The organism is Acidimicrobiales bacterium (genome assembly GCA_016794585.1).
GTDB lineage: Bacteria > Actinomycetota > Acidimicrobiia > Acidimicrobiales > DATDAH01 > JAEUJM01.
Genome location: JAEUJM010000027.1, coordinates 1 through 87,514 on the forward strand (window position 1 = coordinate 1; position 87,514 = coordinate 87,514).

95 protein-coding genes and 1 tRNA gene are annotated in these 87,514 nt (G+C 71.1%); 46 read left to right on the top strand and 50 right to left on the bottom strand.

Features of this window, described 5'->3' with window-relative positions; all coding sequences use genetic code 11:
• Nucleotides 1-102: 102 nt before the first annotated feature.
• The 5 genes from JNK12_14030 to JNK12_14050 form a co-directional block, all read right to left on the bottom strand.
• Nucleotides 103-351: a hypothetical protein gene (locus JNK12_14030; protein ID MBL8777057.1), complete on the bottom strand. Its 249-nt coding sequence runs from the start codon at nucleotides 349-351 to the stop codon at nucleotides 103-105.
• Nucleotides 352-517: 166 nt separating this feature from the next.
• The gene (locus JNK12_14035; protein MBL8777058.1) at nucleotides 518-1,735 is read right to left on the bottom strand and encodes a hypothetical protein; all 1,218 of its coding nucleotides are present in this window, start codon (nucleotides 1,733-1,735) and stop codon (nucleotides 518-520) included.
• A complete protein-coding gene (locus tag JNK12_14040) occupies nucleotides 1,732-2,589 on the bottom strand; it encodes an AbiV family abortive infection protein (GenBank protein MBL8777059.1) in 858 nt (285 codons plus the stop codon). The genes JNK12_14035 and JNK12_14040 overlap by 4 nt, the downstream gene beginning before the upstream one ends.
• A gap of 233 nt (nucleotides 2,590-2,822) precedes the next feature.
• Nucleotides 2,823-3,353, bottom strand: coding sequence for a hypothetical protein (locus tag JNK12_14045; GenBank protein ID MBL8777060.1), 531 nt, complete (start codon nucleotides 3,351-3,353; stop codon nucleotides 2,823-2,825).
• A 136-nt stretch (nucleotides 3,354-3,489) separates the two neighbouring features.
• Complete coding sequence (locus tag JNK12_14050) at nucleotides 3,490-3,723, bottom strand: hypothetical protein (protein MBL8777061.1); 234 nt, start codon at nucleotides 3,721-3,723, stop codon at nucleotides 3,490-3,492.
• Nucleotides 3,724-3,757: 34 nt separating this feature from the next.
• On the opposite strand from JNK12_14050, the gene JNK12_14055 reads away from it, so the two are divergent.
• From JNK12_14055 to JNK12_14065, 3 genes are all read left to right on the top strand, one after another.
• On the top strand, nucleotides 3,758-4,078 hold the full coding sequence (locus JNK12_14055) for a hypothetical protein (GenBank protein ID MBL8777062.1): 321 nt from the start codon (nucleotides 3,758-3,760) through the stop codon (nucleotides 4,076-4,078).
• A gap of 631 nt (nucleotides 4,079-4,709) precedes the next feature.
• Nucleotides 4,710-5,180, top strand: coding sequence for a DUF4065 domain-containing protein (locus tag JNK12_14060; protein MBL8777063.1), 471 nt, complete (start codon nucleotides 4,710-4,712; stop codon nucleotides 5,178-5,180).
• A complete protein-coding gene (locus JNK12_14065; GenBank protein MBL8777064.1) occupies nucleotides 5,177-5,689 on the top strand; it encodes a hypothetical protein in 513 nt (170 codons plus the stop codon). The genes JNK12_14060 and JNK12_14065 overlap by 4 nt, the downstream gene beginning before the upstream one ends.
• A gap of 7 nt (nucleotides 5,690-5,696) precedes the next feature.
• Here JNK12_14065 and JNK12_14070 read toward each other — a convergent pair whose 3' ends face one another.
• The 5 genes from JNK12_14070 to JNK12_14090 form a co-directional block, all read right to left on the bottom strand.
• Entirely contained in the window at nucleotides 5,697-6,362 is a 666-nt protein-coding gene (locus JNK12_14070; GenBank protein MBL8777065.1) for a hypothetical protein, read from the bottom strand.
• Nucleotides 6,363-6,378: 16 nt separating this feature from the next.
• Entirely contained in the window at nucleotides 6,379-6,864 is a 486-nt protein-coding gene (locus JNK12_14075; GenBank protein MBL8777066.1) for a hypothetical protein, read from the bottom strand.
• Between the two features lie 253 nt (nucleotides 6,865-7,117).
• Entirely contained in the window at nucleotides 7,118-7,363 is a 246-nt protein-coding gene (locus tag JNK12_14080; protein MBL8777067.1) for a DUF2188 domain-containing protein, read from the bottom strand.
• A 227-nt stretch (nucleotides 7,364-7,590) separates the two neighbouring features.
• Nucleotides 7,591-8,373 (bottom strand): hypothetical protein, encoded by a 783-nt coding sequence (locus JNK12_14085; protein ID MBL8777068.1) that lies wholly within the window; start codon nucleotides 8,371-8,373, stop codon nucleotides 7,591-7,593.
• Nucleotides 8,374-8,898: 525 nt separating this feature from the next.
• Nucleotides 8,899-8,972, bottom strand: a tRNA-Ala gene (locus JNK12_14090).
• A 54-nt stretch (nucleotides 8,973-9,026) separates the two neighbouring features.
• Between JNK12_14090 and JNK12_14095 the strand changes: the two genes are divergently transcribed.
• The 3 genes from JNK12_14095 (at nucleotide 9,027) to JNK12_14105 (ending at nucleotide 10,820) form a co-directional block, all read left to right on the top strand.
• Complete coding sequence (locus JNK12_14095; GenBank protein ID MBL8777069.1) at nucleotides 9,027-10,253, top strand: DUF3089 domain-containing protein; 1,227 nt, start codon at nucleotides 9,027-9,029, stop codon at nucleotides 10,251-10,253.
• 106 nt (nucleotides 10,254-10,359) lie between these two features.
• Complete coding sequence (locus JNK12_14100) at nucleotides 10,360-10,515, top strand: hypothetical protein (GenBank protein ID MBL8777070.1); 156 nt, start codon at nucleotides 10,360-10,362, stop codon at nucleotides 10,513-10,515.
• Nucleotides 10,512-10,820: a hypothetical protein gene (locus JNK12_14105; GenBank protein ID MBL8777071.1), complete on the top strand. Its 309-nt coding sequence runs from the start codon at nucleotides 10,512-10,514 to the stop codon at nucleotides 10,818-10,820. Before JNK12_14100 ends, JNK12_14105 begins: the two co-directional genes overlap by 4 nt.
• Nucleotides 10,821-10,831: 11 nt before the next feature.
• Here the strand turns inward: JNK12_14105 and JNK12_14110 are convergent, their stop codons facing one another.
• From JNK12_14110 to JNK12_14125, 4 genes are all read right to left on the bottom strand, one after another.
• Nucleotides 10,832-11,488: a 4a-hydroxytetrahydrobiopterin dehydratase gene (locus tag JNK12_14110; GenBank protein ID MBL8777072.1), complete on the bottom strand. Its 657-nt coding sequence runs from the start codon at nucleotides 11,486-11,488 to the stop codon at nucleotides 10,832-10,834.
• 123 nt (nucleotides 11,489-11,611) lie between these two features.
• Nucleotides 11,612-12,028: a cytochrome c oxidase subunit 4 gene (locus JNK12_14115; protein MBL8777073.1), complete on the bottom strand. Its 417-nt coding sequence runs from the start codon at nucleotides 12,026-12,028 to the stop codon at nucleotides 11,612-11,614.
• A complete protein-coding gene (gene ctaD, locus JNK12_14120; GenBank protein MBL8777074.1) occupies nucleotides 12,025-13,968 on the bottom strand; it encodes a cytochrome c oxidase subunit I in 1,944 nt (647 codons plus the stop codon). The genes JNK12_14115 and ctaD overlap by 4 nt, the downstream gene beginning before the upstream one ends.
• Before the next feature lie 759 nt (nucleotides 13,969-14,727).
• Nucleotides 14,728-15,621, bottom strand: a complete 894-nt coding sequence (locus tag JNK12_14125) for a hypothetical protein (protein ID MBL8777075.1) — start codon at nucleotides 15,619-15,621, stop codon at nucleotides 14,728-14,730.
• Nucleotides 15,622-15,689: 68 nt separating this feature from the next.
• Between JNK12_14125 and JNK12_14130 the strand changes: the two genes are divergently transcribed.
• Nucleotides 15,690-17,009 carry a methyltransferase domain-containing protein gene (locus JNK12_14130; protein MBL8777076.1) on the top strand — a complete coding sequence of 440 codons (1,320 nt, stop codon included), beginning with the start codon at nucleotides 15,690-15,692 and terminating at the stop codon, nucleotides 17,007-17,009.
• Between the two features lie 18 nt (nucleotides 17,010-17,027).
• Here the strand turns inward: JNK12_14130 and JNK12_14135 are convergent, their stop codons facing one another.
• On the bottom strand, nucleotides 17,028-17,936 hold the full coding sequence (locus tag JNK12_14135; protein ID MBL8777077.1) for a cytochrome c oxidase assembly protein: 909 nt from the start codon (nucleotides 17,934-17,936) through the stop codon (nucleotides 17,028-17,030).
• A gap of 62 nt (nucleotides 17,937-17,998) precedes the next feature.
• On the opposite strand from JNK12_14135, the gene JNK12_14140 reads away from it, so the two are divergent.
• From JNK12_14140 to JNK12_14155, 4 genes are all read left to right on the top strand, one after another.
• Entirely contained in the window at nucleotides 17,999-18,631 is a 633-nt protein-coding gene (locus JNK12_14140; protein MBL8777078.1) for a heme-copper oxidase subunit III, read from the top strand.
• A 41-nt stretch (nucleotides 18,632-18,672) separates the two neighbouring features.
• On the top strand, nucleotides 18,673-19,464 hold the full coding sequence (locus JNK12_14145; GenBank protein MBL8777079.1) for a c-type cytochrome: 792 nt from the start codon (nucleotides 18,673-18,675) through the stop codon (nucleotides 19,462-19,464).
• Nucleotides 19,457-20,395: a Rieske (2Fe-2S) protein gene (locus JNK12_14150; GenBank protein MBL8777080.1), complete on the top strand. Its 939-nt coding sequence runs from the start codon at nucleotides 19,457-19,459 to the stop codon at nucleotides 20,393-20,395. The genes JNK12_14145 and JNK12_14150 overlap by 8 nt, the downstream gene beginning before the upstream one ends.
• An 80-nt stretch (nucleotides 20,396-20,475) precedes the next feature.
• The gene (locus JNK12_14155; protein MBL8777081.1) at nucleotides 20,476-21,801 is read left to right on the top strand and encodes a ubiquinol-cytochrome c reductase cytochrome b subunit; all 1,326 of its coding nucleotides are present in this window, start codon (nucleotides 20,476-20,478) and stop codon (nucleotides 21,799-21,801) included.
• Here JNK12_14155 and JNK12_14160 read toward each other — a convergent pair.
• The 5 genes from JNK12_14160 to JNK12_14180 all read right to left on the bottom strand — a co-directional run bounded on the left by JNK12_14160 (nucleotide 21,798) and on the right by JNK12_14180 (nucleotide 27,786).
• Nucleotides 21,798-22,262: a hypothetical protein gene (locus JNK12_14160; GenBank protein MBL8777082.1), complete on the bottom strand. Its 465-nt coding sequence runs from the start codon at nucleotides 22,260-22,262 to the stop codon at nucleotides 21,798-21,800. The two genes, JNK12_14155 and JNK12_14160, sit on opposite strands and share 4 nt — an antisense overlap.
• A gap of 181 nt (nucleotides 22,263-22,443) precedes the next feature.
• The gene (locus JNK12_14165; GenBank protein ID MBL8777083.1) at nucleotides 22,444-24,186 is read right to left on the bottom strand and encodes a cation:proton antiporter; all 1,743 of its coding nucleotides are present in this window, start codon (nucleotides 24,184-24,186) and stop codon (nucleotides 22,444-22,446) included.
• Entirely contained in the window at nucleotides 24,183-24,545 is a 363-nt protein-coding gene (locus tag JNK12_14170) for a hypothetical protein (GenBank protein MBL8777084.1), read from the bottom strand. The genes JNK12_14165 and JNK12_14170 overlap by 4 nt, the downstream gene beginning before the upstream one ends.
• Nucleotides 24,546-24,594: 49 nt before the next feature.
• Entirely contained in the window at nucleotides 24,595-26,100 is a 1,506-nt protein-coding gene (locus tag JNK12_14175) for a PQQ-binding-like beta-propeller repeat protein (protein MBL8777085.1), read from the bottom strand.
• A gap of 81 nt (nucleotides 26,101-26,181) precedes the next feature.
• Entirely contained in the window at nucleotides 26,182-27,786 is a 1,605-nt protein-coding gene (locus JNK12_14180; protein ID MBL8777086.1) for a peptide chain release factor 3, read from the bottom strand.
• 32 nt (nucleotides 27,787-27,818) lie between these two features.
• On the opposite strand from JNK12_14180, the gene JNK12_14185 reads away from it, so the two are divergent.
• The 4 genes from JNK12_14185 to JNK12_14200 all read left to right on the top strand — a co-directional run bounded on the left by JNK12_14185 (nucleotide 27,819) and on the right by JNK12_14200 (nucleotide 30,568).
• Entirely contained in the window at nucleotides 27,819-28,178 is a 360-nt protein-coding gene (locus JNK12_14185) for a hypothetical protein (GenBank protein MBL8777087.1), read from the top strand.
• A gap of 136 nt (nucleotides 28,179-28,314) precedes the next feature.
• Nucleotides 28,315-28,755: a hypothetical protein gene (locus JNK12_14190; protein ID MBL8777088.1), complete on the top strand. Its 441-nt coding sequence runs from the start codon at nucleotides 28,315-28,317 to the stop codon at nucleotides 28,753-28,755.
• 98 nt (nucleotides 28,756-28,853) lie between these two features.
• The gene (locus JNK12_14195) at nucleotides 28,854-29,384 is read left to right on the top strand and encodes a cation:proton antiporter regulatory subunit (GenBank protein ID MBL8777089.1); all 531 of its coding nucleotides are present in this window, start codon (nucleotides 28,854-28,856) and stop codon (nucleotides 29,382-29,384) included.
• A 23-nt stretch (nucleotides 29,385-29,407) separates the two neighbouring features.
• On the top strand, nucleotides 29,408-30,568 hold the full coding sequence (locus JNK12_14200; GenBank protein MBL8777090.1) for a cation:proton antiporter: 1,161 nt from the start codon (nucleotides 29,408-29,410) through the stop codon (nucleotides 30,566-30,568).
• Here the strand turns inward: JNK12_14200 and JNK12_14205 are convergent.
• Nucleotides 30,558-31,760, bottom strand: coding sequence for a beta-lactamase family protein (locus JNK12_14205; GenBank protein ID MBL8777091.1), 1,203 nt, complete (start codon nucleotides 31,758-31,760; stop codon nucleotides 30,558-30,560). The genes JNK12_14200 and JNK12_14205 overlap by 11 nt on opposite strands.
• A gap of 109 nt (nucleotides 31,761-31,869) precedes the next feature.
• Between JNK12_14205 and JNK12_14210 the strand changes: the two genes are divergently transcribed.
• From JNK12_14210 to JNK12_14220, 3 genes are read left to right on the top strand one after another with little or no spacing between them, the layout of a single operon-like run.
• Nucleotides 31,870-34,386, top strand: coding sequence for a hypothetical protein (locus tag JNK12_14210; protein MBL8777092.1), 2,517 nt, complete (start codon nucleotides 31,870-31,872; stop codon nucleotides 34,384-34,386).
• A gap of 43 nt (nucleotides 34,387-34,429) precedes the next feature.
• Entirely contained in the window at nucleotides 34,430-35,413 is a 984-nt protein-coding gene (locus JNK12_14215) for a hypothetical protein (protein ID MBL8777093.1), read from the top strand.
• Nucleotides 35,414-35,442: 29 nt separating this feature from the next.
• Complete coding sequence (locus JNK12_14220; GenBank protein ID MBL8777094.1) at nucleotides 35,443-36,114, top strand: hypothetical protein; 672 nt, start codon at nucleotides 35,443-35,445, stop codon at nucleotides 36,112-36,114.
• 139 nt (nucleotides 36,115-36,253) lie between these two features.
• On the opposite strand, the gene JNK12_14225 is transcribed toward JNK12_14220, so the two are convergent.
• On the bottom strand, nucleotides 36,254-37,198 hold the full coding sequence (locus tag JNK12_14225; protein MBL8777095.1) for a hypothetical protein: 945 nt from the start codon (nucleotides 37,196-37,198) through the stop codon (nucleotides 36,254-36,256).
• A gap of 111 nt (nucleotides 37,199-37,309) precedes the next feature.
• On the opposite strand from JNK12_14225, the gene JNK12_14230 reads away from it, so the two are divergent.
• Nucleotides 37,310-37,567, top strand: coding sequence for a DUF3387 domain-containing protein (locus JNK12_14230; GenBank protein MBL8777096.1), 258 nt, complete (start codon nucleotides 37,310-37,312; stop codon nucleotides 37,565-37,567).
• A gap of 5 nt (nucleotides 37,568-37,572) precedes the next feature.
• Here JNK12_14230 and JNK12_14235 read toward each other — a convergent pair whose 3' ends face one another.
• From JNK12_14235 to JNK12_14260, 6 genes are all read right to left on the bottom strand, one after another.
• A complete protein-coding gene (locus JNK12_14235) occupies nucleotides 37,573-37,845 on the bottom strand; it encodes a sigma-70 family RNA polymerase sigma factor (protein ID MBL8777097.1) in 273 nt (90 codons plus the stop codon).
• A 5-nt stretch (nucleotides 37,846-37,850) separates the two neighbouring features.
• Nucleotides 37,851-38,075: a hypothetical protein gene (locus tag JNK12_14240; GenBank protein ID MBL8777098.1), complete on the bottom strand. Its 225-nt coding sequence runs from the start codon at nucleotides 38,073-38,075 to the stop codon at nucleotides 37,851-37,853.
• A gap of 149 nt (nucleotides 38,076-38,224) precedes the next feature.
• Nucleotides 38,225-38,725, bottom strand: coding sequence for a hypothetical protein (locus tag JNK12_14245; protein ID MBL8777099.1), 501 nt, complete (start codon nucleotides 38,723-38,725; stop codon nucleotides 38,225-38,227).
• 13 nt (nucleotides 38,726-38,738) lie between these two features.
• Nucleotides 38,739-39,320 carry a TetR/AcrR family transcriptional regulator gene (locus JNK12_14250; protein MBL8777100.1) on the bottom strand — a complete coding sequence of 194 codons (582 nt, stop codon included), beginning with the start codon at nucleotides 39,318-39,320 and terminating at the stop codon, nucleotides 38,739-38,741.
• An 87-nt stretch (nucleotides 39,321-39,407) separates the two neighbouring features.
• Nucleotides 39,408-39,704 (bottom strand): winged helix-turn-helix transcriptional regulator, encoded by a 297-nt coding sequence (locus JNK12_14255; protein ID MBL8777101.1) that lies wholly within the window; start codon nucleotides 39,702-39,704, stop codon nucleotides 39,408-39,410.
• A gap of 125 nt (nucleotides 39,705-39,829) precedes the next feature.
• The gene (locus JNK12_14260) at nucleotides 39,830-42,505 is read right to left on the bottom strand and encodes an HAD-IC family P-type ATPase (protein ID MBL8777102.1); all 2,676 of its coding nucleotides are present in this window, start codon (nucleotides 42,503-42,505) and stop codon (nucleotides 39,830-39,832) included.
• Between the two features lie 278 nt (nucleotides 42,506-42,783).
• On the opposite strand from JNK12_14260, the gene JNK12_14265 reads away from it, so the two are divergent.
• From JNK12_14265 to purE, 3 genes are read left to right on the top strand one after another with little or no spacing between them, the layout of a single operon-like run.
• A complete protein-coding gene (locus JNK12_14265; GenBank protein ID MBL8777103.1) occupies nucleotides 42,784-43,053 on the top strand; it encodes a hypothetical protein in 270 nt (89 codons plus the stop codon).
• Nucleotides 43,050-44,264 (top strand): 5-(carboxyamino)imidazole ribonucleotide synthase, encoded by a 1,215-nt coding sequence (locus JNK12_14270; GenBank protein MBL8777104.1) that lies wholly within the window; start codon nucleotides 43,050-43,052, stop codon nucleotides 44,262-44,264. Before JNK12_14265 ends, JNK12_14270 begins: the two co-directional genes overlap by 4 nt.
• Before the next feature lie 47 nt (nucleotides 44,265-44,311).
• Complete coding sequence (gene purE, locus JNK12_14275) at nucleotides 44,312-44,800, top strand: 5-(carboxyamino)imidazole ribonucleotide mutase (GenBank protein MBL8777105.1); 489 nt, start codon at nucleotides 44,312-44,314, stop codon at nucleotides 44,798-44,800.
• On the opposite strand, the gene JNK12_14280 is transcribed toward purE, so the two are convergent.
• The 5 genes from JNK12_14280 to JNK12_14300 form a co-directional block, all read right to left on the bottom strand.
• Nucleotides 44,779-45,408, bottom strand: coding sequence for a response regulator transcription factor (locus JNK12_14280; GenBank protein MBL8777106.1), 630 nt, complete (start codon nucleotides 45,406-45,408; stop codon nucleotides 44,779-44,781). The two genes, purE and JNK12_14280, sit on opposite strands and share 22 nt — an antisense overlap.
• Nucleotides 45,405-46,721, bottom strand: coding sequence for a sensor histidine kinase (locus JNK12_14285; GenBank protein ID MBL8777107.1), 1,317 nt, complete (start codon nucleotides 46,719-46,721; stop codon nucleotides 45,405-45,407). Before JNK12_14285 ends, JNK12_14280 begins: the two co-directional genes overlap by 4 nt.
• 76 nt (nucleotides 46,722-46,797) lie before the next feature.
• Nucleotides 46,798-47,184 (bottom strand): hypothetical protein, encoded by a 387-nt coding sequence (locus JNK12_14290; GenBank protein MBL8777108.1) that lies wholly within the window; start codon nucleotides 47,182-47,184, stop codon nucleotides 46,798-46,800.
• 59 nt (nucleotides 47,185-47,243) lie between these two features.
• Nucleotides 47,244-49,700, bottom strand: a complete 2,457-nt coding sequence (locus JNK12_14295; GenBank protein MBL8777109.1) for an EAL domain-containing protein — start codon at nucleotides 49,698-49,700, stop codon at nucleotides 47,244-47,246.
• A gap of 78 nt (nucleotides 49,701-49,778) precedes the next feature.
• The gene (locus JNK12_14300) at nucleotides 49,779-50,831 is read right to left on the bottom strand and encodes a polyprenyl synthetase family protein (GenBank protein ID MBL8777110.1); all 1,053 of its coding nucleotides are present in this window, start codon (nucleotides 50,829-50,831) and stop codon (nucleotides 49,779-49,781) included.
• Nucleotides 50,832-50,912: 81 nt separating this feature from the next.
• On the opposite strand from JNK12_14300, the gene JNK12_14305 reads away from it, so the two are divergent.
• Together JNK12_14305 and JNK12_14310 are read left to right on the top strand one after the other, a co-directional pair.
• Entirely contained in the window at nucleotides 50,913-51,626 is a 714-nt protein-coding gene (locus tag JNK12_14305) for an HAD family hydrolase (protein ID MBL8777111.1), read from the top strand.
• A gap of 14 nt (nucleotides 51,627-51,640) precedes the next feature.
• Nucleotides 51,641-52,528 carry a hypothetical protein gene (locus JNK12_14310; protein ID MBL8777112.1) on the top strand — a complete coding sequence of 296 codons (888 nt, stop codon included), beginning with the start codon at nucleotides 51,641-51,643 and terminating at the stop codon, nucleotides 52,526-52,528.
• Here the strand turns inward: JNK12_14310 and JNK12_14315 are convergent.
• From JNK12_14315 to xseA, 4 genes are all read right to left on the bottom strand, one after another.
• The gene (locus JNK12_14315) at nucleotides 52,457-54,172 is read right to left on the bottom strand and encodes a SulP family inorganic anion transporter (GenBank protein ID MBL8777113.1); all 1,716 of its coding nucleotides are present in this window, start codon (nucleotides 54,170-54,172) and stop codon (nucleotides 52,457-52,459) included. The genes JNK12_14310 and JNK12_14315 overlap by 72 nt on opposite strands.
• Nucleotides 54,169-54,507 carry a helix-turn-helix transcriptional regulator gene (locus JNK12_14320; GenBank protein ID MBL8777114.1) on the bottom strand — a complete coding sequence of 113 codons (339 nt, stop codon included), beginning with the start codon at nucleotides 54,505-54,507 and terminating at the stop codon, nucleotides 54,169-54,171. Before JNK12_14320 ends, JNK12_14315 begins: the two co-directional genes overlap by 4 nt.
• 71 nt (nucleotides 54,508-54,578) lie before the next feature.
• Nucleotides 54,579-54,830, bottom strand: a complete 252-nt coding sequence (gene xseB / locus JNK12_14325) for an exodeoxyribonuclease VII small subunit (protein ID MBL8777115.1) — start codon at nucleotides 54,828-54,830, stop codon at nucleotides 54,579-54,581.
• Nucleotides 54,823-56,079 (bottom strand): exodeoxyribonuclease VII large subunit, encoded by a 1,257-nt coding sequence (gene xseA, locus JNK12_14330; protein ID MBL8777116.1) that lies wholly within the window; start codon nucleotides 56,077-56,079, stop codon nucleotides 54,823-54,825. The genes xseB and xseA overlap by 8 nt, the downstream gene beginning before the upstream one ends.
• Nucleotides 56,080-56,114: 35 nt before the next feature.
• On the opposite strand from xseA, the gene JNK12_14335 reads away from it, so the two are divergent.
• The 8 genes from JNK12_14335 (at nucleotide 56,115) to JNK12_14370 (ending at nucleotide 64,737) form a co-directional block, all read left to right on the top strand.
• Nucleotides 56,115-56,558 carry a transcriptional repressor gene (locus JNK12_14335; GenBank protein MBL8777117.1) on the top strand — a complete coding sequence of 148 codons (444 nt, stop codon included), beginning with the start codon at nucleotides 56,115-56,117 and terminating at the stop codon, nucleotides 56,556-56,558.
• 66 nt (nucleotides 56,559-56,624) lie between these two features.
• Nucleotides 56,625-57,326: an energy-coupling factor ABC transporter permease gene (locus tag JNK12_14340; GenBank protein MBL8777118.1), complete on the top strand. Its 702-nt coding sequence runs from the start codon at nucleotides 56,625-56,627 to the stop codon at nucleotides 57,324-57,326.
• Nucleotides 57,323-57,613: a hypothetical protein gene (locus JNK12_14345; GenBank protein MBL8777119.1), complete on the top strand. Its 291-nt coding sequence runs from the start codon at nucleotides 57,323-57,325 to the stop codon at nucleotides 57,611-57,613. The genes JNK12_14340 and JNK12_14345 overlap by 4 nt, the downstream gene beginning before the upstream one ends.
• Nucleotides 57,610-58,347, top strand: a complete 738-nt coding sequence (gene cbiQ / locus JNK12_14350; GenBank protein ID MBL8777120.1) for a cobalt ECF transporter T component CbiQ — start codon at nucleotides 57,610-57,612, stop codon at nucleotides 58,345-58,347. Before JNK12_14345 ends, cbiQ begins: the two co-directional genes overlap by 4 nt.
• A 1-nt stretch (nucleotide 58,348) precedes the next feature.
• Nucleotides 58,349-59,080 (top strand): ABC transporter ATP-binding protein, encoded by a 732-nt coding sequence (locus JNK12_14355; GenBank protein MBL8777121.1) that lies wholly within the window; start codon nucleotides 58,349-58,351, stop codon nucleotides 59,078-59,080.
• Nucleotides 59,081-59,193: 113 nt separating this feature from the next.
• Nucleotides 59,194-60,219: an MBL fold metallo-hydrolase gene (locus tag JNK12_14360; GenBank protein MBL8777122.1), complete on the top strand. Its 1,026-nt coding sequence runs from the start codon at nucleotides 59,194-59,196 to the stop codon at nucleotides 60,217-60,219.
• Complete coding sequence (locus JNK12_14365; protein ID MBL8777123.1) at nucleotides 60,219-62,861, top strand: EAL domain-containing protein; 2,643 nt, start codon at nucleotides 60,219-60,221, stop codon at nucleotides 62,859-62,861. Before JNK12_14360 ends, JNK12_14365 begins: the two co-directional genes overlap by 1 nt.
• Nucleotides 62,862-62,982: 121 nt before the next feature.
• The gene (locus JNK12_14370; GenBank protein ID MBL8777124.1) at nucleotides 62,983-64,737 is read left to right on the top strand and encodes an alpha-galactosidase; all 1,755 of its coding nucleotides are present in this window, start codon (nucleotides 62,983-62,985) and stop codon (nucleotides 64,735-64,737) included.
• Nucleotides 64,738-64,783: 46 nt separating this feature from the next.
• Here JNK12_14370 and JNK12_14375 read toward each other — a convergent pair whose 3' ends face one another.
• Nucleotides 64,784-65,890 carry a hypothetical protein gene (locus JNK12_14375; GenBank protein MBL8777125.1) on the bottom strand — a complete coding sequence of 369 codons (1,107 nt, stop codon included), beginning with the start codon at nucleotides 65,888-65,890 and terminating at the stop codon, nucleotides 64,784-64,786.
• A gap of 41 nt (nucleotides 65,891-65,931) precedes the next feature.
• Here JNK12_14375 and JNK12_14380 point away from each other — a divergent pair, with 41 nt between their 5' ends.
• Both JNK12_14380 and JNK12_14385 read left to right on the top strand, forming a co-directional pair.
• Nucleotides 65,932-66,690 carry a deoxyribonuclease IV gene (locus JNK12_14380; protein MBL8777126.1) on the top strand — a complete coding sequence of 253 codons (759 nt, stop codon included), beginning with the start codon at nucleotides 65,932-65,934 and terminating at the stop codon, nucleotides 66,688-66,690.
• A gap of 7 nt (nucleotides 66,691-66,697) precedes the next feature.
• Nucleotides 66,698-67,162: a PaaI family thioesterase gene (locus JNK12_14385; protein MBL8777127.1), complete on the top strand. Its 465-nt coding sequence runs from the start codon at nucleotides 66,698-66,700 to the stop codon at nucleotides 67,160-67,162.
• Nucleotides 67,163-67,236: 74 nt separating this feature from the next.
• Here the strand turns inward: JNK12_14385 and JNK12_14390 are convergent, their stop codons facing one another.
• The gene (locus tag JNK12_14390) at nucleotides 67,237-67,794 is read right to left on the bottom strand and encodes a hypothetical protein (protein ID MBL8777128.1); all 558 of its coding nucleotides are present in this window, start codon (nucleotides 67,792-67,794) and stop codon (nucleotides 67,237-67,239) included.
• The gene (locus JNK12_14395; protein MBL8777129.1) at nucleotides 67,794-68,177 is read right to left on the bottom strand and encodes a helix-turn-helix transcriptional regulator; all 384 of its coding nucleotides are present in this window, start codon (nucleotides 68,175-68,177) and stop codon (nucleotides 67,794-67,796) included. The genes JNK12_14390 and JNK12_14395 overlap by 1 nt, the downstream gene beginning before the upstream one ends.
• A 63-nt stretch (nucleotides 68,178-68,240) precedes the next feature.
• Here JNK12_14395 and JNK12_14400 point away from each other — a divergent pair, with 63 nt between their 5' ends.
• Together JNK12_14400 and JNK12_14405 are read left to right on the top strand one after the other, a co-directional pair.
• On the top strand, nucleotides 68,241-68,501 hold the full coding sequence (locus tag JNK12_14400; GenBank protein MBL8777130.1) for a ribbon-helix-helix protein, CopG family: 261 nt from the start codon (nucleotides 68,241-68,243) through the stop codon (nucleotides 68,499-68,501).
• Complete coding sequence (locus JNK12_14405; GenBank protein MBL8777131.1) at nucleotides 68,498-68,875, top strand: type II toxin-antitoxin system VapC family toxin; 378 nt, start codon at nucleotides 68,498-68,500, stop codon at nucleotides 68,873-68,875. Before JNK12_14400 ends, JNK12_14405 begins: the two co-directional genes overlap by 4 nt.
• Before the next feature lie 46 nt (nucleotides 68,876-68,921).
• On the opposite strand, the gene JNK12_14410 is transcribed toward JNK12_14405, so the two are convergent.
• From JNK12_14410 to JNK12_14450, 9 genes are all read right to left on the bottom strand, one after another.
• Complete coding sequence (locus tag JNK12_14410; protein ID MBL8777132.1) at nucleotides 68,922-70,811, bottom strand: ABC transporter ATP-binding protein; 1,890 nt, start codon at nucleotides 70,809-70,811, stop codon at nucleotides 68,922-68,924.
• A 94-nt stretch (nucleotides 70,812-70,905) separates the two neighbouring features.
• Complete coding sequence (locus tag JNK12_14415) at nucleotides 70,906-71,079, bottom strand: twin-arginine translocase TatA/TatE family subunit (GenBank protein MBL8777133.1); 174 nt, start codon at nucleotides 71,077-71,079, stop codon at nucleotides 70,906-70,908.
• Nucleotides 71,080-71,131: 52 nt separating this feature from the next.
• Complete coding sequence (locus tag JNK12_14420) at nucleotides 71,132-71,959, bottom strand: ABC transporter permease subunit (protein MBL8777134.1); 828 nt, start codon at nucleotides 71,957-71,959, stop codon at nucleotides 71,132-71,134.
• Nucleotides 71,956-72,630 carry an ABC transporter ATP-binding protein gene (locus tag JNK12_14425; protein ID MBL8777135.1) on the bottom strand — a complete coding sequence of 225 codons (675 nt, stop codon included), beginning with the start codon at nucleotides 72,628-72,630 and terminating at the stop codon, nucleotides 71,956-71,958. Before JNK12_14425 ends, JNK12_14420 begins: the two co-directional genes overlap by 4 nt.
• Nucleotides 72,623-74,164: a right-handed parallel beta-helix repeat-containing protein gene (locus tag JNK12_14430; protein MBL8777136.1), complete on the bottom strand. Its 1,542-nt coding sequence runs from the start codon at nucleotides 74,162-74,164 to the stop codon at nucleotides 72,623-72,625. The genes JNK12_14425 and JNK12_14430 overlap by 8 nt, the downstream gene beginning before the upstream one ends.
• Nucleotides 74,161-74,922: a hypothetical protein gene (locus JNK12_14435; GenBank protein ID MBL8777137.1), complete on the bottom strand. Its 762-nt coding sequence runs from the start codon at nucleotides 74,920-74,922 to the stop codon at nucleotides 74,161-74,163. The genes JNK12_14430 and JNK12_14435 overlap by 4 nt, the downstream gene beginning before the upstream one ends.
• A 7-nt stretch (nucleotides 74,923-74,929) precedes the next feature.
• On the bottom strand, nucleotides 74,930-75,331 hold the full coding sequence (locus JNK12_14440) for a cupredoxin domain-containing protein (protein MBL8777138.1): 402 nt from the start codon (nucleotides 75,329-75,331) through the stop codon (nucleotides 74,930-74,932).
• A gap of 67 nt (nucleotides 75,332-75,398) precedes the next feature.
• Nucleotides 75,399-77,387 (bottom strand): Sec-dependent nitrous-oxide reductase, encoded by a 1,989-nt coding sequence (gene nosZ, locus JNK12_14445; protein ID MBL8777139.1) that lies wholly within the window; start codon nucleotides 77,385-77,387, stop codon nucleotides 75,399-75,401.
• Nucleotides 77,388-77,609: 222 nt separating this feature from the next.
• Nucleotides 77,610-77,867: a hypothetical protein gene (locus tag JNK12_14450; protein ID MBL8777140.1), complete on the bottom strand. Its 258-nt coding sequence runs from the start codon at nucleotides 77,865-77,867 to the stop codon at nucleotides 77,610-77,612.
• A gap of 105 nt (nucleotides 77,868-77,972) precedes the next feature.
• On the opposite strand from JNK12_14450, the gene JNK12_14455 reads away from it, so the two are divergent.
• The 6 genes from JNK12_14455 (at nucleotide 77,973) to JNK12_14480 (ending at nucleotide 82,192) form a co-directional block, all read left to right on the top strand.
• Nucleotides 77,973-78,452, top strand: coding sequence for an Lrp/AsnC family transcriptional regulator (locus JNK12_14455; protein ID MBL8777141.1), 480 nt, complete (start codon nucleotides 77,973-77,975; stop codon nucleotides 78,450-78,452).
• Between the two features lie 82 nt (nucleotides 78,453-78,534).
• Nucleotides 78,535-79,158, top strand: coding sequence for an SCO family protein (locus JNK12_14460; protein ID MBL8777142.1), 624 nt, complete (start codon nucleotides 78,535-78,537; stop codon nucleotides 79,156-79,158).
• Between the two features lie 17 nt (nucleotides 79,159-79,175).
• Nucleotides 79,176-79,805: a copper chaperone PCu(A)C gene (locus JNK12_14465; GenBank protein MBL8777143.1), complete on the top strand. Its 630-nt coding sequence runs from the start codon at nucleotides 79,176-79,178 to the stop codon at nucleotides 79,803-79,805.
• Between the two features lies 1 nt (nucleotide 79,806).
• Nucleotides 79,807-80,202, top strand: coding sequence for a hypothetical protein (locus JNK12_14470; GenBank protein ID MBL8777144.1), 396 nt, complete (start codon nucleotides 79,807-79,809; stop codon nucleotides 80,200-80,202).
• 65 nt (nucleotides 80,203-80,267) lie between these two features.
• Complete coding sequence (locus tag JNK12_14475) at nucleotides 80,268-81,530, top strand: CoA transferase (protein ID MBL8777145.1); 1,263 nt, start codon at nucleotides 80,268-80,270, stop codon at nucleotides 81,528-81,530.
• Between the two features lie 65 nt (nucleotides 81,531-81,595).
• Complete coding sequence (locus JNK12_14480; GenBank protein MBL8777146.1) at nucleotides 81,596-82,192, top strand: hypothetical protein; 597 nt, start codon at nucleotides 81,596-81,598, stop codon at nucleotides 82,190-82,192.
• Between the two features lie 13 nt (nucleotides 82,193-82,205).
• Here the strand turns inward: JNK12_14480 and JNK12_14485 are convergent, their stop codons facing one another.
• Nucleotides 82,206-83,711 carry a YHYH protein gene (locus tag JNK12_14485; protein ID MBL8777147.1) on the bottom strand — a complete coding sequence of 502 codons (1,506 nt, stop codon included), beginning with the start codon at nucleotides 83,709-83,711 and terminating at the stop codon, nucleotides 82,206-82,208.
• Between the two features lie 68 nt (nucleotides 83,712-83,779).
• On the opposite strand from JNK12_14485, the gene JNK12_14490 reads away from it, so the two are divergent.
• The 4 genes from JNK12_14490 (at nucleotide 83,780) to JNK12_14505 (ending at nucleotide 86,960) form a co-directional block, all read left to right on the top strand.
• Nucleotides 83,780-84,121 (top strand): DUF4333 domain-containing protein, encoded by a 342-nt coding sequence (locus JNK12_14490; protein MBL8777148.1) that lies wholly within the window; start codon nucleotides 83,780-83,782, stop codon nucleotides 84,119-84,121.
• 84 nt (nucleotides 84,122-84,205) lie between these two features.
• Complete coding sequence (locus JNK12_14495; GenBank protein ID MBL8777149.1) at nucleotides 84,206-84,748, top strand: sigma-70 family RNA polymerase sigma factor; 543 nt, start codon at nucleotides 84,206-84,208, stop codon at nucleotides 84,746-84,748.
• On the top strand, nucleotides 84,741-85,448 hold the full coding sequence (locus JNK12_14500; GenBank protein ID MBL8777150.1) for a hypothetical protein: 708 nt from the start codon (nucleotides 84,741-84,743) through the stop codon (nucleotides 85,446-85,448). The genes JNK12_14495 and JNK12_14500 overlap by 8 nt, the downstream gene beginning before the upstream one ends.
• A gap of 177 nt (nucleotides 85,449-85,625) precedes the next feature.
• Entirely contained in the window at nucleotides 85,626-86,960 is a 1,335-nt protein-coding gene (locus JNK12_14505; protein ID MBL8777151.1) for an ISL3 family transposase, read from the top strand.
• The last annotated feature ends 554 nt before the right edge of the window (nucleotides 86,961-87,514 follow it).

The following is an 87,514-nucleotide window of genomic DNA, read 5'->3' on the forward strand; positions in this document are numbered from 1 at the left end:
CCGCCAGACCAGTACCGTCGCTCACCGTCAGGGGTTCCTCTCTCGTCGCAGCCTTCAGACAGCCACGACGATGGCGGGACCCCTGACCCGCGTGGTGGACCCTCAGCTACCCCTCACTCCCCACTCCAACGCGGAGAGCCCCTTTACCAGGACAACCAGGAAGGTGATCGCCAGCGAGGGCCCATCTACCTGCTTGAGCAACTCCTTGAACGTGAAGGTCTTGCCCGTGCCGGGGCCCGCGACGATCAACTTCAGGTGCGCATTGCTCTCGAGGATCTCCGCCAGGCACCGACCGCGCTCAGCATCGATCGCTGCATAGACCTCGTCGACACTCTCGTTCTGATTGCTCATCCAGCCCTCTTCCCGCCCCAGTGCCAATGCTGCCTTGTGCTCGTCCTACATGGTGCGGTTGGTGCGTGCCATGAGCGGCAACTCTATCGGGGCCGAATCGGACGATGGTGGACGCTGGGGCGCTGAGCACATATTCCAGCGCATTCGAGGGGCGCCAGCTTCGATTTCAGAGTGCGTTCACAAGGCTGTGCAGGCTCCGATGGGCCACACGCTCAATGTCCATCCGACGAAAGCTATTGTCAATGAAGGCGGCGTGCTGGCGCTCACAGGCGATGTGGTCGCAATAGGTCGCGCCGGCCGTCAGGTACATCATGTCGACAAGGTCATTGCTGACCCATTGCAGCTTGGGATCGCAGAGACGCTCATGGAGCACCTCGCGGAACAGTCCAAGGGCTGGCATATCGCGTAGGTCGGACTCGCTCTGGTGCAGCGTCCAATCAGACATCTCTTCCAGGCGGAGGCCGGCGGCGTGTGCTTCCTCCGCGATCTCGGTGCCGAGATCGACGATGAACTTGGCATGGGTTCGCCGACGACGCATCTCGCGCTCCGTCGGATTGTCCTTTAGGAACGTGGCGAAGCGTTGTAGCTCAGCTGCCCACCCAGAAGCTTCAGGCATGGGCACCGACTCGGCGTCGAGCAGGGTGTCGACCATGCCCCCCACGGCAGATATGGCGGTGACAACCCAGCGCGCGTCAGCGGGAAGGCTGGGATCGGGCTCAAACTCTGCTTCCCGTCTGGCCGAGTGCATGGCGTTCGGTTCGAGCGTGACGGCCGGCGGTTGCAGCAGGCAGACATCTTGGTAGCGCAGGGTAAGCACGCGGCGAAGTTCGAGCCTGCGAAGCGCAAGCGGGTCACGCAGCTGCCAGCCAGCGGAGAGCTGAGACATCGTGAGCGCCCGCTGGTAGCGCTCCTCGGGATCGACTTGCTTGCAGGTCTCCGAGACGTGTCCGGCCGACAGCGGCAGGATCAACTCATCGGCGAGCACCATGGCGATCAGGCGCTCGGCAGCGATCCGCTCGTCCTGGTTGGGTACCCGTTCCGGCGAGTGGATGGTCTTGCTCAGAGTGCTCCAGTGGTTCTGATCAAGGTAGATAGCCGGTCGGCCACGACGCGGTGCGAGGTCGTCAGCCGCCGGAACCTCGAGAACGATGTGATTGCCGTGAACGGTCTCCAGCCACAGACGCAGAAGGGCGGGAAAGTAGGTCGAGGACGCGATCGCACTCGACGCAAGGAACGGCGTACGACCCATCGGGGCACTTGCGATGCGGCCATCGACCAGGGCAACCCGCATGGTTCCGTCGCCGTTGACCTGCATGGCGTGCACAGCGTCGAGGGCGCCGCTGTAGTCGACCACATCGCCGCTCAATGCCGAGGCCGTCGTCACAGCTCGCCCAGCTCCTCTCGCCACCAGCGCTCCTCCTGTACCTGCCTGACGGCCATGAGGTCGGCGCGGCTGACCGGATCCTCCTTCACCTCAAGCCCCATCATCGGGAATGTCCAGAAGCTCCGCACGATCTCGATGTCGCGCGCATCGACAGGCGTCTCCACGAACTGCGCCGCCAGAACCAACGACTCGTCAATCCGGGGTAGCAGCTCCTGGTAGTGCGTGTCGTCCTTCAGCTCGAAGCCCGACCAGATGTCGGCCAGTGCGGCCAGCGTCTGCGGTGCCGTCAGCCCCGTCCGGTGCAGTGCACCGACCAACCGTGTCGAGGTGGGTGAGACGCTGAGGCTCAGACGGTCGTACACGTCAGGTGCCCACCACTCCAGGCCGTTCTCACCGTCCACCAGGTCGACGTACAGCAGGCTCTCACGACGGCTGATCAGCTCATTCCGGAAGATCCAGTCGAAGTCTCTCGGGCCGTCAAGGTAGTGGCTTGCCCGCATCGACTCCACGTAGCCAGCGACCTCGCCGAACGTAGCCGGACTGCCGCTGTGGGCCTCCGCGTAGATGTGCTTGGCGAGATGAGAACCCGCCCGACGCAGCTGCTCACGAACGGTTTCACGATCCTGCTGATCGAGCCGGGCTGCGTCGAGCAGGATCAGAAACTTGCCAGCTTCCTCGGTGGCCGTGATGCCGAGTAACGACGCCGCTCTCCCAGGCACATGCTCGGCGAGGCTGTCATGCGCCGCCTCAAGCGCCACGACGTGTTCATGGATGATGCTCAGGCCCTCAGCGAGCTTGGCCAGCCGTTGCCCTACTGGAACGTCAGCAAGTCGGCCAAACTGGCGGGTCTTCACACCACATAGGTAAGCCCACGAGCCACCGCGCCGGGATCGCAATACAGCCCGTAGCCCAGCCTAAGGATGTGCAGGCTGACGTTGCCCCGCCCGCGTTCGAGGTGCCCAACGAATGTCCCGTGGAGCGCGGCGAGCTCCGCCAGTCCTTCTCTCGGCCTGAGATCGAGCACCCACGGCGCTGGCGGCTTCGGACGGCCCGGAGCAACACCGGACGGGCGGTCGTCATCGGGCACCTACGACTTGGCCTGGAGGCCGACCACGATCACATCGGGCGCGAGTCGCAGCCCCCGGTCCAGGGGTGAAGGCGGCGGCCCGCTAGCGGCGGGCCATGATGGCGTGCCGCTGCGCAGGCCAGCGTTGCGTCCCAGAGTGTCAGTTCGAGAGAGTTCGATCAGTGGACCTAAGCGCGCTGTTCTCGAACCCAGTGGATCCGAACCCTCTCGGCGGTGAAAAGACCGCCACAGGACGCCGAGGCCGAGGTCGAGGGGCCCCGCACTAGACGTGTCAAGCAGGTGCAGCGTCGCTTGACGCCCGACGAGGTGGCTGACCTGCTGCGGCGCTACCAGGCCGGCGAGACCGCCGAGCTGCTGGCGGCTGCCTTCCAGATCCACCGCACCACCGTGACCGGTCATCTGCAGCGGCATGGCATCCAGCGTCGTGGTGGCGGACGCCGTGTGCTCGCTGCCGACGATGTCCGGGTGGCCGCTGAGCTCTACGAAACCGGGCAGTCTCTCGCCGGCATCGCTGGGCAGTTCGATGTCCACCACACGACGGTGGCCAAGGAGCTACGCCAGGCCGGCGTTGAGATTCGACCTCGACCGGGTTGGCTTGCTGGCCGGCCCGGCTAGAGCAGCTCGGAAGTATCCCACTCGCTGTCCCAGGACGGGGCGCGTGGGGTCCTCAGTCGTCTGCAGCCGCGTCTTCGCCGACGAGGCGCTGCGCTTCGTAGAACTTCGCGATCGCCTCGCTGCCTTCCCACCGCTCGTTCAGCCAGTTGTCGATCAGCGGTTCGACGAGGGCCTGGATGGAGGTGCCCGACACGCTGCTGGCTGCCTTGAGCAGGCGGTAGCGACTCGGCTCGAGCCGAATCATCACTTCCTTCTTCTTTGGGCCTTGGCGGCGGGGACGGACCATCGAGCCTCAATTGTGTTACACTTATCACTGATATATGCAAGACAGTAACACTCCGAACGATGCGCGGCCTTGGCCGGCGAGCGAAGAGGACCGGCGCTGGTTCGCCCGCGTTGAGATCGAGTTCCCCGCCGGGGTCAGTCGGCACCCTCAGCTGCCGGTGCTCGTTCAAGACCGAATCGAGCGGACATCGGTGATCGACCTACGCGCCGCGGGGGTAGTCGTCGGCTTCGTCATCGAGCACGCGACTGACGCTGAAGCCGCTGACGAAGTCGGTGCTGTCGCCAGCGATCTTGTCGGGTTCCTTCAGCTACCCGAAACCTCGATCGTCGTGCTCGAGGTCCATCCGGCTGCTTAGCGGGCCGAAGGTCCACCACTCGCGTCTGATGGTTCTCTACCATCGCTTGCGAGCGAGGTCTAGGACATGACACCTTCCCTGCCGGATCGCACTGCCGCTGACCGCTATGGCGCGCCCACGGTGGAGATTCTGGAGTCCGCCGGCGTTCGAGTCCGTGTCGTTGATGGCGGCGACCTCGTGCTCAGCGCACCAAGTGCCGAGGCCAGGCTTCTAGCCAACCGCCTGGTTGCGTGGTTCACGGACGAGGCCAACAGCCAAGACGGCATCGGATCGGATGGATCTGACGTCCTGTTACGTCAGCGCCTCGGGGTGAAGTCGCATCAGGTGCCTCCTCCGGGCCCCGGAGTGCCCGTCGTGTGTGCCAGCTGTGGGCAACGTTCGATGCACGTCGACGTCCGCGAACGTCGTAGCGCCTGACCAACCGGTTCTCCACTTCGGGGGCGCCGCGGCTCCCTCTCAGAGGCTGACGGGGAACAGCTGGTGGTCGACCAAGCTGACTAGGCGTGGGCCATTAGGTCTTGCAGCTGGACGCCGCGTCGGTGAAACTACATACGTGTCATCTTGGGGAGAGCCAGTCTCGGCTCATGACGCCGCCGACTGTCTACACGACCTGCGACCGAAGATGGGTCGTGTGAAGCTGCAGAAGCTGCTCTACTACGCGCAAGGCTGGCACTTGGCCTGGTACGGGCGACCGCTCTTTGCGGAGCGCATCGAGGCGTGGGAAATGGGACCGGTTGTCAGATCGTTCTGGGTAGACCATGAGCACGATCGACCCCGGCCCGAACCGCAGATCTTGAGTGACGAGGCTCGGGTCGTGCTGACGTTCGTTTCCGAGCGATACGGCGGCATGACTGGCAATCAGCTGCGGGATCAGTCACACCGAGAGGCACCCTGGCGCGAGGCTTACGGAGTTGGTGATCGCTTGGTTCGGACCAACGCCGAGATCACGCCTGAAGCCCTGATGCAGTTCTTCAGAGCCCAACCGGACTACCTAGCTCATCTTCGTGAGGTCGACCGGGAACGAGCGCGGCTCGGTAATCCCTTCGACGACCGACTGAGCGGTGCTATTGAAGCTGCAGTTGCAACTGCCCTATCGCATTGAGCTCATGGGTCAACGCGACAATGGGTTTCACGTGCGCCCAGGAGCTGGAGCTTCGTTCGGTCGGAGCTGAGGATGCCGACCAACTCAGCGAGTTCCCGTGCCGGCGGTTCAAGCAACCCTGGACGGATGTCGTCGAGGAGCTCGTGCGGCTGCAGCTCGGCGACGCACTGGCAGCGGGCAACGCCAAGGCGCTCGGTTTGTGGGACGGCGCTCGGCTGGTCGCGGTGGCCGCCTGGCGTATGAAGGCCAGCGCCTCCGGCCTGGTTTGTAGCTCGATCCTTATAGCGGTTCGTAACGACGGGGCCAGCGGGAAGGGATGCGCCACCCGACTAAAGGACCATCTGGTCGACATCGCGATTGACGACGGCTGCGTCGCAGTCGCCTCCGAAGTCCATCGAGATAATGACGCCATGCTGCGCATCAACGAGAAGCTGGGGGCACACATGGAATGGAGCACCCCAGACGGCAGCTACCTGGCATGCGTGGTTCCGCTTCGACGCTTGCTGTAGCTGGCAGTTACGGCGAGGCTGAGGCTGCACCGTCCTGAACGGCGCGGGTCAGGAGATCGACGAGCACGCTCAGCTCTCCGTCCTTGATCTCGAGCTGGTGCTCGGAGGATCCGTCCAGCGCCAATGCCGACAGGGCGTCGGCGCTGGCCATGAGCTGCTGAAGACTCAGGCCTCGTAGCCCTAGCCCCTGCTCGATCACCGTCGTGATCAAGAGCTCGGTCAGCTCGGCACAGCGGTCGGCTTGTTGCTCGAGTTCACGCAGGACAGATGCACCGTCACCCTGCATGATTCGGAAAGGCCCTTCGAATAGCCAGTCGTGGGCCAATCCGTTGCGATAGGTGCGCACGCCGTGCAACTGCCGTCCGAAGTCAGCATCCAGTTTGAGACCGGCGTGGGGCAAGAGGACCACAAGAAGCTTGATCGCATCAGCGAAGCTCTTGCCTAGGCTGGCCTGTACCTGCGCCTGCGCAGCCTCCTCGTCATCGACGGGTGAAGTCAGCGATGGTGCCGCCAGCTTGACCGTGAACTCGAGCAGCTGACTTGCAGTCATGGCGACGCCGTATGCCGCCATGCAGCGCTCATAGTCGCGTTGCCTTTCCTGGCCGAGATCGCTAGCGGCGATTCCCGCCAGAAGCGGAAACAGTCGATCGAAGGACTCGGACGTCTCAGCCACCATCGGCGTGCCTGGCTTACACAGTGCCCGACTTACACTTCACCGGCTTGCAGCCGGTACGGCACTTGGCAGCAGTCGTACCCTTGCCCCAGGCGCCCACGGGCGGCGGACCGAAGTTGAGCTCGTAGAGCTCCACGGTCACGTTGTAGGCCCGTTGCAGGTTCGCGGCATCCTCGGGTCCGTTAAGACCGAAGTAGGGGTAGTGGTCGAAGAAGAACCCGAAGAGGCGCTCGCAGTCATCGCGGTAGGCGGCGGTGTCGAGGATGTGCTGGTGCCAGAGTTGGTCCACCAGCCGGCAGGGCACGATGGCCTCGTCCGGGTACGCAAGGTTGAGCGCAAGGAACTTCCGGTACTCGGCCTCGGCAACGTCGAGCTTGGCCTGTTCCCACGGCTCGCCTTCCTCCGGCGTGGCCAGCTTCATGCGCACCATCGACAAGTCGAGGTCAAGGCTGGCGAGGATGCCCGCGGCTGGCATGTTGGTGAGGGTTTCGGTGATGGTCATCGTTGGTTCTCCAATCAGGTCTGTGGACGGTGGACGGTGGGAGGTGGGATCGAGCGGGCTCAGCGGTTGCCGCCCTTGCCCGGCTTCCGGGGTTTGCCAGCGTCCGAACGCTGCTTGCGCCAGGTGCCGTCTTTGTTGCGCGCCCGCGGCTGCCAGCCGCCGCCCTCGTCGGGGACGTAGGGACCGTTGTCTGCTCGACGGTCCGCCATCGGTGGTTGCTTCTCTCTTGACTGTCTCGTTGACTCTGCTGTGGCTATCGCTTGTCCCGCGGCGGGAACGGGTCGTTGCCTGGAGCGACGGTGTCGCTGTCGCGGATCCGGCCATCAGTGCGGTGGATGACGACTTCACCGCCCCCGCCGTTGCCTACGATGTCGCGGGCTCGGTCGATGGCTTCGGCTTGGGTGTCAAAGTGACCCGATGACCGCTGAGCGCCGGGAGCGCGGATATCCCAGCCGCCGTCGCTGTTCGGCACCACGTGCCGTTCATTACGTGGACTCATGGTACTACCTCTCGTGTTGTTGGATTGGGGTTGTGTCCTCGCATTGGGAATAGGTGCCCCTGGAGCGAATTCGTCGCGGGCTCCGGCAGAAACCTCGTGAAGCGGTGTACTGACCTGGCTGATGATCTCGGCCACCACGTCGGGTGGCGTGCGACGGGCGAGCCGGCGGACGCCGACCCGGCCAAGCGACGAACGCGCGATGATCGACTCGATGGGTTCGTGTTTCACTATCGATGCTCCTCACGCTGCAACCGATGCCAGCGCGACTTGGCCGCCGAGACGGACAGCCCGGTCAGGGTGGCGATCTCTTGCCAGCTGTAGTTCTGCGCCCGGCAGAACACCACGGCGCTGGTCGTTGGGTCGAGGGAGTTCAACATCTCACGAGCGTGCAGACGGAGCAGCACAGTGGCCTCCGGAGACTGGCTGAGGTAGCTAGACCGGACGAGTTCGTCGGACAACTCAGCCACGTCCTGGTCGAGGCGAAGAGCTGCGTCATCATGAAGACGCTTCGCTTCGGGCAGCCACCGGCGCCAGACGTTTGGGAAGCGCACTAGGCACTGCCCTATGAAGAAGGTCGACAAGCTGGCGCCTCGGCCCGGATCCCACCGGCCCGGGATCAGGACGGAATCGCGAAAGTGTCGCAGCGCGATCGTGACCGTCTCCTTCGCCAGGTAGTCAGCGTCAAGCTGTCGTTGCCGCCGGTCGAACCGCTCGAGACGGAAGCCCTTGGCCTGGCAGCGCTCGAAGATGACACCGGTGCTGATCCAGGCACCGATCACCCGCACCCCGTAGCCGACGAGGCGCTCCGCGATCTTGTCCCAGTCTCGGCCCTGGTAGTTCGCCCACATTGCACGCTCGACTAGGCGCTTGTCGGCCTCCAGCTCGGCCAGACGTCGAGTGGCCTCGCTATCCGAGAACTCGGCCAGCCAGGCTCCCGGCACCGCTCTCGGACCGCGGTTCTCCGTTGTAGTGTCCGCTTCTTCGGGCTGCTCCTGCGAGGCGGGCTGCATCAGGCCGGGATCCTTCGGGACTCAGTGCCGAACAAGTCGACACGGAGACCCTCATAGGTGCCCCCCTGACGAAAATGTCGCGCGGGTCGCGGAATTTCTTGGAATCTCTTCGCCGAGGCAGTCGGAGACAGCCCAGCGAAGCCGACGAGCGCCCAGTCGTACCTACGGAGGAGGCCGAAGTTGAAGAGCGTCGAGGCAGGACGCGCGCGCATCGGAGCCGAACAACCTCCACGATGAGGATCGAACTCACACCGCAGCCTGGTCACTGCGACATCATGCAGAACAGGTGTGACAGGTACCCGTCTGCGGGACGCGGCCATACCAGGCCCCAGCCGCCACCACATCGGCCGGCACCGACGGTCGACCCCGCCCCGACGGGAGCAGCTCCGCGAACATCTCCTCAGGGAACAAGCCGGCGGCGATACTCAGCCAACAACGCGTGCACCGTGCCCTCACCAATCACGTGGCTGCCCAACGCCGCCGCTGGGTTCGTCCTCGAACGTCGGTTCGGGAGAGAACGATCAGTGGAGCTGATGGGACTCGAACCCACGACCCCCTGCTTGCAAAGCAGGTGCTCTAGCCAGCTGAGCTACAGCCCCGAAGGGGGGCCAGCCTAACGGGGGCGCCGGCGGGCGCCCGATCCATACTGGGGCGTGGACCTCCTGCGCCGGCCGACCCGACTGCTCGCCCTCCTGCTCCTCGGCGGGGTGCTGGCGGGTGCGGTCGCCGCCTGCGGCAGCGACGACGACGGCGCCGCCCCGGAGAGCGATACGGCCACAACGAGCTCGTCCACCAGCACGACCGCCGCCGCCGTCGTGCCCTTCGAGAACCCCTACGCCGGCTACACCTCCGACGTCTACGCCGACGACACGCACTGGCTGTGCCGGCCCGACCTGACCGACGACGCCTGCGACCAGGACCTCACCGCCACCGAGGTCGCCCCCGACGGGACGCTCACCGAGGTGCCCTTCGTGCCCGCAGAGGATCCGGCCTTCGACTGCTTCTACGTGTACCCGACCCTCGACTACTCGGCCGAGCCGGGCAACCACCCCTTCGACGAGCCCAACCCGCTCGTGCCCTACACCACCCAGTTCCAGGCGGCTCGCTTCGGCTCGCTCTGCGATCTCTACGTGCCCCTCTACCGCCAGGCCACCATCGCCAGCTACCCCCGCCGGGGCGACGACGTGGACGACCTGTTCGACGTCGAGCCGTTCGCCGTCGCCTATGCCGATGTGCTCGACGCCTTCAAGACCTACATGGCCACCTGGAACGGGGACCGCCCCCTCGTCCTGCTCGGCCACTCCCAGGGCACCCACCACCTCATCCGCCTGCTCCAAGAGGAGTTCGACGACTCGCCGGCGATGCGCGGACAGCTCGTCTCGGCGCTGCTCGTCGGTCCCACCGGGCGCCTCCGTGTCCCCGAGGGCGAGGTGGTCGGCGGCACTTTCGAGAACATCCCGCTCTGCACCTCGGCCACCGAGACCGGCTGCGCCGTCGGCTTCGACTCCTACGCCGCCGACGAGCCGCCCGAGCGTGTCGATCCCGTCGAGGACGGCACCGTCCGCGCCTGCGTGAACCCCACGCAGCTGGTCGACGGCGACGATCGCCTCGAGGCGGGCTACTTCGGGGTGTCGGTGCCCGGCGTCACGACCGCGACCGAGGTGATCCCCGACCACTACACCGCGACGTGCGCCGAGACCGACGAGGGTCAGGTCTACCTCGCCATAGCGGCCGCCCCGGCGCCCGGCGACACCCGGGACATCGACCACATCGGGGCCACCGCCGAGGACGCCGACTCGCTCCACACCGCCGACTACAACTTCAGCCTCGGCGACCTGCTCCTCCTCGTCGAGTCCCAGGCGGCCGCCCACCAGGACTGACCGTGGGACCTCGGCCCCACGAGGTCGGGACCTGTGGCCCTGCTGCGAGGGGGAAGGCCTCGGTCAACCTCAGGGGACGCTGCCTGCGAGCCCGAGAGGATCCACGATGACCGCCGCCGAGTTCTTCGACCACCTGGCCACCCGTCCCGAGAGCCGGGACCTCGCCGCCGAGCTGATGAGCGCCTGGGTCGGGGCGCGGCCCCTGCGCACGGCCGAGACCGCTGAGATCCAGCCGGTCTCGTGCGAACGGCAGGCGTCGTGATCGCGGGTCTGCGGCGACGGGCCGAGCGGGACCACGACGCCATCCTCGGTGCGGTGGACGCCTCCCTCCAGGACCTGCCGCCCCGCCGGCAGCTCACCGGCGACGAGGCCTACCGGGTGCTGTTCGACCTCGACACCTTCCTGGCCGAGCTCGCCGCCGGCAGCGAGGACGAGCGCACCTCTGAGGCCCGTGCGGTCGTCGCCGAGAGCCTGCGGTCGCTCGACGGGTGGACGGTCGTGGACCGCGGCCGGGTCGAGGACCCGCTCCTCGACGTCCGCAACCTGGTGGCGCCCGCCAACCGCTGAGGCCGGCGGCGTCAGTCGCGGTTCTGCCACGTGCAGACGCAGGCCTCGTTGCCGTCGGCGTCGGCGAGGATCCACCACGAGGGCGCGAAGGCGTCGCTGACCAGCCGGCCGCCGGCGGCCAGCGCCGCGTCCCGGCGAGCCTCGGCCTCGTCGTGGGGGACGATCACGTCGAGGTGCATCCGGTCGCGTTCGGTGCGGGGCTCGTCCATCTGCTGGAACCACATCGTCGGCCCGGTGCCCCGGGGGTCGACCAGCTCGTCCTTGCGCCGGCGGTAGCCGAGGATGGCCTCCCAGAAGGGCCGGATGCGCTCGGCGTCCATCGTGTCGATGGCGATCTCGAGCACCTGCACCGCGTGGGGCTCGGGGGTGGCGCCCGCCTCCTCGGCCAGCTGGGAGATGGTGCGGGCCAGTGCGATGTCAGCGTCGGACAGGCCGCCGATGGCGTGGGTGGTGAGCGCGACGTGCACGCGCCCCGGGTAGCGCAGGTCGACGTCGGGGTGGTGGTCGGCGGCGTCGGCCGCCTCGGCGATGGCCTGCACGAGGGCGGCACCGGCCGAGAACCCGGGGGCCACGAAGTCCCCGTGGAGGGCGTAGACGAGCACCCGCCAGTCGCCCAGGGTCGGGTCGGCGGCGATCTCGGCCGGCGTCACGGGGGTGTAGGAGGCCATGGTTCCAGTCAACCACCCACCCGGCCGGCGCCGCCGGGGCACCGTCGTCCGAGCCATGCCATACCCGAGGCAATAGCGCGCGCAGAGCGCGCGCTATTGCCTCGAGAACGGAGCTCGACCGGGTCAGCGCCGGCGGCCCTCGACCACGAAGCCGACGACGCTGCGCAGCAGGAGGATCACGCCGGCCACCAGCACCCAGCTGCCCACCGCGAAGCCGGCCAGCACCAGCACGCCGCCCGTGCCGATGCCCACCGGCCAGAGCGACTGCTCGGGAAGGTAGAGCTGGTTGGGGATCTCGCCCTCCTCCTGGGCCTCGATCGAGGCCTGGACCGGACGGGCGTGGCGCAGCAGGTAGACGGCGTAGGTGAACGACAGGATCGTCGACCCGAAGAGCAGGACGATGCCGGCCGCCTCGCCGCCGGTCGAGGCGTAGAGCGTGCCGATCACGAGAAAGACGAGGCCGATCCCACCGAAGACGTGGGTCTCGTGCGGCCAGGCCTTGATGCGGTCCACGACGCTGGCAGACGAGGAGGTGGTCACGTCGACGCTCCCGCGCCGCCGGGCGGATCTCCGGCATCGCCCGCCGCCCCACCGCCGCCCTGATCGGCGCTCGCCGCCGCGCCCACGGGCCGGCGCTCGTCGCGGTGGCCGACGGCCGGGTTGTCGGGGTGGTTGAGGTCCCACACCGGCCGCTCGGAGCGGATGGGCGGCAGGGCATCGAAGTTGTGGGGCGGCGGCGGCGACGTCGTCGCCCACTCGAGGGTGTGGGCGTCCCACGGGTTGGCCATCCCCTCGACCTCCGGGGCGGCCGGCCGGCGCAGGGTGCGCCACACGTTCCAGAGGAAGGGCAGGGTCGACAGGCCCAGCAGGGCCGAGCCCACCGACGACAGCTGGTTCATGAAGGTGAAGCCGGCGTCGGGGCTGTAGTCGGCCACCCGGCGGGGCATGCCGGCGAGGCCGAGCAGGTGCTGCACGAAGAAGGTGAGGTTGAAGCCGACGAACATCAGCCAGAACTGCGCCTTGCCCAGCCTCTCGGAGAGGCGCCGGCCCGTGAACTTGGGGAACCAGTAGAAGATTGCCGCGTACACCGCGAACACCGAGCCGCCCATGAGCACGTAGTGGAAGTGGGCCACCACGAAGTACGAGTCGCTCAGGTGGAAGTCGATGGGCGGCGACGCCAGCATCGGGCCGGTCAGCCCGCCGATCAGGAACAGCAGCAGGAAGCCGACGGCGAAGAGCATGGCGGTGTCGAACGTGATGGACCCGCCCCACATCGTCCCGATCCAGTTGAAGAACTTCACCCCGGTGGGCACGGCGATGAGCATGGTGATGCCGGCGAAGAAGGGCAGCACCACCGCGCCGGTCACGAACATGTGGTGGGCCCAGACGCCCATCGACAGGCCGGCGATGGCGAGGGTGGCGAAGACGAGGCCCTTGTACCCGAACACGGGCCGGCGGCTGAACACCGCGATCACCTCGGTCACCACCCCGAAGTAGGGCAGGGCGAGGATGTACACCTCGGGGTGCCCGAAGAACCAGAACAGGTGCTGCCAGAGCAGGGCGTCGCCGCCGGCGTTCACGTCGAAGATGTGCCCGCCGTAGTGGCGGTCGGCGAAGAGCATCACCGCGGCGGCGGTCAGCACCGGGAAGGCCAGCAGCACGAGCAGGCTCGTCACCAGCATGTTCCAGGTGAAGATGGGCATCCGGAACATGGTCATGCGGCGGGCCCGCAGGGTGATCACCGTGGTGATGATGTTGACCGAGGTGAGGATGCCCGACAGCCCGGTGAGGGCCACGCCGGCGATCCAGAGGTCGCCGCCGAGGCCGGGGGAGCGGACCGGGTCCGACAGCGGGGTGTAGGCGAACCAGCCGAACGACGCCGGACCGTTGGCGGTGAGGAAGCCCGAGCACATGACGAGCCCGCCACCCAGGAAGAACCAGTACGAGACCAGGTTCAGGCGGGGGAAGGCCATGTCCTTCGCCCCGATCTGCAGCGGCACGATGTAGTTGGCCAGACCGAAGGCGAAGGGCCCCACGAACAGGAACAACATGATGCTGCCGTGCATCGTGAACAGCTCGTTGTAGTTGTCCGTGTTGACGACCTGCTGGCCCGGCTCGAAGAGCTCGGCCCGGATGATCAGGGCCATGAGCCCGCTCGCGAGGAAGAACAGGTAGGCCGTGACCATGTAGCTGAGGCCGATGGTCTTGTGGTCGGTGCTGGTCACCCACGCCAGCAGGCCGGTGGGGCGCCCCCGATGGGACGCGGGCGGCGGCGTCGGCACATCCCGGCCGGGGTCGGACGGCGGCGTCGTGGGTGGGTCGGCGGTGAGGGTCACGAGCCGCCCCCCGGCCCATCTCCGGGCGCTGTGGCCTGCTGCTCGGCCACCCAGGCGTCGAACTCGTCGGCGGGCACGGCCCGCACGGTGAAGTCCATCTTCCAGTGGTCGAGGCCGCAGTACTCGGCGCAGCGGCCCACCCATTCGCCCGGCTCGGTGATCTCCATGTCCACCTCGTTGTCGACGCCGGGGATGAGGTCGCGCTTCTGGAGGAACTCGGGCACCCAGAACGAGTGGTTCACGTCGTCGGCCACGAGGTCGAAGCGGATGGTGCGCCCCACCGGCAGGACCAGCTCGGGGGTCACCTCCGCGCTGCCGCCCACGTCGATCTGCTCGTCCACGTAGAGGAACTGCCATTGCCACTGGAACCCGACCACCTGGACGGTGAGGTCGGGGTCGGGGTCGGTGCGGGTGATCCGGTTCTCGCCGATCACCGTGAAGGCGAACAGGAAGCCCACGATGATGATGGGGATCACCGTGTACGCCACCTCGAGGGGCACCTGGTACTGGTACTGGCTGGGCACCTTGGTGGGGTCGTCGCCCTTGCGTCGGCGGTAGCGGAGGGCGGCGTAGATGATCAGTCCGTAGACGAGCAGGCCGATCACCGCGGCGGTGATCAGGAAGCCCTTCCACAGCGTCGTGAACTCGGCGCCCTGCTCGGTGACGGCCTCGGGGGCGCCGAGGTTGCCCGAGCATCCGGCGAGCACGAGGGCCAGGACGGCGACGAGTGCCACCCGGGTCCCGCGGCGCCCGGAGCCCCCTCCCGTCCTCACCCCGCCGACCTTAGGTGCTGGCCGCGGCGCCGGGCGGGCCTTCCTCCCCCCAGATCCCCGTTCCGGGTACGCGTATGTGTTCTCCAGAACACATACGCGTACCCAGAACGAGTGGAGCGGGCGGTCCGGGTCAGTCGGTGAACTCGAGGCCGCGGGGGAGGGGGGCGGTGGTGAGGGCGGCCACGAGGGAGTTGGCTTCCTCCTCGTCGATGTCGCCGCTGATCTGGATGTCGACGCGGGTGAACTCCTCGTCCTTGACCCGGGGTGCCATCAGCACCACCCGGTCCAAGGCGATGCCGGCGAGGCCGGAGTCGCACGGTGACTCGCGCCGCTTGCAGGCGCCGGCCATCTCGTTGAAGGCATCGATGCCATCGAAGGTGAGCACGAGGTCCACGGCGTAGTCGTCGTCGCGGTCCCCGTCCTGGTCGGGTGCGTTGACGGTGACCGTGGCGCGTTCGACGGCGGCGTTGGTGACGCCTCCCGGGGCGAGCGCGTAGCAGGCGACGATCTCGCCTTCGTCCTCGCCCGTCGTGGCGAGCTCGGGGTAGAGCGCGTCGTCGTCGGCGCCCTGGGCGGTCGGCGGGTCCTCGCACTGGCGGACCCCGGGCTGGCGGCGCACCGGGCGGATCTCGAGGCGTCCGGGCTCGGCCAGCAACTCCTCGATGGCCGGTCGGGCCAAGGGGCCGTCGCCGGGGTCGACGCGCACACCGGCGCCCTCGGGCACCCCGAACGCGGCCGTGTGGCCGGCGGCCGCCAGCCGGAGCTCGATGGCGTCGGCCAGCTCGGTCAGGTCGACGCCGCTGTTCTCGCCGGCCGAGACCACGAACGTGCCGTCCGGCACTGGCTCCGGGGACTCCGGCTCGACCGGCGCCTCGAGCACCGGCTCCGCCGCCGCCACCGTGGTGGTGGTGGGTGGTGGGGTCGAGGCGTCGCCGCCACCCCGCAGCTCGACGAAGGCGGCGATCAGCACGATCACCGGGAAGGTGCCCACCATCACCTTCCACGCCGGCCACTGCCGGTTCATCGCCCGCCCGCCTGGCACCGCATGGCGCCACGGTACCTGCGCCGGCGGCCTGGCCTAGCGTGCGGCCCATGGGGCGGACCGGCACGGTGAGCGTGCTCTTCACCGACATCGTGGGCTCGACCGAGCTGCTGGGCCGGCTCGGCGAGCGGGACTACGACGAGGTCCGCCGCCGTCACTTCACCGCGCTCCGCAAGGCGCTCGCCGACCACGACGGCACCGAGGTGAAGAACACCGGTGACGGCCTCATGGCGGTGTTCCGCAGCGCGGTCGACGCCGTGGAGTGCGCCGTGGCGATGCAGCGCGAAGCCCGCAACGTCATGACCGAGGGCCGGTCGGTGGCCATGCGGGTCGGGCTGTCGGCGGGCGAGGCCACCGAGGAGCAGGGCGACTGGTTCGGCGCGCCCGTGGTCGAAGCGGCCCGCCTCTGCGCCGCCGCCGGCACCGACGAGGCATGGGCCTCCCGGATCGTCGCCGTGCTGGTCGGCTCGCAGTCCGAGGTCCAGTTGGTCGAGGTCGGCCCCCAGACCCTGAAGGGGTTCGACCAGCCCGTCGACGTGGTGCGAGTCGAAGCGGCGGAGTTCGGGCGGGGCACGATGTACGCCGAGGTGGCCGCCCACGCCGGTGACCTCGGCCGGCGCCTGGTCGCCCAGCTCGACTACTGGGAGACCGTGCCCGGAATCCAGCAGGTGCGAGCCGAGGTGCTCGCCCGGCTCGGACCGAAGCCGGGTGACGTGATCGCCGACATCGGCTGCGGGGCCGGCACCGAGCTGATCCGGCTGGCACACCTCGTGGGGGCCGATGGCACGGCCATCGGAGTGGACCCGAGCGAGCCCATCCTGGAGGAGGCGGGTCGCCGGGCCGCCGATCAGAGCGTGGCCGTCGAGCTGGTGGTCCGCGACGGGCGCGACACCGGCCTGGCGGACGGGCGGTGCGACGCCGTGCGCTGCGAGCGGGTCGTCCAGCACGTCGGTGACGTCGGCGCGCTGGTCGACGAGGCCCGCCGCATCACCCGCCCCGGGGGGACGGTGGTGCTCGCCGACACCGACTGGGGCAGCCTGATGATCCACCCGGGCGACCCCGACCTGGTGCGGCGCATCAAGGGTCGCATGGAGGGTGGCCCGATGGCGCAGCCGTGGGCGGGCCGGCTGCTCCCGAAGGCCCTGCACGACGCCGGCCTCGTCGACGTGTCCCATCGGTTCTTCGCGGTCGATGCCCAACCGGGGGTGATGCTCGCCGTCTCGCCGGTGCTGGGACGCATGGTCGAGAACCGCGTCGCCGAGCAGTCCGAGCTCGACGGGCTCATCGCCGAGCTGGCGGAGGCGTACGCCGCCGGCGTCGGCGTCTGGGCCTTCACCATGGTGGTGGCCTCGGGCCGCGTCCCCGACTGAGCTCGCCGAGCCGCCGCTTCAGCGGGCGCCGGCGGTCCGGCGGGCGTCGTCGGCGGCGTCCAGGCGACGGGCCTCGCGCTCGTCGGCGCGCATCCACTGGTAGGCGACGATCCCCACGAGCACGACGCCGAGGAGGTCGCCGATCCCCCACATGAGGGCGGCCCCGGTGCGCTGGTCGGCCAGCGGTGACGCGCCCCAGTCGCGGCCGAGGCCCAGGTACCAGTCGGCGGCGACAGGCTCGCCGGCGCTGAGCAGGGCCAGGCCGAGCACGGCGTGGAAGGGCACGAGCAGCACCACCAGCAGCAGGCGCACGGGGTAGGCGAGCTGGCGCCCCGCCCGGGTGCGGCCCCACCCCGGGTCGAGGCCGATCACCGCCTCCGCGAACAGGCAGCCCACGACCAGCAGGTGCAGGTGCACCCAGCTGTGGACCACGCCGTTGCGCAGGGACAGCTCGTAGAGGTCGGTCAGGTACAGGCCGAGCATCGACGTCCCGAACAGCAGCCAGGCCGTCAGCGGGTGGGTGAGGAATCTCACGACCGGGTGCTGGAACACGCTGATCTGCCACCGTTGCGTGGGCCGGTGAGCGGCCTGGACGGCGAGGGTCATCGGCGCGCCGAGCACCAGGAGCAGGGGCGCCACCATGCTCAAGAGCAAGTGCTGCACGGCGTGCACGCTGAACAACGTGGTGTCGTAGCGGGCAAGGCCCGACTGGGTGGCGACCAGCACGACCGCGAGGCCGACCGCGAACGACACCGACCGGCCGGTGCGCCAGTGCCGACCGTGGTCGGCGAGGCGGCGCACCCCGACGACGTACCACCAGCCCGCGACGAGGGTGAGGACGAGCGGCACCGGGTCGAGGGTCCACCAGGTCGCGAGCCTCGCCGCGGACAGCGGGGGGACCACCGCCACCAGTGGACACCAGGGCACCCCTGCAACCTACTGCGGGACCGGGCCGCCCTCAGCGGGCAAGGGGGTGCTAGGAATGCGATGTGGAGGGGACCGCCGCGGTGGCCGCCGCGACCGACACCGATCAGGGCGGTGGACCGGGCCGCGACGAGGCCTGGGACGGCGACTTCGCCACGTCGGCGTCGCCTCTCGGCGTCGGCGTCATCGTGTGGCTGGCCTCGGAGGTCATGTTCTTCGCCGGCCTCTTCGCCGCCTACTTCGTGCTGCGCTCCGACACCGACCCGTGGCCGCCGGCGGGCGTCGACCTCGACATCCCCCGCGCGGTGCTGTCCACCGTCCTGCTGCTCACCTCCAGCGCCACCATGCACCTGGCGGTCCGCGCCGCCGAGCGGGGGGACCACCGCAGGGTCGGCCGATGGCTGGCCGTCACCCTCACCTTGGGGACCCTCTTCCTGGTGAACCTCGGCCTCGAGTGGGCCGGCCTCGACTTCTCGCTGGACACCGACGCCTACGGCACCAGCTACTACCTCATCACCGGGTTCCACGGCCTCCACGTCCTCGGCGGCTTGATCCTCATGATCGCGGTGGCCGCCCTCGTGCTGGGCCGCGACAGCGGGGCACCCGTCGGCCCGTCGGTGGCGGTCACGGGCTACTACTGGCACTTCGTCGACGTGGTGTGGGTCTTCGTGTTCGCCACCCTCTACCTCCTGCAATGAGCTCGCGGGCGACGAAGCCGTCGATCCGACGTCGCCCAGCGGTGGGGGCCGTCGCCTCCGTGGTGGCCGTCACCGCCCTCGGGCTGCTCCTCTGGCAACCCGCTCAGGCCCAGTCGCCCACCACCACGACCGCACCCTCGACGACCGCGCCCTCCACGACCGCCGCCCCGACCGGGCCCGACGACCTCGTCGCCATCGGCGAGCAGCTCTTCGACACGGGGTGCGTGAGCTGCCACGGCCAGGGCGGCGTGGGCACCGCCGACGGACCGAGCCTCCTCGGGGCGGGGGAGGCCGCCGCCGACTTCATGCTGCGCACCGGCCGCATGCCCCTCGCCGACCCCCAGGGTCAGTCGCCCAGCAAGCCCCCCGCCTACAGCGACCAGGAGATCCAGGCCCTCGTCGCCTACGTCGGGTCGCTGGGCCAGGGCACCCCGATCCCGCAGATCGACGTCGAGGCGGGAGACCTCGTCGAGGGTGGCGAGATCTTCCGCGCCAACTGCGCCGCGTGCCACGGCGCCGCCGGTGTGGGTGGTGCGCTCAGCTACGGCAACTACGCCCCCTCGCTGCACGACGTGGGCGAGGTGCAGATCGCCGAGGCCGTGCGGGTGGGCCCCGGCCAGATGCCCGTGTTCGACGAGGACGTGTTCGACGAGCACCAACTGAACTCGCTGGTGGCCTACGTGGTCTACCTCCAGGACCCGGCCGACCCCGGCGGCTTCTCCCTCGGTCGGGTCGGCCCGGTCGCCGAGGGCTACCTCATCTGGGTGGTCGGCATCAGCGTGGTGCTCGTGTTCGTACGTTGGATCACCCGCCGGAGGACCAGTCATGACTGACCACGCCGACGAGACGAGCGAGACCGGCGGGCAGGGCGTCCCGGCCGGCGAGCCCCTGGTGGTCGAGACCGACGATGACCGCCGCCGGGTCGAGCGCGACCGGGGCCAGCTCGCTCCGGCGGTCTGCTTCGGGGCCAGCATCCTGGCCGCGTTGGGCCTCGCCGTCGTCTACGCGGAGGGGGGCCAGAACCAGGCCGAGGGCGTGCTCTTGGCCATCGCCCTCGGAGGCATCGGCATCGGCCTCGTGCTGTGGGCGCAGCGCTTCATGCCCGAAGGCCCCGACAGTGAGCCACGCGGCCGCATCGGGTCGACCCGCGAGGACCAAGAGGCCTTCGTGGCCGACTTCGCCACGGGCAGTCGCACCTTCGGCCGCCGTCACCTGCTCACCAAGATGCTGTTCGGCGCCGTCGCCGCACTCGGCGTCGCTGCCCTCTTTCCCATCCGTTCGCTGGGCCCCCGTCCCGGTCGCGGCCTCAAGTCGACGCCCTACGCCGACGGCGTCCGACTGGTCACCGAGGACGGCGAGCCCGTCCGCCCCGACGACCCGGGCGTCGGCGGGGTGATCACCGCGTTCCCCGAGGGCCACGTCGGCGACGAGACCGCGCAGACGCTGCTCATCCGTCTTCAACCCGGGGAGCTCGAGCCCGAGCCGGGGCGTGAGGACTGGACCGTCAACAACGTGGTCGCCTACTCGAAGGTGTGCACGCACGCCGGCTGCCCGGTAGGCCTCTTCGAGGCACAGCGGGGCGAACTGCTCTGCCCCTGCCACCAGTCGACGTTCGACGTGCTGCACGGCGCCACCCCGGTGTTCGGGCCGGCCACCCGCCCGCTCCCGCAGTTGCCCCTCGGCACCGACGACGACGGCAACCTCATCGCCACCGGCGACTTCAGCGGCCCCGTCGGGCCCGGCTTCTGGGACATCAACACGTGAGCGCCGAGGCCGAGGTCGAACCCGGCGGCGCGGAACCCGACGACGCCGCCGGCCCGAAGGGGTCCCGCGCCGGCCGGACCATCCGCTGGTTCGACGATCGCCTCGGCGTCGCCCGCACCGGCCGCACCCTGCTCGACAAGATCTTCCCCAACCACTGGTCGTTCCTGCTGGGCGAGATCGCCCTCTACTCCTTCATCGTCCTGTTGGCCACGGGCGTCTACCTCACCTTCTTCTTCGACGCCTCCGCCGCACCGGTCACCTACGACGGCAGCTACGCCCCCCTCCAGGGCGTGCAGGTGAGCGCGGCCTACAACTCGGTGCTCGACCTCAGCTTCGACGTGCGCGCCGGCCTGATGATGCGCCAGGTCCACCACTGGGCGGCCCTGCTCTTCCTCGCCGCCATCGTCGTGCACATCTCCCGGGTGTTCTTCACCGGCGCCTTCCGCCGCCCCCGCGAGATCAACTGGGTGGTGGGCTGCACGCTGCTGGTGCTCGCCCTGGGCAACGGCTTCGCCGGCTACTCGCTCCTCGACGACCAGCTCTCGGGCACGGGCATCCGCATCGCCGACTCGGTGATCCTGTCCATCCCGGTGGCCGGCACCTGGATCTCGTCGCTGCTGTTCGGCGGCGACTTCCCGGGCACCGAGATCATCCCCCGCCTCTTCATCATCCACGTGCTTTTGCTGCCGGCGGCCATCGTCATCCTCCTGGCCGCGCACCTCGGCATCCTCGTGCGCCACAAGCACACGCACTTCGCCGGCGACGGCGCCACCGAGGACAACGTGGTGGGCGAGCGGGTCTGGCCCACCTACGCGGCCAAGGCCGGCGGCGTCTTCTTCCTCACCGCCGCGCTCCTGTGCCTGCTCGGGGGCCTGTTCCAGATCAATCCGGTCTGGCTCTTCGGGCCCTTCGAGGTCGAGAACGTCAGCTCGGCCAGCCAGCCGGACTGGTACATCGGCTGGCTCGAGGGGTCGCTGCGGCTCATGCCGCCGTGGGAGATCAGTCTCGGCGACTACCTCATCCCCAACCCGTTCTTCCCCGGCGTGCTCCTGCCGGGGGTCACGTTCCTGCTCCTCTACGCATGGCCCTGGATCGAGGCCCACTTCACGAAGGACCACGCGCCCCACCACATCCTCGACCGGCCCCGCGACCGGCCGCTGCGCACCGCCCTCGGCGTCGCCACCTTGACCTTCTACGTGGTGCTGTTCGCCGCCGGCGCCACCGACGTGCTGGCCGTGACCTTCGGCCTCTCGGTCAACCGCATCGTGTGGACCTTCCGGGCGCTGCTCCTCGTGGCCCCGGTGGCGGCCGCCTTCGTCGCCAACCGCCTGTGTCACGAGCTGCAACGCCGTGATGGCCCCGTCGTGGCATCGGTCGAAGCGGCGGCGGAGGCCGCCGCGCCCTAGCCCTGCCCGGCCTGGAAGGCGGTGTAGGCGAGGCCGGCGATCCCGATCAGCGTCGTGATGAACGCGAAGTAGAAGACCCGGACCTGGGCCCCGATCTCCCCTCGGAGCAGGCCGAGCTCGGAGAGCATCCGTCCTTCCATCTGGACGATCCGGTTCTCGAGTTGCCCGATCCTGTCCTCGAGTTGCCCGATCCTGTCCTCGAGTTGCCCGACCCGGTTCTCGAGTTGCCCGACGCGGTTCTCGAGTTGCCCGACCCGGTTCTCGAGTTGCCCGACCCTGCCCTCGAGGACGACAAAGCGCCCATCCAGCCCGGTGAAGTCAGAGCGCAGCTCGGCGAGCTGCTCGTGCACGTCGGCCCGCAGCTCGGTCATCTCGTTGCGGAGCTCGGCTCGGACCAGCTCGATGCGCAGTGTCAGCCGCTCCTCGAGGCCCTGGAGATCGACCGCGTCCAAGCCGGCCATCAGCAGGTCGGCTCCCCGGTTCCCGAGCGCATCGCGCGCCAGCTCTCGTAGTTCGTCACGTTCTGCAGCACTGATCGACATGGGTTCGCTCCCGATGTTCGGTGGTTCCATCGGGGAGCGATGACGGTCGGCTCCCGAGCCGTGGCCGGAGGGTAACCCGGCGCCACGGCGAAGGGAAGGGTCAAGCAGGGCGGTCGACGAGGGCGATGAGGGTGTCGTCGGCGCCCACCTCGGAGGGCGCACGGCGCAGGTGGACGCCGCCGCTGGCGGTCACCGTGGCGAGCAGCACGGCACCGGCGGGCAGCGGCGCGGTGACCTCGCACACCACGGCACCGGCGGCGTGGCGTCGCCCGAGGTCGTCGCGCGATGCGTGCCCGCGGAACGCCGGCGCGGTGGCCCGCAAGGGGGTGAGGCCCTCGACCGCCTCGGGTGCCTCCCGAGGGACGGTGAGGACGTGGCGGCGGCCGAAGCGCTCGACGAGATCGGGCTCGAACAGGGTGAGGGGCACCCCGTGGTCGAGCGAGACGATCGCGCGCGCCGCCGGAGTGGTCTCGATGGCCTCGCGTACTCGGTGCACCCCGTCGGCCAAGGAGACCGTGACCACCGACTCGGGACGCTCGTCCGGCGCGAGAGGCGTGGTGGTCACCAGCAGCACGTCGACCCCTGCGCCACTGAGGCAGGCGGCGAACGCCCGCAGCCAGGGGTCGTCGCCCACGAGGGTGACCCCCGTGGGCGCAGGCTCGGCCACCCCGAGGCCTTTGGCCACGGCCTTCGCGGTGAGGCCGTAGATCAGCCCGCAGCCGAGGATCACCCCGAAGGTGACGGGAAGGAGGAAGTCGGCCTCGAAGCCGGCGGCGTTCAGCGACACGGTGAAGGTGGTGGCGGTGGCCGCGGCCACGACGCCGCGCGGGTCCATCCAGGCGATCATGGCCCGGTCCCGCCACGGCACCTGGGTCCGCGCCAGGGAGGCCGCGACCGTGATCGGCCGCACCACGAGCACCAGTGTGACGGTGATGCCGACGACGGGCCACAGGTAGCGGCCGAGGTCGTCGAGTTTCACCAGCGCACCGAGGGTGATGAACAGGGTGCCGATGATCAGCACCTCGAGGGTCTCGCCGAAGCCCTGGATGCGGTCGGTGGCGACGGTGCGTTGGTTGGCCACGAGCACCCCCATGGCCACGGTCGCGAACAGGCCCGCCTCCGAGGCCAGGAGCTCGGCGACCGCGTACGCGCCGGCGGCCAGCATCAGCGCCACCGCCGCCTCCATGTCGTCGGTCAGCCAGAACCGCGACATCAACGCGATGAGGACGAGCGCGGCGACGGTGCCGGCGGCGACCCCGATCACGAACCGGCCGCCCATCCCGACACCAGGGTGGATGCCTCCCCGGTCGGCGGCGAGCACGAGGTTGAGCACCATGACGCCGACGGTGGCGCCGAGGGGGTCGAGGGTGGTGCCCTCCCAGCGCAGGATGCTGGCGGTCGGGTGGCGGGGCCGGACGACGTCGAGCAGGGGGCCGACGACGGTGGGACCCGAGACGACCAGCACCGCGCCGGCCACGATCGCCAACTGCGGGTCGACGTCGAGGAAGAGCAGGGCGGAGGCCACCGCGCCGGCCAAGGTCACGGCGAGGCCGATCGTCACCAGGCGGATGACCGCGCCGGTGGCTTCGGAGGGCAGGTCGGCGAGGCGGAGCTGGGTGGCGGCCTGGAACAGCAACAGGGCCACGAGCAGGGTGACGAGCGGGCTGAGCAGGTCGCCGAAGAGCTCCTCCGGCTTCACCAGGCCGAGCACGTCCCCGGCCAGCAGCCCGGCGGGCAGCAGGAGCAGCAGGGACGGGATGCCCACCCGCCGGGCGATCCACTGGGCCCCGACCCCGAACACGACGATGGTCGCGAGCCCGATGGTCGCCTCGTCGGCGCTCACCCGCCGGTGCCTCCCTCGTCGACCGCCCGCACCTTCGGGTCCTTCGGCGTGCGGGTCCGGTCCCAGCGCATCCGCCCGTCCCGAGGGTGCACCTGCTCGGGGTGCCCCTCGGCGACGTCCACCTTGAAGCGGGCGCCGTCGACCACCTTCGGGACCGTGCCGGCGTCCACCGTCCAGGCCGTGGTCACCTCGTAGGCGCCGGCGATCGTGCGGTCACCGGTGGGCTCGACGAGGAGCCGCAATCGCAGCGACGTCGCCGACTGCTGGGACTGCACGACCGACGAACCGACCTCCACCACCGTGGCCCTCGCCGGCCGGCGTACCTCCGGCGGGGTCGACCGGCGCTTCCAGAACCGCACCCGGCGATCGTAGGAGCACGGTGGCCGTCGACGGCCGATGGGGCGTCGGTCAGGCGTCGCCGATGGCGAAGAAGAGACCGGCGCGGGTGCCGACGTAGAGGCGGCCCTTCCAGACCGCCGGCGTGGATTCGATGCAGCCGCCGAGCTCGAGGGTCCACAGCTCGGGCGGGTCCGCCCGCGGGTTCGACACGTCGTAGGCGTGGAGGAAGCCGTTGCAGTCGCCCTGGATCAACACGTCGTCGACCACGACGGGGGACTGCCAGGTGGGGCCGGGCAGCGACTTCTCCCAGAGGATCTGGCCGTTCGACCGGTCGATGCCGAGGAGTCGGCCCCCGTTGGTGGGCACGATCAGCGTGCCCCGGTGGATGGCCGGGGTGGCCCACACGCCGGCGGGGTTGGCGCCCATGTCGGGGATCGACCACACCAGCGGGTCGTCCGGCTTGGTGGGGTCGAGCTTCATGATCTGGCCCACCTCGGCCGAGCGGGCGGTGCTCCGCTCGTACTCCGAGGCGACGTAGAGCATCCCCTCGTCGTCGATCACGACGCTGGCGTCGGTGTCGTCGCCGGTCCAGAAGCGGAAGGTGCGGGTGACCGCCGACGGCCCGGCGCCGCCGGGGAGCAGGGGGCCGATGTCCCAGCCCTGCACGAGACCGCCCGAGTTGGCGAAATAGGCGGTGTTGCCCGAGATGGCCACCGAGTTCTCGATCGACACCGACGTGTCGCCGATGTCGGCCAGCAACTGGTCGTCCCAGCCCGGCGTGTTGAAGATCAGCTGCGGGGCGACCGTGACGGGGTCGGCCTCGCTGGTGCCGCCGGCCCGGTTCAGCTTCACGACGTGGAACTGGCTGTTCTCGCCGCCCTCGAAGAGGTGGTCGTCGATGACGAGGCCCGAACCGTCCCAGTCGTTGTTCCACATGGTGGGGCTGACGGCGTCTGCGCTCAGCGACCACAGCTCCTGCACCGGGTTCCGGTCGATGGCCAGCGCCCGGTAGTAGTTGTCGCGCGAGCCGGTGTAGACGATCGGGTAGCCGTCGGGGTCGACGGTCACCGAGCCCTTGATGATGTCGCCGGTGGGGAACGGCGGGCGCAGGTCGGCGCCGGTGGCGGCGTCGAGGAAGTGCACGGCCCGGTCGTAGGCCCCGAAGACCACCCAGGTCACCCCGTTGCGCTCGAACACCGCCGGCTGGCCGGTCCACCCCGAGCCGCACCACACCCGGGTCTCGTCGCCCTCGCTCGACTCGGAGCACATGGCCGACCCCGGGTAGCTCCACAGCACCTGCGGGTTCGTGGGGACCGGGCCCTGCCCGTAGTAGGTGCGGGTGGGGTTCCCCCGGAAGGTGAGGAGCCCCGGCACGGTGTCGCCGTAGGGCTGGCCCGACGACGCCGGGTCGACCCACCCCTCGAACGGCGGCGCCGTGGTGGTGGTCGGCGCCGCCGTCGTGGCGGGCGCGGCGGCGCTGGTCGTCGTGGCGGCGTCCTCCCCGCCGGGCCGATCCGCCCCACCGCCGGCCCCGCACGCGGCGGCGATCAGCGCGATGCCGACGAGCGTTGCCAAAGCACGGAAACGGAGGATGGACCGCAGGCTAACGCCCGGTCCCGGCCCGTCTTCTCCGGCCGCCCGGTAGGCCTCGGTGGGTCAGGCGCCGCCCTCGGCGACGAGGCGGTCGAGCACCAACTCGGGCTGCTCGCGCTCGACGCGCTCGAGCCAGTACTGGCTCTCGAAGAGGGCGTAGCGGGTGCCGTCGGCGCGCTTGAGGACGTCGACGCCCTGCATGGCGGTGAGCACCGGCTCGCTGGCTTCGTCGGTGCGGCGGGCCACCCGGTAGCTGGTGCGGTTCAGCTCGACGGGGGCACCGAACTCGTTCTCGAGGCGGTGGGTGGCCACCTCGAACTGCATGGGGCCGACCGCGGCGAGCAGGGGCGCCTGGTCGCCGGTGTCGTCGGCGCGCAGCACCTGCACCACGCCCTCCTCGTCGAGCTGGGCGATGCCCCGGCGGAACTGCTTGAAGCGCCCGGTGTCGCGCACGCGGGCCACGGCGAAGTGCTCGGGGGCGAAGCTGGGGATGCGGGGGAACTCGACGGGCTCGTCGAGGTAGAGCGAATCGCCCACGCGCACGTCGGTGGCGTTGACGAGACCGACCACGTCGCCGGGGAAGGCCTCTTCGAGGGTCTCGCGCTCCTGGCCGAACACCTGGTGGGCGTACTTGGTGGCGAAGGGCTTGCCCGTGGGGCCGTGGGTGACGACCATGCCCCGCTCGAACCGGCCCGAGCACACCCGGAAGAAGGCGATGCGGTCGCGGTGGGACGGGTCCATGTTGGCCTGCACCTTGAACACGAAGCCCGAGAAGGGCGAGTCGAGGCCGCGGGGCACGCCGTCGGCGTCCTCCCGGGGGGAGGGGGACGGCACCAGGTCGACGATCGCGTCGAGCAGCTTGCGTACCCCGAAGTTGGTGAGGGCCGAGCCGAAGAACACCGGGCTGGTCTCGCCGGCGAGGAACGACTTGGCGTCGTGGTCGGCGCCCACCTCGGCGAGCAGGCCGAGCTCCTCCTCGGCGGCGGTCCACGCCAGTCCCTCGTCGATGCGGGCCTGCTCGGCGGACACCTCTTCCTCCGGCGCCTCGGTGCTGCCCCGGGCGGTGCGGGTGAAGCGGGTGAAGCCGATCTCGCCGGCGCCCTCGCCGCCGAGGGCCCGGTCGGCAACTCCTCGGAAATCGCCGGCGATGCCCACGGGCCAGGTCACGGGCGTCGGGACGATGGAGAGCTTCGACTCGATCTCGTCGATCAGCTCGAGGGCGTCGCGCCCCGGTCGGTCCCACTTGTTGATGAAGCTGAGCAGCGGCAGGTTGCGCTGGCGGCACACCTCGAACAGCTTCAGGGTCTGGGGCTCGATGCCCTTGGCCGCGTCGAGCACCATCACCGCGGCGTCGGCGGCCGCCAGGACGCGGTACGTGTCCTCGGAGAAGTCGCGGTGACCGGGGGTGTCGAGCAGGTTGACCACGCAGTCCCGGTAGGGGAACTGCATCACCGTCGACGTGATGGAGATGCCCCGCTGCTGCTCGAGGGCCATCCAGTCCGACGTGGCCGAGCGCCGCTCACCTTTGGCCTTCACCGCGCCGGCCTCCTTGGCCAGGGCGCCACCGTAGAGGAGGAACTTCTCGGTGAGGGTGGTCTTGCCGGCGTCGGGGTGGGAGATGATGGCGAAGGTGCGCCGGCGCGCCGCCTCCGCGCTGGCCGCGGTCACCCGCTCAGGCTACCGGTACCCTGGTGAAGGTCATGCCGCTGCGACGCCTTCGCCTCGCACCGCTCGTGCTGGCCGTCGTCGCCCTTCTGGCGCTCGGCTGGGGTGTCGGTGCCGCCCCCGGGTGGACGACGCACGGCGTGGCGAGCGGCACCGAGCTGGTCGCCTCCGTGCACCTGGAGGCCCCCGCGATCACCGCCGGCGCGGAGGAACGGCTCGACAGCCGGGCCCAGCGCCTGGCGAAGTCACGATGGACCCCCTTGGCGGCGGTCGCCGCCGCCGCCCTGGTGGGTGTCGGCGCGCTCCGTCGTCGACACCACGGCGACCTTCTCGTCCTCCTGGCACCCGCCGGGCACGGATCGACCGTCCGCGGTCGCGCGCCACCGCGCTCCTGACGCACGCGCCCTGATCCGCTGCCCCGACCGCCGGGGCGGCCGCTCGACCCGTGACCAGATCGACCCGTGACCAGGAGGTCCCGATGCCGCACCGCTGTGCTGCTCTTCACGTTCCCCGACCCGCCGGGCGGCGGCGATGACCCGCGCACCCACCATCGACCGCGAGCTCGGCGCCCCACGGAGCTGGTCGCCGCGTCCCGTCCACCTCCTGTGGGTGCTCGCCGGCGCCGTGGTGCTCGCCGCAGGCCTGCTCCTCGCGCCGCTCCTGCGCATGCCCGCCCACGTGGACGCCATCGCGTTCACGAACCCCACGCCCTACGACATCACCATCGCCGCCAACGACGGCGACGACACGGACTGGACGCCGGTGGGCACCGTCGAGGCGGGCGAGTCCGTCACCTTCGAGCGCGTCTACGACCAGGGCGACCAGTGGGTCTTCCGCTTCTCGTCCCAGGGGCGCGATGCCGGAGAGCTGGCTCGGTCCCGGACACAGCTCGAAGAAGACGGTTGGCAGGTCCCCATCCCGGCCTCGGTGGGAGCCACCCTCCGCGCCGACGGTGCGCCCGAGCCCCGCTGACCGCACCACTTCCCGAGCGTCCACGCGCGCCCCGCGCGTCGCCTCCCCCCGGTGGCTGCCGCCGCCGTCCCCCCCCACGACCTCCCGAGGAGGCCTCCGTGCCTGCACCTTCCGAGCCCAACCGTCCGATGCCACGCCCGCGTGCCGCCGGCGGCGAGATCACCGAGGTGGCCCTGCCCGGCATCGGCCACCGCTACGACCTGCCTGCGGACGAGGGCGGCGACGTGGCCGTGATCATCCACCACTCGGGTCGTCGTGACCTCTACCTCCTCGACCAGGGGTCGCGTCGCGCCTCGGTGGCCCTGAGCGACGCCCAGGCCCGGACCCTCGGGGCGATCCTGGGCGGCGCGTACTTCACGCCCTCGGTGGTCGAGGAGATCGAGGCCGTGATCGACGACCTCCTCATCGACTGGGTGACGCTCGACGAGGCGTCGCCCGGCGCCGGCCGGTCGATCGCCGAGCTCGAGGTCCGCTCCGCCACCCGGATGACCATCGCCGCCATCCTCCGCGACCACCAGTCCCTGGTCGCGCCGGAGCCCAGCGAGGTGCTGCGTCCGGGTGACCGGCTCGTGGTCATCGGGCGCCCGGAGGATCTCGCCGGCTTCCGCCGGCACGTCGTCAGGAGCTGAGCATGGGCGACCTCCTCGTTGCCATCGGCGGGGCGCTGCTGGCCGCGGGTCTCCTCGCACGCGTCGGTCGGCGCATCGGTCTGCCGACCATTCCGTTCTTCATGGCCGCCGGCATCATCTTCGGCCCCAACACCCCTGGGATCGCCCTGGTCGAGGATCCCCACGACCTCGAGCTGCTCGCCGCCCTCGGTCTGGTCCTCCTGCTGTTCCACCTCGGCCTCGAGTTCAGCCTCGACGACCTCGCCGCCGGAGGCCGCCGCCTTCTCGGTATCGGTGCGATCTACCTGCTGCTCAACGTGGGCGGAGGGCTGCTCTTCGGGCTCGCGCTCGGCTGGGGCACCAGCGAGGCGCTCGTCATCGCCGGTGCGGTCGGGATCTCCTCCTCGGCCATCGTCACCAAGCTGCTGGTCGAGCTGCACCGCCTGGCCAACCCCGAGAGCCGTCTGATCCTCGGGGTCATCGTGGTGGAGGACCTCTTCCTCGCCCTCTACCTGGCGCTGCTCGCCCCCGTGCTGGGCTCGGCGGACGGGCCCGCAGAGGCCGCCATCGAGTTCGCCACGGCCTTCGCCTTCCTCGTCGCGCTGGTGACCTTCGCCCGCTTCGGCAGCGGCCTCGCCGGCCGGTTGGTGGCCAGCCGGGACGACGAGCTCCTGACCATCTCGTTCCTCGGCTTCGCCGTGCTGGTGGCCGGCGTGGCCGCCGAGCTGGGGGTCTCCGACGCCATCGGTGCCTTCCTCGCCGGCCTGGTGCTGGCCGAGACGGTCGTGGCCGGCCGGATCGAGCGCCTCGTACTGCCCCTGCGGGACGCGTTCGCCGCCCTCTTCTTCTTCACCTTCGGCCTGACCATCGACCCCGCCGACGCCGGCGCGGTCGCGCTGCCCGTGGCCATCGCGGTGCTGCTGTCGGTGGTGCTGAACCTGGCCGCGGGTCTGATCGCCGCCCGCATCGAGGGGCTCGACCGGCTGGCGGCCGCCAACGTGGGTTTCACCATCCTGGGGCGGGGCGAGTTCTCGCTGATCCTGGCCACCCTCGGCGTGGCCGCCGGCCTCGACGAGCGCATCGGACCCTTCGTGGCGCTCTACGTGCTGGTGCTCGCCGTGCTCGGCCCCGTGCTCGCCGCCCGCTCGGAGGGCCTGGCCCGTCTCCTGCCGTCCCGCCTGTTGCCGTCGAAGGTCAGAGGATGACGGGAGGGCGGCCGCCGATGGCCTCGTAGCAGGCCTCGGTGAGGCCGACGGTGCGGGCGTCGCCGATCATGTTCGGCATCAGGTGGTTCATCACGTAGCCGTATCCGATGCCGGCGTCGGGGTCGGCGAAGCCCATCGACCCGCCCGTGCCCGTGTGGCCGAACCCCCGAGGGCCGCCGTAGCTGCTGAACGCCGAGGACAGGAAGAAGCCCAGGCCGAGGGCGGTCTCGAAGAACATGACCGCGTCGGGCCCGGTGGTCTGGCGCTCGATGGCCTTGTCGACCTGTGCCTCGGAGAGCAGGCGGATGCCGTCGACCTCGCCGATGGTCGCGGCATAGACGCGGGCCAGCGCGCGTGCGTTGGTGACGCCGTTCGCCGCGGGGATCTCGGCCTGCAGGACCCGCGGGTCGTCGAACATCGACAGGTCGATCATGCCCTCGGTGCCCCCGAACAGCTCGGGGCAGGGGGTGCGCAGCGCCTTGCCGGTGATGCTGTCGGGCCCGAGCACCTGCTCGATGATCATGCGCACGTTCTCGTTGTCGGGCAGGTCGATGGGCACCAGCGGCGCCACCTGGCCGAGGCGGTCCTCGGGAACGCCGATCCACAGATCGACGCCCAGCGGTCCGGCGATGTTCTCGGCCACGTAGGCGCCGACGCCCTGGCCGCTGACGCGGCGAATGAGCTCGCCCACCAACCAACCGAAGGTGGTGGCGTGGTAGCCGTGCTGGGTGCCCGGCTCCCAGATCGGGGCCTGGGCGGCGAGGGCCTCGACCACCGGATCCCAGCTCAAGGTCTCGTCGACGGTGAGGTTGACGTCGAGGACGGGCAGGCCGGCCTTGTGGCACAGCAGCCAGCGCACCGGAAGCTCGTCCTTGCCCGCCTGGGCGAACTCGGGCCAGTACGTGGCCACGGGCGCGTCGGGGTCGAGGCGGCCCGCGTCGATGAGCTGGTTGGCGGCGATGGCCACGATGCCCTTCGTGGTCGAGAACACCAGCTGGCAGGTGTCCTCCTCGTACCGGCGGCCGGTGGCGGGGTCGGCCACGCCGCCCCACAGGTCCACCACCTTCTCGCCGCGGTGGTAGAGGCAGAAGGAGGCGCCCACCTCGCCATGGCTGTCGAAGTTGGCCGCGAAGGCCTCCCGGACGCCGTCGAACCCCGCCGCCACGTACCCGTCGATGTCGGCCACGGCCATCTCCCTGCCTCGTCCGGCGCCGCCGCCGGTCCCGTCGAATCCAGCGCCGACGGTAGGCGATGCGGGCGCGTCGCTCAGTCGCGGGGCGCGGACGCCCGAAAGGAAGACCGTGGGATCCCGCCCCCGCCCCCCTGCCGCGCGCCGCCAGCGTCGTCGCTGGCGTGTCGTCGCGGTGGCGTGCGCGCTCGTGGTGGTGTCCCGATCGGGCCCGGACACCATCGGAGGGGCCACGGCCGACGTCGGGGGCGACCACCTCACCGCCAGCGGCGTGGAGGTGGGCGACAGCCTCGACTTCTACGACTACGGCGATGCCACCGCGGTGAGCGCGCCCGGCGACACGGCCTGGGCGGACGGCGCCTTCGCCGGAGCCCGCTCGGACCTCGTCCCCGACACCCTCACCCTCGACCACTACGGCACGGTCCCGGCCGACCCGGCTGAGCCCTGGTGGGACGACGCCTGGCGCTCACGCCGGTGCTTCGACGTGGACCACACCGCGGCCGGGGCGACCACCGAGGACGGCTACCAGGTGCGGGTGCTGATCGACACCCAGACCGCCATCGCCGCAGGTGAGCTCGACGTCGGCGCCGAGGACCTCCGGGCCGCCCGCCACGACGGGTCCGGGTTCGTCGACCTGGACCTCTGGGTCGAGCCCGGCACCCTCGACAGCCTGGCCACCGCGGTCTGGGTGCAGCTCGACCAGCTCACCGCCGGCGTCACCACGGATCTGTGCTTGTACTGGAACAACCCCGATCCCGTCAGTCCGGCGAGCGACCAGGCCGCGGTGTTCTCGTACGACAGCGCGCAGACCCTCTACTACACGGTCAGCGACGCCTACGGGCCCGGCGCCGACCGCGTGGACGTGGCCCCCCTCCTCGCCGGTACCCAGATCAGCCTCGACGGGGCGCCGGCGCTCACCGCCGGCGCCGGCGAGGTCGTGAGCTTCACCGGGAACGGGCCCGACTCGTCGTACGCCACGACCGGCCCGATCTCCGGCGTCGGCGTGGACGACGGGCAGGACGGCCTGGTCCCCGCCGCCTTTGCAGGCACGACCTTCGTGGTGCCCACCGACCGGGACGCCCAGACCTTCTCGGTGCGCTCGCCGTGGGCGAGCAGCGACATCGAGATCCTCGATGGCAGCACGCCGGCGGCGAGCCTCACGGTGGCTCCGGGCGAGGGCTCCGTCACCGTGGCCGCCGACGTCACGGCCCCGCATGCCGCGGTGGTGCGGTCGACCAACGGCGTGCCCTTCCTCCTCACCCACCGCTCGGACGTGGGGGGTGACGCCGTCGTCGGCGTGCCCGCCACCACCGACGACCTCGTCGGGGTGCAGAGCCAGCAGGCCCGTCTGGGGTATGGCGCCGCCGGCGGCGACGGAGACGTCCAGCGCTCGGACGGAACCGAGGAGCTGGTTTCGGGCACGCCGGATGCGTCCGACGTCTTCGGTCCCAGCCCCGCGGCCGGCGCCGGGCCGGGCGTGCGCATCACCGCCCTCGATGCTGCGAGCGGCGCCCTCCAGCAGGACGACGGCGACGGCGGCGAGTCGACCTCGTTCTGGCCCGTCGGCGAGCTGGGGGACCGGTACCTCCTGCCCTTCGACGCGGAACACGTCGTGGTGGTCTGCCCGGTCGCGGGCACCGAGATCAGCATCGGCGGCGCGCCGGCGGTGGCCTGCGCCGGGGCCGACTTCGGCGGGGACTTCATCGGGCGCGCCGTCGACGCCACGGGCTGGACGGTCACCACCGACGCCGTGTCGGTGGCCTCGACCGGTGGGGAGCCGTTCTGGCTGAGCTTCGACCGCGGCTCCGGCACCGGCGCCGAGGACGAGGTGCAGGTCGGCTCGTGGCGGCAAGCGCGGCAGGTGACGTTCCCCGCCCCTTCGCTGACGGCTCGCCCCGAGGAGGGGCGCTTCCGTCCTGCGGGGCGGTGGGACTCGGCGCCAGTCGACACCGGGGCCGACGGCGTGTTCGGCCTGCTGCGGTGGGCGGCCGCCGTTCCCGCCGACACCGCGGTGCGGTTCCAGTTGGCCTCGGGTGCGTCGCAACTCGCCAGCGTCCTGTCCCCGTTCGTCGGACCCGACGGCACCGCCGGGACCTACTACACCGCCAGCGCGACACCGGCCGCCTACGACCACGACTTCGACCGGTGGGTGCGCATCCGTGCCGACCTCATCAGCACCGATCCCACAGCCACGCCCGAGGTCGGCTCGATCACCCTCGACACCCGCCTCGCCGAGCTGGGGAGCACCCTCGACGATCCCACCATCCTCGCCGTCACCAGTCCCGCCGGCGTGCCCACCAGCACGTGGGTGGCCCGCGTCCACACGTCGGCTCCGACCTTCGCCGGCAGCACCACGACCCTGCGCAGTGCCAACGCGCCGGTGGTCCCCGGGGTCGACGCCGCCACCGTCGCGTTCGCCCGTCCGGACGCCACCGAGGTGATCGTGGCCGCCGAGACCGTGATCCAGCCGACCGGCCCGCCCATCGCGTTCGCCGCCGACGAACCGCACTCGATCGTCGTCGACAGCACCGTCAGTGCCCCGTCGACGTTCGACCTGACGTGGTCGACCCTCGTGGGCGGCTCGTCGCCGGTGGTCGAGCACCGGTTCCGCCTCGAGCTCTCCGGCTGAGGCATTTGGACCCTCGACCTCAGGGGGCCGGTCCGAGGCACCGATGGAGAGAGCAGTGTCGTTCTCGATGGAGCACCTCGACGACCGTCCCCGGTCGGCTCCCCCGGGTCGGACCGCGCCCGAGGACATCAACTGGTTCCCCCTCGTCCGGGCCGCCTTCCTCGCTGCCCTCACGGCGTTCCTGGTGAAGCTGGTGTCGCTGGGGTTCTTCGCCAACCGGCGGGACATCAGCCTCGAGGTGCAGTTCTGGAAGGGCTTCATCCCCCACCTGAGCATGCAGACCCCGCCGGCGGACTTCGCCCAGATCGTCACGGCGTCGACCATGGTGATGGCGGTCGTCAGCACGGTGGTCTTCGCGGCGATGGTGCTGCGCCCGAACGCCGACAAGATGGTCGTCTGGGGCTGGTTCATGGGGGTGTTCGTCACCTTCGAGACCCTCTGTCTCGAGCTCCTGCGCCACGTCCTCGAGCCGCCGGTGGTCGACCCGACGACGGTTTGGCGCACCGCCATCCCCCTGACCGCAGGCGCAGCCATCGCGGTGGTCTACAGCGTGGTCAGCCGCGAACCGGTCGCCGCACCGGCGTCCGTCGTCGCCCGTCGGACCACGATGATCGATGGTCCGGACGGCGCGCGGTCGGTCGACACCCGACCGGCGGCGTTCCAGGGCGCCCCGGCCGCCGCGGTCGAGGTCCCCCCCGCGCCGGTGGCCCCCGCTCCCGCCCCCGGCTGGACGCCACCTCCCATGCCTCCCCCCGCCGCTCCTGTGCCGGTCGGCGCCGGCGTCAGCGCCGCCCTGGCCGCCGCGGCGGTCCCCAACCGGGTGGTCGACACCCGCCGCCCCGCCGCCGGCGCCGAACTCGATCCCGCCGACCTGCCCCCGATCCGGAACCCGCAGCCCCGCCCCGCGGCCGACGTGGGACCGGCGCCCATCGTCGACACGCGTCCGGCCGCGCAACGGGCAGCCGACCCCGAGACCGCTGGGTCAAACGGCCTATCAACCCGCTCTCCCCTCACGTCGAAGGACTGAGGGCAGATCCCAATCTCGGAGGAACCATCGTGAGCACCAGCGACCAGAAGCGGCGGATGACATTGCGAGGCGCCGTGGCCGCGATCCTCGCGATCGCAGTGGCCACACCGGTCCTCGCCGCCGTGTTGATCCAGAACTTCATGGCGGCCGACATCGAGGCCGTGGCGGCCTGCTTCACCAAGGTCGAGGGGTCGGACGCCACGACCTACGCCGCCCCCGCCGCCGACCCGTACGCCAACGTCGACACCACCAGTACGGTCTCGGCCAACGGCATCGACTTCCTGCAGGAGCAGGTGACGGTGAAGGGCTACGACGGTGACCGCACGATCTACACCGACGTCGTCCGCTACCAGAACAACTGCGACAACCCGCTGTCGGTGCAGCTCATCCTCGAAGACGACGTCGCCGGCAACCCGCGGGTCGAGAACTGGGGCGCCGGCGACCTCGCCACCGCCATCTACCTGAGCGACGTGCCCGTCACCATCGGCGGCCCGGCCAACGGCGGCACCGACCTGGTGACCAACTGGGACGGCTCGCCCATCTTCGTCGACGGCAACGCCAACGTGGTCAACGCCCAGACCGGCTCGGTGGTCATCGACCCGGGCGAAGAGGTCATCAGCGCCTTCCGCATCGACGTGAGCGACGGCAGCCAGGGCACCACCGGCACCCTCCGCTACACGGCGGTCGCCACCGTCCAGTAGCGACCGGCTTCACCAAGCCCGCCACGGGCAACGAGCACGAACGATGGGGCCGCCCTCCGGGGCGGCCCCTCGTCGTTCGTGTCGTCTGCTGGTCGTGACGGTCAGGGCGTTCGGCGCCGGCACGTTCCTCGCAGTGGCGTCAGGTCGTCGCGCACCTGCCGCGCTGCTGGTAGTCGGCGAAGACGCTGGCGAGCTCGTCGCGCCCGCTCTCGAGGTTCTGCTGGAGGGAGAGGGCGGCCTGGTAGCCGGTCGGGTCGTCCGTCCCTGCAGCCAGGTCGGCCTGCATCGCCCTCACTTTGGGCGCCATGACCGTGACCGCTTGCTGGTAGGCCTGGGAAGCGTCCCCCATCATCGCCTGGAGGCACGTCGCCTGGGGATCAGAGTCGAACGCGGAGCGGATCTGGTCCATGAGGTTCTCGAGGCCCGTGACGGTCGACTGGTAGCTCGATTCGAGCTGGGCGACCTCGGCACCGGTGGGCTGGACCGCAACGGGCGTGACCGGGTGGCTCTTGCCCGAGTCGATGAAGAGAGCGGCGGCATCGAAGGTGGCCGGCACCTCCCCGTCGTTGCGGGCCAGGTAGGTGCCGAGGCCGGCGTGGTCGGCGAGGCGCTCGGGCTCGACCTCGGGGATGACGGTCGCGGTGAAGGTGAGCTCGTCGGTGCTGTCGTCCCACACCGGGTCGGTCAGCTCGACGATGGCCAGGTCGCCGTCCTCGTCGGCGTCGGCGATCTCGAGGGCGGCGTTGGGCGGGTCGTCCCGATCGAAGAACAGGGGGAGGAAGTCCTCCATGGCGCTGGTGCCCGCCTCTCGGTGGGGGCGGTCGGTGAACCAGATGCCCGAGGGCTGCACCCCGGTCAGGGTGAGGGTGTCGTCCTCGAACGTGCCGCCGCTGCCGTTGACGACCCCGAGCAGTGGCACGTTCGGAGGCGGGGTGCCGGCGCTGGTGAGAGTCGCCGTCTCGCCAGGTGCGCCGGTCGCGGCGGCGCCGCCCTCGTCGGGGTCGTCGGAGCTGCACGAGACCAGCCCCGCGGCCACCGTCGCGAGCAAGCAGGCTGCCGCCGCCAGACGCGTCCTGGTTCCCATCGCCATGCCCCTCCGTCGCCGTGCCAGGGCGCCGGGTGCCCGGGTCGGAGGCGACTCTATCCCTGGCGCGATCGACGCAGGCGGCGGGTGTAAGCGCCCGACGACGCCGAACTGGCCTTCTACGACGCGGACTGCCAGAACGACTCGGCCATAGAGGTGATGGGCAACGACGTCCTTGCCGCCATCGCCCGCGATCTCGTCAAGGCCATCAAGGAGTCCGCCACCATCGACTGGAACCTCAAGGAGTCAGTCCGGGCGGCGATGCGGGCCAAGGTCCGCCGCCTCGCCAAGTACGAGTACCCGCCGGACAAGGAAGAGCGAGCCATCGAGCTCGCCCTCGAGCAGGCCGAGGTCCTGGCGGCGGCGTAGGCGACTCAGGCGTCGGTGCGCTCGCCGAACCGCTCACGGGCGGCCTGCTTGGTGACGCCCAGGGCCATCGAGATTCGTCCCCAGCTCCGGCCGTTGGAGCGCGCTTCTGCCACGGCCTCGCGCAGGCGGCGCTCACCATCGGCGATGTCACCGACCGCCACGGCGATCGCCCGCAGATCGGTGGTGTCCTCTGCCGGGTGATCGACCGGGTTGAGTGTCTCCAGCCAGGCTTCCACCTCGGCCGCAGCACGTTCCAACTGCTCAGGTGTTCGTGGCATCGCTGCTACTCCAGGTAGACGTAGAGCTTCGGCCGCAGCTCCATCGCGTGGATCGCCACCGGGTCGCCGTCGGGGTCGAGCACGACGACCTCGAGGAGGCGGCCGTCCCGATCGGCACCGATGATGAGCAGGCGATCATCGGATGCGACGCAACGGAACTCGACTCGAACTGCATGGCGGATGTCCTCGTCAGCGATCCCGTGTTTGCGGGCACTCTCGGCGATCTCCAAGACAGGGTACCTTGTCTTCCCTTGTGGTGGAAGGGGCGGCGTGCTCGCCGGGACACGATACTCGTAAAGTGCACGAAAAATAGTGAAAGAGTCTAAAGACTGACGGCGCGCACGGAGGCTGGTCCATCGTCTAGGCACCCCCGCCGCCGCTACTCCTTGCGGTCGGGGTGCGGGCGGTGGCGCCGCCGGCCGAGGATGCGCAGGACGCGGGCCCGGTTGTAGCGCTGGATCAACAGGCAGGGCAGGTTGGCGATCAGCGCGTAGGCCACCATGGCCCACCACACGACGAAGGGGTTCCAGAGGAGGAACGCCGGCGTCGCCGCCATGATCGCCCAGTGGGTGTACTCGGCCCGGCGGGTCTCGATCACGTAACGAGGCAGGTCGGCCCGGGTCACGACCCGCTTGTCGTAGCCGTCGGCGAAGAGGTCGCCGGCCTCGGGCAGGCGGTCCTTCCAGCGGACGATGCGGAGGCGCCGCTCGTAGACGCGTCCTCCGTGCTCGAACGGGCGGAGGCGGGTGAGCGCCGTGTCGTGGTCGAGGCGGGTGTCGGGCAGTCGGTGGCAGACGTAGCCCGCCACGAGGCTGACCGCGAACCAGGCGACGGCGTCGCTCAGGACGAGGACCGCGGGAGAGAGCTCGACGAGCGGCACGCGCCCGGTCCCGTCAGCGGGGCTGGAGGCCCGAGAGGACGGTCTCGACGGTCGCGTCGATGAGCGCGTCCTCGGTCGCGCGGTCGAAGCCGAAGGGCATGAGCAGCACCGTGGCGGCGCCGTGGGCCGCGGTGAAGAGCACGAGGCTGGCTTGGAGCGGGTCGAGCGGGCGGAAGGCGCCGGTCTCGATGGCCTCGGCCACCGCCGCGGCGGACACGGCGAAGGCCTGGCTGGCCATCGGGAACTCGGCCCCCTCCGGGGCGCCGGGTGCGAAGTCCGGCGGGAAGATGAACATCACCGGGTAGAGCTCGGGGTTGGCCCGGGCGTGGTCGATGTACGCCCGGCAGTAGGCCTCCACCCGGGCCACCGGGTCGCCCTCGTCGACCCGCTCGAAGCGCTCGATCAGGCCGGCCAGCTCACCCTCGGCCACGGCGCGGAGCAGGTCGCCCTTGTCGGTGACGTATGCGTAGAGCGCCGGGGCGGTGACGTCGAGGGCCGAGGCGATGCGCCGCAGGGAGAGCGCCTCGAGCCCGTCGGCGATGATCGACCGCCGGGCCTCCTCCACGATGGCCGCACGGGTGAGGGCGGGGCGCATGCCGCCAGCTTCGCACCCCGCTCGTCGGCCGGTCCTATACAGCGGCGTACAGGTCCGACCCGGGTCGATCGCCGCGGCCCGGCGGCCTCAGTCCTCGGGGCGCAGGAGCTCGATGAGCTCGCCGACCGTGTGGGCGGATTCGAGGGGGTGGCGCAGGGGACGGTCGAGGTCGAGCACGTAGCGGTTGCGCCGGCCGACCCGCTCACGCTGGAGGTAGCCGCTCCGCTCGAGGTCGCCGAGGATCACCTGGGTGGCGCGCTCGGTGATCCCCACCCGGTCACTCAGGTCGCGCTGGCGCTGCTCGGGGTCACGGGCCAGGCAGAGCAGCACGTGGGCGTGGTTGGTGAGAAAGGTCCACCGGGGGCGCTCGAAGCTGTCGACCATTGCCGGGAAGCGTAACGGACAGCCACGGACCGTTCGGGAAATGGCAGGGGCGAAACGAGATTCGCCCCTGCCATACCCGGTGGTGGAACCACTCGCCGCGGGCCGTGGTGCCCGGCGGGCTTCGATCAGGCCGCGGTCGCGGCCGCGGCCGCGCGGCGTCGCACGACCAGTTTGCGGAGCTCGTCGAACCAGAGGATGGACGACGCCACCCCGATGGCCACGGCCCAGTCGGCGAGGGCGAGGTCGGCGGTGCCGAAGACGTCCTGGACCGGGTCGAAGTGCACGGCCGCGATCTGGAGGGCGACGACGCCCCCGACCGCCAGCCAGAGCTTGCTGTTGCTGAAGGTCTCCCGGTGGAACACCGAGGACCGCTCGACCCGGGCGTTGAACACGTTGAACACCTGGAACAGGACGAAGGTGGTGAACGCGAGGGCCAGGGCGTGCTCCTCGCTGCTGTTGGACTTCGACCAGGCCAGGACGCCGAGCGTTCCGGCGGCCATCACCGCGCCGTAGGCGATCAGCACGCTCAGGCGGCGACCGCTGAGGATGGTGGCCTTGGGGTTGCGGGGCTTGCGCTCCATCGTGTCGTGCGCCGGCGGATCGACGCCGAGGGCCATGGCCGGGGGACCGTCCATGATCAGGTTGATCCACAGCACCTGGATGGCGGTGAAGGGCGTGGGCAGCCCCGCCAGCTGCGCGCCCACCAGGCTCATGATGGCGCCGAGGTTCGTGGAGAGCTGGAAGCGCACGAACTTGACGATGTTGTCGTAGATCGTCCGGCCCTCGCGGACCGCCTTGACGATCGTGGCGAAGTTGTCGTCGGTGAGCACCATGTCGGCGGCTTCCTTGGTCACCTCGGTGCCGGTGATCCCCATGGCCACGCCGATGTCGGCCGTGCGCAGGGCCGGGGCGTCGTTCACGCCGTCGCCCGTCATGGCGACCACGTGACCGTCGTCGCGCAGGGCCCGCACGATGCGCACCTTGTGCTCGGGCGACACGCGGGCCACGACCCCGATGCCATCGAGGCGGCGGCGCAGCTCCTCGTCGTCCATCCGGTCGAGGTCGGCGCCGGTGACGGCCTCGCCCCGGATGCCGAGATCGGCGGCGATGGCCCCTGCGGTGACGACGTGGTCGCCGGTGATCATCTTCACGGTGACGCCGGCCTTGCGGCAGAGGGCGATGGCGTCGCGGGCCTCGGGCCGCGGCGGGTCGAGCAGGCCGACGAGGCCGACGACATCGAGGTCGGTGAGCAGGTCGACGGGTTCGCTCACCTCGAGGGCCGAGGCGGGGATCGTGCGCTCGGCGACCATGAGGACGCGGAGGCCGCGCCCGGCCATCTCGACCATGGCGGCCTCGACCTGCGTACGCGTGTCGGCGTCGATCATCGACCGGTCGAGCAACACGTCGGCGGCGCCCTTCACGTGGACGCGGACGAGGTCGCCCCATTGGTCGGGATCGGCGGCGTGGAAGGTCGCCATGAGCTTCAGGCTCGAGTCGAAGGGCACCTCGGCCACGCGGGGCGCGGCCTCGCGGGTGGGCTCGGGGTCGACCCCGCCCTTCGCGGCCAGGACCAGCAGCGCGCCCTCCATGGGGTCACCGAGCACCCGGCCCTCGGCGTCGAGGTGGCTGTCGTTGCAGCGGGCGATGGCGACCAGCTCGTCCTGCACCTCGGCCGTGGCCTCGGCGTCCGACGCGCCCGGCCGGGAGATGGTGCCCTCCGTCGAGTAGCCCTCGCCGCTGACGGCATAGGTGCGGCCGCCCACCCACAGCTCGCGGACGGTCATCTCGTTCATGGTCAGCGTGCCGGTCTTGTCCGAGCAGATGACCGAGGTGGCGCCCAGGGTCTCGACCGAGGCGAGGCGTTTGACGATGGCCCCGCGCTTGGCCATCTGGGAGGTGCCGACCGCCAGGGTGACCGTGACGACCGCGGGCAGGCCTTCGGGGATGGCGGCGACGGCCAGCGCCACCGACGACAAAAGGGTGTCGGTCACGGTCTCGCCGCGCAGGAGGCTGAGGGTGGCGTAGATGGCCACCGCCGCGAGGGCGACGAGGCCCAGCCGCTGGCCGAGGGTGTGGAGCTGGCGCTGGAGCGGCGTCGGCCCGACCTCGGCGGCGTCGAGCATGTCGGACACCCGCCCGAGCTCGGTGTCCATGCCGGTGGCGACCACGATCGCCTCCGCCCGCCCTCGGGTCACGACCGTGTTCATGTAGAGGGCGTTGGTGCGGTCGGCCAGTGGGCTCTCGGCGTCGACCGGGTCGGCATTCTTCGACACGGGGGTGGACTCGCCGGTCAGGGTGGACTCGTCCACCTCGACGCCGACGGCCTCGAGCAGGATCGCATCGGCGGGGGCCCGGTCGCCCGCCTCGACGAGCACGACGTCGCCCGGCACGAGCTCGGCGGCCGGCAGCTCGACCACGGCGCCGTCGCGCCGGGCGCGGGCCGTGGCCACGAGCATCGACTTCAGCGCGGTGAGGCTGCGCTGCGCCTTCATTTCCTGGGCGAAGCCGAGGAGGGCGTTGAGCAGCAGGACCACGGCGATGACGATGAGGTCCTTCACGTCGCCCACGAGCCCGGCGAGCACGGCGGCGCCGGCAAGGATGAGCACGAGCGGGTTGCGGAATTGGTCGATGAACAGGACGATCGGTCGGGGTGGTGGCGCTTCGGCCAACTCGTTGCGGCCGTGGGCCGTGAGGCGGTCGGCCGCTGCCTCTGCGCTCAGTCCGGCGGTCGGCGAGACCTCGAGGGTGCCGACGAGCTCGTCGGTGGGGACCGCCCAAGGGGCGGACGGAGTGCGCGGCATGAGGGAAGTCTCGTCGACGGTGTCGACGGAAGGCGCAACGGGGGCGGGCACGGGGGCTCCTCGGCTCGGTGGTCGGGCCGAAGGTCTTCCCCACCTGAGCTTCCAGGTGCCGAGGCCGGGTGCGGGCCTTCAGGCACGCACCGTGATGACGACGCTCGTCGTTGCGGGGTACTCCCCTTCGCTATGTACGAATTCAGATTAGTTCGTTGACACGGGGGTCACAACCAGCGTACAACGACTCACGAAACATACTTCGCTAGAATGCAGAAGGAGGCACCATGACCCCCGCCACGGCCACGCTCGCTCGTGCTCCCCACCTCGGCCCGATGCACGACGGCCCCGAGACCGTGCTCCGGCCCGGTGACCCGGTCGACGTGCGCAACCGCTTCGACGGCCGCTGGTCGACCGGCTTCCGGGTCGACGCGGTCATCGCCGACGACGACGGTTACCGGTTCCGTCTGCGCCGTCTGCGCCGTCTGCGCCGTCTGTCCGACGGTGCCGTGCTGCCGGCACTGTTCGCCGAGGACACCGTGATCGGGGTGCGGTGAGCGCCGTCGCCCCACCCTCCCCCGCTCCGGGCCGACTCCGGGTCGGCATCGTGGGTGGCGGCCAACTGGCTCGCATGACCTACGACGCGGCGGTGGACCTCGGCCTCGACGTGGCCGTCCTCGCCCAGCCCGGTGACGAGGCCGTCCGCGGCCACGTCCCCGACGTCACCGTCGTCGACGACCTCCACCTCGAGGTGCTCCGCCGGCTGTCCGCCCGGTGCGACGTGCTCACCTTCGACCACGAGAAGGTCGCACCTCGGCACCTTTCGGCGCTCGAGGCGGAAGGGCACGTCGTGCGACCCGGTGCGGGCGCCCTCACCCTGGCCGTGGACAAGGCGGCCCAGCGTCGCGACCTCCTCGCGCTGGGGTTCCCGGTTCCACCCTTCGCCATCGCCGACGACATCGCCACGGTCCGACGCTTCGCCCTGCGCCACGGCTGGCCGGTCGTCGTCAAGGCCGCCCGCGGCGGCTACGACGGACGGGGCGTCGCCCGCGTGGAGGGGCCCGGCGACCTGGAGGCTCGCACCTTGCCCTTCCTCGGGCGCCCCGGCGACCGGGTGGTGGTCGAGCCCCACCTCGCCATCGAGCGCGAGCTCGCGGTCCTCGTGGCCCGCCGGTCCGACGGATCCCACGTGGTCTACCCGGTGGTCGAGACCCACCAGGACGCTTCGGCCATCTGTCGGGAGGTGTGGGCGCCGGCGCCGATCGACCCGCGCGTGGCACGGGACGCGACGGAGCTAGCGGTCGGCATCGCCGACGCCATCGGCGCCGTGGGCATCCTCGCCGTCGAGCTCTTCGTCGTCGGCGGTGAGCTGATCGTCAACGAGCTGGCCGCCCGGCCGCATAACACGGGCCACCTGACCATCGACGCCGCGGTCACCTCCCAGTTCACCAACCACCTCCGCGCGGTACTGGACCTGCCTCTGGGAGCGACGTCGCTCCTGGCGCCGGCCTCGGCGATGGCCAATGTCATCGCGGAGGGGACCATCGACCTCGGCGCTCAGGACGTGCGGGAGGTGAGCGATCTCGTCGCGGGCCGGGTCGCCGTCCACCTCTACGGCAAACGCTCCCGCCCGGGTCGGAAGGTCGGTCACGTCACGGCCCTTGCGGACGACCTCGCCACCGCCCGGGCGCGAGCCCTGGAGGCGGCTCGCCACCTTTCGTCGCGCAGCGGGGGCGCGGCGCCCGACCGCCTGCCGGTGGCGTCGTGAGCGGCACCGCCTCCTGGGACCGGACCGCCCCGGTCGTGGGTGTGATCATGGGCAGCGACTCGGACCTGCGGGTGCTCAGCGGTGCCGCCGACGTCCTCGACCGCTTCGGGGTCCCGCACGAGGTGCGGGTGGTCTCCGCCCACCGCGCCCCCCACGCGATGCTCCAGTACGCCTCCACCGCCAGGGAGCGGGGGCTACGGGTCCTCATCGCGGGTGCAGGCGGCGCGGCCCACCTACCGGGGATGGTGGCGTCGGCGACGGTCCTGCCGGTGATCGGCGTCCCCGTCGGCCTCGCGCACCTCGACGGGCTCGACTCGCTCCTGTCGATCGTGTCGATGCCCTCCGGGGTGCCCGTCGCCACCGTCGGGGTCGACAACGCCGCGAACGCCGGGCTCCTCGCCGTCCGTCTGCTGGCGCTCGCGGACCCCACGCTCACCGAGCGGCTGGAGGCGCACGCGGCCGAGCTCGAGCACCTCGTCGAGACCAAGGACGCCCGGGTCCGATCGCTGGAGGCTCAGGCGAGCAGGTCGGGGTGACGCTCGGCCCACAGCGCGGCCTGGGTGCGGTCGGTCACCCCGAGGGCCGAAAAGACACTCGTCAGGTGGGCCTTGACCGTCTTCTCGCTGATGCCGAGGCGACGGGCGATGTTCTTGTTGGCCAGGCCCTCGACCACGAGCGCCAGCACCTCGCGCTCACGGGCGGTCAGCGACACGTCGGGCTCGGGCGCGCGTCGGCGCGACGCCATCAGCGCCCCCGCCACCTTGGGGTCCAACGGGGACTCGCCGCGCGCTGCGGCCTCGACGCCGGCGAGGAGCTGGTCGGGGCCGCTGTCCTTGAGGAGGTAGCCCACGGCGCCCGCGTCGATGGCCGCCATCACGTGGCGGTCGTCGGCGAACGTGGTGAGCACGAGCACCGCGGTGTCGGGCCGGGTCTCGGTGATGCGCCGGGTGGCCTCGACCCCGTCCATGACCGGCATGGAGAGGTCCATCAGGACCACGTCAGGCGTGAGCTCGGCGGCCTTGGCCACGGCCTCGGCGCCATCGGCGGCGGTGCCGACGCAGGTGACCGGCTCGAAGCGCTCGAGGAGGAGCTCGAGGCCGTCCCGCACGACGGCGTGGTCGTCGACCACCAGGACGCGGATCACGAGCGGGGAACCTCGAGGCGCACGGTGGTCCCCTCGCCAGGGGCCGACGTCACGGTGAGGTCCCCGCCGGCCTGCCGTGCGGCGTCGGTCATCAGCCGCAGCCCCACGTGGCCGTCGGGGGAGGCGGGGGTCCCGTCGGGGCCGAGCGTCGGCGCGAACCCGGCGCCATCGTCGGTCACGGTCAGCACGGCGGTCCGGCCATCCCCCTCGAGCTCGATGCCCACGCTCGAGGCCCGAGCGTGCTTGCGCACGTTCTGGAGCGCCTCGCGGGCCACCCGGTACACGACCGTCGTCTGCTCGTCGGAGAGGTCGAGGTCGGGAGCGACCTCGACGGACACCTCCGTCCAGCCGTTGCTGGACGCGACGAGGTCGCCGAGGGCGCGCTCGAGGCCGGCATCGGCCAGGTTGGGCGGGTAGATCTCGACGAGCAGCGAGCGCAGGGCGCGGACGCTGCGCCGGACGGTCCCGGCGCTGGCGGTGAGGCGACGCGCCTGCGTCTCGTCGTGATCCTCGTTCTCGGCTCGGTCGGCCAGGGCGGCCAGGGTGAAGCCGACGCCGGCGAGGTCCTGGACGACCCCGTCGTGCAGGTCGGCGGCGATGCGGCGGCGCTCGACGTCGGAGGCGTCGAGCGCCTGCTGGTAGAGGCGCTCACGCTCCTTCTGGCCCTGCTCGAGTCGTCGGGCCATACGCCACGCCAAGGTCAGCTGGATGGCCATGAGCACCACCAGGGAACCCACCATCACCGGGATCATCGACCGGAAGATCCGGGTGGCGTCGGAGTCGATCGACGCCTGGCGCTGGTAGATCTCGAACAGGTAGGGCTCGCCGTCGTCGGCCTGCACGCCCGTGTACACCTCGAGCAGCTCGCCGTACCCCCGCTCGTAGCGGTTCTCGGGCTTGGACAGGTCGCTCACGCCGGCGTCGGTCTCTCCCGAGCGCAGGTCGGCGAGGTCGTCCTCGTCGAGCTCGTAGCGGTCGCCGATCAGCTCGGGCTTGTCGGAGTAGACGATGCGGCCGTCGGCGGCCCAAACCCGGGCCGTGACGGTGGGGTCGACCAGCACCCCCGCGCGGACCAGCTGGTCGAAGCGGGCGAGTGCTTCGGGGTCGCCGGCGACGACGTCCTCGTTGAGGTTCGGTTCGATGACGGTGCGGGCCACCAGCTCGGCGGTGGCCTCGGCGTCGCGCCGGGCCTCCTCGGTGGCGATGCTGCGGGCGAGCCAGAGGCTGGCGGCCACCACCACGACGAGAGCGACCACGCCCGGGATGGCGAAGCGGAGCACCTCCCGCCGCACGGAGGTCGGGCGTCCGGTCACACGGGACATTGTGCGCGCGTGGACCCCGCCCGGCGGGTGGGCGGGGTCCACGAGGAGGTCGTCGGTGCGCAGGTGATCAGACGCTGAGCGTGCCCCGGCAGCGCTCTCCCGAGCGGGGGTTGACCGCGACGGCCACGAAGGTGTCGGTGCCGGCGTTGTCGGCGAACACCCGCTCGACGCCGAACGAGCCGCTGGGGGCGACGGTGGTGCGGGCCCCGCTGAAGACCGTGGCGCCGTTCTGGTCGATGCGGACGTTCCAGACCTGGCCGTTCTTGTTCGAGTCCACCTCGAACTCAGTCTCGAGGTTGCCGTCGCGGGCCTTGGCCTTGAGCTTCCAGACGGTACGGCCCGAGCAGGTGCCGTTGACCCGGGTGGCGCCGCCGCCGGAAGCCGAGACGGGAGCGGCGAGGCCGAACAGGAGGCCGGCGGCGAGGATGAGGGCGAGGAGGTTGCGCTTGTTCATGCCCTGACTATCGGGCCACCTCGGTCCGCGTCACCATCGGACCTTGGTCCTAGGACCCGTCAGAACCGCCGGTCCTGGGTGAGGAGGTCGGCCACGGCTTGCGCCGGTTGGGGGCGGGCCAGGTAGAAGCCCTGGGCCATGTCGCAGCCGAGGCGGCGCAGCTCGGCGAGCTGCTCGGCGGTCTCGACCCCCTCGGCGATCGCGGCCATGCCGAGGGCGTGGGCGAGGCTCAGGACCGCGGTGACGATCGCGGTGTCGCCCTTGTTGACCCCGAGGCCGGCCACGAAGGAGCGATCGATCTTCAACAGGTCGACCGGGAAGCGCTGGAGGTAGCTGAGCGACGAGTAGCCCGTCCCGAAGTCGTCGACCACGAGCTTCACCCCCAGTTCGTGGAGGCTGGTCAGCGCGCGGTGGGCGAGCTCGACGTCGTCCATCAGGACGCTCTCGGTGATCTCGAGGTCCACGAGGCCGGGATCGATGCCGGTGTCGGCCAGCACCGCGGCGACGTCGTCCACCAGGTGGGGGTCGCCGAGCTGTCGGCGGGAGAGGTTGACGCAGATGTACAGGGGCCCGAGACCGGGCACCTCGGCCTGCCACCGCTGGGCCTGGCGGACGGCCTGGTCGAGCACCCACCGGCCGATCGGGACGATGAGCCCCGACTCCTCGGCCACCCGGATGAACTCGCCGGGCAGGAGCAGGCCTCGATCGGGGTGCTCCCACCGCAGGAGGGCCTCGGCGCCGATGATGGCGCCGGTGCGGAGGTCGATCTTCGGCTGGTAGTGGATGCGCAGCTCACGGCGCTCGATGGCCTTCCGCAGCGAATTCTCGATGCTCAGGCGGTCGACGGCCTCGGCGCGCATCTTGCGGTCGAACACCTCGTAGCGGTCACGACCGTGCTCCTTGGCCTGGTACATCGCCGCGTCCGCGTCGCGGAGGAGGTCGCCGGCGTCGGCCGGCGCGACCGTGAAGGCGATGCCGGTGCTGGCCGTGACGAACACCTCGTCGTCACCGAGGTGGAAGGGCTCGGACAGCAACTGGCCCACCCGCTGGGCGATGCGCTCGGCGTCGGTGACCGCGGTGAGGTCCTCGGAGAGGATGACGAACTCGTCGCCCCCGAAGCGCGCCACGGTGTCGCCACCTTGGCGGAGCGCGTCCTTGAGGCGATCGGCGGCGGCGATCAGGAGCTCGTCACCACGGGTGTGGCCGAGGCTGTCGTTCACCACCTTGAAGTGGTCGAGGTCGAGGAAGAGCACGGCGACGCCCGTGCCGAAGCGCTGCGCACGGGCGAGTGACACCTCGAGGCGATCGAGCAGCAGCGCCCGGTTGGGAAGGCCGGTGAGAGGGTCGTGGGTGGCCTGGTGCTCGAGGGTGGCCTCGAACTCCTTGCGCTCGCTGATGTCGCGACCGACGCTGGAGATGTACTCCAGGTGGCCCTGGTCGTCGCGGTGGGCCAGGAACACGAGGGAGACGGGGACCTCTTCGCCGTCGCGCAGGAAGGCGGCTTCGCCGTTCCAGATGCCCTTCTCTTTGAGCGACGGGACGACCTCCTGGAGGTACCGCTGCCGGGCCCACGGCGGCACGAACGGGGCGAACTGGAAGGCATCGGGGTGCTCGTCGATGCCGAAGAACCGGCGGCAGGCCTCGTTGGCGTACACGAGTGCACCCGACCGGTCGGTGATGGCGACGAGGTCGGTGGTGGCCGAGATGATGTCGAGCAGCCGGCCGTTGCGCTGCTCCTCTTCGATGCGGGGGGTGACGTCCCAGAGGTTGACCACGATCCCGCCCACCGCGGCGTCGGCGAGCAGGTTGGTGAGCATGATCTCGACCCAGCGCCAGGTGCCGTCCTGGTGGCGGATGCGGCCGAGGACGTCGACGCTCGACCGGTCGTCGCGGAGCAGGCGGCGCCACACCCGCGCGGTGGCCGCGACCGTGCGATCGTCGGCGTACTCGTGGGGCCGACGACCCAGGAGCTCGTCGGCGGCGTACCCGAACACGTGCTCGACCGCGGGGCTGGCGTAGGTGATCAGACCGTCGGCGGTGGTGAGGAACACGGAGTCCGAGCTGTGCTGGGCGAGCGCCCGGAAGCGTTCCTCGCTGAGGGCGAGTGCCTCCTGGGCCTCGATCTGCAGGGTGACGTCGCGCAGGTTCACGAGCAAGGCGCGCACCTGCGGGTCGTGCAGCAGGTTCACGCCGGTGATGTCGATGTCGCGCCAGCCGCCGTCCTTGTGGCGGATGCGCACGATGAGGGTGTCGATCTCCTCGGGGTCCGTGAAGTCGAGGACCTGGCCGAGGTTGTGCGCCACCCGGCCGAGATCGTCGGGGTGGATGAGCTCGGACGCGTCGGTGTCGAGCACGTCGTCGGGCAGCCACCCCAAGAGGGGGGTGACCGCGGGGCTGACCCACCGGATGGCGAGGTCGCGGTCGGTGAGGACGATGGCGACGGGGCTGTGGGCGACGAGGGTCTCGAAGCGCACGTCGGCGCCGGCGGTGTCATCTCCCTCGGATTCAGCGGCCACCGCGTCGACCTCCGACTCTGACCCGGAAGTCAGGGTAATCGGCGTTCACCTGGGGGGTGGTGTGCAGGTGCGACGGACTCAGCGCTCGCGCTCGGCCACGTAATGGGCGAGGTCGACCAACGCCCGTCGAGCCTCGTGGGTGAGGGGGGCCTGTTCGACCGCGGCGATCGCGGTGGCGGTCAGGCGCTCGATGCTGGCTTCGATCTCCTCCCGGGCGCCGGTGTCCACGAGCACCGCCTGGAGGGTCGCCACGTCCCGTTCGCTCAGCTCGGCCCGGCCCACCTGGTCGAGGGCGGCGCGCTGGGAGGCGTCGGCCCGCTCGACCGCGACCGCCAGCATCGGCGTGGGCTTTCCCTCGAGGAGGTCCCCGCCGACGGGCTTGCCGGTGAGGCTGGTGTCGCCGAACACCCCGAGCACGTCGTCCCGCAGCTGGAAGGCTTCGCCGAGGGGGTCCCCGTAGGCCGAGAGGGGCGCGGCCAGGTCGGCGTGGCGGCCGGCCAGGGCGGCCCCCACGTGCAGGGGGCGCTCGATGGTGTACTTGCCCGACTTGTACCGGGCGATGCGGCGGGCGCCGGCCTCGTCGCGGTCGGCTCGGGCGGTGCCGAGGACGTCGAGGTACTGACCGATGTTGAGCTCGATGCGCAGCTCGTCCCACACGGCGGCCAGCTCGGGGGCGTCGGTCGGCAGCACCCGGTCGGCGAACACGTGGGCGAGGTCGCCGACGAGGATGGCCACGCCCTCGCCGAAGCGTCGGCTCTCGCCGCCCCAGCCGGCGTCGGCGTGGTGCGCGGCGAACTCGGCGTGGATGGTCTCGAGCCCGCGTCGGGTGTCCGAGTCGTCCATCACGTCGTCGTGCATGAGGGCGAAGGCGTGCAGCAGCTCGAAGGCCGCGCCGGCGTCGACCACGCGGTGGTCGTCGGGGTCGCCCCCGGCGCCGACGAAGGCCCAGTAGCAGAACGAGGGCCGCAGCCGCTTTCCCCCCGCGAGCACGAGGCGGCGCAGGGCATCGAGGGGCCAGGCCAGATCCGGCGTCAGGGCGGCCCACCGGGCGGTCTCGGCGTCGAGCAGCGCGGCGAGCCGGTCCTCGACGGCATCCGCCACCGCCTTCACGCTCGCCGGTGCGGACGCCACGGGTGCAGCCTACGGGCCGGACCCGCCGCACCCCGCACCGTGCCGGCTCACCCGGCGGGCGCGTCGCCTACGGTCGCGGCCATGGCCGCTGCCGGGATCGACGCCGTCATCTTCGACTGGGGCGGCACCCTCTCGGACTTCGTGGCCCTCGAGCTGCTCGACGTCTGGCGCACGGCGGCCCACCACCTGGACCCCGCACGCGAGGACGAGCTCACCGCCGCCCTGCTGGCGGTGGAGGAGCGCTTCTGGGCCCGCACCACCACGACCCAGGAGAGCGCGACCCTCGCCGACCTCTTGGGCGAGGCGTCCCGCGACCTCGGCCTCGACGTGGCCGAGGCGGTCCTGGAGGAGGCCGCGGTGCACCACCTCGATTCCTGGACGCCCCACATCGCCCACGACCCCGACGCCGTCCCGGTCCTGACCGCCCTCCGCGAACGGGGGCTGGCCATCGGGCTGCTCTCCAACACGCACTGGCCGCGGGCGTTCCACGAGGAGTTCCTGGCGCGGGACGGCCTCGACGGCCTCATCGACGCCCGCCTGTACTCCAGCGAGCTGAGTCACCTGAAGCCCCATCCGTCGGTGTTCCGGGCGGCGCTCGACGCGGTCGGCGTCGACGACCCGGCGCGGGCGGTGTTCGTGGGCGACCGCCCACTCGACGACATCCACGGGGCCCAGCAGGTCGGCATGCGCGCCGTGCTGCGCCCGAACCCCGACGTCCCCTCCTACGACGTGGTGCCCGACGCGGAGATCACCTCCCTCACCGAGCTCGTTCCCCTCGTCGACGGCTGGCGCTGAGTAGCGTCGGGCCCGTGACCGGGGGGTTCGCGAGGAGGGGTGCGCGTGCGTCGGCGGCGATTGCGGCCGCCGTCGTGCTGGTGCTGGGCCTGACCGCCTGCAGCAGCGACGGGGATGGGGGCGACGGCGGTGGCAGCGGCGGGCCGCCGGACGAGACCACCACCACGACGGCCGCGCCGCAGGTCGAGGCCACGAGCACCGGGGAGCAGACCATCAACCCGGGCTACCGCCAGGGGCTGGCCAGCCTGCCCGACGGCGGCTGGATCTTCTCGGGGACCACCGTGCTCGCCCGCACCGACGAGGCCCTCGAGCAGCAGGTGGCCGACACCACCGCGGTGCCCGACCAGTTCCTCCCTGACGGCTACAACCACGTGGGCGACGTCGACGTCGCCGACGGGGTGCTCTACGTGCCTCTCGAGCAGCCCGAGTACCAACGCGACGAGCAGGTCATGGCGTGCTTCGACCCGGAGACCTTGACCTACGTGGACTCCCAGACCGTGGCGCAGCGTCACAACTCCTTCATCGCCGTGGAGGGCGAGCTCGCCTATTCGATGAAAGGGTTCAGCGGCGATCAGATCCTGATCTACCGGGTGGGCGAGAGCTGCACCTTCGAGCCGCTCGAACCCCTCCAGATGAGCGCTCGGGTCGACCGCGTGCAGGGAGCGGACGTCGCCGACGGAGCGCTTTGGCTCGCCACCGACGACGCCGAGCGGGCGCTCTACCGGGTCGACCTCGACACCGGCACCGTGGCGCCCATCGGGGCGATGAGCGACGTGGCCGACGAGGGCGAGGGGGAGGGGATCGACGCCACCGTCCGGCCGTCGGGCCTCCTACACGTGGTGAACATCGTCGACACCCTCGACGTCCGCCTCGAGCACTTCGAGGTCGCCGAGGTCGGTTGACCTCCGACCCACGTGCAGACGGGCGTGGGCCACGGCGGCATCGAGGTCGTCGAACAGGTGACGTTCGTGGGCGAGCCGGTCCAGCGCGCCGACGGCCTCGAGCACCTTCAGGTGCTCCGGGCGCGGCCCTTTCAGCAGCACGGTGATGCCACGGTGCTCGAGCTCGTCGACGATCTCGCCGAGGGCCTGGGCCCCGGTCGCGTCGAGCACCTGGAGGCCGGGGAGCCGCAGGATGACCACCTCGACGTCGGCGACGGCGGCCAGTTCGGTGAGGAAGCGCTGGGCGGCGCCGAAGAAGAGGGCCCCGTCGAGGCGGTAGGCGACGATGTGCTCGGCGAGGAGGTCGCGCTCGGCGTCCGGATCGACCTCGGGGTCGACGGTGACCGGCACGGCCTCGGCGGTGCGGGCGACGTGGCGCAGGGCGAGGACGGCGGCGGCGGCGACCCCGATCTCGACCGCGACGATGAGGTCGAACACCACGGTCGCCACGGCCGTGAGCACGAGCACGATGGCGTCGGAGCGAGTCGAGCGCAGGACGGCGCGGATGTTGTGCACGTCGACCATCCGCACCGCGGTGACGATGAGCACACCGGCCAGTGCGGCGAGCGGGATGCGGGCCACGAGCGAGGCGGCGAAGAGGACGACGGCGACGAGGGTGACCGAGTGCACGAGCGCCGCCACCCGGGTGCGGGCACCCGCCCGGACGTTCACCGCGGTGCGGGCGATGGCGCCGGTGGCGGGCATGCCCCCGAGGAGCGGGCTGACCACGTTGGCCAGCCCTTGGCCGAACAGCTCGCGGTCGGGGTCGTGGCGGGGGCCGTCGGCCATGCCGTCGGCGACCTTGGCCGACAGGAGGCTCTCGATCGCGGCCAGGGCGGCGATGGCGAATGCCGCGCTGAGGTAGCGGTCGAGGTCACCCACGGCGACGTGGGGCAGGTGGAGGGTGGGCAGGGCCTGGGGCAGGGTGCCGATGGTGGTGACGTCGAGGTCGGCGACCGCCGCGACGACCGTGGCGGCGAGGACCGCGAGGAGCGACGCCGGCAGGGACCGGTGGAGGCGCGGCGCCACCACCATGATCACGGCCACCAGCGCGACCAGGCCGACTGCGGCGAGGTTGACGTCGCCGATCGCGTCGGCGACGGCGCGCCCGGCCACGACCGCTGTGTTCTCCCCCTCGGGCTTGGGGACACCCAGGGCGTTGGGCACCTGCTGGAGGGCGATGATGACCGCGATGCCGAGGGTGAAGCCCTCGACCACCGGCCAGGGGATGTAGGCGAGGTAGCGCCCGAGCCGCAGCAGCGCGCCGGCGATGACCAGGAGCCCGGCGAGGACGCCGGCGATGATCACGCCGTCGGCGCCGTGGCGGGCCACGAGGGGCACCAGCACCACGGTCATCGCGCCGGTCGGGCCGGACACCTGGAGGTTCGAGCCCCCGAACACCGCGGCGACGACGCCGGCCACGATGGCGGTGGTCAGACCGGCGGCGGCGCCGAGACCCGTGGTGATGCCGAAGGCGAGGGCGAGGGGGAGGGCCACGACGGCGACGGTGAGACCGGCCACCAGGTCGTTGCGCCAGCGCCGGCGCAGGCCGTCGTAGTCGGATCGTCGGGGGAGCAGCGCGGTGACGCGGGCGGGTGCGTTCATCCGGGCACCTCGGCGGCGAGGTCGGCGATCAGGTCCCGGGTCTCGGTGAGGTTGTTGAGGAGCAGCTGCTTCGCCACGGCGAGCAGGTCGGCCACGAGCGGGTCCCGCAGCGCGTAGTGCACGGACGACCCCTCCCGGCGGGAGGTCACGAGGCCGGCGCGGCGCAGGACGCCGAGCTGCTGGCTGAGGTGGGAGGACTCGATCCCCACCAGGGGCTGGAGGTCGCCGACCGTGCGCTCGCCCTCCACGAGGACCTCGAGGATGCGCACGCGTGCCGGGTGGCCGAGGGCCTTGAACAGGTCGGCCTTCACCTCGGCCAGTGGACGGTTCTCCATGGTTTGATCATATGACGTATTCGTCAGATAGTCAGATCAGTGCCGTCGCCCGTCCCTCGGCCACCCGTGCCTCAGGTCGGGTCGGGGTCGTCGAAGCCGGCCACGATGCGCTCGACCTCCATGCGGGCGCCGTCGATGCGGCCCCGGCAGTGGGCGATGAGCGCCGCCGCCCGCGCCACCCGCTCGGCCAGCAGGTCGACGTCGAGGGTGTCGTCCTCGAGCTCGGCGAGGATGGTCTCGAGCTCGGCGAGGGCCTCGCCATAGCCCAGCTCGGCGACGTCGGCGACGTCGATGGCTGGGTCGGAATCGTCGGGGTCAGGCATCCACGGTGCTCCGGATCTCGCCGCCGCCCACCCGCGTGTGCAGGTGGTCGCCGGGGGTGACGTCGTCGGGGGACCGCACGAGGCGGCCGTCGGCGGTACGGGTGAGCGACCAGCCGCGGGCCAGGGTGCGGGCGGGATCGAGGGCCAGGACCCGCGCTTCGAGCGCGTCGAGGTGGCGCGCCGCCTGGCGCACCGTCCGGGGCGGGTCCGTCGCGAGCCGGTGGCCGGCACGGTCGAGGGTGGCCTCGGCACCACGCAGGCCGGTGCGGCTGGCGTGCACCACGGCGCCGGCGGCGCCGTCGAGGGTGCGCTGGTGCTGGTCGAGCTGCGCCTCGCTGCGCTGCACCACGCGGCCCCACACCTCGTCGCGTCGGGCGCACCAGCGCAGCACGCGGTCGACCAGGCCGGCGGCGCACGCCGTCGGCGTCTTGTAGCGGGTGTGGGCCACGGCGTCGGCGACGCTGTCGTCGGTCTCGTGGCCGATGCCGGTGAGGACGGGGACGGGCAGCAGGGCGATGGCGCGGGCGATGAACTCGCTGTCGAAGGCGGCCAGGTCGGACCGGGCGCCGCCGCCCCGCACGAGGGCGACGACGTCCACGTCGAGGCCGGCGGCGGCGCGCAGGGCGTGGGCGACCGTGGCACCGGCGAGGTGGCCCTGCACCCGGGCGTGCACGACGGTCACCTGCCAGCCGAGGCCGCTGGACTCCAGCTCGTGGAGGAAGTCGTGGCAGGCGGCGCTGCCGTCGCTGGTGACCAGGGCCACCCGGAGCGGGACCGCGGGGAGGGCACGGCGCCCGTTGGCGTCGAGCAGGCCTTCGGCGGCCAGCGCCTGGAGCAGTCGGTCGCGCTCGGCGGCCATCCGCCCGAGCGTGTAGGCCGGGTCGATGGCCGACATCTGGAGCTGCACCCGGCTCTGGGCGTTGTAGAAGCTGACCGTGCCCCGGATGCGCACGGCCAGGCCGTCGGTCATGCGCAGGCCCGCGCCGGACTCCTTGAGCGTCTGGTTCACGCCGTGCTTGTCCGACTCCCAGAGCACGACGGGGATGGACGCCGCCTGGCGCCGGCCTGTGGCCGAGGGTTCGACCAGGTCGAAGTAGACGTGCCCGCTGGCCGGCCGGCTCAGGCTGTGGATCTCACCCTCCACCCACACGGGCGCGGTGAAACCCTTGCGCAGCACGGCGGCGATGCGCTGGCTCAGCTCGCTGACCGTCAGCGTGCTGAGCGCCTCGGTGTCGAACAGCTGGTCCACGGCGCCGACGCTAGCCAGCATGCGATGATCGGGCGATGGCCTGTGAGGGGGCGGCGCACGAACCCGAGGTGGACCGCCTGCTCGCGCTGTTGGCTGCGGACGGTGGACGGCGCACGCCGGCGCGGCGGACCATCGTCGCCGCCTTCGTCGCCGCCGGCAGTGCCCTCACGGCCGACGAGCTGACCGTCCGGGTGCAGGACGCCGCCCCCGAGATCAACCAGTCCACGGTCTACCGGGTGCTCGAAGCGCTCGAAGCGGTGGGGGCCGCCGACCGGGCCGAGACCGGGCGCGAAGCGGCGTCGTGGCACCTGGTGGCCGGCGCCCACCATCACCTGCGCTGCTCGTCGTGCGGCCGCGTCGAGGAGCTGGCTACCGAGCACGTGGATCCCTTGGCGGCGGCGGTCGACCGCGCGACCGGTTTCGCCCTGTCCGATCACCTCGTGCTCGCCGGACTCTGCGAGGCCTGCCGGGCCGGCTGACCCGCTCCCCGAACCCCCTACTGCGAACTGCTTGCAACAGCAGGAGGTCTGCGGTAGGACGGGGCGGTGCACATCCCCGACGGGTTCTTCGACGCCCCGACCTCCGTCGCGGCGGGGGCGGTCGCCGTCGGCGGTGTGGCCGTGGCCATCCGCCGCACCCGCGAGCAGATGGCCGAGAAGGAGGTGGCGCTCGCGGGACTGACCTCCGCGTTCCTCTTCGCGGTGCAGATGATGAACTTCCCGGTGGCCGCGGGGACGAGCGGCCACCTGCTCGGCGGGGTGCTCGCCGCGGTCCTGGTCGGCCCCTGGCTGGGGGTCCTCTGCCTGACCGTCGTCGTCGTGGTGCAGTGCCTCCTCTTCGCCGACGGCGGCCTCAGTGCCCTCGGCCTCAACGTCGTGAACATGGCCCTCGTCCCCTGCCTCGGGGGCTGGGTGGTCTTCCGCGGCCTGCGCCTCGTGCTGCCCCGCTCGCACGCCGGCGTGGTGGTCGCCGCCGGCGTGGCCGCCGGCCTCTCGGTGGTGCTCGCCGCCGTGGCCTTCACGGTCGAGTACGCCGTCGGGGGCACGGCCGATGTCTCGGTGCGAGCCGTGCTCGGCGCCATGGTGGGGGTGCACACCCTGATCGGCGTCGGCGAGGGTGTGATCACCGGAGCGGTCGTGGCGGCCGTGCTCGCCGCCCGTCCCGACCTCGTGGTCGGAGCGAGGGACCTCCTGGGCGCCGTCCCCGTCCCCTCCGCCGCAGCTCCGGCGGGCGAGGCACGCTCGTGAGTCGACGGGTCCTGGCCCTGCTCGTGGCCGGAGGGTTGGCGGTGGCGCTCGCCGTCGCGGTGCTCGCGGCCCCTTGGGCCAGCAGCGAGCCCGACGGTCTCGAGCGCGTGGCCACCGACGAGGGCATCGCCGCCGAGCAGGACGACCACACGTTCGCCGCCAGTCCCGCTGCGGACTACGCCACCGCTCCTTGGCGGGCGGCCGGCGTGGTGCTGGTGTTCGCCCTCGGAGCCGGCCTCGCGGCGATCGTGCGCACCCGGCGGCGCGGCGACCCCGCCGTCGGGTGACCAGGGCAGAGCGCCTGCCCGCCCACGTCAAGGTGGTCGGCGCGCTCGTCTTCGTCTTCGGCGTGGTGGCCACCCCTCGCACCGCGGTCCCCGCGCTGCTCGTCGACGCCGTCGCCGTGGCCGTCGTCGCGGGCCTGGCCCGCGTCCGGGCCTCGACGGTGCTGCGCCGCCTCGTCATCGAAGTGCCGTTCCTCGCCTTCGCCCTGCTGCTCCCCTTCGTGGCCAGGGGGGAGCAGGTCGTCGTCGCCGGGGTCGCCGTGTCCGAGGAGGGGCTCTGGGCGGCGTGGAACATCCTCGCGAAGGGCACCATCGGCGTGGCGGTGGCGGTGGTGCTGTCCGCCACGACCCCGGCGGCGGACCTGTTGGCCGGCCTGGACCGATTGCGGGTCCCCGTCGCCTTCACCGCCATCGGCGGCTTCATGGTCCGCTTCGGCGCCGTGCTCGGCGGCGAGGTGGAGCGCCTGCGCATCGCCCGGATCTCGCGGGGGGACGATCCCCGCTGGCTCTGGCAGGCCCGCTCGGTGGCCACCACCGCGGGGGCGCTGTTCGTCCGCTCGTTCGAGCGTGGCGAGCGGGTCCACGTGGCCATGGTCTCGCGTGGCTTCGACGGCACCTGGCCCCGTGGCGACGACGTCCCGGCACCCCCGTCGGCGTGGCTCGCGGCCGGAGCGTTCGCCGCGGTGTCCGTCGTCGGCGCCACCGTGGCGCTCGTCGCGGTGTCGGGGGTGGGCTGACGTGGGTGTCCTGGTCGAGGCCGTGCACCACGCCTATCCGGACGGACGGGTGGCGCTCCGCGGCGTCGACCTCGAGGTGGCGACGGGGGAGCGGGTCGCGGTGCTCGGTCCCAACGGCGCCGGCAAGACCACCCTGGTGCTCCACCTCAACGGGGTCCTCCTCCCACAGGCGGGCCGCGTCCTGGTGGACGGCCTCGACACCACGGCGAAGGCAGACGTGCGCGAGGTCCGCCGCCGCGTGGGCATCGCCTTCCAGGACCCCGACGACCAGCTCTTCTGCCCCACCGTCCGCCAGGACGTGGCCTTCGGCCCGGCCAACCTCGGCCTCGACGGCGACCAGGTCGAGGCCCGCGTGGTCGAGGCCCTCGAGGCGGTGGGCATGGCCGACGCCGCCGACCGGGCGCCGCACCACCTCAGCCTCGGGGAGCGCCGGCGGGTGGCCGTCGCCACGGTGCTCGCGATGCGCCCCACCACCCTCGTGCTGGACGAGCCGTCGGCCAATCTCGACCCGGCCGCCCGCAGCGAGCTGGCCGCGGTGCTCCGCTCGCTGCCCGAGCTCACCCTCGTGGTCGTCACCCACGACCTGCCCTACGCCCTCGAGCTGTGCCCCCGCTCGGTGGTGCTCGACGAGGGCCGGATCGTCGAGGACGACGCCACCGCCGTGCTGCTGGCCGATTCCGACCGCCTCGCTGTCCACCGCCTCGCCCTGCCGCACGGCCTCCGTCTCGCCTGAAGGCCTCCTTCCTCCCGTTCCGGGTACGCCGGAGGGGCCGTCCACGACACGGGGGAGTACCCAGAAGGGCTGGGACGGGGTTCTCGGGGCGGTCGGGGTGCGAGAATGGCGGCGTGGGGGACACGTTGATCGGGCCGGGGGTCCGCCAGATCGACACACTGCTCGGTGGGTGGGAGCGGGTCACCGCCGGCTACCTGATCGAAGGGCCGGCGCCCGTACTGGTCGAGACGGGCAGCCAGAGCTCGGTGGCCGAGCTGCTCGCCGCCCTCGACGCGCTGGGGGTCGCCCCCGACGAGCTCGCCGGCATCGCCGTCACCCACATCCACCTGGACCACGCCGGCGGGGTGGGCGACGTGGCCAAGGCCTTCCCCAAGGCCACGGTGTACGTGCACGAGCGGGGGGCCCGCCACCTCGTCGACCCGAGCCGCCTCGTGGCCTCGGCGGCCACGGTCTACGGCGACCTGCTCGACACGCTCTACGGCCGCCTGGAGCCCACCGCGGCCGAGCGGGTGCACGTGCTCGCCGACGGGGAGGACATCCGCATCGGCCCCACCCGCACCCTCACCACGGTCGACTCGCCCGGTCACGCCAAGCACCACCTCGCCCTGCACGACTCGGAGAGCGGACTGCTGTTCGCCGGCGACGCCGTGGGGGTGCGGTTGCCCGACGCCGGCATCCTGCGCCCGGCCACCCCTCCGCCGGACTTCGACCTCGACCAGGCGCTCCACTCGCTCGACCGCTTCGCCGAGCGGCGGCCGGCAGGCATCGCCCTGGCCCACTTCGGCCTCGTCCCCGACCCGGGCGAGATCCTGGCCGAGGCCCACGACACCCTGCGGCGCTGGGCCGAGGTGGCCGAGGCCGCGTGGCGGGAGGACCGTGACATCGCCGCCGCGCTCGACGAGGCCTTCGGGGCCGACCTCGCGGGTGTGGACCCTGCCCTGCGTGAGAAGCTGGAGACGCTGAACGGCATTCACTCCAACGCCGCCGGGTTCCGCCGATGGCTTGATCAACGGGCCGGCGCCGGCCCGGCGACCCACCCGCACCCGCATCGCCATCCCCACTCCCATGGCCACCCGCACCCCCACGCCGAGCCCCCTGCGGGCGACGACGCCCTCGGAGCCTCACCCCCGGAGGGCTGATGGCTGACACCCCGGTGTCGGGCTCCGACGACCGCACCCGGGCGGCGCTCGCCGCGGTGCGGGCCGAGGCCTTCCACGTCGCCGCCGCACAGGTCAGTGACGCGCTCCTCGTGACCGTCCAGGAGCGGCCCGGCGAGCACACCGTCGCGTGGGTGAACGACGCTTTCGAGCGCCTGACCGGGTGGCCGGCCGACGACATCCTCGGGCGCTCACCCGGGTGCCTCATCGGCGAGCGGACCGACCCGGCGGTCGTGGCGCACCTCGTCGGGGCCATGGCCGACGACCGCCCGGCCCACGAGCGCCTGGTGCTGCACCGACGGGACGGCACCTCGTTCGTGGTCGAGGCGAAGTACGTGGCGCTCTGGAGCGAGCCCGTGAGCCACCTCTGGCTGCTCCGGGACGTCTCCGACGTCGCCGCCACCGAACAGGCGCTGCGCCGCACCGAGGCCTGGGCGAGGGCCATCATCGAGCACTCCGACGACGTGCTCATCGTCACCGACGACCAGGGGCGCATGACCTACGTCGGTCAGGCCGTCGGCCACGTGCTCGGATATGACGCCGACGAGCTGACCGGCCGGGACTGCTTCGAGCTGGTGCACCCCGAGGATCTCAACCGGGTGTTCGGGGACTTCGGTGACGAGGTACGAGGCGTGGCGAAGCGCACGCCCACCGAGCTGCGGGGGCGTCACGCCGACGGCACCTGGCGACACCTCAGCGTGCTGGCCACCAACCTGCTCGACCTGCCGGCGGTGCAGGGCATCGTTTTGAACTGCCGCGACATCTCGCGGCACCGTGCCGTCTCCACCCTGCTCTCCGAGCAGAGCCAGGTGCTCGAGCGGGTGGCGCGGGGCATGGCGCTCGATGACACCCTGGCCTCGATCATCGAGCTGGTCGAGGGGCGCATCCCCGGCGCACAGTGCTCGATCGGTCAGCTCGACGACGCCGGCCGCGTGCGGGTGACCGTGGCGCCCACCCTGCCGGACGAGGTCGTCGCCGCGCTCGACGCGGTCCCGGGCACCTCGACGCTCGGGCGCTCGTTGCGGGCACCGGGGCCTCCTGCGGTGATCTACGACGACGTGGCCACCGACTTCCGGTGGGCGGGCGCCCGCGACGTCCTGCTCGAGCACGGCCTCCGGGCCTGTTGGGCTCTGCGCCTCGACGCTCCCGGCACGGGTGGGCTGTTGGGAGCGATCGCGGTGTACGTGCCCGAGGCGCGGGTACCGGACCCCGACGAGTTGCTCCTGCTGGAGCGGGTCACCCACCTGGCGGCGATCGCCGTCGAGCGCGCCGAGTTCGAGGCCACCCTCGAGCACGAGGCGCTGCACGACAAGCTGACCGGTCTCCCCAACCGCTCGCTGCTACTCGACCGCATCGAGCAGGCGCTGGCGCGGTCCCGTCGTCTCGGCACCGCGGTGGCGGTGCTGTTCATCGACCTCGACGACTTCAAGGTCATCAACGACAGCCTCGGCCACGCAGCCGGCGATCGCCTGCTCCAGCAGGTGGCCACCCGCTTCCACCGGCCGCTCCGGGCGGGTGACACCGTCGGGCGCTTCGGTGGCGACGAGTTCCTGCTCGTGTGCGAGGACGTGGAGGACGAGGCGGGGGCCGTCGCAGTCGCCACCCGTCTCGCGATGGAGCTGGAGCCGCCGTTCGAGCTCGACGACACCACCGTGTTCGTGCGGGCGAGCGTTGGCATCGCCCTCGCCGCCGGCGGGTCCCAGCTCGATCCGACCACGGCTGCCGACCTGGCCCACGAGGCCGAGTCCCTGGTCCGCAACGCCGACGCCGCGATGTACCGCGCCAAGGAGCGCGGTCGGTCCCGCTACGAGGTGTTCGAGGAGGATCTCCACCGCCAGGTGGTCCGTCGCCTCGACCTGGAGCGTGAGCTCCACCAGGCCGTCGCCGAGGACCAACTCGTCGTGCACTACCAACCGCTCATCGACGTGCGCACCGGGGTCATCACCGCGGTCGAGGCACTCGTGCGCTGGGAGCGGCCGGGCCACGGGCTCGTGGCCCCCGCCGAGTTCATCCCCGCCGCCGAGGACATCGGCCTCATCGTCCCGCTGGGCGAGGCCGTCCTCGAACGGGCCGCGCACCAGGCCGTCGAATGGACCACCATCGCGCCCGAGCTGACGGTGATGGTCAACCTCTCCGTGCGCCAACTGGCCGACGAGCGCTTCCTCGAGCGGGTGGCGCGCGTGCTCGACGAGTCCGGGCTGCCGGCCAGTCGCCTCTGCTTCGAGGTCACCGAGTCGGCGCTCGCGGCCGGCCTCGGCCTGGTGGACACGCTGCGACAACTCTGCGACATGAGCGTCGGGTTCGCCATCGACGACTTCGGCACGGGGTACGCCACCCTCGACTACGTGCGCCGCTTCCCCATGGCCAACCATCTGAAGATCGACCAGTCCTTCGTCGCCGGGCTCGACGCGGCGGACTCGCCCGACCGGGCCATCATCTCGGCCGCCATCGTGCTCGGACAGTCGCTCGGGTTCACCGTGGTGGCCGAGGGGGTCGAGACGGAGTCACAGCTGGCGATCCTGCGCGAGCTCGACTGCGACGTCGTGCAGGGCTACCTGTTCAGCCGGCCGGTGCCCGCCGACGAGATCGCCGCCCTGCTGGTCGACCCCCGTCCGTGGCTCTAGGTCTCGCCGCTCGAGAACGCTCGCTGCGCTCGCGTTCTCAACCGACGAACTCTGCCTCGAGGGTCGGTGCCGGCGTCGGGCGTCGCCCGACTGCACCTCCCGGGGCGGGTAGAACGGTCGCATGACGTTGTCGCTGGTGGAGAGCCAGGTCGAACCCGCTGGTCCTGCGCTCGAGGTGAGCGTCCGCGAGGTGGTGGCCGGCCGGCGGTGGGCGTGGTCGGTCGCCAACGCCGGCGACGCCGCCGTGGCGGTCCACTCGGTCCGGTTGCGGTTCCGGGTCGACGGCCTGGGTGGTGGGTCGGCCGGCGCCGGCCCGGTGCGGGTGTTCCAGAACGGCTACCAGTCCTGGTCGCCGACGGGGGCGGTGACCCTCGGCGAGCACGTCGACCCGTCTCGCACGCAGACCGGTGATCCGATGTTGGACGACGTGGTCGGCTTCGCCCGGCGGGTGCACCACGCCGACCCCGCCGTCGCCCCCGAGGGCGAGGTGCGTTCCGAGCAGGTCACGGTGTTCCAGGCGCGGGGCGGGCCGGCCGGTGGCGCCGATGCCCCGGTGCACCTGGTCGGCTTCCTCGGTGGCGCCACCCACGACGGGACGTTGCGCCTGAGCCTCCTCCCGGACGGTGCCGTCGAGGTCGTGGCCCAGGCCTACCTCGGAGGGGCGCTGCTGGAAGCGGGCACGTCACGCGTGCTGCACGACGTCGTGGCCGACGAGGGGCCGGCGGCGGCGCCGCTGCTCGAGGCGTGGGCGGGAGCGGTCGGCGCCGCCGAGCAGGCCCGGGTCACCGCCCCGTTCCAGGCGGGCTGGTGCAGCTGGTACCACTACTTCCACTCGCTGACCGAGGAGCACGTCCGCTCCAACCTGGCCCTCGCCGGCGACTGGCCCTTCGAGGTCTTCCAGGTGGACGACGGCTACCAGGCCGCCATCGGCGACTGGCTGGTGACCAACGACAAGTTCTCGTCCGGGGTCGACCGCCTGGCCGCCGACATCGCCGGCGCCGGCTACGTGCCCGGCATCTGGATGGCCCCCTTCATCGCCCACCCCGAGTCAGCCGTCCTCACCGCCCACCCCGAGTGGGCCACCCCCGACGCCGCCACGGGCGACCAGCTCATGGGCTGGTGGAACCCCGACTGGAACGGCTTCCAGAGCACCCTCGACACCACCAATCCCGAGGTGCAGCAGCACCTGGCCGACACCGCCGCCGCCCTGGTCGACATGGGCTACCGGTACCTGAAGCTGGACTTCACCTGCGTGCCCGCGCTCGACGGTGGCCGCTGGGCCGACCCCACGGCCACGCCGGCCGAGCGGGTGCGCCGGGGCTATGAGGCCATCCGGCGGGGCGCCGGCGAGGACACCTTCATCCTGGCGTGCGGCTGCCCGCTGGGGTCGGTGGTCGGCGTGGTCGACGGCATGCGCATCGGCCCGGACGTGGCCCCGTCGTGGGAGCGCACGGACGACTTCGCCATGCCCGGCTACGAGGAGGTCAGCCCCTCCACCCGGGGCGCGTGGCGCTCGACCCTCGCCCGCTCGTTCATGCACCGCAAGCTCTGGCTCAACGACCCCGACTGCATCATGTTGCGGACCAGCGAGACGGCACTCTCGCCCGAGGCCGCACGCGCCTGGGCCCTCGCCGTGGGCGTGTCCGGCGGCATGGCCATCGTCTCCGACGACCTCGCCCTGCTCGGCCCCGCCGACCGGGCCCTGCTCGACGAGGCCCTCGCCCTCGGCCGCGCCGCCGACGCGGCGGCGGTGGCGGGGAGCCCCGCCCGCTGCGACGACCTGCTGTCCGGCGCCGGCGACCTCCCCGTCCCGACGCAGCTCACCGACGGCGCCGGCGCCTCCCTGCCTCTCCCTCCACCGAACTCGAGGCAATAGCGCGCGCCCGGCGCGCGCTATTGCCTCGGGTTTGTGACGTCGCCGCTCAGGGGAACGGGTGGTCCAGCACGTCGTCGTTGTCGACGAGGTGCTCCTGGAACACCCGGCGCACGCCGGCGAGGGTCTGGAGGCGCATGTCGGTGTCGTGGGACGGGTCGTCGTCGTTGGGCCACGCCTCGTTCCACCACGAGAACCCCCGAACCGCCGGCCAGCGGTTCGACAGCAGGTCGTCGAGGGCGGCGTCGGCGAACGCCGCGGGTCGGCCGTTCGGATTGCCCCGGGTCATGCCGAACTCGAACACCATGACCGGCTTGTCGGGGGCGATCGCTTCCAGCTGCGGCACGACCTCGTCGAGGGTCTGCCGGAAGGGACGCCAGTCGCCGGCACGGTCGGCGGGGGTGAGGGCGCCGTAGGCGGACAGGCCCACCCAGTCCACGAAGCGATCGCCGGGGTAGTAGTCCTCGATCTGGTTCCAGGGGGTGTCGGGCACCGAGTCACCGTTCACGTGCCAGGCCCAGGTGATGTTGTCGGCGCCGGCGGCCTCGATGGTCCGCTCGATGTGGCGGTAGGCCTGGCGGAAGCGGCGGGGGCCGTCCTCCCGGCCGTTCCAGCGGGCGTTCCACCCGAACCAGCGCCCGTTCATCTCGGTACCCCACTCGACGACGATCGGGGTGCCGAAGTCCGCGGCGCCGGCGCCCCATGCGGCGAGGTCGTCGTCGAAGTCGCCCTCGAGGATGCGCTGGAGGCGGAAGGGCTCGTCGCCCGACGCCGGCCCGCGCCCCCGCAGCATCAGGCGGATGAAGGGGACGGCGCCCTCGTCGCGGATCCAGCCGGCGGTCTCGACGGGGAAGGTGCGGTCGCGGCGGAACCAGTTGTGCGAGAAGTAGACCCACGCCGCGTCCCGGCCGGCGGCGGCCTCGTAGGCGGCGAGGTCGGTGGGGGTCAGGTCGTCCTCCCAGCCGCTGCGTCCGCCCGGATAGACCCCGTGGTAGTAGGTGCCCGCCGGCGGCGTCGCCACCGAGGGTCCGCCCTCCGCCGTGACCGCACGGGAGACGAGGCGGGCGCCGCCGGCCACCGCGCCGGTCAGCAGCGCGACGAAGGCGACGAGGGTCACCACGACCCCCAGCACCCGCCGACCCCAGCGCCACGGCATCGCCCCAGTGTGACGGACGCGGCCCCGGGTAGGTTCGGGACATGGACTTCCCCATCGGCGCGCACGTCGGCCCGGACGACCCGCTCGGCACCGCCCTCGCCGAGGACGCCGGCTGCTTCCAGCTCTTCCTCGGCGACCCGCAGGGGTGGAAGAAGCCGCCGCCGCACCCGGACGCGGAGGCGCTGCGCACCTCGCCCGTGCCCGTCTACGTGCACGCGCCGTACCCCATCAACCTGGCGTCCCCGAACAACAAGATCCGCATCCCCAGCCGCAAGATCCTCCAGCAGACCTGCGAGGCCGCGGCCGAGATCAACGCCACCGCGGTCATCGTCCACGGCGGCCACGTCACCGCCGACGACGACGAGGCCGAGGGCTTCGTGCGCTGGGTGAAGGGGCTCCAGGCCATCGAGTCCGAGGTGCCGATCTACCTCGAGAACACCGCCGGCGGCGACCACGCCATGGCCCGCCACTTCGACACCATCGCCCGCCTGTGGGACCACATCGCCCCGTTCGGCATCGGCTTCTGCCTCGACACCTGCCACGCCCACGCCGCCGGCGAGACCATGATCGACGCCGCCGAGCGCCTGCTCGCCATCACCGGCCGCATCGACCTCGTCCACTGCAACGACTCGAAGGACCCCCACGGCTCCGGCCGTGACCGCCACGAGCACCTCGGCCAGGGCCAGGTCGACCCCGACGCCCTCCTCGAGGTCGTCCGCACCGCCGGCGCCCCCGTCATCTGCGAGACCGGCGAAGACGGCCGCAAGGACGACATCGCCTGGCTCCGCGAGCGCGTGTAGCGGCGGCGTGACCGGCGGACCGCACGGCCTCAGCATCCAGGAGTCGCTCTACCCGGGCATCACCTGCTTCGGGTGCGGACACGCCAACCCCGACGGCTTCCACCTGCGCAGCTATCGAGACGGCGACAGCACGGTCGCGGAGTTCACGTCGGGGCCCGAGCACGACAACGGCTTCGGCTTCCTGAACGGGGGCATCATCGCCACCGTGCTCGACTGCCACACGGCGGCGGTCGTGCTGTGGGAAGCGGCCCAGCGCGGGTGGGAGGCCGATCCGGGCGCGCCCATCCCGTTCATCACGGCCGGCTTCGAGGTGCGCTTCCTGCGTCCCACGCCGCTGGCCGCGCCGGTGCAGCTCATCGCAGAGCCGGTCAGCATCTCCGATCAGGAGATCGTGGTCAGCGCCGAGCTCAGCGCCGACGGCAAGCCCCGGGCGACCATGACCGCCACCTGGCTGCGCTTCCACCCCCGCTGAACCTCGCCGGGCGGGGTCGTCGGGACCGCCAAGCTGGTGCTCCTGATCGTGGAGTGACGTCGGCGATGGTTCGTTCAGCGACGTAGAAGCGAACGCAGGCGAGCGACGCGCGGATACATCGACGGGCCGCGCAGTGCGACGAGCAGCTCCTCGATCTGTTCCACGTCGAGATCGGGGCGGGCCCTGGCGATCTCGGCGAGATCGAGCCAGTCCTTGGGCCGGTTGAACGCGAGCTTGAACACGCTGAGATCCTCCGCCGAGAGAAAGGGAAGGACCTCGTCGTTCCGACCGAACGGATGTCTCGTGACGCGCTCCTCGATCTCGCGGTAGCGGTCGTCAATCGAGCAGAACACATCGATCGGGAATGGTTCGGTCACGTGCTCGAACCGAATACCGGCGACAGGGAGGACCTTCGCGTCGCCAGCCTTGATCGGACGACGGAAGCCGATCCAGGAGAGGGCGACTTCGACCTCGGGCAGTCGCTCAGGTGCGATGAAGACGTTGACGTCGATGTCCTTCGTTCCTCGTGGTTCGGCCGCATAGCCAAGGCTGAGAGCGCCGCCGAAGGCATGGGCGATCCCCGCGTCCTCGAGCTTCTGATGGACCATCACGATCAGATCGACGAACTCCATCAGCGCGACCGGATGATCGCCTCGCTGGCATCCAAGACGGCTCGCAGGACTCGAGATCGCTGATCGCTGGGCGTCGGCGGGTCGACAGCCGGCACGAGCACACCGGGATCATCGATACTCCGGTTCACCGAGAACAGATCGGCCAACACCTCCGGGTCGCCGTCATCGAGCGGCGGTGGGAGGGGGATGCTTCGAGCCCCCGCCATGGCGACCAACTCGAAGCCGCATGCGGTGAGCAATCGATGCAGCGTCTCTGCTGTCGGCTGCCGCCGGTCGTTCTCGATCGCCGAAATGTTCGCCTGCTTGATGCCAGAGACATCAGCGAGCTCAACCTGGGTCAATCCCCGTTGCTCTCGCGCTTGGCGGACCACGGTGCCGTACATGAACCGCACTATATCGCAAGCGATATTTCTGTGCCAACTGACAGCGATGTATATTGCTGATGTATGCGTCGGACCCAGATCTACCTCACTGAAGAGCAGGATGACGAGCTGAAGCGGTTGGCCGAGGCGCGCCACGAGTCGAAGGCCAGCGTCATCCGGGCCATCATCGACCGGGCCCTCGGTGCGGACATCGGCGTGGATGAGGACCGATCGGTGCTGCTCGACACGGCGGGGATCTGTGCTGACTACCCGGACTGGCCCGAGTGGCTCGAGGCGGTTCGGGGGTCCTCGGCGGCCGATCGCCTCACCGGCCTCGGCCTGTGAAGACGGTCTTCGACAGCACGATCCTGATAGCGCATCTGCGCGGTGACGAACGGGCGACGGCGTTGTTGATCGCCCGTCCTCGAGAAGAACGACTCGTCAGCGTCGTGTCCCGGGTCGAGATCGAGGGCGGCATGCGCAGCGCCGAGCGCGCCGACGTCGCCCGTCTCTTCGGCGTCGCGACGATGGTCCCGGTCTCGGACGCGATCGCACAGCGCGCCGGCGAGTACCTGCGCACCTATCGGCGCTCGCACCAGGGCATCGACCTGGCCGACTACCTGATCGCCGCGACCGTCGACGTCCACGACGCCACGCTGGCCACCTTGAACGTGAAGCACTTCCCGATGATCGAGGGACTCCGGCCGGCGTTCCGCTGACCGCCCCCAGCGGGGTGAACTGTCGCCTCGCCGCCGCGGCGCAGCTTCAGGCGGGTTCGGGCTGGGGCTCCGCCTCCGGCTCGCCGACGGCGTCGCCGCGGATGAGGGTGCGGTAGAGGTCGCGGTAGAGGCCGCCGGCGGCCTCGAGCTCGTCGTGGGTGCCGCGCTCGACGATGCGGCCGTCCTCGACGACGAGGATCTGGTCGGCGGCGCGGATGGTGGACAGGCGGTGGGCGATGACGATCGAGGTGCGGTCGGCGAGGGCCTCCTCGAGGGCGTCCTGCACCGCCGCCTCGTTCTCGGAGTCGAGGTGGCTGGTGGCCTCGTCGAGGATGACGATGGCGGGGTCCTTGAGCAGCATGCGGGCGATGGCCAAGCGTTGCTTCTCGCCGCCGGACAGGCGGTAGCCCCGCTCGCCGACCACGGTGTCGTAGCCGTCGGGCAGGGCGGCGATGACGTCGTGGATCTGCGCCCGCCGGCAGGCGGCCACCACCTCGTCGAAGGTGGCGTCGGGCCGGGCGTAGAGCAGGTTGTCGCCGACGGTGTCGTGGAACAGGTGCGGGTCCTGGCTGACCACGCCGATGGCGTCGCGGAGGCTGGTGAGGGTGAGGTCGCGCACGTCGTGGCCGTCGATGGTGAGCGATCCTTCGGTGACGTCGTAGAGCCGGGGGATCAGCGAGCTGAGCGTGGTCTTGCCCGCACCCGACGGACCGACCAGGGCGGTGAGGGTGCCGGCCGGGACGGTGGCGGTGATGCCCTTGAGCACCGGCTCGGAGGCCTCGCCGCTCAGCGGGCCCTCGTGGCCGGTGTTCACCTCGAGCGACGCGAGGGAGACGTCGGTAGCGGCGGGGTAGCGGAACCAGACGTCGTGGACGGCGATCTCGCCGGTGGGCTCGACGAGGTCGACGGCGCCGGGCCGTTCGGTGATCGCGTGCTCGGTGTCGAGCACCTCGAAGACCCGGTCGAACGACACGAAGGCGGTCATCAGGTCGACCCGGGCGTTCGTGAGGCTGGTGAGCGGCGTGTAGATCTGGGCCACGTAGGTGCCGAGGGCCACCAGGGTGCCGATGGTGATCGACGACGAGATCACGAGCTGGCCGCCCAGCCAGTAGATGAGGGCGGTGCCGACGGCGCCCACCAGGGCGAGGGCGATCATGAAGGTGCGGCTGTAGACCGCGGTCAGCACGCCGATGTCGCGCACCCGGCCGGCCCGCGACGAGAAGTCGCCGGCCTCTTGGTCGTGGCGCCCGAAGAGCTTCACCAACAGGGCGCCCGACACGTTGAAGCGCTCGGTCATGGTCGTGTTCATGGACGAGTTGAGGTCCATCTGCTCGCGGGTCATGGCCTGGAGGCGCCGGCCCACCCGCTTGGTGGGGAGCAGGAACAGTGGCAAGAGCACGAGCGACAGGAGCGTGAGCTGCCACTGGAGGATGAACATCGCCGTCAGCGTCGTGACCAGCACCACGACGTTGGACACCACCGAGCCGAGGGTGCCGGTGACCGCCCGCTGCGCACCGATGACGTCGTTGTTGAGGCGGCTGATGAGCGCCCCGGTCTGGGTGCGGGTGAAGAACGCGATGGGCATGCGCTGCACGTGGTCGAACAGCGCCACCCGCAGGTCGAAGATGAGGCCCTCGCCGATGCGCGACGACCACCAGCGCTCGGCCAGCGACAGGCCGGCGGAGACGAACGCCACGCCCACCATCAGGGCGGCGGCGACGGACACCATGGTGCGGTCCGCCTCGGGGATGGCCTGGTCGATGATGCGCCGGATCAACAGGGCGGGGAGTAGCCCGATGACCGCCTCGGCCACGATCACGACGATGAACCCGACCAGCAGCGCCTTGTAGGGCTTCGCGAACTGCCAGACCCGCCGGATCAGTCCCTCGCCCAGGGTGGCGCCGGCGATCTTGGTCGGGTCGGCGCCCACGATCATGTGCGGCGGCATCCTCACGCCCGCAGCCTAGGACGCGTAATCAGGTAATCAGTGGCCCGCGGCCGAGTCGGTGGCGGGAAGAGGAGGGGTCAGCTCACTCGGTCGTGCCCCCAGCGCGATCGTCGCCCTTGGCCCCGTCCTCGGCACCCGCCTTGAGCTCGGCCTGGGCCCGACCGAGTGATCGGGCCAGCTTGGGCAGCTGGGACCCGCCGAACAGCAGCAGGATCACCGCGAAGATGATCAGCAGTTCCGGTGCGCCGAGGTTCATGATTTCATCCTCCTGAGGGACGGGGGGGCAGAGCGCGGGTCCATGGTTCCGGTCACACGTCGCGGTGCACGAGCGCCCACCGGGCCAGGATGAGCGGGACGGCGGTCCACAGCACGAGCGCAGCGACGAGGACGCCGGCGGCGCCACCCGCGCCGAAGCGCTCGTTCAGATACGAGCCGAACGGGCCGAGGACGGTTCCATCGGGGCTGACGCTCAGAAGTGCCAGCACCCGGCCTGCCTCGAGCGGGTTGAGCACCACCATCGACAGGAGTCCCGACGGGCCCATCCGCACCGCCGGCGCGATGGCGGCCAGGGCGAGGTCCATGCCGAGGGCCAGGAGGAACCAGATGGTGATGGCGGCTGCGACCGCCTGCATGCGGGTGTTCGCGAACGCGGACATGGCCAGGCCGAGTGCCACGCAGGCGGCCGACACGCCGAGCGACACCGCCACGAGCGACACGAGGGGCATCACGTCCGAGGACTTCGCCACCCCGGACAGCACGACCGCGGCGGCCCCGAAACCGAGCAGGACCGAAGTCCACAGCGCACCGACGAGGCCCACGAAGGAGCCGAGCACGATCGAGGCGCGTGAGACCGGTTGCGAGGCGATCACCGAGAGCACGCCCTGTTCCCGGGCGGCCACGAGCGCGTTGGCGCCGAGGATGAGCCCCATCACCGCGGGCAGCAGGATCCCGAGGTTGATGAGCCCAGCCGACACGGGGCCCACCCCGGTGAGACCGAGGTCCCGCAGTGATCGCATGCCGAGCAGCGAGACGGCCAGGCACAGCGCCGCGAACGCGACGGCCGTGCCGAGCACCCATCGGCTGCGCGCCGCGCCGCGGAACTCCCAGGAGGCGAGGATGGCGAGCGGGTGGTTCACGCCGTCGCCTCTTGCTCGTCGTCGCGCCCTTCGGTGAGCGAGGATGCGACGATCCTGCCGTTGCGCAGGACGACGACGGCGTCGCCGACGCCTGCGAGATCGCTCGGCGACGGGCTGGCGATCAGCGCGGTGGTGCCCTGATCCCGTAGCGTGCCGAGCACCCCCCAGAACGCGGCGCGTCCGTCCTCGTCGAGGTTCGCCACGGGCTCGTCGAGGAGCAGGAGCGGCGGTGACCCGAGCAGGGCGACGGCGATGGCCACTCGTTGGCGCTGCCCGCCCGACAGCGTGCCCACACGGGTGTCGCCCTCCCGCAGGAAGTCGTCGGGGAGGGGGAGCTCGGTGGGATCGGCACCGCGCAGTGCGGCGAAGAAGTAGAGGGCCTCGGCGATGGTCATGTGCGGCGGGAGGGCCATCACCTGAGGGAGGTAGCCGAACAAGCGGCGCGTCCGGGCGTGGCGGTCGATGGGTTCGCCGCAGATCTCGATCGATCCCGTGTGGCGGGCCAGGCCCGCGATGCAGCGCAGAAGGGTCGACTTCCCGCTGCCGTTCGAGCCGGCGAGGGTGATGATGCTGCTCGGCGGTCCGGAGAAGCTGACGTCGTGGAGGACGGGCGCGAGGTGGCGGCCGTAGCGCTTCGACACCCCCGTCACCCGCACCACGGCGTCACCCACTGCGGTGCCTCGGGATGCGGGCACGCAAGAGCAGGAGTGCGCAGGCGGTGATGAGCACGACGCCGACGATCCCCTGGCGCGCGCCGGTGGTCTCCGACCGCCGCTCGTGGGCCAGGGTGGGCGAGGCGATCTCCATCATGGGGTGGGTGTCGAGGGCGACCGGGTCCTCGGGTGCCCAGCGATCCTCGACCGCCTGTAGCAGACGGAACGCGGGCCCTGACATGAGTGCGATCAGCGAGGGGGATCGGGTCAGGGTGTGTTCGATGCTGCCCCCCTGCACGTACGGGAGGTCACCCACGCCGTCCCCGCCGTTGTCGTAGCCCTTGTACGAGCTCCAGTAGTTCCCCCGCTCGGCGACCGTCCACTCGATCTCGGGTACCTCGTCCTCGGCCACGACGTGCACCGTGTTCTCGACGAAGCTGTTTCCCGAGAAGGCACCATGCGACGCGACCATGACCTCGACCCCGATCTGGTTGAGACCGATGGTGTTGTCCCGGATGAGCGCGGGTTCAGCGTCCGACGAGGTGGCGCCACCGTTGTCGAGCTTGATTCCGACCCGGTTCGCGGCGATCACGTTGCGGTCGAAGACCACACCGGCACCGTCCTTGACCACGAAGCCGAACCCGGTTGCCGGCGACCGGCTGTGCATCACCGTGTTCCCCGTGAGCTCGAACGGACCGCCGTACATGAGGATGGCGCCGGCGAGGTTGCCGTCGAAGAAGTTGTCCTCCGCGTCGAGGGCGGACGCGTACATCGCGTGGACCGCGTAGCGGCCGTTGCGGACTTCGTTGTCGCGCACCGTCGCGTCGCGGGCGAAGGTCAGGAAGACGCCGTCGCGCGCCGAGTCGATGTCGTTGCCCTCGACGACGGCGCCCGCGGCGTTGTTGAGGGTGATGGCGTCACCCCGACGGGCGCTCTGGTTCGAGACGGTGCCGCCGTGGTCCATCCCGGTCATGTCCGCGTCGCCGCCGGTGGCGTGGAGCTCGCCGGTGACGGCGCCCTCCTCGAAGCCCACGATGGTGTTGTCGGCGACCGTCGCGTCGTCGGCCTCGATGACCTGGATCCCCATGTAGCTGTCCATGATCAGGTTGTCCTCGACGATCACGTCGTCCGCCTCGACCCGGATGGCCGTCGGGGTGCCCACGGGCCCCGGGCCGGTGCCCATGACGTGCAGTCCGCGCACGGTCGAGCCCCTCGCCCCCGGGGCGACGCGCAGCACGGTACCCTCCCCGCCTCCGTCGAGCACGGGCAGGCCCTCCCCCACCAGGTGCACGGGCCGGCGGACGACGAAGCTCCCTTGGTAGGTCCCGGGCTCGACCACGATGGTCTCGCCCGGCTCGGCATCCGCCAGTCTCCGGGTCAGCTCGTCGCCGGAGGTCTCGTCCGTCGAGCCGCCGTCGCTCGATCCGCCCATGTCCATCCCGCCCATGTCCATCCCGCTCGTGTGGTCGTGGGTCGGGGGGGTGTCGGAGGCGCAGCCGAGGGTGATGGCACAGATGAGCGCGGCGACGGTCAGTGGACCTCGTCGGGTCATGACCCCTCGGGTCGTTCGACCAGGCGGTCGGGCGCGTACCGGATCCAGAGCCAGGAGCCGAAGGAGGCGATGGCCGCGGCCAGGACCACGAGGATCAACGCGAGTCCTGGTCGGGCGTCGACGTGGAACTGGTAGATCGTGCTCGGCCCGAGCACCCGCGGGGTGAACGAATCGGGACGGAACGCCGCGGTCCGGTCGAGGTCGTGGCCGTACACGTAGAGGTGGTACTGGGTCATGACCAGGACGCCGAGCGGTAGGCCCCACAGCCACACCAGCGAAAGCCAACGGAGCAGCCGCCGACGGGTCAGCACGGCCACGGCCACCGCCACGGCCGACACGATGGCTCCGGGCAGCCACAACACCATCTCGGGCGCGATGCGACCGACGGTGTTGTCGCCGATGGGCAGCGCGGTCGACCCGCACGGGACGTTGGGCTCGCCGAGTCGCTGCATGCCGACGTAGTGGTTGAGCTCGTTTATCTCGCAGATGTCGCCGACCAGGCGGTCGCCGTAGGCGGTGAGCCGCAAGGCGTTGTCGTCGTGGTACTGCGGGGCGTCGAGGGTCGCGCTCCACAGGGGCAGGGGGATGGCGACGAGGCAGAGCAGGGCCCCGGCGATCGCCAGTGCCCAGCGCACCGGCCGGATCGGGCGGGGCTGCCCGGCCGGCGCGGCGCCGTCGTCGGCTCCCGTGGCGCCGGCGCCGCCCACCGGGCGGGTCGCCCCGCCCGGGTCGGCGTCGAGGTCGGTCGGCGTGCTCACCGCGGGCTCAAGCCGCCGCGGTGAGGGTGCCTTCCATGCCCGCTTCCCGGTGACCGGGGACGCTGCAGAAGAAGGTGATCTCACCGGCGGGGACCTGGAACGTGCCCTCGGCGGTCTCTCCAGGGGTGACCGCGACCTTGCGGTCCTCCTGGCCCTCGATGGTGAAGTCGTGCTCGACCGCGCCACCGTTGACGAGCGCGATCGTGAAGTCCTCGTCGGCGGTGACCTCGATCGCGTCGGGGTCGAACGCGAACTCGGTGGCGTTGATCTCGATGCTGCCGGCGCTCGGCCCGTCGGCGCTCGAGGTGGCCGTCGTGTCGTCGCCGGCGTCCTCGGAGTCCGAGCCGCAGGCGCTGAGCAGGAACGCGACGGCGCCGAGGGCGAGGAGGAGGGCGAGGGTTCGTTTCATGGTCAGATGCTCCTAGTGGGGAAGGTGTCGGCTGATGCGTCGGTGAGGTGTCGGGCGACGATCGGGGTCACGGCTCGACCATGAACCACCCCTGCATCTCGAGGTGCAGGGCCGAGCAGAACTCGGAGCAGTACATGGCGAAGGCACCGGGTCGATCGGCCTCGAAGTCGATGTTCACGACCTCGCCGGCGTCGAGACTGCACTCGATGTTGTAGGCGGGGACGGCGAACCCGTGGGTGGCGTCGACGGTGGTCTCGATGTTGGTGAGGTGCAGGCGCACCCGGTCGCCCTGTTTCACCTCGATCTGGTCGGGCGTGGTGTGGCTGCGGAACACGGTCATGTACACGTCAACGGTGTTGCCCGCCTTGTCGATGCGCTCCTCGCCGGGACTGGTGGCGAACTCCGAGGGCCCCATGGTGAGCGGATCGGTGCCGGGCTCGTACACCTGGATGGTGTGGACGAGGCGATCGGCACGGATCATCTGGGTGTAGTGCGGCTCACCGAAGCCGATGGGCATGTCGGCGAGGATCTCGAGGTCGTCGCTGTCGAGGTCGATGAGCTGGAAGTTCTGTGGGAGCAGCGTGCCCACCGGCGGGAAGCGGTCGATCGACCACTTGTTCAGCGCCACCAGGTACTGGCCGGCCGGTGCGACCGTGTCGCCTTCGGCGCTGCACAGGTGGCCGATGTTGTAGTTGACCGGCTTGTCGGCCACCTTCTTCCAGGCGTCGGCCTCGGACACGCCGGCCTTGGGGCCGAGGGTCCACTTGGTGACCGAGCTGTCGACGAACATCGACGTGTAGGCGTTGCCGTCGGGGTCGAACTGGGTGTGCAGCGGGCCGTTGCCCAACTCGACCTGGGCTTCGAGGCACGAGTCCATCTTGAGGATGGGAACCCCGAAGTCGTCGGTGCCGTCGTAGTCCTCGGCCTCGATGGCCGCCTTGATCTTCTCGATTCCGTAGATCGACGCGTGGGGGTCGAGCTTGCCCGACACGACCATGTAGTCCCCCGTGGGGTTCACATCGACGCCGTGGGGGTTGCGGGGCTCGGGCACGAAGTGGAGGATCCCCTCCGACACCGCGGTGTCGAGCCGGATCATGGCCATTCCGTTCATGTCCTCGGTGCCGCCGTCGGCGAAGACCTGCTCGGCCTTCTTCCAGTCGATGACGTGCAGGAAGTCGAAGTCGTTGGCGATCGACGTCGACTCCAGGGCGTTAGCGGGGTCTTCGAGGGTGCCGCCCACCGCCATCTCGGTGTTGTACGAGTTGATGAAGCCGAACCCGTCGCTCGCGAGCTTGCCGGCGTCGGCGAGGTCCTGGGTGTAGGGCGGCAACTCGATCTGAAAGCTCTTTTCCATGTCGAGTCGGCCCGTCTCCGGGTCGATCTTCATCCAGCACGACGCCCCCCGGTAGTAGCGCTCGTACTCCGAGAGCGGCGCGTACCCACCGGGGGCCAGGTAGGGCGCTGGGGTCATCGACGAGATGTGGACGTAGTCGCTGTCCGGGGTGACGAAGCAGCCGCCGTGCGACGAGCCCAGGTTGGGCAGATCAACGATCTGCTTGGTCTTGAAGTCCGTCAGGTCGACCATGGCGATGCGGCCGTTGGCCCGGTCGTTGATGTAGAGCCACCGGCCGTCGTACTCGCCACCGGTCTCGGACAACGCCGGGTGGTGGGTGTCCCCCCAGCTGAGTGGGTTGCTCTTGGCGGGATCGGAGCCCTCGGCCAGCACCAGTTCGCTCTGGTCGCTGCCGAAGCCATAGCCCTGCCAGGCCTCGCGGGTGAACACCGCGATCGTCTTCAGCAGGCGCATCGACGGGACGCCGATCACGAACACCTGGCCGGAGTGCCCTCCCGACGCGAACATGAAGTAGGGGTCGTGCTCGCCGGGCGGGACGAAGGTCTTCAGCGCCTTCTCTGGCCAGTTGCCTTCGAAACCTCGCTCGCTGATGATGTCGTCGTAGCTCCCACCGGTGCTGCTCGAGAAGCCGATGCGGGTGGCGACGGCGCCGGCCACCACGCCGCCGCCGAGCATGCCGAGAGCTGCACGACGGGTGACCATGGCACGGGCCGGCTTGCCGTTGCCAGGAGACGCCGTGTCTTCGTCAGCCGCTTCAGGCTTTTCCGCAGTCGGGTCTGTCATGGCCGCCTCCCCGTGCTCGGGATCGATTGTGAAGTCAATCACTTGACGACTGTGAGTCTCGTCCCTTCCCGGTGCTGCGCCAGGGACTTTGGACCCTATTGCTGTGTTTGCTGCGTGCCGCTCCGCTCCGCGCCGTCCGCGTCAGGCGGCGGCGCGGCCACGCTGGTGCAGCGTGGCGGCGTGGTGGTTGAAGAGGCGGACCAGCGCCGGCGTGGGGTCGGCGGGCGACGGGCGCAGCGCCTCGGGGGCGCCGGCAGCCACGGCGGCGGCGTCGACCGCGAACACGAGCTGGTCGTGGTGGCGGTCGAGGTCGGCGAGCTGCTGGGTGGCCAGCCAGTCGGCGGCCTGGCGGAGGTCGAAGGAGGGGGTGATCGTGGGGGAGAGGGTCGTCGGTGCCATGGCTCCAGTGTGGCGGGATCCTGGCCGCAGGGGATTGCGAATGTTGCGCGAGAAGGAAGGGAGCGCGCAATGATCTGCCTAACCTGGGGGCTGTAGGATCACAACATGCCGAGCATCCATCTCGACGCCGTGGATGTGCGCATCCTGGAGGAGCTCCAGGCCGACGGACGTCTGTCCAACGTGGCCCTGGCCGATGCGGTGGGGCTCTCGCCGTCGCCCTGCCTGCGCCGGGTGAAGCGCCTCGAGGAGGCCGGGATCATCGCCGGCTACCGGGCGGTCGTGGACCGAGAGCAGGTGGGCCTCGACCTCACGGTCTTCGTGGAGGTCTCGGTCGAGCGCCACGGCGGGAACACCCAGGAGCGCCTGGAGGAGCGGTTCCTCGCGTTACCCGAGGTGGTGGCCTGCCACGTGGTCTCGGGCGAGTCGGATTTCCTGCTCGAGGTCGTGTGCCGGGACCTCCGCGACTACGACCGCTTCACCCGCGAGCACCTCGGCACCTGGCCGGAGATCTCTCGCGTCTACAGCAACTTCGCCATCTCCACCGTGAAGGCCGGCGGCGCCCTGCCCCTGCGACGGAGCGCCTGAACCGGGCGGGAACTCGCGGCGCCCCTGCGGCGACTACCGGTGTGTGAATCGGGAGCATGGGCGGCGCGGTCGCCTCGTCGTGGTGGCCGCGGTGCTGGTGACGGGGGCGCTGCTCGTCGCGTCCTGTGGGAGCGACGGCGGCGAGTCGGGCGCCCCGAGCACCGACGACACCTCGCTCTCCGGCATCACCCGGCCCGAGCCCCTCCAGGTGGGCGACGTCACCGTGCCCGACGCCACCACGGGCGGCGAGGGCGGCGACTTCGCCATGCAGGCCGCTCCCGGCGAGCTGCTCATCGCCTACTTCGGCTACACGAGCTGCCCCGACATCTGTCCGACCACCCTCGCCGACCTGCGCACGGCGTTCGAGCAGCTCGGTCCCGACTCGGAGCGGATCGACGTGGCGATGGTGACCGTCGACCCCGGGCGCGATCGCGGCGGGAAGCTCAGCAACTACCTGAGCTCGTTCTTCACCCGCTACCACGCCCTGCGCGAGCCCGACCTCGACCGCATCGCCGAGATCGAGGCGCCCTTCGGCGCCTCCTCCGAGGTGGTCCACAACGCCGACGGCACCGTCGACGTCGCCCACAGCGCCATCACCTACGTCATCGACGACACCGGCACGGTCCTCGTTGAGTGGCCCTTCGGCACCGAGCCCGACGCGATGGCCGACGATCTCAGCGTCCTGCTGGAACGCCAGCAGGCGTGACCCGAGAGGAGACCCCCATGCCCACCCCCCACCGCCGGTTCCGGCTGCTCGCCGGCCTCATCGCAGCAGCCGCTCTCGTCGTCGGCCTCGCCGCCTGTGGCAGCGACGGCGACGACGAGGCCACCACCGGCGACACGTCGGCCACCACGGAGACCACCGCAGCCGAGGCGGCTGACGGGGTCGTCAGCGACGAGGACGGTCTCACCATCGCCGACCCGTGGGCGCGCACGAGCCCCATGGACACCACCTACGGTGCCGTCTACCTGGAGCTGACCAGCGCCGAGGGCGACGCCCTCGTGGGCGCCAGCGTGTCGGCGGACGTGGCGGGCACCGTGGAGATCCACGAGACCGTGCCCGCCGACGACTCGACGGGCACGACCATGGCGGGCGAGGGCATGAGCGGCGAGGAGGAAGCGGACACCACCGGGACCACCGTGGCGGGCATGGGCGCAATGACCATGCAGCCCATCGAGTCACTCGAGCTGCCCGCAGGCGAGACCGTCGCCCTCGAGCCGGGCGGCTACCACATCATGCTCATCGACCTGGTGGCACCGCTGGAGACCGGCGAGGAGATCGAGGTGACCCTCACCTTCGAGAGCGGCGGCGAGCGCACGATCGCGGTGCCGGTCCAAGATGACGCGCCCTGACGTGACCGCGGACGAGGCGGGCGCGCGGGCCCGTCCCACCCCCACCGCCATCGCCCTCGGGGCACTCGCGGTGGGGCTGGCCGCGGTCCTCGTCACCGTCGGCATCTGGCTGATGGTCCGGCCCGAGCCGGCAGGCGAGGTGTTCACCATCGACATCCCGGCCGGGACCGGCGCCCGCATCGACGCCGGCGAGGACGTCGAGCTGGTCCCCCGTGAGCTCGAGGTGTCGGTGAACGACACCATCCGCATCGTCAACGAGGACGATCGGGTCCACGACGTCGGCCCCTTCGTGGTGACGGCCAACTCGACCTTCGAGCACACGTTCGACCGGCCGGGGCGCTTCACCGGCGCCTGCACCCTGCATCCCGAGGACTCCTTCACCGTCGTCGTCACCTGAGGGCCCGACGTTCCCGCCCGACCGGGTGCGGACCGTCGGTGAGGTGCGCTCTACCATCGCCCCCCATGGCTGACCCCAACCCCGCCGCTGTCGCCCCCCTCGCCGGCGTACGCGTGATCGAGTGCTCGATGCTCGGCCCCGCCGCCATCACCACGGCCCTCGCCGACCTCGGCGCCGACGTCATCAAGGTCGAGCCGCCCGCCGGCGACTACGGCCGCCAGATGACGTGGCCCATCGTGGAGGGGACCTCCCTGCTCTTCCTGCACGCCAACCGGGGCAAGCGCAGCATCACCCTCGACCTGCGCACGCCCGAGGGCGCCGACATCTTCCGCGACCTCGTGCGCGACGCCGACGTCGTGGTCGAGGCCATGCGCCCCGGCGGCCTGGCCCGGCGGGGCCTGGGCTACGACGACCTCAAGGCCGTGAACCCCCGCATCGTGTTCATGACCATCTCGGGCTACGGCATGACCGGCCCCTACAAGGACTACCCGAGCCACGGCATCGCCTACGACACGTGGGCCGGCATCGTGAAGCCCGAGGTCGACGAGGACGGCTTCACCTACATCCCCGAGCACGTGTCCATCGGCATCAACGCCGGCCCGGTGTTCGGTGCCCTCGGCATCCTCGCCGGCGTCATCCACGCCCGCACGACCGGGGAGGGCATGGCCCTCGAGGTGGCGCAGTCGGACTCGGCGGCGGCCATCGACTGGCTGCGCTCCGAGACCTACCGCGCCTACGAGCGCCCCGAGAGCGAGGTCACCGGCAACCCGTCGGACGACTACGTGCGTCGCGCCCCGGGCACCGCGGGCATGAAGGACGGCGTCCGCTACAACATCTACGAGTCCGCCGACGGCCACGTGCTCTTCATGGCCTCCGAGCGGGAGTTCTGGAAGAACTTCTGCGAGGGCGTGGGTCGTCCCGAGCTCTTCGAGGCCCACCCCGGCTCGAAGTACGCCGACCACGCCGTCGGGAACACCGAGCTGCGGGCCGAGCTGCGCGAGATCTTCCGCACCAAGACCACGGTCGAGTGGCTCGAGTTCGGCGGCGAGCACAACACGCCGCTGGCCCCGGTGAACACGCCGAAGACCATCGCCGACGACCCGCAGTTCCAGGACCGGATGCCCTGGCTGCCCAAGGAGGCCGTCGGTGCCGACCAGACGCCGCTGCCGGTCAAGGTCCTCGGCGCCGAGCTGCCCGTGCCGACGATGGCCCCCACGGCCGGCGAGCACACCGACGAGGTGCTGGCCGACGTGTGCGGCTACGACGCCGAGCGCATCGCCGCTCTGCACGCCGCCGGCGCGCTCGGCACCCCTCCCGACGCCAGCTGATCACTTAACCAATTCTTGGCGCGGCGCTGAGGCTCACCTTCCTCGTCGGGGAGGAAGGTGGCGGCATGAACCTCGAGATCTCCAACCTCATGGGCCTCCCCGCCCACCCCCTGATCGTGCACGGCGTCGTGGTGCTCGTCCCGTTGGCGGCGCTGGGCCTGTTGCTCTCCGCGGTGTGGCCCGCCGCCCGGGACAAGATCGGCTGGATCACCGTCGGCATCTCGGCCCTCTGCCTCGTGATGATCCCCTTCGCCACGGGCAGCGGCGAGAACCTCGAGGAGCGCGTCGACGAGACCCGTCTGGTCGAAGAGCACGCCGAGTTGGCCGAGCGCATGCTCCCGTGGGTCATCCTCCTGTTCGCCGCCGCTCTTCTGGTGATGCTCTTCTTCCACTACCGCGACAAGGTCCACGCCAAGGTGGCCGACGGCTCGCTGAGCGAGGCCCCCGGTTGGATGAAGATCGCCTCACCGCTGCTCATCGCCTTCGCCATCATCGCCTCGCTGGGCAACGTGTGGACCACCTACGAGGTCGGCCACAGCGGCGCCAAGGCCACGTGGGACGACACCCCCACCGAGGAGCACGAAGGCGGCGAGGAACACGAGAGCGAGGAAGAGGAAGAGGGCCTGCCCGCCCTCGAAGCCGGCACGCTCACGCTGACCTGAGCCGCCGGCCGGCTCAGAGCCGGCGCAGCGTGTCGGGTGGGGTGCCGGCGTAGTCCACCCAGGCGTCGGGTGACGCGGCCAGCGCGGACAGCCAGCCCACCGCCACCTTGCGCTTGACCGCCGCGCCGGGACGGAACGCGCCGCTGGACGAGGGCGCGAGGACCTCGTGGTCGACGGCCCAGTCGAGGGCGTCGTGGTACCAGCTGGTGGCGCCGACGTCGGTGAGGTCGATGTCCGGTGCATCGGTCGGGGCGCCGAGCAGGCGCCAGAGCATCACCGCGAACTGGGAGCGGGTCACCGCGCCGGCGGGTCGGAAGGCGCCACCCGCGCCGGGGACGAACACGCCTTCGGCGACGGCCCAGTCGAGGGCGTCGTGGTACGAGGCGCTCGCGGCGACGTCGGTGAACGACGAGGCGGGGGCACCGGTCGGGCGCCCCGCGAAGCGCCACAGCAAGAGGACGGCGTTCTTGCGGTTCAACGCGTTACCCGGGCGGAAGGAGGTGCCGGTGAGCAGGTCGTGGCAGTCCACCCAGTCGACGGCGTCGAGGAAGGCGGCGTCGCGCTCAGGGTCGACGTCGGCGAACCCGTTGTCGGGCGGCGCCACGTTGCAGTCGGTCGGCGTCGTGGTCATCGCCGCGCCCCGGTAGCACCCGATCGTGTACGGGTACTCCCAGGTGGCGTGGTAGTGGTACATCACCCGCGGGACGCCGTCCCACTCGACGGTGTGCACGTGGCCGTGGCACGCGTCGAGGTCGGCGTTGGTGAGCACCTCGCCGTCCTCGCCGTGGTGGCCGTAGACGCCGTACCCGTCACGGGCGTAGCCGAGCAGGGGCGAGTGCTCGCCGTCGGCGGGGTCGTCCTGGCAGGCCGAGATGGCGTGGTAGTGGTACAGGCCGGCCTGCTGGGGGTGGCCGCCGCAGGTGTCGGGGATCTCGTAGGCCACGGCGTCGCGGCCCTGGGCGTCGAGGGCGTTGAACAGGGCGGCGCCCGACAGCATGATCCCGACGCTGCCGAGGCCGAGGCAGCCCGGCTCGGCGGCGATCCCGGGACGGGTGGGCACCGGCATGTTGAGCGACTGGCTGCGGATCTGGTTCGGGTTGGTGTCCCACTGGTGGGCGTCGTCGCTCAGCGCGATGGGGAAGGTGCCGGTGGGGTGGTCGGGCAGGTCGTTCGAGCTGATGATGCGGGTGGCGCCCGTGCTGCCGAAGAGGATGGACAGCGACGACGGCCACGACACGCTGCCGTCCACGCTGGGCTTGGCGGTGAGGTCGAACGTGCCGGCGTCCTCGTCGATCCAGGGCCCGGCTGTGGCGCCCGGGCCGTTGAAGGTGGTCTGGCACGAGGTGATGGCGCCCACCTGCGGTGAGGCCGTGATCACCGCGTCCAGGGGCAACGCCGTGAGGTCGACGCCGGTGCCCTCGCCGCCGGCCGCGCCGGCCGCCAGGGGGACGACCGAGGCGGCCGCCACCGCTCCGGCCGTCAGCGCGGCCGCCAGGATCCCGACCCTCCGTGCTGGCACGGGCACGACCCTAGGGGCCTGATCTGAGAGCCACCTGAGAGCGGTGGGCCCTCGCCTAAGGTGGGCACATGCGCACCTCCCGACACCTGCTCCTCGCCGGCGCCGTCGCGCTCGGCGGCCTCTTCCTCGCCGGCTGCAGCAGCGAGAACGCCGTGTCCCAGTCCGACGTCGAGACCGAGGCCGAGACCCAGCTCGCGGCCCAGGTCGAGGGTGCCACGCCCGACGTGTCCTGCCCGGGCGATCTCACCGCAGAGGTGGACGAGACGATGGAGTGCGAGCTCACGATCGAGGGCGACGACACCGTCTACCCCGTGACCATCACCGTCACCTCGGTGGACGGCGACCAGGCCAACTTCAACATCGAGGTCGGCGACCCGGCAGGCGGCTCGACCACCACCACCGCCGGCTGACGTCGAGGGGCCGGACCCGGCCCAGGCCGGAACGCGCCGGGGCGCTCTAAGCGCGACCGGGGGCTCGTGCGTCCTAGGGGGTGCATGATCCGAGACGCGCAGGACCACGACGCGCAGGACCACGACGAGGTCGAGGCCTTCTGCCGCGACGCCTGGCCCCGGCTGGTGGCGGGGTTGGTCGTCTGGTGTGACAGCCGGGCGGTCGCCGAGGAGCTGGCCCAGGAGACCCTGGTCCGGGTCTGGGAGCGGTGGTCGCAGGTGGCCGAGACCCGTGACCCCGACGCCTGGATGTGGCGGGTGGCCATCAACCTGTCGCGATCGTCGTGGCGCCGCTCGATGGCCGAGCGCCGCGCCCTTCGTCGGGCCGGGGGCCTCCGGGTCCGGGTGCCCGAGGCGCCCACGGCGCTGGACGAGGACCTGCTCGCCGCCGTCCGGTCACTGCCCGAGCGCCAGCGCCGGGCCGTCGTGCTGCGCCACGTCGTCGACCTGCCGGTCGCGGTGGTGGCCGAGGCCATGGGCTGCGCGGACGGCACCGTGCGAGCGCTGACCCACCAGGGCCTCGAGCGCCTGCGCAGCGGGCCGTGGTCCGTCGGCCCCCAGTCCGAGGAGGTGGCTCACGATGGATGACCTGATCGATCGCTTGTCCGAGGTCCGACCTCGCCCGAGCCGTGGCGTCGACCTCACGCAGGTGCGGCGGCGGGTGCACCAGCGCCGCCGCCGGCGTCGCGTCGCGATCGGTGCCCTCGGCGCGGTGGTGGTGCTGGCCGGCGTCGTCGGTGCGGGCCGCCTGGTGGCGGACAGTGGCGAGGTCCAGCTCGAGGTCGTCGGCCCCGTCACCAGTGCCGTGCCGATCGACCCTGTGCCGGTCGACCCTGCGGCGGTCGGCCCCGAGCGCCAGGTGGCGACGGGGCCGATGCCCGACGGCGGCACCTGGGCGTTCGTCGCCTACGAGACCGCGTACGGCCTCTGCGGGAAGATCGAGACGCCCGCGGGCGAGATGGGGGACTGCTTCTCGGTGCCGCCCTACGACGAGACCCTGAACGTCCTCTACTCGGACGGCCGGGCCAACGGGGGGCTGCTCTTCGCACGCGCCGTCGTGACGCCCGAGGTCGCCACCGTCCGCATCAACCTGGCCGGGCGCTCCGTGGACGAGCCGGCCCACAACGCCGGCACCTCGCTCGAGCTCGAGCCGACCGACGTCGGCCTCCCCCTGGACTTCGTGTTCACGCCCCTGGCCGACGACGCCGTCGTCACGTCGGTCGAGGCCCTCGACGTCGGGGGCCGGGTGCTGGCCACGGCCGACGGGTACACCGGCCCGGGCGAGTGACGCCGGGCCCGAGGCCGGCGCCGTCCGCCCATGCGAAATGGCGGGCCTTCTGGGATGCCTTTCAAACTGGCCCAGCGCGTCGAACCTGGGAGTTGGGGAGTGGGGGGTCCGCCGTTGAGGTGGGGGCCTCCGTGAAGCTCGTGACTGTCTAACGGTCCGAGTTCAAGGAGGCCCCCAGTGGGCGACGGTAGTAGCGGTGCGGTGTGGTTCGGCGCGTCCGGGTTCGTGGTCCTCGACGTGGTCGATGACGGCGAGTTGGTGACGTTGGCGGTGGAGACGACGGCCACGTTCGTGGGTTGCGGGACCTGCGGGACCCGTGCTCGGGCCAAGGACCGCCGGTGGGTGACCTTGGCGGACACCCCGGCGGGTGACCGGGCGGTGCGGGTGCGGTGGCGCAAGCGGGTCTGGGCGTGCCCTGACCCCGACTGCGAGGCCAAGACGTGGACTGAACAGGCCGGGCTGGCGGACCCTCGGCGGGTGCTGACGAACCGGGCGGAGAGCTGGGCGACGGATCGGGTCGCGGCGCTCGAGGCGACCCCGGCGGGACTAGCCCGAGGGTTCGGGGTGGCCTGGTCGACGGTGTGGTCGGCGATCGTCCGGCTCGGGTCCGCCCGGGTGAACGACCCCGCCCGGGTGGGACCGACCGCCATGGTCGGCTTCGACGAGACCGTCATGCAACCAACGAACCGGCGGCGGCGCCGCCGATTCATCACCGCGGTGGTCGATGTGGGCACCGGCCAGATCCTCGATGTGTTCGAGGGCCGTGACGCCAAGGACCTGCGGGCCTGGATGGCGTCCATGCCCCGCTGGTGGGTCGACGCCGTTGCGGTGGTGTCAGTCGATCCCCACGAGGGCTACCGGTCTGCGATCACCGGTGTCGACCCTGCCAGCGGGCAGCGGTCGTCGTTGGCCGACACCACTGTGGTGGTCGACCCGTTCCACATCGTCCGCCTCGCGAACCAGGCGGTCACCCGCTGCCGTCAACGCGTTCAACAAGAGACCCTCGAGCACCGAGGCTGGAAGGGCGACCCGCTCTACGACATCCGCCGGCTGTTGTTGCTGGGCTACGAACGCGTCGACGAGCGGGGCTGGGACCGCATCCACGCCGCCCTCAACGCCGGCGACCCCCTCGACCACGTGACCGACGCCTGGGTGGCCAAGGAGGAGGTCCGCGAGATCTACGCCACCGACGACCCCGGCGAGGCTGCCACCGCTCTCGCCGACGCGCTCGCCTGGTGCGACGAACCCGAATCAGGGCCCGAGCTCGAGACCCTCGCGAAGACCCTGCGGCGATGGTCCACCGAGATCGTCGCCCACCACCACACCGGCGCGTCGAACGGCCCCGTCGAAGCCGCCAACCTGCTCATCAAGCAGGTCAAGCGGTCAGGACGAGGGTTCCGGAACCTCGCCAACTACCGGCTCCGCATCCTCCTCGCCGGCGGCACCAACCCCACCCGCAAGACTCAACCCGTCACGAGAATCCGAACCCGCCGTCCCAGGTTGGTCGCGTAGGGCCTTCAAACTCCGAGGTTACCGAGAGACTCGGGAAGGTCCAGCTGCCGATGGAGTCCAAATAGACCCACTGCTCGGTGAAGGTCAACAGTATGCGTTTACCGCTGCCTCCCGGTCCGGCTCAGGTCGAGCCACTACGAACATCCGCACCTGACCTGACCCCGACCTTGGTCCTCGACAGGTACTCGAAGCCGATCGCCTGGACTGACTGTCGGCCTAGTCCCAAGCTGACCGCTCTGACGTTGGCTCCCCGGGCTGTAGGAACCATATACAGGTCTGTACATTGACACAAATATTTGACGAAACCCGCAGCCACCCCTACTGTCCCCTCGGTGGCCAGGGGGGCCACCATTAATGCTGGCGGGGAGATCTCGGTGCGAGTTTGGCGGGTAGTGTGTGTAATCCTGGGCTGTCTGGGACTGCCGCGCGTTGAGGTGACACGGGTTGTCAGGCGGCGGTTGCCGTCTGTGGGGTCATGATCATCTCGAACTCGATGGGGGTCAAACGTCCGAGCCGGGCCTGGCGGCGACGGTGGTGGTAGGTGCGTTCGATCC

Excerpts from the sequence above, each read along its gene's own strand:
- JNK12_14030 (MBL8777057.1), bottom strand. The coding sequence starts at position 351 with ATGAGCAATCAGAACGAGAGTGTCGACGAGGTCTATGCAGCGATCGAT.
- JNK12_14050 (MBL8777061.1), bottom strand. The coding sequence starts at position 3,723 with ATGGTCCGTCCCCGCCGCCAAGGCCCAAAGAAGAAGGAAGTGATGATT.
- JNK12_14055 (MBL8777062.1), top strand. The coding sequence starts at position 3,758 with ATGCAAGACAGTAACACTCCGAACGATGCGCGGCCTTGGCCGGCGAGC.
- JNK12_14075 (MBL8777066.1), bottom strand. The coding sequence starts at position 6,864 with ATGACCATCACCGAAACCCTCACCAACATGCCAGCCGCGGGCATCCTC.
- JNK12_14080 (MBL8777067.1), bottom strand. The coding sequence starts at position 7,363 with ATGAGTCCACGTAATGAACGGCACGTGGTGCCGAACAGCGACGGCGGC.
- JNK12_14085 (MBL8777068.1), bottom strand. The coding sequence starts at position 8,373 with ATGCAGCCCGCCTCGCAGGAGCAGCCCGAAGAAGCGGACACTACAACG.
- JNK12_14100 (MBL8777070.1), top strand. The coding sequence starts at position 10,360 with ATGACCGCCGCCGAGTTCTTCGACCACCTGGCCACCCGTCCCGAGAGC.
- JNK12_14110 (MBL8777072.1), bottom strand. The coding sequence starts at position 11,488 with ATGGCCTCCTACACCCCCGTGACGCCGGCCGAGATCGCCGCCGACCCG.
- ctaD (MBL8777074.1), bottom strand. The coding sequence starts at position 13,968 with ATGGGTGGGCCGCTGCGCCGAGTACTGCGGCCTCGACCACTGGAAGAT.
- JNK12_14125 (MBL8777075.1), bottom strand. The coding sequence starts at position 15,621 with ATGAACCGGCAGTGGCCGGCGTGGAAGGTGATGGTGGGCACCTTCCCG.
- JNK12_14130 (MBL8777076.1), top strand. The coding sequence starts at position 15,690 with ATGGGGCGGACCGGCACGGTGAGCGTGCTCTTCACCGACATCGTGGGC.
- JNK12_14150 (MBL8777080.1), top strand. The coding sequence starts at position 19,457 with ATGACTGACCACGCCGACGAGACGAGCGAGACCGGCGGGCAGGGCGTC.
- JNK12_14160 (MBL8777082.1), bottom strand. The coding sequence starts at position 22,262 with ATGGCCGGCTTGGACGCGGTCGATCTCCAGGGCCTCGAGGAGCGGCTG.
- JNK12_14185 (MBL8777087.1), top strand. The coding sequence starts at position 27,819 with ATGCCGCTGCGACGCCTTCGCCTCGCACCGCTCGTGCTGGCCGTCGTC.
- JNK12_14190 (MBL8777088.1), top strand. The coding sequence starts at position 28,315 with ATGACCCGCGCACCCACCATCGACCGCGAGCTCGGCGCCCCACGGAGC.
- JNK12_14205 (MBL8777091.1), bottom strand. The coding sequence starts at position 31,760 with ATGGCCGTGGCCGACATCGACGGGTACGTGGCGGCGGGGTTCGACGGC.
- JNK12_14215 (MBL8777093.1), top strand. The coding sequence starts at position 34,430 with ATGGAGAGAGCAGTGTCGTTCTCGATGGAGCACCTCGACGACCGTCCC.
- JNK12_14225 (MBL8777095.1), bottom strand. The coding sequence starts at position 37,198 with ATGGGAACCAGGACGCGTCTGGCGGCGGCAGCCTGCTTGCTCGCGACG.
- JNK12_14235 (MBL8777097.1), bottom strand. The coding sequence starts at position 37,845 with ATGCCACGAACACCTGAGCAGTTGGAACGTGCTGCGGCCGAGGTGGAA.
- JNK12_14250 (MBL8777100.1), bottom strand. The coding sequence starts at position 39,320 with ATGCGCCCCGCCCTCACCCGTGCGGCCATCGTGGAGGAGGCCCGGCGG.
- JNK12_14255 (MBL8777101.1), bottom strand. The coding sequence starts at position 39,704 with ATGGTCGACAGCTTCGAGCGCCCCCGGTGGACCTTTCTCACCAACCAC.
- JNK12_14260 (MBL8777102.1), bottom strand. The coding sequence starts at position 42,505 with ATGCCGCGCACTCCGTCCGCCCCTTGGGCGGTCCCCACCGACGAGCTC.
- JNK12_14265 (MBL8777103.1), top strand. The coding sequence starts at position 42,784 with ATGACCCCCGCCACGGCCACGCTCGCTCGTGCTCCCCACCTCGGCCCG.
- purE (MBL8777105.1), top strand. The coding sequence starts at position 44,312 with ATGGGCAGCGACTCGGACCTGCGGGTGCTCAGCGGTGCCGCCGACGTC.
- JNK12_14290 (MBL8777108.1), bottom strand. The coding sequence starts at position 47,184 with ATGAACAAGCGCAACCTCCTCGCCCTCATCCTCGCCGCCGGCCTCCTG.
- JNK12_14305 (MBL8777111.1), top strand. The coding sequence starts at position 50,913 with ATGGCCGCTGCCGGGATCGACGCCGTCATCTTCGACTGGGGCGGCACC.
- JNK12_14315 (MBL8777113.1), bottom strand. The coding sequence starts at position 54,172 with ATGAACGCACCCGCCCGCGTCACCGCGCTGCTCCCCCGACGATCCGAC.
- JNK12_14320 (MBL8777114.1), bottom strand. The coding sequence starts at position 54,507 with ATGGAGAACCGTCCACTGGCCGAGGTGAAGGCCGACCTGTTCAAGGCC.
- xseB (MBL8777115.1), bottom strand. The coding sequence starts at position 54,830 with ATGCCTGACCCCGACGATTCCGACCCAGCCATCGACGTCGCCGACGTC.
- JNK12_14335 (MBL8777117.1), top strand. The coding sequence starts at position 56,115 with ATGGCCTGTGAGGGGGCGGCGCACGAACCCGAGGTGGACCGCCTGCTC.
- JNK12_14365 (MBL8777123.1), top strand. The coding sequence starts at position 60,219 with ATGGCTGACACCCCGGTGTCGGGCTCCGACGACCGCACCCGGGCGGCG.
- JNK12_14370 (MBL8777124.1), top strand. The coding sequence starts at position 62,983 with ATGACGTTGTCGCTGGTGGAGAGCCAGGTCGAACCCGCTGGTCCTGCG.
- JNK12_14375 (MBL8777125.1), bottom strand. The coding sequence starts at position 65,890 with ATGCCGTGGCGCTGGGGTCGGCGGGTGCTGGGGGTCGTGGTGACCCTC.
- JNK12_14380 (MBL8777126.1), top strand. The coding sequence starts at position 65,932 with ATGGACTTCCCCATCGGCGCGCACGTCGGCCCGGACGACCCGCTCGGC.
- JNK12_14390 (MBL8777128.1), bottom strand. The coding sequence starts at position 67,794 with ATGGAGTTCGTCGATCTGATCGTGATGGTCCATCAGAAGCTCGAGGAC.
- JNK12_14395 (MBL8777129.1), bottom strand. The coding sequence starts at position 68,177 with ATGTACGGCACCGTGGTCCGCCAAGCGCGAGAGCAACGGGGATTGACC.
- JNK12_14400 (MBL8777130.1), top strand. The coding sequence starts at position 68,241 with ATGCGTCGGACCCAGATCTACCTCACTGAAGAGCAGGATGACGAGCTG.
- JNK12_14410 (MBL8777132.1), bottom strand. The coding sequence starts at position 70,811 with ATGATCGTGGGCGCCGACCCGACCAAGATCGCCGGCGCCACCCTGGGC.
- JNK12_14415 (MBL8777133.1), bottom strand. The coding sequence starts at position 71,079 with ATGAACCTCGGCGCACCGGAACTGCTGATCATCTTCGCGGTGATCCTG.
- JNK12_14430 (MBL8777136.1), bottom strand. The coding sequence starts at position 74,164 with ATGACCCGACGAGGTCCACTGACCGTCGCCGCGCTCATCTGTGCCATC.
- JNK12_14440 (MBL8777138.1), bottom strand. The coding sequence starts at position 75,331 with ATGAAACGAACCCTCGCCCTCCTCCTCGCCCTCGGCGCCGTCGCGTTC.
- nosZ (MBL8777139.1), bottom strand. The coding sequence starts at position 77,387 with ATGGTCACCCGTCGTGCAGCTCTCGGCATGCTCGGCGGCGGCGTGGTG.
- JNK12_14450 (MBL8777140.1), bottom strand. The coding sequence starts at position 77,867 with ATGGCACCGACGACCCTCTCCCCCACGATCACCCCCTCCTTCGACCTC.
- JNK12_14455 (MBL8777141.1), top strand. The coding sequence starts at position 77,973 with ATGCCGAGCATCCATCTCGACGCCGTGGATGTGCGCATCCTGGAGGAG.
- JNK12_14465 (MBL8777143.1), top strand. The coding sequence starts at position 79,176 with ATGCCCACCCCCCACCGCCGGTTCCGGCTGCTCGCCGGCCTCATCGCA.
- JNK12_14475 (MBL8777145.1), top strand. The coding sequence starts at position 80,268 with ATGGCTGACCCCAACCCCGCCGCTGTCGCCCCCCTCGCCGGCGTACGC.
- JNK12_14480 (MBL8777146.1), top strand. The coding sequence starts at position 81,596 with ATGAACCTCGAGATCTCCAACCTCATGGGCCTCCCCGCCCACCCCCTG.
- JNK12_14490 (MBL8777148.1), top strand. The coding sequence starts at position 83,780 with ATGCGCACCTCCCGACACCTGCTCCTCGCCGGCGCCGTCGCGCTCGGC.
- JNK12_14495 (MBL8777149.1), top strand. The coding sequence starts at position 84,206 with ATGATCCGAGACGCGCAGGACCACGACGCGCAGGACCACGACGAGGTC.
- JNK12_14500 (MBL8777150.1), top strand. The coding sequence starts at position 84,741 with ATGGATGACCTGATCGATCGCTTGTCCGAGGTCCGACCTCGCCCGAGC.